We start from the raw sequence: 111445 nt of genomic DNA on the forward strand, positions 1-111445 counted from the left end.
ATTCCTCGACGGCCAGCTGACCCCGGTGTTCTTCGGGACCGCCCTGGGCAACTTCGGCGTCGACCACGTGCTCGACGCTGTTGTGAACTGGGCGCCAAAGCCCCTGGCCCGTGTCGCCAACGAGCGCACCGTGGAACCGGTGGAAGAGAAATTCACCGGCTTCGTGTTCAAGATCCAGGCGAACATGGACCCCAAGCACCGCGACCGTATCGCCTTCATGCGCATCTGCTCGGGCAAGTACGAAAAAGGCATGAAGATGCGCCACGTGCGCACCGGCAAGGACGTGCGCATCGGCGACGCCCTGACGTTCTTCTCCTCCGAGCGTGAACAGCTCGAAGAGGCCTACGCCGGCGACATCATCGGCTTGCACAACCACGGCACCATCCAGATCGGCGACACCTTCACCGAAGGCGAAGCGCTGGGCTTCACCGGTATCCCGCACTTCGCCCCGGAACTGTTCCGCCGCGTGCGCCTGCGTGACCCGCTGAAATCCAAGCAATTGCGCCAAGGCCTGCAGCAACTGGCGGAAGAGGGCGCTACCCAGGTGTTCTTCCCTGAGCGCAGCAACGACATCATCCTCGGCGCCGTGGGTGTGCTGCAGTTCGATGTAGTCGCCAGCCGCTTGAAAGAGGAATACAAGGTCGAATGCTCCTACGAGCCGATCACCGTGTACTCCGCGCGCTGGATCGAATGCGCCGATAAGAAGAAGCTGGAAGAGTTCTCCAACAAGGCCGTGGAAAACCTCGCGCTTGACGGCGGTGGTCACCTGACCTACCTGGCCCCGACCCGGGTCAACCTGGCGCTGATGGAAGAGCGCTGGCCGGATGTGAAATTCCGCGCGACCCGCGAGCACCACTAAGGTCTGAGCGCCGCAAAACAAATGTGGGAGGGGGCTTGCCCCCGATAGCAGTGTGTCAGCCAGTACATTCGAGGCAGACAGTACGCTATCGGGAGCAAGCCCCCTCCCACATTTTTTTCTCCTCCAGGCATGGGATTGGCGAGAATCCGGCATCGGGTCTAGCGTTTAACCACCGACTGCAAAGGAGATCACCGTGCGAAATGCTCAACGCGCCATCCCTCTGGTGTTGCTGGCCGTCCTGGGGCTGGCGCCCCTTCCGGCACTGGCGGGCGCAGGAGCGCCGCAGTGGAAAGACACGGGGCCGGTCACCAAGAAAAAGCAGAACGAGGTCAACTCCGGCAGTTGGCAACCCCAGGCCCAGCCTGCGCCCAAGGAAGATGCAGAAAACCCCTATAACGAAGGGGAAGACAGCGAAACCTATGACGACGGCGACAGTTAACCGTGCCCAAAAGAAAGCCCCTCCCACCAGGTTGATGCGCAACCTGACGGGAAGGGCTGTAAAACGCATGACCGCTGCGTGCTGGCTCCTCTAGGGAGGCAGCGATGCTTTAGGCCACGAATTGCTCCGCGTAGTGGCAAGCCACTTGACGGTTATCCAGCGCGCGCAACTGCGGCTCCTCGCTGCTGCAACGTGCCGTCGCATACGGGCAGCGCTTGTGGAAAGCGCAGCCCGGCGGCGGGTTCAGTGGGTTGGGCAACTCGCCCACGATTTTGATCTTCGGTTTGTTCGGATCCGGATGAATGGTCGGGGTGGCCGAGAGGAGCGCCTGGGTGTACGGATGCAGGGGGCGCGCGTAGATGTCTTCCTTGGGGCCCACTTCCACCGGGCGGCCGAGGTACATCACCATCACATCGTCGGCGACGTGCTGCACCACCGCCAGGTTGTGGGAGATGAACACGTAGGCGGTGTTGAATTCCTGCTGCAGGTCCATGAACAGGTTGAGCACCTGGGCCTGGATCGACACGTCCAGCGCCGAGGTAGGTTCATCCGCCACCAGCACTTTCGGTTGCAGCATCATCGCGCGGGCCAGGGCGATCCGCTGGCGCTGGCCACCGGAGAACATGTGCGGGTAGCGCTGGTAATGCTCAGGGCGCAGGCCCACTTGCTTCATCATCGCCTGCACTTTCTCGCGGCGTTCGGCGGCGGACAGGTTGGTGTTGATCAGCAGCGGCTCGCCCAGTTGATCACCGACCTTCTGGCGTGGGTTCAACGAGGCATACGGGCTCTGGAACACCATCTGCACGTCTTTGCGCAATTGCTTGCGCTGGGCCTTGTCGGCACCGGCGACTTCCTGGCCGGCGATTTTCAACGAGCCCGAGGATGGCTCTTCAATCAGCGTCAGCGCACGGGCCAGGGTGGATTTGCCGCAACCTGACTCGCCTACAACCGCGAGGGTCTTGCCGGCTTCCAGTTCGAAGGACACGCCGTTGAGGGCACGCACGGTGGCGTGGCCCTTGAACAGGCCACGGGACACTTCGTAATGACGGGTCAGGTCGCGGGCGGTAAGAACGACGGCCATTACGCCACCTCCTGGTTCAAGGGGTAGAAGCAGCGCGCAAGGCTGTTGCTTTTCGGATCAAGGCCGGGCCGCTGGGCACGGCAGCTTTCCTGCACATACGGGCAGCGTGGCGACAGCAGGCAACCCTGCGGGCGGTCATAGCGGCCGGGCACGATACCCGGCAGCGTGGCCAGGCGCGTGGCGCCGAGGCTGTGCTCGGGGATCGCCTTGAGCAGCGCTTCGCTGTACGGGTGCGCCGGGATATCGAACAACTGCGGCACCTGGCCGACTTCCACGGCTTGGCCGGCGTACATCACGCACACGCGCTGGGCGGTTTCAGCCACCACTGCCAGGTCGTGGGTGATCAGCACCAGGCCCATGTTCTGCTCTTTTTGCAGGGCCAGGAGCAGGTCCATGATCTGCGCTTGAATGGTGACGTCCAATGCCGTGGTCGGTTCGTCGGCGATCAGCAGTTTCGGCTCGCCGGCAATCGCCATGGCGATGGCCACACGCTGGCTCATACCGCCGGACAGTTGGTGCGGGTAGGCGTCCATACGGCTGGCGGCTCCCGGGATCTCGACTTTTTCCAACAGCTCGATGGCGCGCTTGCGGGCTTGCTTGCCGGACATCTTCAGATGCAGGCGCAGCACTTCTTCGATCTGGAAACCCACGGTGTAGCTGGGGTTCAGCGCGGTCATCGGGTCCTGGAACACCATCGCCAGGTCTTTGCCGACGATCTGGCGGCGCTGGCGGTTGCTCAGCTTGAGCATGTCCTTGCCGTCGAAGTTCAGGGCGTCGGCGGTGACGATGCCGGGGTGCTCGATCAGGCCCATCAGCGCCATCATGGTCACGGATTTACCCGAGCCCGACTCGCCAACAATCGCCAGGACTTCGCCCTTGTCGACGGCAATGTCGAGGCCATCGACCACCGGCACGGCGGTCTTGTCGCCGAAGCGGACGTTGAGATTCTTGATTTCTAACAGTGACATGGGAATCTCCTCAGGCGGCGTTCTTGAGTTTCGGGTCCAGCGCATCGCGCAGGCCGTCACCCATCAAGTTGATTGCCAGCACGCTGAGCAAAATGGTCAGGCCAGGCAGGCTCACCACCCACCAGGCGCGTTCGATATAGTCACGGGCCGAAGCCAGCATGGTGCCCCACTCCGGGGTTGGCGGTTGTACGCCAAGGCCCAGGAAGCCCAGGGCGGCGGCATCGAGGATCGCCGAAGAGAAACTCAGGGTCGCTTGCACGATCAGCGGTGCCATGCAGTTAGGCAGCACGGTGATGAACATCAGGCGGGGCAGGCCGGCGCCGGCGAGGCGGGCGGCAGTCACGTAGTCACGGTTCAGCTCGCCCATCACCGCAGCGCGGGTCAGACGTACGTAGGACGGCAGCGACACGATGGCGATGGCGATCACGGTGTTGATCAGGCCAGGGCCGAGGATCGCGACAATCGCAACCGCCAGCAGCAGCGAGGGCAGGGCCAGCATGATGTCCATCAGGCGCATGATGGTCGGGCCGAGCAGGCGCGGAAAGAAACCGGCGAACAGACCCAGCAGGATGCCCGGGATCAGCGACATCACCACCGACGACAAGCCGATCAGCAAGGACAGGCGCGAGCCCTGGATCAGGCGCGAGAGCAGGTCGCGGCCCAGTTCGTCGGTGCCGAGCAGGAACTGGATCTGCCCGCCTTCCAGCCACGACGGCGGGGTCAGCAGGAAATCGCGGTATTGCTCGCTCGGGTTATGCGGCGCTACCCAAGGGGCGAAGATCGCGCAGAACACGATCAGCAACATGAACAGCAGGCCGGCAACCGCGCCCTTGTTCTTGGAAAAGGCTTGCCAGAATTCTTTGTACGGCGACGGGTACAGCAGGCTTTGATCGACTGCTGACACTGGAGTAGGTGTGGTCATGGTCATGATCTCAGCGCTGGTGACGGATGCGTGGGTTGGCGAAGCCGTAGAGGATGTCCACCACGAAATTCACCAGGATCACCAGGCAGGCGATCAGCAGGATGCCGTTTTGCACCACCGGGTAGTCCCGCGCGCCGATGGCTTCGATCAGCCATTTGCCGATGCCGGGCCACGAGAAGATGGTTTCGGTCAGCACCGCACCGGCCAGCAGGGTGCCGACTTGCAGGCCGACCACGGTGAGTACCGGGATCAGCGCGTTACGCAGGCCGTGCACGAACACCACGCGCGCCGGCGACAGGCCCTTGGCCTTGGCGGTGCGGATGTAGTCTTCGCGCAGCACTTCGAGCATGGATGAACGGGTCATCCGCGCGATCACTGCCAACGGGATGGTGCCGAGCACGATGGCCGGCAGGATCAGGTGGTGCAGCGCATCCCAGAACGCGTCCGGCTCGTCGGCCAGCAGGGTGTCGATCAGCATGAAGCCGGTGCGCGGCTCGATGTCGTAGAGCAGGTCGATGCGCCCGGACACCGGGGTCCAGCCCAGGCTCACGGAGAAGAACATGATCAGGATCAGGCCCCACCAGAAGATCGGCATCGAATAGCCCGCCAGGGAGATGCCCATCACCCCGTGGTCGAACAGGGATCCTCGCTTGAGTGCCGCGATCACCCCGGCCAACAGGCCCAGGATGCCGGCGAACAACAGGGCGGCCATGGACAGTTCCAGGGTCGCCGGGAAGAGGGCGGTGAACTCGGTCCACACGCTGGTACGGGTACGCAGGGATTCGCCAAGGTCGCCGTGGGCGAGCTTGCCGACGTAGTCCAGGTATTGCGCGTACAGCGGCTTGTTAAGGCCAAGGCGTTCCATTGCCTGTGCGTGCATCTCGGGGTCGACGCGCCGCTCGCCCATCATGACTTCGACAGGGTCGCCAGGGATCATGCGTATCAACGCAAACGTGAGCAACGTGATGCCGAAAAACGTGGGGATCAATAACCCCAGTCGGCGGGCAATAAAACTAAACATCTTGTGGTGTACCTCAATCAGCCGGTTAGGCAGGTTCGGCACCGTCCTGGTGGGCGGTGCCGAGCGTTTCTCTTATTTACTTCACCTGGGTGGTGGCGAAGTTATTGTTCGTCAGAGGGCTTTGGGTATAACCCTCGACGTTTTTACGCATGGCGGTGAACATTTTCGGGTACGCCATGGGAATCCACGGTTGGTCCTTGTCGAAAACCTCCAGGGCTTGTTGATAGAGTGCGGCCCGCTGCTGGGGTTCAGCGTCGGCGCGGGCCTTATCGATCAAGTCCTGAAACTCTTTGTTACACCAGCGGGCGTAGTTTTCGCCGTTTTTCGCTGCATCGCAACTCAGGTTCGGCGTAAGGAAGTTATCCGGATCGCCGTTGTCACCGGCCCAGCCGGCGGAAACCATGTCGTGCTCGCCGGCTTTGGCGCGCTTGAGCATCTCGCCCCACTCCATGACCTTGATGTTCACTTTCAGGCCGATCTGCGCCAGATCCGCCTGCATGCGCTGGGCGCCGAGCATCGGATTCGGGTTGGTCGGGCCACCGCCGTTACGGGTGAACAGGGTGAACTCGGTGCCTTCCGGTACACCGGCTTCCTTGAGCAGGGCGCGGGCCTTGTCCAGGTCGCGTTCAGGGTTTTTCAGCTTATCGTTGAAGCCCAGCAGGGTCGGCGGATACGGCCCGGTGGCATCCACGGCGTTGCCTTTGCCATACAGGGATTCGTTGTAGCCTTTCTTGTCGAACGCGATGTTGATCGCGTGACGCACCCGCGCGTCGCTCATGTACTTGTGGGTGGTGTTCAGGGCGGTGTATGCGGTGGTCATCGCCGCCAGTTCGGCGACCTTCAGGTTCGGGTCTTTCTTGATGCTGGGAAGGTCGTCGGGCTTGGGATACAGCGCGATCTGGCATTCGTTGGCCTTGAGCTTCTGCAGGCGCACGTTGTTGTCGACCGCAATGGCCAGGATCAACGGATCGGCCGGAGGCTTGCCACGGAAGTACTCCGGGTTGGCCTTGAAGCGCACCTGAGCGTCCTTCTGGTAGCGTGTGAAAATGAACGGGCCGGTGCCGATCGGCTTGCTGTTGAGCTCTTCGGTCTTGCCGGCGGCGAGTAGCTTGTCGGCGTACTCGGCGGAGTGGATGGCGGTGAACGGCATCGCGACATCGGCCAGGAACGGTGCCTCAGGGCGGGTCAGGGTGAAGACCACGGTATGGTCATCGGTCTTCTCCACGCTCTTGAGCAGTTCCTTGAAGCCCATGCTTTCAAAGTACGGGTAGCCCACGCTGGATTTGTTGTGCCACGGGTGTTTCGGGTCCAGTTGACGCTGGAAGCTCCAGAGCACGTCGTCGGCATTCATGTTGCGCGTGGGTTTGAAGTAGTCGGTGGTGTGGAACTTGACGTCGTCGCGCAGATGAAAGGTATAGGTCAGGCCGTCGTCACTGATTTCCCAGGAAGTGGCGAGCGCTGGCACGATCTCGGTGGTGCCGGGCTTGAAGTCCACCAGGCGGTTGAACATGGTTTCTGCGGCGGCATCGGCGGTGACGGCCGTGGTGTACAGGACCGGGTCAAAACCCTCCGGGCTGGCTTCGGTGCAGACCACCAGGGGTTTGGCCGATACGCCGATAGCCACGCTTAACAGCGCAGCGGCAACGGCAGCTTGTAGCGGGAGCATTTTCATTCAGAGCCCTCTGCAATCGATGGGACCAGACAAGCGTAGACGGCAGGCTCGTCCTGAGCCTGCCGTCTACCTGGTGCTAGTTAAAGAATGTTGAACGGGATGGTGGTGACCAGGCGGAACTCTTTGATGTTGCCGTCAGCCTGTTGTGCGCTGGCGCGGTGAGTCACGTAGGTGCCACGGATGGTGGTGGCCTTGAGTGGGCCGCTCTGAATCGCGTAGGACGTGCCAACCCCGTATTCCTGGTGTTTCTCGCCGTCCATCAGGCGCAGGTCGCTACGCGAAGCGCCGGCTTCACCGTAGGCGGTACCGTTGTAGTGAGTACCGTCGATGCCCCAGCCGCGCGCCGAGTAGACGTTGAACTTCAGGCCCGGCACGCCGTATTCGGCCATGTTGATGCCGTAGGCGATCTGGAAGGACTTCTCGTTCGGGCTGTTGAAGTCAGAGGTCAGGGAGTTGGCCAGGTAGATGCCGTTGGTTTCGTGCAGGTAGTCGAAGTACTCGTCACCGTTAACTTCCTGGTACGAGAAGGTCAGGCTGTGGGCCTGGTGGGTCAGCCCCAGGGACAACGAGTAAGTGTCGTTGTCGATGTTGCCCATCTTCTTGCTGCCGGTGTCGGTGGTTTTGTAGTAGTTCAGGCCGGTGGTCAGTGCCAGGGTCTGTGCATCACCCAATTCGTGGGTGGCACCGAAGTAGTACTGGTTCCAGAAGTCTTCGACGTTAGCGGCGAACACGCTGGTTTTCAGGCTCTTGAACGGCTGGTAGTTGAAGCCCAGGGTCTTGACCTTGTCGGTTTCCTGGCCATTGCCGTACTCGGAACGGAATTTCGACAGGCTTTGTTCGGTACGCGGCGAAACGCGATCAAAGATGCCGCCCTGGAACGACAAGTTGCTGAACTCTTCGCTGTTGAAGCTCACACCCTCGAAGCTCGAAGGCAGGGCACGGTTGCCGATGGTGTCGACGATTCCGCTGCTGAAGTTCTGGCGACCGGCGGTCAAGGTGGTGTTGGACACGCGGAACTTGACGTTCGCCAGGCCCAGTTTGCTCCACTGGCCTACTGCATCGCCGTCGGAGTCAGCCAGGGTACGGTTGGAGCCGCCCTTGATATCACGCTTGCTGCGGTCCAGGACCACGGCGTTGTAAGCCGCGACTTCGGTCGCCACCCCCACGGTGCCTTGGGTGAAGCCCGAGGAGTAATTGAGGATGGTGCCTTGTACCCAGTTTGTGCGGTTTGCGTCGGTGCGCGTCTGATTGTGTTTCTCATAGGAGAAACGCTGGCCACGGAATTTCTTCTCGCTGGAGTACCAGTTACGGGTTGTACCGCCCAGGCTTTGACCGTCAATAAAGCCTTTGGCCTCGCTTTGGGCGCTGGCGCCGGCCAATGTGGTCGGAACGAAGTCCTGGCTGGCGGGTTCAGCATAGGCGGTGGCCGTGATGCTGCTGATGGCCAAGGCCAGAAGCGCTTTGCTGCTCAGTTTCATGGGTTGAAGCTCCTTTGGTTCTCTTTTTAATGCCGGTCTTTTTTGGTGATCCGGCTATTGGGTGTGTAACTCGATCAAGCTGTTGCAAACGTTTGCCGTAGGAAATTTCCCAATAAAAGGCTGCACGTTTGCGAGAGAGCCAACTTCGCTCCCTGCAATCCGGTTATTTTCTTATGGGGTAATGCTGACGCCCGAGAACACGTTGCGGCCGAAGGGGCTTACTTTGAAGCCTTCGACTTTGGCGCTTAACGGCTGGTTGACCGTCGAGTGGGCGACGGGTGTGATCGGCACCTGCTGCTTGAGCAGTTGCTGTGCCTGTTTGTACAGAACAGTCCTTTGTTCGCGGTCGGTCACGACCTTGGCTTGCTTGATCAGCTTGTCGTACGCCGGGTCACACCACATGGAGTAGTTGTTCCCGCCGATGGCGTCGCAGCTGTAGAGGGTGCCCAGCCAGTTGTCCGGATCGCCGTTGTCGCCGGTCCAGCCGATCAGGCTGACATCGTGCTCACCGTTCTTGGTGCGCTTGATGTATTCGCCCCACTCGTAGCTGACGATCTTGACCTTCAGTCCGATCCTGGCCCAGTCGCTTTGCAGCATCTCGGCCATCAGCTTGGCGTTGGGGTTGTACGGCCGTTGCACCGGCATCGCCCACAGGGTGATCTCGGTACCTTCCTTCACGCCGGCGGCCTTGAGCAGTTCCTTGGCTTTTTCCGGGTTGTAGGCGGCGTCCTTGATGCTGTCGTCGTAGGACCATTGGGTCGGCGGCATGGCATTGACTGCCAACTGCCCCGCGCCCTGGTACACGGCGTTGAGGATGCTCTGCTTGTTCACCGCCATGTCCAGCGCCTGGCGCACTTCGAGCTGGTCGAAGGGCTTGTGGCGCACGTTGTAGGCGATGTAGCCCAAGTTGAAGCCCGGCTTGGTCAGCAATTGCAGGTTCGGGTCGGCCTTGAGCGCGTCGACGTCGGCCGGGCGCGGGTGCAGGGTGACCTGGCATTCGCCTGCCTTGAGCTTTTGCACGCGCACCGAGGCGTCGGTGTTGATGGCAAAAATCAGCTGGTCCAGCTTGACCTTGCTCGGGTCCCAGTACTGTTTGTTGCCCACATAACGGATCTGCGAGTCTTTCTGATAGCGCTGGAAGACAAAGGGACCAGTGCCGATCGGCTTCTGGTTGATATCGCTGGGCTTGCCTTCCTTGAGCAACTGCTCGGCGTATTCGGCCGACAGGATGGCGGCAAAGCTCATGGCGATGTTCTGCACGAACGCAGCGTCGACCGAGTTCAGCGTCATCACCACGGTATGCGGGTCGGTTTTTTCGACCTTGGCGATATTCTTGTTCAGGCTCATCCCGTTGAAGTACGGAAACTCAGTCGGGTAGGCCTTGCGAAACGGGTGGTCGGGGTCAAGCATGCGGTTGAAGGTGAACAGCACGTCGTCGGCGTTGAAATCTCGCGTTGGCTTGAATTCCTTGTTGCTGTGGAATTTCACCCCTTCACGCAGGTGAAAGGTGTAGGTCAGGCCGTCTTCGGAAATGTCCCACTTGGTCGCCAGCCCAGGTACGACGTTGGTCGCTCCCTTTTCAAACTCAACCAGGCGGTTGTACAGCGGCTCGGCCGCATCGTTATCGGTGGCGGTGGTGTACTGCGCGGTGTCGAACCCTGCCGGGCTGCCTTCGGAGCAGAACACCAGGCTCTTCTTGTCGGCCGCCTGGCCCATCGTGGCTACGGCCAGCAGGCTGGTGCCAAAAATTGCGGATAGAACGGTGGTATGGCGCATGACGATCCCGATCCTTGTTTGTAGTTGTCATCAGCAAGCAATCACCCTGGCGTACGGCCAGGGGGACATTACTGATCCCACACACAGCAAGTGCCTTTCCCAGGTTGGAGCCTCTGCTGTCCTACGACGGTATGGGTCGCGGACTGCGCAGTAAATGCGCCAAATTGGACTGACCTTGTAGGCAAAAGAGCTACTTGTCGCAGTTCGCAGCTGTAGGAAGCGGCGATTACGAGCGTGGTCTATTGCCTACGGTCCAGGCGGATGCAATAACGGCGACGTTATGAAACGTCGCCGTCATTGGTCCTTACTTGCCGCTTACGCTCACGCCATAGAAGGAGTTCAGGCCAAACGGGCTGATCTTGAAGTCCTGTACGGTGTTGCGCATGGGTTGATACACCGTCGAGTGCGCGATAGGTGTCATCGGGACTGCATCTTTGAGGATATGTTGCGCCTGCTTATACAGCTCGGTGCGTTTGGCGACGTCCGACGTAGCCTTGGCTTCTTTCACGACGCCGTCGAATTTCTTGTCGCACCACTTGGAGAAGTTGTTACCGGCCAGGGAGTCGCAGCCGAACAGCACGTTCAGCCAGTTGTCCGGGTCACCATTGTCGCCGCTCCAGCCAATGATCATGGCCTGGTTCTCGCCGCCTTTGGAACGCTTGATGTACTCGCCCCACTCGTAGCTGGTGATCTTGACCTTCAGGCCGATCTTGGACCAGTCGTTTTGCAGCATTTCGGCCATCAGCTTGGCGTTCGGGTTGTACGGGCGCTGAACCGGCATCGCCCACAGAACGATCTCGGTACCTTCCTTGACACCCGCTTCCTTGAGCAGCGCCTTGGCTTTCTCGGGATCGTACTTGGCGTCCTTGATGGTGGTGTCGTAGGACCATTGGGTTGGCGGCATGGCGTTGACCGCCAGTTGGCCTGCGCCCTGGTAGACGGAGTCGATGATCTGCTGCTTGTTCACCGACATGTCCAGCGCCTGGCGCACGCGCAGGTCAGCCAGTGGGTTGGGCTGGTCGCTGCCCTTGACCTTGTCCATGACGTTGTAGGCGACATAGCCCAGGTTGAAACCGGCCTGGTGCGGCAGTTTCAGGTCCTTGTCTTCACCCAGCGCCTTGAGGTCGGCCGGACGTGGGAACAGGGTGATCTGGCACTCGTTTTTCTTCAGCTTCTGGATACGCACCGACGGGTCGGTGGTGATGGCGAAGATCAGGTTATCGATCTTCACGTCCTCAGGTTTCCAGTAGTCCTTGTTGCCGGTGTAGCGAATGTTCGAGTCTTTCTGGTAGCTCTTGAATACGAACGGGCCAGTACCGACCGGCTTCTGGTTGATGTCCTGGGGCGTGCCGTTTTTCAACAGCTGGGCGGCGTATTCGGCCGACTGGATGGAAGCGAAGCTCATGGCCAGGTTCTGGATGAACGCGGCGTCCACGGTGCCAAGGGTGAACTTGACGGTGTGGGCATCGACCTTCTCGATGTTCTTGATATTGGTGTCCATCCCCATGTCCGTGAAGTACGGGAACTCGGTGGGGTAGGCCTTACGGAATGGATCGTCTTTGTTGATCATCCGGTTGAAGGTGAACAGGACGTCGTCAGCCGAGAATTCACGAGTCGGCTTGAAGTATGGGGTGGTATGGAACTTGACGCCTTCGCGCAGGTGGAAGGTGTAGGTCAGGCCATCCGGGGACACGTCCCAGCTGGTGGCCAGGCCAGGAACAACGGCGGTGCCGCCTCGTTCGAACTGGCTCAGGCGGTTGAACATGGTTTCGGCCGAAGCATCGAAGTCTGTTCCGGTGGTGTACTGGCCTGGGTCGAAACCGGCCGGGCTCCCTTCGGAGCAGAACACCAGGTTATTCGCCGCTTGAGCGAATGGGGCCGCGGCCATAAGGCCAGCGCTCACTAATAACGGAAGGACTGCGTGTTTAAGCATGTTGGCCTCATGATTTGTTGTCATTTTTGGTGGTGAGGGCGACCTCGTGAGTCGGCCTGCGGATACTTATGCAGGCGCCATACCCATTGCAAGATGCTGAACCGTCGCAAGGCGGAAAGAGTGGTACGAACGTACAGGAATGTCGCAATTATGAAAGTTTTGACATATTTGAACGTATTTATGGGTTTTTTTCGGTGCACAAGGTGCACCAGAGAGGGTCAACCGAGGCGTCTAGCGCACTCGGTTGGGGCATTGCTGTTACTTATCTAGACTCACGCCGTAGAACGGTGTCAGCCCAAAGGGGCTGATCTTGAAGTCCTTCACTTCCTTGCGCAGGGGTTGGAAAACCGTCGAGTTTGCAATGGGCGTTATAGGTACTTGTTCTTTAAGAATTTTTTGTGCCTGTTGATACCACTTGATGCGCTGCTCGCGGTCACTGCTGACCTTGGCCTGCTGCACCAGTTTGTCGTAGGCCGGGTTACACCATTTGGCGTAGTTGCTGCCCTTGACCGCGGCACAACTGTAGAGCACGCCGAGCCAGTTATCCGGGTCGCCGTTGTCGCCGGTCCAGCCATAAATCATCGCATCGTGCTCGCCATTTTTGGCACGCTTGATGTATTCGCCCCACTCATAGCTGACGATATTGGCCTTGATGCCGACTTTCTCCCAATCCTGCTGGATCATCTGGGCCGACATGCGCGCGTTCGGGTTGGAAGCGCGCTGGACGGTCATTGCCCACAGGTTGATGGTAGTGCCCGGTGCAACCCCTGCTTCTTTTAGTAGCGCGCGGGCCTTGGTCGGATCGTGCGGGGCATCCTTGATGGTCGGGTCATAAGACCACTGCGCGGGTGGCAGTGCGTTCTGCGCCAATTGTCCGGCGCCCTGGTACACCGCCTTGATGATAGCCGGCTTGTCGATGGCCATGTCCAGGGCCTGGCGGACCTTGAGCTGGTCCAGCGGTGGGTGGGTCACGTTGTAGGCCAGGAAGCCCAGGTTGAAACCGGCTTGCTGCAGCACGCGCAGGTTGGGGTCCTGCTTTATCACCTCGATGTCCGACGGGCGCGGGTAGCCGCTGACCTGGCATTCGCCGGCCTTGAGCTTTTGCAGGCGCGACGCGGCGTCCGGGGTGATGGCGAACACCAGGTTGTCGAGTTTCACATCCTCGGGCTTCCAGTACTGCTTATTTGCCACGTAGCGAATCTGCGAGTCCTTCTGGTAGCGCTTGAATACAAACGGCCCGGTGCCCACCGGCTTCTGGTTGATGTCTTCGGCCTTGCCTTCCTTTATTAGCTGGGCGGCGTACTCGGCCGATTGCACGGAGGCGAAACTCATGGCCAGGTTCTGCACGAACGAGGCATCGACGTTGTTCAGGTTGAAACGCACGGTGTGCTCGTCGAGTTTGTCGACGCTCTTGATCGTGGTGTTCAGGCCCATGTCGGTGAAGTACGGCGATTCGGAAGGGTAGGCCTTGCGGAACGGGCTCTCGGCATCCAGCAGGCGATTGAAGGTAAACAGCACGTCATCCGCATTGAAATCGCGGCTGGGTTTGAAGAAGTCAGTGGTGTGGAACTTGACGCCTTCGCGCAGGTGGAAGGTGTAGGCCAGGCCATCCTTGGACACCTCCCAGCGTGTGGCCAGGCCCGGTTCGACTTCAGTGCCGCCACGCTTGAACTGGGTCAGGCGGTTGAACACGGTTTCGGCGGACGCATCGAAGTCGGTGCCGCTGGTGTACTGGCTGGGGTCGAAACCGGCGGGGCTGGCTTCGGAGCAGTAGACCAGGGTGCTGGCTGCATGGGCCATCGGCATAAAGGCCAGCAGGCCTGCGGCAAGGAGGAGCGGTTTGAAGGTGGTTCTTTCCATGGAGACCCCTAGAAGTGGCAGGCATATAAACGCTGCCCAAACGAAAACGGCGGTCACCGAGGTTACCGCCGTTCAGGTTTGCCGGGTAGGGGTTACGGCATCTGCACTTCGATCACCCCATCGGCGCTCATGCTGACCTGGCTGGTACCTGCCTCCACTTCCGGCGTCGGTGCTGAATCCATCATGGCCGCCTTCATCATCATTCCGCCACGGGCATAAGGTTGTGGGTAGCCATTGGTGTTGAAGTTCAAGTTGACGATCTTGTAGCCCTTGCCGCCCAGCGCATCGGTGGCCAGTTGCGCGCGTGCTTTAAACGCGGCGACCGCGTCCTTGAGCAGGGCGTCTTCGCTGGTCTTGCGCGTGGTGTCGGCGATGGCGAAGTCCATGTTTTCCATTTTCAGGGTATTGAGCAACTCGCCGGTGAGTTTGGACAGCGCCGGGAAGTCCGCGCTTTCCAGGCGCAGTTCGGCGCGCTCGCGCCAGCCGGTGATCTTCTGGTTCTTGTTGTCGTAGATCGGGTAGCTGTTGCGGCTGCCCTGGCGCAAGGTCACGCTCTGGACTTCGCGCGCCTGGCCCAGGGCCTTGTTCATGGTGGTGGTGATTTCGGCGGCGAGCTTGGCCGGGTCGGCGTTCTGGGACTCGGTGTAGAGGGTGACGATCATTTTGTCGCGGGCCACTTCCTGGCTGACCTCGGCGCGCAGGGAAATCTGGTTGTAATTCAGTGCATCGGCGGCCAGTGCCGGAAGGCTGGCCAGGGCGCTTGCGCTGAGGGTGAGAACAACTGCACTGCGAGTGAAACGAGACATGGAAGCTCCTTAGGGTGTTCGTATCGGTATGACTGTAGACGGTGGTGTCGGGTTCTTCGGGTTTACATATTCGCTACACATTGTGCGGCCGCCGACGAACGGTCGTTCGCCCGGCCTGCGGCAAAGAGCCACACGCGCCATGCCAGCGTGCCCGCTTCGTTTATACTCCTGCCGATCCGCCTGCAGCGCTCATCGGGAGAGCTCATGCTCGCCGCCGTAAAACTGACTTCCGCCACCCGCCAGAACCTCTGGCGCCTGACGTTCATTCGTACCCTGGTACTGGCCGCGCAGGCTGGTTCGGTCGGGCTCGCCTATTGGTTCGACCTGCTGCCGCTGCCGTGGCTGCAATTGGGCGTGACCCTGGGTTTCTCCATCGTGCTGTGTGTGTTTACCGCCATTCGGTTGCGCACCACCTGGCCGGTGACCGAGCTGGAATACGCCCTGCAATTGGCCTGCGACCTGTTTATCCACAGTGTGTTGCTGTATTTCTCCGGCGGTTCCACCAACCCGTTCGTGTCTTATTACCTGGTGCCATTGACCATCGCTGCGGTGACCTTGCCGTGGCGCTACTCGGTGGTGCTGTCGGGTATCGCCCTGACCCTGTACACCCTGCTGCTGGCGCGGTTCTATCCATTGCAGACATTCCCCATCGCCCGCGAAAACCTGCAGATCTACGGGATGTGGCTGAGCTTTGCCCTGTCTGCCGCCGTGATCACTTTTTTTGCTGCGCGCATGGCCGAAGAGTTGCGCCGCCAGGAAGAGCTACGCGCCATTCGCCGCGAAGAAGGCCTGCGTGACCAGCAACTGCTCGCCGTCGCCACCCAGGCCGCCGGCGCGGCTCACGAATTGGGCACGCCGCTGGCGACCATGAGCGTGCTGCTCAACGAAATGACCCAGGACCATCACGACCCGGCGCTGCAAGAGGATCTCGGCGTGCTGCGCGAACAGGTCAAGCAATGCAAGCAAACCTTGCAGCAACTGGTACGCGCGGCTGAAGCCAATCGCCGCCTGGCGGTCGAGATGCAGGACGTGACCCAGTGGCTCGACGAAGCCCTGAACCGCTGGCACCTGATGCGCCCCGAAGCCAGCTACCGTTTCCATCTGCTGGGGCAGGGGGCCGTGCCGCGCCTGGCGCCTCCGCCGGACCTGACCCAAGCCTTGCTCAATCTACTGAACAACGCCGCCGACGCCTGCCCCGAAGGCCTGGAAGTCCGGCTGGATTGGGATGTGGATGACTTGACGATCAGCATTCGCGACCACGGCGCAGGCGTGCCGCTGGCCATCGCCGAGCAGATCGGCAAACCTTTCTTTACCACCAAGGGCAAAGGCTTCGGCCTGGGCCTGTTTTTGAGCAAGGCCAGCGTGACCCGCGCGGGCGGCTCAGTGAAGCTCTATAGTCATGAGGAAGGCGGTACGCTCACCGAGCTGCGCCTGCCCCGTGTCGCACGAGGAGATATCGATGAGTGACGAGATCCAAGTCGAAGGCGAAGAACTGCCGCACCTGTTGCTGGTAGATGATGACGCCACGTTTACCCGCGTGATGGCGCGCGCCATGAGCCGTCGCGGCTTTCGCGTGAGCACCGCCGGCTCCGCCGAAGAAGGCCTGGCCATCGCCCAGGCCGACTTGCCGGACTACGCCGCGCTCGACCTGAAAATGGACGGCGATTCCGGCCTGGTGCTGTTGCCCAAGCTGCTGGAACTCGACCCGGAAATGCGCGTGGTGATCCTCACCGGTTACTCCAGCATTGCCACGGCTGTCGAAGCCATCAAGCGCGGTGCCTGCAACTACCTGTGCAAACCGGCGGATGCCGACGATGTGTTGGCTGCGTTGCTGTCCGAGCACGCCGACCTCGACACCCTGGTGCCGGAAAACCCGATGTCGGTGGACCGCCTGCAGTGGGAACACATCCAGCGCGTCCTCACCGAACACGAAGGCAATATCTCCGCCACTGCCCGCGCCCTGGGCATGCACCGGCGCACCCTGCAACGCAAGCTGCAGAAGCGTCCGGTACGACGCTGAACCTAAGCTGAACAGCCTGCTTCAGGCCGCACGGAACCCTGAACCGATCACCTATGATCGGTTCAAACGCCTGCCTTCCTCCCTACGAGCCTGAACGATGAATCAGAACGCTGAGTACTCTGCGGTCAATGACGCTGTGCGTGGGCAATTTTTTCGCCGAACCTGGGGGATGATCACGCCTTATTGGCGAAGTGAAGAGAAGGGTAAGGCCTGGTTGTTGCTCGCCGTGGTGATTGGCCTGTCGCTGTTCAGCGTGGCCATTTCCGTGTGGCTCAACCACTGGTACAAGGACTTCTACAACGCCCTGGAAAACAAGGACACCGCGGCCTTCTGGCAACAGATCGTTTACTTCTGCGGTATCGCCACGGTGGCGATTCTCGGCGCGGTCTACCGCCTCTACCTCACCCAGATGCTGACCATTCGCTGGCGTGCATGGCTCACCGAAAAGTATTTTGCCCGCTGGCTTGGCGACAAGAACTACTACCAGCTCGAGCAGGGCGGCTACACCGATAACCCGGACCAGCGGATTTCCGAAGACCTCAACAGCTTTACCCTGAACACCCTGAGTCTTGGCCTTGGGCTGTTGCGCAATGTGGTCAGCCTGGTGTCGTTCTCCATCATCCTGTGGGGCGTGTCCGGCAGTATTGAAGTGTTCGGTATCACCATCCCCGGCTACATGTTCTGGTGTGCATTGGTCTATGCCGGTGTCGGCAGTTGGCTGACCCATCTGATCGGTCGTCGTTTGATCGGCTTGAGCAACCAGCAGCAACGCTTCGAAGCGGACTTGCGTTTCTCCATGGTGCGGGTGCGGGAGAATGCCGAGAGCATCGCCCTGTACAACGGCGAACCCAATGAGAATCAGCGTTTGAGCGCGCGGTTCGGGAAGGTCTGGCATAACTACTGGGACATCATGAAGGTGTCCAAGCGCCTGACGTTCTTCACTGCCGGCTATGAACAGATTGCGATCGTCTTTGCGTTTATCGTGGCTGCCCCGCGCTACTTTTCCGGCAAGATCGAACTGGGCGAGCTGATGCAAATCAACTCGGCGTTCGGCAACGTGCAGGGCAACTTCAGCTGGTTTATCAGCGCGTACGCCGACCTGGCCGGTTGGCGCGCGACCAGCGATCGTCTACTGAGTTTTCAGCAGGCCATGCGTGAAAACGAGCAGCGCCCAGCTGCCATCGACGTCAGCGCTGAAGGCGAGCGTCTTGTGGTGCAAGGTCTGGGCTTGAACCTGGTGGATGGTCGCCACCTGCTGACCGACGCCAACATGATCGTTGAACCGGGCCAGCGCGTCATGCTCAGCGGCCGTTCCGGCAGCGGCAAAAGTACCTTGCTGCGCGCCATGGGACATCTGTGGCCGGCTGGTCACGGCAGTATTCGCCTGCCGGCCAGGCGTTACCTGTTCCTGCCGCAGAAGCCTTACCTGCCGATCGGCACGCTCAAGGCGGTGTTGAGTTACCCACAGGACGACAGCGTCTATTCGGCAGAACGTTATGCACAGGTCCTGGAAACCTGTCGCCTGCCGCACCTGGTGGAGCGCCTGGACGAAGCCAACCATTGGCAACGCATGCTCTCGCCCGGCGAGCAACAGCGCCTGGCCTTTGCCCGTGCCTTGTTGTTCGCGCCGCAATGGCTGTACATGGACGAGGCGACGTCGGCGATGGATGAAGAAGATGAGGCGACGTTGTATCAGGCGTTGATTGATGAGCTGCCGGGGTTGAGCATTGTCAGCGTCGGCCACCGCAGCAGCCTCAAGCGTTTCCATGGGCGGCATGTGCGGATCGAGGGTGGGTGGCTTCAAGAGCAACCTGTGGCCTGAGGCCCAATGTTCTGGAGAATGATGCCCAACAAAAAGCCCGGTTGATCAGCGATCAACCGGGCTTTTCTATTGCTTGAAAATAACTTACTTCTTCAAGCCGTAATGCTCATCCAGCATCCCCGGGGCGTTCGGTGTTTTTGGCGCGTAGTCCCGTGGCGGTTCCTGGTTCTCCCGGGGGGGAGTCAGGCGTTCCCGCGGAGTTTGCGGTGCATCGGAATGCAGCGCGGCCAGCAGGCGCTGGCGGGTGATGTCGTCGAGGGCCAGGCGGTTTGCGCCATCGGCGAGGTGATCCTGTACTTCCTGGTAGCTCTGGGTGAGTTTCTTGACCAGGGTCGCGGTGCTGTTGAAGTGGGTAACAACCTCGTTCTGATAACTGTCAAAACGTTCCTGAATGTCATCCAACTGACGCTGCGTGCGGTTAGGCGCGGCATTCGGCAGCAGGCGGGCAACCAGGAATCCAATGGCGACACCGGCAACCAAGGCGAGAGTCGGCAACAACCAAACTAAGAGCGAGTGTTCCACGAGTCCTTCCTCTATAAACGGCTTTGCTTTACGTTAACGGCTCAAACCTGCGCTGTATACCGCGATTAAGCTCGCAATGATGCCATGCACAGACTTTTAGCTAGACGAGTCGACCCTTTGAGAGGTCACGGAGTTCATTCCTTGCTCATGCGTGAAACCCCCGTTTTGATCGATGGCCCGGTAGGCCAATTGGAAGCCCTGTACCTGGATCACCCCGAGCCACGTGGCCTGGCGCTGATCTGCCACCCTAATCCGGTGCAGGGCGGGACCATGCTCAATAAAGTCGTTTCGACCCTGCAACGCACAGCTCGTGATGCCGGGTTGATTACTTTGCGTTTCAATTACCGTGGCGTCGGCGCGAGTGCCGGCACCCACGACATGAGCACCGGTGAAGTGGACGATGCCGAAGCGGCTGCCACCTGGCTGCGTGAAAAACACCCCGACCTGCCGATCACCCTGCTCGGTTTTTCCTTTGGTGGCTACGTGGCGGCAAGCCTCGGCGGCCGCCTGGAAGCCAAAGGCGAAAAGCTCGCGCACCTGTTCATGGTCGCCGCGGCGGTTATGCGCCTGCGCGATACCGATGTGCTGCCCCACAGCTGCCCGTTGACCCTGATCCAGCCGGAAACCGACGAAGTGGTCGACCCGCAAACCGTCTACGACTGGTCCGCCGCCTTGAAACGCCCCCATGAGCTGCTGAAAGTGGCAGAATGCGGGCACTTTTTTCATGGCAAGCTCACCGATCTCAAGGATCTGGTGCTGCCGCGCCTCTCGAATTGATAGCAGTCTGATAAGCGATTACCCATGACGACTCGTACCCGTATCCTCACCGGCATCACCACCACCGGCACGCCGCACCTGGGCAACTACGCCGGTGCGATCCGCCCGGCGATCCTGGCCAGCCAGGATGCCAATGCCGACTCCTTCTACTTCCTGGCCGACTACCACGCCCTGATCAAATGCGATGACCCGCAGCGCATCCAGCGTTCGCGTATGGAAATCGCGGCGACCTGGCTGGCCGGTGGCCTGGATGTGAACCGGGTGACCTTCTATCGTCAGTCCGACATCCCGGAAATCCCCGAGCTGACCTGGCTGCTGACCTGCGTCGCCGCCAAGGGCCTGCTCAACCGCGCCCATGCGTACAAGGCCTCGGTGGACAAGAACGTGGAGACCGGCGAAGACCCGGATGCGGGCATCACCATGGGCCTGTACAGCTACCCGGTGCTGATGGCGGCGGACATCCTGATGTTCAACGCGCACAAGGTGCCGGTGGGCCGCGACCAGATCCAGCACGTGGAAATGGCCCGCGACATCGGCCAGCGCTTCAACCACCTGTTCGGCAACGGTAAAGAATTCTTCACCATGCCCGAGGCGTTGATCGAGGAAAGCGTTGCCACCTTGCCGGGCCTGGATGGTCGCAAGATGTCCAAGAGCTACGACAACACCATCCCGTTGTTCACCAGCGCCAAGGACATGAAAGACGCCATCTCGCGGATCGTTACCGACTCCCGCGCGCCCGGCGAAGCCAAGGATCCGGACAACTCGCACCTGTTCACCCTCTACCAGGCATTTGCCAGCAAGGCCCAGGAAGAACAATTCCGCGGCGAACTGCTGCAAGGCCTGGGCTGGGGCGAGGCGAAGAACCGTCTGTTCCAGCTGCTGGACAGCCAATTGGGCGAAGCGCGCGAGCGTTACCACCAGCTGATGTCGCGCCCGTCGGACATGGAAGACTTGTTGCAGGTCGGCGCCAGGAAAGCCCGTGCCGTAGCCGCGCCATTCCTGGCCGAGTTGCGCGAAGCGGTGGGCCTGCGTTCGTTCGTCAACCAGGCTGCGGCGCCGGTCGCTACCAAGAAGAAAGCCGTGAAAGCCGCGCGTTTCGTGAGCTTCCGTGAAGACGACGGCAGCTTCCGCTTCCGCCTGTTGGCCGCCGATGGCGAGCAGCTGCTGCTGTCGCGCAATTTTGCCGATGGCAAGGCGGCCGGCGCGGTGACCAAGCAACTGCAAAGTGGCGCTGCGCTGGATGTACGCAGCGAAGCTCTGAGCTTCAGCGTATGGCTGGACGGCGCCGCAGTGGCCGACAGCGCCGAGTTCGCCGATGCCGCATCCCGTGATGCCGCCATCGAAGCCTTGCGCATCGCGTTGACCCCAATCGAGGATTAACCCGACCAAGGGTTGATTGCCATTATCCAGGGCCGTCGTTACAGTGACGGCCCGTTTTTGTTGCCTTGCTAACGAAATTATGACGCCCCTAGAACGATACCAAGCTGATCTGAAACGCCCTGAATTCTTCCATGACGCGGCCCAGGAAACGGCGGTGCGTCATTTGCAGCGCCTGTACGACGACCTGGTCGCGGCCTCACAGAGCAAGCCGGGGATGCTCAGCAAGCTGTTTGGCAAGAAAGACCACGTGCCGGTCAAGGGCCTGTATTTCTGGGGCGGTGTAGGCCGGGGCAAGACCTACCTGGTCGATACGTTCTTTGAGGCGCTGCCGTTCAAGGAAAAGGTACGGACACACTTCCACCGCTTCATGAAGCGCGTGCACGAAGAGATGAAGACCCTGCCGGGTGAGAAAAACCCGTTGACCATCATCGCCAAGCGTTTCTCCGATGAGGCGCGGGTCATCTGCTTCGATGAATTCTTCGTCTCCGACATCACCGATGCCATGATCCTCGGCACCCTGATGGAAGAGTTGTTCAAGAACGGCGTGACCCTGGTCGCCACCTCGAACATCGTGCCCGACGGCTTGTACAAGGACGGCCTGCAGCGCGCGCGCTTCCTGCCGGCCATCGCGCTGATCAAGCAGAACACCGAGATCGTCAACGTCGACAGCGGCGTCGACTACCGCCTGCGTCACCTCGAGCAAGCGGAGTTGTTCCACTTCCCGCTGAACGAAGCGGCGCACGAAAGCCTGCGCAAAAGCTTCCGCGCCCTTACGCCGGAATGCACCCAGGCGGTGGAAAACGACAAGCTGATGATCGAGAACCGCGAAATCATCGCCCTGCGTACCTGCGATGACGTGGCCTGGTTCGAATTCCGCCAACTGTGCGACGGCCCGCGCAGCCAGAACGACTACATCGAACTGGGCAAGATCTTCCACGCGGTGATCCTCAGCGGCGTGGAGCAGATGAGCGTCACCACCGACGATATCGCACGACGGTTTATCAACATGGTCGACGAGTTCTACGACCGTAACGTCAAGTTGATCATCTCGGCGGAAGTCGAACTCAAGGACCTGTATACCGGCGGGCGCTTGAACTTCGAATTCCAGCGGACATTGAGCCGTTTGCTGGAAATGCAGTCCCACGAGTTCCTGTCGCGCGGGCACAAACCCTAAGACCGATGTAGGTCAAGTGTGGGAGGGAGCTTACCCCGATAGCGGTCTTTCAGTAACAGATGCACTGACTGATCCACCGCTATCGGGAGCAAGCCCCCTCCCACATTTGCTTACGCAGCCTGTTGGAATTGCTGGCGGTATTGGTTCGGCGATAACTCGGTGTGTTGGCGAAACAACCGCGCAAAGAAACTCGCATCGTCGTAACCCACCTCATAACTGATGGTCTTGATGCTCTTGCGGCTGCCCGAGAGCAGGCCCTTGGCCGTCTCGATACGCAGCCGTTGCAGGTAGTGCAGCGGCTTGTCGCCGGTGGCGGTCTGGAAGCGGCGCATGAAGTTGCGGATGCTCATGCCGTGTTCCCGGGCGACGTCTTCGAAGCGGAATTTGTCGGCGAAGTGCTCTTCGAGCCAATGCTGGATCTGCAGGATGATCACGTCCTGGTGCAGCTTCTGCCCGCCAAAACCGATACGTCCCGGCGAGTAGCTGCGCTGCACTTCGTAGAGGATGTCGCGGGCCACGGCCTGGGCGATGTTGGCGCCGCAGAAGCGTTCGATCAGGTAGATATACAGGTCGCACGCCGAGGTGGTGCCGCCGGCGCAATACAGGTTGTCGGCGTCGGTGAGGTGCTTGTCCTGGTTGAGCTGGACCTTGGGGAAGCGTTCGCCGAACGCGTTGAAGAAACGCCAGTAGGTGGTCGCCTCCTTGCCATCGAGCAGGCCGGCTTCGGCCAGCCAGAACACCCCGGTGGCTTCGCCGCAGAGTACCGCGCCCCGTGCATGCTGTTCGCGCAGCCACGGCAGCACTTGTGGGTAGCGTGCGCACAGGGCATCGAAGTCATCCCAGAAGGCTGGTAGCACGATGATGTCGGCGTCTTCCAGGCCGCCGTCCACTGGCATGATCACATCACTGAAACTGCGCACCGATTTTCCGTCGGGGCTCACCAGGCGCGTTTCGAACGCTGGGGTCAGGCCCAGGCCTTGCTGTTTGCCATAACGCAGGCTGGCAAGATGGAAGAAATCCTTGGCTTGCATCAGGGTTGAAGCGAATACCCGATCAATGGCCAAAATGCTGACGCGCCGCAACGGCGTGGAGATTTGGTTAGACATAATTTCATTTATTCTTATAGGGGAAAGTGGTCACCAGACGGCTGGATCGTCTTATTTTTTGTCGCATGTGTCCAGTGTCCTGTGACGCCATCGGGGCATAGGCTCTGTGGGTTCGTCCTTGTCCGACAATCCACGCAGGTGACCCATGATTCCGAGAACCTTGTTCAGCCCGGAGCACGAACTCTTCCGCCAGAGCGTGCGCACCTTTCTTGAAAAAGACGCTGCACCGTTTCACGGGCAATGGGAGAAGCAGGGCTATATCGACCGTAACCTGTGGAGCAAGGCGGGGGAGGCGGGGATGTTGTGTTCCCATCTGCCGGAGGAGTACGGCGGGCTGGGCGCGGACTTTCTCTACAGCGCGGTAGTGATCGAAGAGATCAGTCGCCTGGGCCTGACTGGCATCGGCTTTTCCCTGCATTCGGACATTGTCGCGCCCTACATCCTGCATTACGGCAGTGAAGCGCTGAAACACAAGTACCTGCCCAAGTTGATCTCCGGCGAGATGGTCACGGCCATCGCCATGACCGAGCCGGGTGCCGGGTCCGACTTGCAAGGGGTCAAGACCACCGCCGTGTTGGACGGTGATGAGTACGTGATCAATGGCTCCAAGACCTTTATCACCAACGGGTACCTGGCTGAGCTGGTGATCGTGGTCGCCAAGACCGATCCCAAGGCCGGTGCCAAGGGCACCAGTTTGTTTCTGGTGGAGGCCGATACGCCCGGCTTCGCCAAGGGCAAGCGCCTGGAGAAGGTCGGCATGAAGGCCCAGGACACCTCGGAGCTGTTCTTCCAGGACGTGCGGGTGCCCAAGGAAAACCTGCTGGGCCAGGCCGGCATGGGCTTTGCCTACCTGATGCAGGAGCTGCCCCAGGAGCGTTTGACGGTGGCAATTGGCGCACTGTCATCCGCCGAGGCGGCGTTGCAGTGGACCCTGGAATACACCCGAGAGCGCAAGGCGTTCGGCAAGGCGATTGCCGACTTCCAGAACACCCGTTTCAAGCTGGCGGAGATGGCCACTGAAATTCAGATCGGCCGCGTATTCGTCGACAAATGCATGGCGTTGCACCTGGAAGGCAAGCTGGATGTGCCCACTGCCGCGATGGCCAAGTACTGGGCCACGGACCTGCAATGCAAGGTGCTCGACGAGTGTGTGCAGTTGCACGGCGGCTACGGCTTCATGTGGGAATACCCGATTGCGCGGGCGTGGGCGGATGCGCGGGTGCAGCGGATTTATGCGGGGACCAACGAGATCATGAAGGAGATCATTGCGCGGGCGCTTTGAGTGCTGTGTTGTTTGTGAGGGCCCTATCGGGGCGGTGCGACGATTCGACTTGCCCCCCGATAGCGCTCTACAGATCAATCAAGGCGCAGGATTCGGATGATCCTTCTGAATCGCCTCAATCCCTTCCAACACCTCTTTCGACAGCTTCAGATCAGCACTGGCGATGTTGCTGTCCAGTTGCTCCAGCGATGTTGCGCCAATAATGTTGCTGGTCACGAACGGCTGTTGGGTCACAAACGCCAACGCCATCTGCGCCGGATCCAGGCCATGCTCCCGCGCCAGTGCCACGTAACGGCTGCACGCCGCCTCCGACTGCGGGTTGAAGTAGCGGCTGAAGCGGCTGTACTCCGTCAGGCGCGCCTTGGCCGGGCGTGCGCCACCTTCGTACTTGCCACTGAGCATGCCGAACGCCAGGGGCGAGTAAGCCAGCAGGCCGCATTGCTCACGGATGGCCACTTCGGCCAGGCCCACTTCAAAGCTGCGGTTGAGCAGGTTGTAGGGGTTCTGGATCGATACCGCGCGGGTCCAGCCGCGGGCTTCGGCCAGGGCCAGGAATTTCATGGTGCCCCACGGGGTTTCATTGGACAGGCCGATATGGCGGATCTTGCCGGCCTTGACCTGCTCGTCCAGGGCTTCGAGGGTTTCCTCCAGCGGGGTGAGGTCGTCTTCGTCCTTGTGCTTGTAGCTCAGTTGGCCGAAGAAGTTGGTGCTGCGCTCCGGCCAGTGCAACTGGTAGAGGTCGATCCAGTCGGTTTGCAGGCGCTTGAGGCTGGCGTCCAGTGCCTCGACGATGTGCTTGCGGTTGTGGCGCAGGTGGCCATCGCGGATGTAGTCGATGGTGTTGCCGGGGCCGGCGATCTTGCTGGCGAGGATCCAGTCGGCACGGTCACCGCGGCTTTTGAAGTAATTACCGATGTAACGCTCGGTGGTGGCATAGGTGTCGGCCTTGGGCGGCACCGGGTACATTTCTGCGGTGTCGAGGAAGTTGATCCCCGCCGCCTTGGCCCTTTCGATCTGCGCGAAGGCCTCTGCCTCGCTGTTCTGCTCGCCCCAGGTCATGGTGCCCAGGGCTATCGCGCTCACGTTCAGATCCGTACGGCCCAGCTGTCGATAATCCATCGGGTACTCCTTCAGGGAAAACAATCATAAAAGCAGGTTGAATTTTTTTTCGCAATCTGCATAATTGCCCACCTCTTTCTGCAGTGGAAGTGATGCGCCGCCTGCCGAAGAATCTTGCCGTTGAACGGACGCGCCGACCCGAGCCCCCGATAGCGTCTGTATCCGGCTGCCTTTGACTTGTCAAAGTAAGCACTATTCAGTAAGATCCGCCGTCTAATTTACAGGGCGGCCCCTGAGGCTATTAAAGAATGACAACTTTTACTGCAAAACCGGAAACAGTTCAGCGCGACTGGTTTGTCGTCGACGCCGCTGGTCAGACCCTGGGTCGTCTGGCCACTGAAGTCGCCAGCCGTCTGCGTGGCAAGCACAAGCCTGAGTACACCCCTCACGTTGACACCGGTGACTACATCGTGATCATCAACGCTGAGCAGGTACGTGTTACCGGCAACAAAGCGCAAGACAAAATGTACTACCGTCACTCCGGTTTCCCAGGCGGTATCAAGTCTTCCAACTTTGAAGGCCTGATCTCCAAGAAGCCTGAAGCCCCGATCGAAATCGCGGTCAAAGGCATGCTGCCGAAGGGCCCACTGGGTCGCGATATGTTTCGCAAGCTGAAAGTCTATGCGGGCGCTGTACACCCTCATGCTGCTCAGCAGCCCCAAGAACTGAAGTTTTAACGGAATAGTTCATTATGTCGGCGACTCAAAATTACGGCACTGGCCGTCGCAAAACCGCAACCGCACGCGTTTTCCTGCGTCCGGGCACTGGTAACATCTCGATCAACAACCGCACTCTGGATAACTTCTTCGGTCGCGAAACTGCCCGCATGGTAGTTCGTCAGCCGCTGGAATTGACCGAGACTGTTGAAAAGTTCGACATCTACGTCACCGTTATCGGTGGCGGTGTAAGTGGTCAAGCTGGCGCAATCCGCCACGGTATCACTCGCGCTCTGATGCAGTACGACGAAACCCTGCGTGGCGCTCTGCGCAAAGCTGGCTTCGTGACTCGTGATGCCCGTGAAGTTGAACGTAAGAAAGTCGGTCTGCGTAAAGCGCGTAAGCGTCCGCAGTACTCGAAGCGTTAATTCGCTTTACGTTCCACAAAAACGCCCAGCCTCCTTACGGAGCTGGGCGTTTTTTATTGCCTGCGATTTATGCACATTTTTCACCGTGACAACTTGCCACATCCGTAGACCCCCTATACTACAAGGCCTGGAGGCGGAGCCCCGGGCAATTCCCTTGTCAGACGTGGGGCTTTTCATTACCATTCGGCAAAATTTTTATAAGTTCAGATTTAATACTTAGTAGACGCCTGATTTAACAGGCCAAAAAGCTGATGGGAGAGGACTGAATGAGCAATGACGGCGTGAATGCAGGCCGGCGTCGCTTCTTGGTAGCAGCCACATCCGTGGTGGGTGCTGCAGGAGCGGTGGGGGCTGCGGTCCCGTTCGTGGGGTCATGGTTTCCCAGTGCCAAGGCGAAAGCCGCAGGTGCACCGGTGAAGGTGAATATCAGTAAGATCGAACCAGGCCAGCAGATGATTGCTGAGTGGCGCGGCCAGCCGGTATTCATTGTTCGTCGTACGGAGGAAATCCTGGGAAATCTGAAAAAGATCGAAGGCCAGCTGTCTGACCCCAAATCTGAGAAATCCGACCAACCCGCCTACGCCAAAAACGAAGCACGTTCGATCAAGCCAGAGATTCTGCTGCTGGTCGGCCTGTGTACCCACTTGGGATGCTCACCCACCTTCCGCCCGGAAGTTGCCCCAGTCGATCTGGGTAAAGACTGGGTCGGTGGTTATTTCTGCCCCTGCCACGGCTCCCACTACGATCTGGCGGGACGCGTCTACAAGTCCCAGCCCGCTCCCTTGAACCTGCCCGTGCCTCCGCATACCTACGAAACTGACGACCTCATTGTCATTGGCCTCGATAAGGAGAACGCGTGATGAGCAAGTTCATGGATTGGGTGGATGCACGCTTCCCCGCTACTAAAATGTGGGAAGACCATCTCAGCAAGTATTACGCCCCGAAGAACTTCAACTTCTTCTACTTCTTTGGCTCCCTGGCACTGCTGGTGCTGGTCAACCAGATCGTCACCGGTGTCTGGCTGACGATGAGCTACACCCCGTCGGCGGAAGAGGCGTTTGCTTCCGTCGAATACATCATGCGTGACGTCGAGTACGGCTCGATCCTGCGCCTGCTGCACTCCACCGGCGCTTCAGCGTTCTTTATCGTGGTCTACCTGCACATGTTCCGTGGCCTGCTCTACGGTTCGTACCAGAAGCCACGGGAGCTGGTGTGGGTGTTCGGCATGCTGATCTACCTGGCGCTGATGGCGGAAGCCTTCATGGGCTACCTGCTGCCATGGGGCCAGATGTCGTACTGGGGCGCCCAGGTGATCATCTCGCTGTTCGGTGCGATCCCGGTCATCGGCAACGACCTGACCCAGTGGATCCGCGGTGACTACCTGATCTCCGGTATCACCCTGAACCGCTTCTTCGCCCTGCATGTCGTGGCGCTGCCCATCGTGATCCTGGGCCTGGTGGTGCTGCACATCCTGGCGCTGCACGAAGTGGGTTCCAACAACCCTGACGGCGTGGACATCAAGAAGCACAAGGACGAGAACGGCATCCCGCTGGACGGCATCCCGTTCCACCCGTACTACACCGTGAAAGACATTGTCGGCGTGGTCGTGTTCCTCTTCGTGTTCTGCTCGATCGTGTTCTTTTTCCCGGAGATGGGCGGTTATTTCCTCGAGAAGCCTAACTTCGAACAGGCGAACGCCTTCAAGACACCTGAGCACATTGCCCCGGTCTGGTACTTCACGCCGTTCTACGCGATCTTGCGGGCGATCCCCGACAAACTCATGGGCGTCATCGCCATGGGCGCGGCCATTGCGGTGCTGTTCGTGTTGCCGTGGCTCGACCGAAGCCCGGTCAAGTCCATGCGCTACAAAGGCTGGCTGAGCAAAATCTGGCTGTGGGTGTTCTGCATTGCATTCGTGATTCTGGGCGTGTTGGGCGTATTGGCGCCGACCCCAGAGCGTACGCTGCTGTCGCAGGTCTGCACCTTCCTGTACTTCGCCTACTTCATTCTGATGCCGTTCTACACCCGGCTCGAGAAGACCAAACCGGTTCCGGAAAGGGTGACTGGCTGATGAAAAAATTATTCGTTGCATTGATGCTTGCGGCGCTGCCGCTACTGTCCTTCGCTGCCGAGCACGGCGGCCCGGAACTGGAAAAAGTCGATATCGACGTGTCTGACAAGGCGGCTATGCAAGACGGCGCGCGTACGTTCGCCAACTACTGCATGGGCTGCCACAGTGCCAAGTTCCAGCGTTACGAGCGGGTGGCCGATGACCTCGGTATCCCCCATGAAATGATGCTGGAGAAGCTGGTGTTCACCGGTGCCAAGATCGGCGACCACATGAATATCGGCATGAAGCCTGCCGACGCCAAGACCTGGTTCGGTGCAGCACCGCCTGACCTGACTCTGGTGGCACGTGTACGCGGCACCGACTGGCTCTACGGCTACCTGAAATCCTTCTACGAGGACCCGGCGCGTCCTTATGGCGTGAACAACCGTGTGTTCACGAACGTCGGCATGCCTAACGTTCTGGTCGGCCTGCAAGGCAAGCAAGTGGTAGGATGCAAGCAGGTTCAGGTCGTCGAAGACGGCAAGAAGCAATATGATCCGTTGACCGGTACGCCTTTGACTCATGAAGCGTGCGATCAACTGAAGATAGAAACCCCTGGTTCGTTGACTGACGAGCAGTTTGACGAGAAGGTCAAGAATCTGGTGACCTTCCTGGCCTATTCGGCCAACCCGGTCAAACTGCAACACCAGCGCATCGGGACGTATGTCTTGCTGTACCTGGCTTTCTTCTTCGTATTCGCTTATCTGCTTAAGCGCGAATACTGGAAGGATGTGCATTGATCCAACCGTAAGCAATTGCTGTTAATCTTGCGCGCCCAGCGGCATCTCTAACCCGCAGCGATCTGGACTTTCCAGAGGCTGCAGAGATGCTTTCTGGGCGCGCTCGTTTTTGAGCTTTCCATAATTTCAACAAGCGAGGAGGACCGCCATGGGCGTGACCAATCGGTTGGCCTGTTACTCCGACCCCGCCGACCACTATTCCCACCGAGTACGCATCGTACTCGCAGAGAAGGGTGTCAGCGCCGAGATCATCAGTGTGGAGGCGGGTCGTCATCCGCCGAAACTGATCGAAGTGAACCCTTACGGCAGCTTGCCCACCCTGGTCGATCGTGACCTGGCGTTGTGGGAGTCAACCGTGGTGATGGAATATCTGGATGAGCGTTACCCGCATCCGCCTTTGCTGCCGGTGTATCCGGTGGCCCGTGCCAACAGCCGCCTGCTGATCCATCGGATCCAGCGAGATTGGTGCGGGCTGGTGGATTTGATCCTGGATACCCGCAGCAAAGAAGCCGCTCGGGTGCAGGCGCGCAAGGAATTGCGCGAGAGCCTGACCGGTGTTTCGCCGTTGTTCGCCGATAAACCTTTTTTCCTCAGTGAGGAACAAAGCTTGGTGGATTGCTGCCTATTACCCATACTCTGGCGCTTGCCGATTCTGGGCATTGAACTGCCACGGCCGGCCAAGCCGTTGCTTGATTACATGGAGCGCCAGTTTGCGCGTGAGGCTTTCCAGGCAAGTCTGTCTGGTGTCGAACGTGATATGCGCTAAGGCTTAAGGAGCCGTTGATGAACTCCAGTCGACCTTACCTGGTCCGCGCGCTCTATGAGTGGATTGTGGATAACGATTGCACCCCGCACATGCTGGTCAATTCCGAATTTCCTGCGGTTCAGGTACCGCAGGGGTTTGCCAGTGACGGGCAGATTGTGTTGAACGTATCACCCAGCGCCGTGCGCCACCTGCACATGGACAATGAAGCGGTCAGCTTCGAAGGACGTTTCGGCGGTGTGCCGCATACGCTGTTCGTGCCGATTGGCGCTATCCTAGGCATCTATGCCCGGGAGAACGGCCAAGGCATGGTGTTCGATCTGGAGTCGCCTTTCGAGGACGACGAAGCGATTGAAAACGAAGACGGCGATGATGTGCCGCCACCGGATACCGAGCCACCGCGTCCAAGCGGTCGGCCGAGCCTGAAAGTGGTGAAGTAAAATGCGTAAGTCTTCGGGCCTGCGTTAAAAAATGCCTCGGCTCTGCCGGGGCATTTTTTTGTCAAAAACTCCCCGCTGTTTCGCTGGCGGCTCCCGTGGTGAACTGATTGTCGGAGCCACCTTGCCAGTAGACCTCGTTGACATTGCTCAGGCTGCGGATCAAGCATTTCCATTTGATGTCTTGCTGCGTCGGCCACACGACAGTGCCGCTCCAGCGATTGGATGCGCCGGATTGCAGTGCGATAGCGTGGGCCGGGTCCCAGGCGCCGAGTTCGATAGGCGACCCCACTGCGTAGACTGCCTGGCCGAGCTCCGGCCTGGCGTTGTCGCAGTACAAGGTGGTCGTGGTGTCGGAAGGTGCCGGGGCGGCCTGCCACGAGCGGATGCGCTGCCCGTCCGCAAACAGGGCAGGGCTGAAGCCGTCAGGCACCTTGGAAAGGTCGGAGTCCAAGGCGATCAGCAGGCGCTTGCGGCTGCCTTGGATGGCGGCCACCAATCCGGAATAGTGGGTCTGGAAACTGATGGGTGAATCGGCCCTGATGCCGGCGTCCTTGCGCAGGCTGATCAGCTTGCGGATCAGGTCGCCGCGGCCCCAGTCGTACATGTCGGGCCAATACACAGTCGGCGTACCGGGGCTCAGCAGGATATAGGCATAGGCGATATTGCGTTGCGGGTCGGCAAGGGGCCAATGGTGTTGCCCGCCGTATTGCCCTGGCGAATAACCGGTGTCGTGGTTGTCGACAAAGGTCACCGCGACCTGCCGCCATGCTGGTTCGGGATTGCCATTCAAGCCATGGCGCCACTCGGCCAAGCTGCCATTTTGCATGCGCTCCTTGAGGGCAAAATCGAACACGCTGCAGTGGGACCGATCCGACCAGTCCTTCAACGCATCCTGCCAACTGGCCTGGCTGCGCCAGTCGTTCGCCGGATACTCGCCGGGGGCTTTCCACAGCTCACCGACGCAGAACGCTTGGTCACCAAAGTTTTTCATCCACACATCGACCCGCTCCGGCGCGTAGCCGCGCACAAAATCGAAGCGCAAGCCTTTGGCGCTGTAGTTGTCCCGCAGGTTCCTGAATTCCTGCATGAAGCGCTGCGAGACTTCCGAGTTGCTTGTGTTGAGGTCGGCCGAGCCGCTCATGAACGCGTCGCCCTCGTCACAGACCACGGGTGTAGGGCAGTCGTCGCGCCACAGTTTGAGCCCCCTGGGAAAGCGTATCTGTTTACTTGGCAGCTTGTCGTTCATATGGTTGGGCACCACGTCGTATATCGCTTGCACGCCGGCACCTGCCAGGGCGGCGACCGCTTGTTTGAGCTGGCTGTCACTGCCGTATTGGCTGTTCTTGTCGAAGTCGCTCCAGAAGTAACCTTCACCGCCGCCGGACGTTCCCAACGTCGCGTCGCTCCAACTGGATTGATCGGTCCAGGCGGGCGACAGCCAGATTTTGGTGAAGCCGTCCTGGCCGATAGTGGGGGCCATTTGTGCCAGCACCTCATACCATTTCTGCGGGGCATTGCGGCTGGAGTTCCAGTGGAAACCCTGCAGCAGGATGTCTTCGCCACCGCCATTGCGCACACTCGGCGGTGCAGCGTGGACGGCGCATGCCAGCAGCCAGACAATCGTTGTGCAATACCAGCCTGTGCGTTTCATCACCCGTCACCTGTTTGCTGGAACAGGCTTTACTCTGCTATGGGGATGGAAAACCGTCTGCTGTCATAATTGCCAGGTGCGCGAGAACGTTTGGCACTAAGACCCAGGCGTGAGGTAGCCACGCGTTATGTTCGAATTTGAACCCCTTTTCACGGGAGCCCTATACGGCCGGGGCTGAAAGCTGCCCGCTTGTACATGAAAGTGCGGTACAAACGGTGATCGTACAACCGCCATGGGCTATGATGCTGTTTTAGTCCGCCGAGATAGATGATTCCACATGGAAAACGCCAGCACCGCCCCTCGTCTTCCCCGCAAGCGCCGCAGTCTTGCCCAGGAATTGGTCACGGTGCTGTCCGAGCAGATCCGTGATGGTCAACTCAAACGTGGCGACAAGCTGCCCACCGAATCGGCGATCATGGACGCCCATGGGGTCAGCCGCACCGTGGTCCGCGAAGCCATCTCCCGTTTGCAGGCGGCGGGGCAGGTGGAAACCCGTCATGGTATCGGCACCTTTGTGCTCGACACACCGAGCCCGAGCGGCTTTCGCATCGATCCGGCTACGGTAGTCACTTTGCGTGACGTGCTGGCGATTCTCGAACTGCGTATCAGCCTGGAAGTGGAATCCGCCGGGCTGGCCGCACTGCGCCGTAGCGATGAACAGCTGGCCGCCATGCGCGCGGCCCTCGATGCCCTGAATGAAAGCGCGGCGCACGCCGGTGATGCGGTGGCCTCGGACTTCGCATTCCACCTGGAAATTGCGTTGTCCACCGGCAACCGCTACTTCACCGACATCATGACCCACCTGGGCACCAGCATCATCCCGCGTACGCGCCTGAACTCGGCACGCCTGGCCCATGATGACCACCAGCACTACATGGGGCGCCTGAGCCGCGAACACGAAGAGATTTATGAGGCGATTGCCCGCCAGGATTCGGATGCGGCGAGGGCGGCGATGCGCTTGCACCTGACCAATAGCCGCGAGCGGCTGCGCCATGCCCATGAAGAGGCGGAGGCGCAGCGCGGATGAGTCAGTCTTTGATAACCAACGACACCGGCACGGAGCTGAACAGCATGCTGGACTCGCCGATGGACAGATAACGCAATTGTATGGTTTTGTCCTTGAACTGCTCCAAAGCCGTTTTAGGTACCTCCAGGGTCAGGTTCAGAGTCCGTTCAAACTCTTCTTTATCCTCCTGCCATTCACCCGCGTTGATTTCTTCGCCTTCCCACTCAGGATCTTCGGGATTCTTGCCCAGTATCGGGTATACCGTGCCTTCTGGGTAAAGCATTGCGTTATTTGGAATGCTGAGCACTAAAGGCCCCGCGAGCGAGCCGAGGTTAATCTCAGCCTTGATAGGGACATTGAGGCCCGGGGCGGGATTATTCATGATGAAATCTCCTGGTATTGTCGCCGGGGTGGTGGACCAATTCAGAATTACGAGCCCACACGCCTGAATCAACTTATCCACCGCCCGGAAATTGTCTGAAACTGTTAGAAATCACAGTGTCGACAAACGGTACTGCTTACGCAGGCGTATTGGGCTTGTAGTCCTTAAGCAACAAATACGTACTCCACCCCCACCAATCATTGGTCCAGTGCTTGTCGTTGAGGTCATTCACGTCCTTGCGTCGCAGCACCTTGTCGCCCTCCATCTTGAACAATGGCGAGAAGTTATTCGCCGGGTTCTGTGCAGCGTTCAAATCCGGGACGTACAGCGGTGCCTTGAAGTTGGCCGGGGAGGGCGCAACACCACCGATGAAGGTTTCGAAGATCTCATCAGCGGATGCCTGAACGGCGCGTTTGACCTGTGCCCGATTGGCTGCGTCGAGACTGTCGAAATAGCGTTTGTCGCCATAGGCATGCCATTCATCCCCCAGCGCATTGCGCACCTTGAGCCCGAACTTGCTGTCTTCATCGTGCATGAAGCGGCTGATCAGCGAGCCCAGTTCGCCCGGTGTGACGACCGCCGCCAGCTGTTTGCGCGGCACGCGCAGGTGGCCGGCAGAAAATAGATCGGTCAAGAAGTGATCGGCAAAGCCGTTCATGGCGTAGGCCAGTTCCAATGCCTGATCGGTACCGGTCTGGTGGGCCACTACAGCCTGTTGCAAGGCGGCTGTATGCCCCGCCAGGTAGGCCGCCAGCGCCCATTCGCCGAAGTGGTCGGCGTTGTCCGCCGCCAGTTTCAGGTAACGCCCCAGTGGGATCAGTGCTGACACCGTGCTGCCGCCACCGGTGATGCGGTTCCATTCCTCGGACAACGTATCACCCAGGGCATCATAGGCTTCATGGGCTTGCTTGCCGTCCTTGATCGCCTGGTTGACCGCGTTGATCTCTTTTTGCATCACCGCCAGGATCTTCGGCGCTTCGTCCCGCGAGGCAGGCAGCACGGCCAGTGAGTTGAACGCGGCGCTGAAGCGTTGCATACGATCGACAGGTGAGGTGCCCTCGTTGATGGGCTGGCCGGGGATGCCATAAAAGTCACCGCCCAGGGCGATCACTTGGCCGTAGGTGAGTGCCAGCCCGTTGGGCAGGTGCAGTTCGACTTGCCGCGCGGGGATTGCCGGGGCGTCCTTGCTGAAGCGCAACAGCGTATCGTCGCCGATGGCGGTGTGTTCTCCGCCTTCGAAGCGCAGGGTAGGCGGTTTTTTTGCTGGGGCTGCGAGTTCAGGACCTGACATGTTAGCTCCTTGCTATGTCGTAGGAATCTTCCTTGGATACTGTATTTATATACAGTCATGCCGAGCATAGAGGAATAATTTCCTACGTCAAGAACACCGCTCCCCAAGCCTTCCAACTCCCTCAAGTGCACAACGCCGATGAATTGCAGTTGACGAAATTATTTATAGTTGTACGATGACGTACGACATCAACAAAACCAACAACCTTTCAATAGAAAGTCTTCGCCCAGGGTGTTCGAATAATGAATCCACAAGAACTGAAGTCCATCCTCTCCCACGGTCTGCTGTCTTTCCCGGTGACCGATTTCAATGCCCAGGGTGACTTTCACCAGGCGGGCTACATCAAGCGCCTGGAATGGCTGGCCCCCTACGGCGCCACTGCTTTGTTCGCAGCGGGCGGCACCGGTGAGTTTTTCTCCCTCGCCGCCAGCGAATATTCCCAAGTGATCAAGACCGCCGTGGATACCTGCGCCACCAGCGTGCCGATCCTCGCCGGTGTCGGTGGTTCGACCCGCCAGGCCATCGAGTACGCGCAAGAAGCCGAGCGCCTGGGCGCCAAAGGCCTGTTGCTGCTGCCGCACTACCTCACCGAAGCCAGCCAGGACGGGGTTGCCGCCCACGTTGAGGCGGTGTGCAAATCGGTCAAGATCGGTGTGGTGGTCTACAACCGCAACGTGTGCCGCCTGACCGCTCCGCTGCTGGAACGCCTGGCCGAGCGCTGCCCGAACCTGATCGGCTACAAGGATGGCCTGGGTGACATCGAGTTGATGGTGTCGATCCGCCGCCGTCTGGGCGATCGTTTCAGCTACCTCGGCGGCCTGCCGACCGCAGAGGTCTACGCCGCTGCCTACAAGGCCCTGGGCGTACCGGTGTACTCCTCGGCGGTGTTCAACTTCATCCCGAAGACCGCGATGGATTTCTACCACGCCATTGCCAAGGACGATCACGCTACCGTCGCCAAGATCATCGACGACTTCTTCCTGCCGTACCTGGACATCCGTAACCGCAAGGCCGGTTATGCCGTGAGCATCGTCAAGGCGGGTGCAAAAATCGTCGGCTATGACGCAGGCCCTGTGCGCACGCCGCTGACCGATCTGCTGCCGGAAGAATACGAAGCCCTGGCCGCGCTGATCGACAAGCAAGGTCCGCAATAAATTATCCACAAGGCCGCTGAGCAATCAGCGGCCTTTTGCGTCAGGAGAAGATTCGTGTCCCAAGTAAAGCGTTTTGAGAACTACATCAACGGTGAATGGGTTGCCGGCGCCGACTACTGCGTCAACCTCAACCCGTCGGAGTTGTCCGATGTCATTGGTGAATACGCCAAGGCCGACGTCACCCAGGTCAACGCCGCCATCGACGCCGCCCGCGCCGCATTCCCGGCCTGGTCCACTTCCGGGATCCAGGCTCGCCACGATGCCCTGGATAAAGTCGGCAGTGAAATCCTCGCCCGTCGCGAAGAACTTGGCACCCTGTTGGCCCGTGAAGAAGGCAAGACCCTGCCGGAAGCCATCGGCGAAGTGACCCGCGCCGGTAACATCTTCAAGTTCTTCGCCGGTGAATGCCTGCGGTTGTCCGGCGACTACGTGCCGTCGGTACGCCCGGGCGTCAACGTGGAAGTCACCCGTGAAGCCCTGGGTGTGGTCGGCCTGATCACCCCGTGGAACTTTCCGATCGCCATTCCCGCCTGGAAAATCGCCCCGGCCCTGGCCTACGGCAACTGCGTGGTGATCAAGCCGGCTGAACTGGTACCGGGCTGCGCCTGGGCCCTGGCGGAGATCATCTCCCGCGCCGGTTTCCCTGCCGGTGTGTTCAACCTGGTAATGGGCAGCGGCCGTGTGGTGGGCGATGTGCTGGTCAACAGCCCGAAAGTCGACGGCATCAGCTTCACCGGTTCCGTCGGTGTGGGTCGCCAGATCGCTGTCAGCTGCGTATCGCGCCAAGCCAAAGTGCAGTTGGAAATGGGCGGCAAGAACCCGCAGATCATTCTCGACGACGCCGACCTCAAGCAGGCCGTCGAGCTGTCGGTACAGAGCGCGTTCTACTCCACCGGCCAGCGTTGCACGGCGTCCAGCCGCCTGATCGTCACCGCCGGTATCCACGACCAGTTCGTCGCGGCCATGGCCGAGCGCATGAAGTCGATCAAGGTCGGCCACGCGCTCAAAAGCGGCACCGACATCGGCCCGGTAGTCTCCCAGGCCCAACTGGACCAGGACATGAAGTACATCGACATCGGCCAAAGCGAAGGCGCGCGGCTGGTGAGCGGTGGCGGCCTGGTCACCTGCGACACTGAAGGCTACTACCTGGCGCCGACGCTGTTTGCCGACAGCGAAGCCGCCATGCGTATCAGCCGTGAAGAGATCTTCGGCCCGGTCGCCAACGTCGTGCGCGTGGCGGACTACGAGGCGGCACTGGCCATGGCCAACGACACCGAGTTCGGTTTGTCGGCGGGCATTGCCACCACGTCGTTGAAGTACGCCAACCACTTCAAGCGTCATTCCCAGGCGGGGATGGTGATGGTCAACCTGCCGACCGCAGGTGTGGATTACCACGTTCCATTCGGTGGCCGTAAAGGCTCGTCCTATGGCTCGCGGGAGCAAGGTCGCTATGCGCAGGAGTTCTACACCGTGGTGAAAACCAGCTACATCGGTTCGTAATACGCAACACCCAGTGGGGGCCGGAGGCCTGCCGGTCCCCACGACAACAACAGAAAACCATTACCCGCAAAAAAAATAATTAGTGGGAGTACTTCTACATGCAAGCGACCAAGCCGACCCATGTCCGCTATTTGATCCTGCTCATGCTGTTCCTGGTGACCACGATCAACTACGCCGACCGGGCCACCATCGCAATCGCGGGCTCCAGCCTGCAAAAAGACCTCGGCATCGACGCGGTCACCCTCGGTTATATCTTCTCCGCATTCGGTTGGGCCTACGTGGCCGGGCAAATCCCCGGTGGCTGGCTGCTGGACCGATTCGGCTCGAAAAAAGTCTACGCCCTGAGCATCTTCACCTGGTCGCTGTTCACCGTGCTGCAAGGCTACGTCGGTGAGTTCGGTGTCTCCACCGCGGTGGTTGCGCTGTTCATGCTGCGCTTCATGGTGGGCCTGGCTGAGGCGCCGTCCTTCCCGGGCAACGCGCGCATTGTTGCCGCCTGGTTCCCGACCGCCGAGCGCGGTACGGCCTCGGCGATCTTCAACTCGGCGCAGTACTTCGCCACGGTGTTGTTCGCGCCGTTGATGGGCTGGATCGTCTACCGCTTCGGCTGGCAGCACGTGTTTATCGTGATGGGCGTGATCGGCATCGTGTTCTCGCTGATCTGGCTGAAAGTTATCCACAGCCCGCGCCAGCACCCGATGATCAACGAAGCCGAGCTCAATCACATCGCCGCCAATGGCGCGATGGTCGATATGGATCAGGACAAGGGCAAGGGTAAGAAAACCGACGGTCCGAAGTGGGATTACATCCGTCAGTTGCTGACCAACCGCATGATCCTTGGCGTGTACCTGGGCCAGTACTGCATCAACGGCATCACCTACTTCTTCCTGACCTGGTTCCCGGTGTACCTGGTGCAGGACCGCGGCATGACCATCCTCAAGGCCGGTTTCATCGCCTCGTTGCCGGCGATCTGCGGGTTTATCGGTGGCGTGCTGGGCGGGGTGATTTCCGACTATCTGCTGCGCAAAGGCCATTCGCTGACGTTCGCCCGCAAGGCGCCGATCATTGCCGGCCTGCTGGTCTCCAGCAGCATCATCGCGTGTAACTACGTTGACGTTGAATGGATGGTGGTGGGCTTCATGGCCTTGGCTTTCTTCGGCAAAGGTGTTGGCGCATTGGGCTGGGCGGTCGTGTCCGACACCTCGCCGAAACAAATCGCCGGTCTCAGTGGCGGCCTGTTCAACACCTTCGGTAACCTCGCGTCGATCACCACGCCGATTGTCATCGGCTACATCATCAGCACCACCGGCTCATTCAAGTGGGCCTTGGTGTTTGTCGGCGCCAACGCGCTGGTGGCGGTGTTCAGCTATCTGGTCATCGTCGGCCCGATCAAGCGTGTAGTACTCAAAGAGCCGCCAAGCAAGGGGCCTGAGTTGACCAACCTAACCGAAGCGCATTCCTGAGAGGCCCCGTGATGCAGTTGATTGAACATGCCGACTCGCCGCGCTCTATCCGCCTGCACGAGCGCGACAACGTAGTGATCGTGGTCAACGACCAGGGCGTACCGGCCGGGACCGAGTTCCCGGACGGCCTGGTGACCGTGGATTTCATCCCCCAGAGCCACAAAGTGACCCTGGAAGACATCCCCGAAGGCGGTCAGATTATTCGCTACGGACAGACCATCGGTTACGCCCTGGCGCCGATTCCGCGCGGCAGTTGGGTCCAGGAAGATCAACTGCGCATGCCGACCGCGCCACCGCTGGACAGCTTGCCGCTGTCCACCGAGGTGCCTGCAACCCAGGCACCGTTGGAGGGGTTTACCTTCGAGGGCTATCGCAACGCCGACGGTACCGTGGGCACGCGCAATATCCTCGGCATCACCACCACGGTGCAGTGTGTGACGGGCGTGCTGGACCATGCGGTCAAGCGCATCAAGGACGAATTGCTGCCCAAGTACCCCCACGTCGATGACGTGGTGGCGCTGACCCACAGCTACGGCTGCGGGGTGGCGATCACCGCGACGGATGCCTACATCCCGATCCGTACCGTGCGTAACCTGGCGCGCAACCCGAACCTGGGCGGCGAAGCCCTGGTGATCAGCCTGGGCTGCGAGAAATTGCAGGCCGGGCAGGTGATGCACGACAACGACAGCTCCGTCGACCTCAGCGAGCCGTGGCTGTATCGGTTGCAGGATTCCAGCCATGGCTTTACCGAAATGATCGAACAGATCATGGAGCTGGCCGAAGTGCGCCTGAAAAAGCTCGACCAGCGTCGCCGGGAAACCGTGCCGGCGTCCGAGTTGATCCTGGGCATGCAGTGCGGCGGCAGTGATGCGTTTTCCGGTATCACCGCCAACCCGGCACTGGGCTATGCCTCGGATCTGTTGCTGCGGGCCGGGGCGACGGTGATGTTTTCCGAAGTCACCGAAGTGCGGGATGCCATTTACCTGCTGACTTCGCGCGCAGAGACGAAGGAAGTTGCCGAAGAGTTGGTCAGGGAAATGGACTGGTACGACCGCTACCTGGCCAAGGGTGAAGCGGATCGCAGTGCCAACACCACGCCAGGCAACAAGAAGGGCGGGCTGTCGAACATTGTCGAGAAGTCCCTGGGCTCCATCGTCAAGTCCGGCAGCAGTGCGATCAACGGCGTGCTGGGCCCTGGCGAGCGCTTCAAAAGCAAGGGCCTGATCTTTTGCGCCACGCCGGCCAGTGACTTTGTCTGCGGCACCCTGCAATTGGCGGCGGGGATGAACCTGCATGTGTTCACCACCGGGCGTGGCACCCCTTACGGGCTGGCGATGGCGCCGGTGGTGAAGGTCTCGACGCGTACGGAGCTGGCGCAGCGCTGGCCGGACCTCATCGATATCGACGCCGGGCGCATTGCCACCGGGCGCGCGACCATCGAGGAATTGGGCTGGGAGTTGTTCCACTTCTACCTGGACGTGGCCAGCGGTAAGAAGCAGACCTGGGCGGAGCATCACAAGCTGCATAACGACATCACCTTGTTCAACCCGGCGCCGATTACCTGAGACCGCGTCGCCTGCCATCGGGGTAAGCCCCTCCCACAGTTTGAATTGTGAATACTTTCAAGTGTGGGAGCGGGCTTGCCCCCGATAGCGGTCTATCAGACGCCGTTGGGCTGTATGGCTTATCATTAGCCACCTGACGACGTTCACCAAGGTTTTCCCCGGCATGCTGGCAATTTTCCTCACCACCCTCACCATCACTGCGCCGGTATTCGCCATGCTGTTCCTGGGTGTGCTGCTCAAGCGCATCAACTGGATCAACGACAACTTTATCCACACGGCTTCGTCCCTGGTGTTCAACGTCACCATGCCGGCGCTGCTGTTCCTCGGCATCCTCCACGCCGACCTGCACTCGGCTCTCAAGCCGGGGTTGCTGATCTATTTTGCCGTCGCCACGCTGCTGAGCTTTGCCCTGGCCTGGGGCTGGGCGATTTTTCGCTGCAAGCGTGAAGACCGGGGCATCTACACCCAGGGCGCGTTTCGCGGCAATAACGGAGTGATCGGCCTGGCCCTGGCGGCCAGCATGTATGGCGACTACGGCATTTCCCTCGGTGCGATCCTCGCGGCGCTGGTGATCCTGTTCTACAACACCCTGTCGACCATTGTGCTGGCGGTGTACAGCCCAGTGATCAAGTCCGACCCGTGGAGCATCTGCAAAAGTGTGGTGGCTAACCCGCTGATCATCAGCGTGATCGTGGCGGCGCCGTTCGCGTATTTTCAGATTGGCCTGCCGGGCTGGCTGGAAAAATCCATGCAGTACCTGGCGGACACCACCTTGCCGCTGGCATTGATCTGCATTGGTGGCACTTTGTCCCTGGCGGCGCTACGCAAGAGCGGCAATATGGCGCTGAGCGCGAGCTTGATGAAGATGGTCTGGCTGCCGGTGGTCGCGACCCTGGGCGCGTGGCTGCTGGGCTTTCGCGGGCCGGAGTTGGGGATCCTGTTCCTGTACTTCGGTGCGCCGACCGCTGCGGCGAGCTTCGTGATGGCCAGGGCGGCCGAGGGCAATCATGAACTGGCGGCGGCGATTATCGTGATCACCACGCTGATGGCGGCAGTGACCACGAATATCGGGATTTTCGTGTTGCAGGCGGGTGGCTGGATCTAGCCTTCTTTCTGATAGGTGTCGATGACTTCCTGCGCCGCCCGAAACGCATCAATCGCCGCCGGTACGCCGGCATACACCGCGCAATGCAGCAGCGCTTCGCGAATTTCCTCCACAGTACAGCCGTTGTTCAACGCGCCACGCACGTGGCCCTTGAGCTCCTGCGGGCATTTGAGTGCGGTGAGGGCGGCCAGGGTGATCAGGCTGCGCGTCTTCAGCGGCAAGCCTTCGCGGGTCCACACGCTGCCCCAGGCATGTTCGTTGACGAAGTCCTGCAACGGCTGGGTGAATTCGGTGGCGTTGCCCAGGGCGCGGTCGACGAACACATCGCCCATCACCTGGCGACGCATTTCAACCCCGGGCTTTTTCTGATCGGTCATTGCGATTCCCTCTTGTGTTGGCGGCGCCAGGCTCGCAGCGTGCTGAACAACAGGAAAGCCATCAGCGCTGGCAGGACGTAATACAGCATCAGTTGTTCAAGCTTGTTGGCCAGGGGCATGCCGGTGGTAAACGACATCACGTGCAGCCCATACGCCAGGTACAGGCCCAGCAGCACCAGGCCTTCGGCGCGGGTGACGCGGTAGCCGGTATAAAACACCGGCAGGCACAGCACCACCACGCCGAGCATCACCGGCAGGTCGAAGTCCAGGGCGTTGGGCGACACCGACAGCGGCGAAGGCGCGAGCAGGGCGGTCAGCCCCAATACACCCAGCAGGTTGAACAGGTTGCTGCCGATCACGTTGCCCACGGCAATTTCCCGCTGGCCGCGCAGGGCGGCAATCAGTGAGGTGGCCAGGCAGGGCAGCGAGGTGCCGACGCCGATCAGCGTAAGGCCGATGATGCGCTCCGACAGGCCCAGGTCCGCCGCCACATCCACCGCCGCGCCGAGCAGCAAGTGCCCGGCCAGCACCAGGATCAACAGCCCGCCCAGCATCTGCAGCACACTGCTCAGCCAGGGCGCCCGGGCAACGGTATCCAGGGTGCGTGGGCGGCGTGAATGGCGGGTCTGGTAATGCAGCACGCCGAGGTAGGCCAACAGGGCAATCAGCAGCAGCAGGCCATCGACCGGCGTCAGTTCTTCATTGGCCGCCAGGGTGAACACCAGCAGCCCGGCGAGGATCATCACCGGAATATCCACGCGCACCAGCTGCCGCGAGACGCGCAGGGGGATGATCAGCGCCGACAGGCCCAGGGTCACGAGGATGTTGAAGATGCTGCTGCCGATCACGCTGCCCACGGCAATGTCGGTATTGCCGGCCAGGGTGGCCTGCAGGCTGACGGTCATCTGCGGCGCGCTGCTGCCAAAGGCGACGATCGTAAGGCCGATGATCAGCGGCCGCACCTTGAGGCTGGCGGCCAGGCGCACGGCGGCGCGCACCAGGATTTCGGCGCCGAGGGTCAGCAGCAGCAGGCCGCTGACCAGTTCGAGCAGGCTCCAGGGCGAGAGGGCGGTTAATCCGAAAATGGCCAGGGCTCCGTCTTCAATTGCTCAGGGCTTGCACGCGAACCCGCGCGGTGCCGCTGCCCAGCATACCCAGTTGCTCGGCCGCCTTGCGTGACAGATCGATCAAGCGCCCACGGGTATGCGGGCCGCGATCGTTGATGCGGACCACGACGGATTTGTCGTTGTCGAGATTGGTGACCTTGACCTGGGTGCCGAAGGGCAGTCGCCGGTGGGCCGCGGTCAGGGCGTTCTGGTTGAAGGGTTCACCGCTGGCGGTTTTCTTGCCATGGTGCCTGGCGCCGTAATAAGAGGCGGTGCCGGTTTCGTCGTAGCCGTTGGGGTCGATGAGGCCGCTGGCGCAGCCGGCCAGCAGTGAAAATAGAGCCCATAGACCTAATAGACGCTTCATTATCAAGGTGCCCCCATCACAAATGTGGGAGGGGGCTTGCCCCCGATAGCGGTGATTCAGTCAAAACAGCAGTGACTGACACTCTGCTATCGGGGGCAAGCCCCCTCCCACAGGGAGTCCGAGTCAGGCATGAAGTCTCGCCCGGACCATTCATCGCAATCAGCCTTCGAGCTTGCTTTTCAGCAGTTCGTTCACCTGTTGCGGGTTGGCCTTGCCTTTGGAGGCTTTCATCGCCTGGCCGACAAAGAAACCGAACATCTTGCCGCGCTTGGCTTCGTCTGCCGCACGGTACTGTTCGACCTGCTCGGCGTTGGCCGCCAGCATTTCATCCAGCACGGCCGAGATGGCGCCGCTGTCGGTGACTTGCTTGAGGCCGCGTTTCTCGATGATCTCGTCGGCGCTGCCTTCACCGCTGGCCATGGCTTCGAACACGGTCTTGGCGATTTTGCCGGAGATGGTGTTGTCCTTGATGCGCAGCAGCATGCCGCCCAATTGCTCGGCCGACACCGGCGCTTCGTCGATCTCCAGGCCCTGTTTGTTCAACAGGCTGCCCAGCTCGACCATCACCCAGTTGGCCGCCAGCTTGGCGTCACCGGCAATGCTCACGACCTTTTCGAAGTAGTCGGCTTGCTCACGGCTCGAAGCCAGCACGCTGGCATCGTAGACCGACAGGCCGAACTGCGCCTGGAAGCGCTCGCGTTTTTGCGGTGGCAATTCCGGTAGGGTGGCGCGGATGTCATTGAGGAACGAATCCTCAAGCACCACCGGCAACAGGTCCGGATCGGGGAAGTAACGGTAGTCGTTGGCTTCCTCTTTGCTGCGCATGGCGCGGGTTTCGTCTTTGTTCGGGTCGTACAGGCGCGTTTGCTGGATCACCTTGCCGCCGTCCTCGATCAATTCGATCTGGCGCCGCACTTCGGTGTTGATCGCCTTCTCGATAAAGCGGAACGAGTTGACGTTCTTGATCTCGCAGCGAGTGCCGTACTCGGCCTGGCCTTTTGGCCGCACCGACACGTTGCAGTCGCAACGCAGCGAGCCTTCGGCCATGTTGCCGTCACAGATGCCCAGGTAACGCACCAGCGCGTGGATGGTCTTGACGTAGGCCACGGCTTCCTTGGCACTGCGCATGTCCGGCTCGGACACGATCTCCAGCAGCGGCGTGCCGGCACGGTTCAGGTCGATACCGGTGGCACCGTTGAACTCTTCGTGCAGGCTCTTGCCGGCGTCTTCCTCCAGGTGTGCACGGGTGACGCCGACACGCTTGATGGTGCCGTCTTCCAATGGGATGTCCAGGTAGCCCTTGCCGACGATCGGCAATTCCATCTGGCTGATCTGGTAGCCCTTGGGCAGGTCCGGGTAGAAGTAGTTCTTGCGCGCGAACACGTTGTGCTGGCCGATCTCGGCGTCAATCGCCAGGCCGAACATCACCGCCATGCGCACGGCTTCCTGGTTCAGCACCGGCAGTACGCCGGGCATGCCCAGGTCTACCAGGCTGGCCTGGGTGTTGGGCTCGGAGCCGAACGTGGTGGCGCTACCGGAGAAAATCTTCGATTGGGTGGCGAGCTGGGTATGAATCTCCAGCCCGATCACAACTTCCCATTGCATAGTGTTCTCCTCAGAAGCCGGTAGGGGTGCGAGTGTGCCAGTCGGTGTTCAACTGGTACTGGTGCGCCACATTGAGCAGGCGGCCTTCCTGGAAATACGGGGCGAGCAATTGCACGCCCACCGGCAGGCCGTCGACGAAACCGGCGGGCATGGACAAGCCCGGCAAGCCCGCGAGGTTGGCGGTGATGGTGTAGAGGTCTTCCAGGTACTCGGCAATCGGGTCGCCGGTCTTGGCGCCGATCTTCCAGGCCGGGTTCGGCGTGGTTGGGCCGAGGATCACGTCGACTTCTTCAAAGGCTGCCATGAAGTCGTTCTTGATCAGGCGACGGATCTTTTGCGCCTTGAGGTAGTACGCGTCGTAATAGCCGGCGGACAGGGCGTAGGCACCGACCATGATCCGGCGTTGCACTTCGGCGCCGAAGCCTTCGCCACGGGAGCGTTTGTACAGGTCGGTCAGGTCCTTCGGGTTCTCGCAGCGGTAGCCGAAGCGCACGCCGTCGAAACGCGACAGGTTGGAAGAGGCTTCTGCCGGCGCGATCACGTAGTAGGCAGGAATCGCGTGCTGGTTGTTCGGCAGGCTGATTTCCTTGATCACCGCGCCGAGCTTTTCCAGTTCCTTGACGCTGTTGTGCACCAATTCGGCAATGCGCGGGTCGAGACCGGCGCTGAAGTATTCCTTCGGCACGCCGATGCGCAGGCCCTTGAGCGAAGTGTTGAGGCTGGCGCTGTAGTCCGGCACCGGTTCATCGATGCTGGTGGAGTCCTGGGCGTCGAAGCCTGCCATGCCTTGTAACAAAATCGCGCAGTCTTCGGCCGTGCGGGCCAGGGGCCCGCCCTGATCGAGGCTGGAGGCGTAGGCGATCATGCCCCAGCGGGAAACGCGACCGTAGGTCGGCTTCAGGCCGGTGAGGTTGGTGAAGGCCGCCGGCTGGCGGATCGAGCCGCCGGTGTCGGTGGCCGTGGCGGCCGGCAGGAAGCGCGCGGCAACGGCCGCAGCCGAACCACCGGACGAACCGCCGGGCACGTGTTCCAGGTTCCACGGGTTTTTCACCGCGCCGTAGTAGCTCGACTCGTTGGCCGACCCCATGGCGAATTCGTCCATGTTGGTCTTGCCCAGGGTCACGGCCCCGGCAGCGGCCAGCTTGGCGACCACGGTGGCGTCGTATGGCGCCTTGAAGTTGTCGAGCATCTTCGAGCCGCAGCTGGTGCGAATGCCCTGGGTGCAGAACAGGTCCTTGTGGGCGATCGGTGCGCCCAGCAGGGCGCCGGTTTCACCGTTGGCGCGGCGTGCATCCGCGGCCTTGGCCTGGCTCAGGGCCAGCTCTTCGGTGAGGCTGATGAAGCTGTTGACCTTGGGGTCCAGCTCGGCGATGCGCGCAAGCAGGGTCTTGGTCAGCTCTTCGGAAGAAAACGTTTTGTCGGCGAGACCGCGGGCGATCTCGGCCAGAGTCATGTGATGCATGAAAGGCTCTTTCCCTTTAGTCGATGACTTTCGGAACCAGGTACAGGCCGTTTTCGACCGCTGGCGCGATGGACTGGTAGGCATCGCGATTATTGCGCTCGGTCACGACGTCTGCGCGCAGGCGCTGGCTGGCTTCCAGCGGGTGAGCCAGGGGCTCGATGCCGTCGGTATTCACGGCCTGCATTTGGTCAACCAGCCCGAGAATGCTGTTCAGGGCTGCGGTGGTCTGTGGAAGATCGGCTTCATTCAGGCCAAGCGAGGCCAGATGAGCGATTTTTTCCACGTCGGAGCGTTCAAGCGCCATGGGAATCTCCAGTGGAAAACAGAACGGAGGCTGTCCGTGTGTTAGATTGTCGGAACACTACCGCATTTCTACGGTCTTACGGCCGCGATTGTGGGGGTTGGTGCACAGAAAGTCGGCCAATTTAGCACATTGGCGCCTTGCCCAAAATCCCTGTCGTTGTTAGAGTTTGCCGCACTTTTTTACCCACGCGTTGCCTAGGGTCCTTTCCCCATGTTCAAGAAACTGCGTGGCATGTTTTCCAGCGATCTTTCCATTGACCTGGGCACTGCCAACACCCTTATTTACGTGCGCGAGCGCGGTATCGTTCTGAATGAGCCATCGGTTGTGGCCATTCGGACCCATGGTAATCAGAAAAGTGTCGTTGCCGTCGGCACCGAGGCCAAGCGCATGCTCGGCCGAACACCAGGCAATATTGCTGCCATTCGTCCGATGAAAGACGGCGTGATCGCCGACTTCAGCGTCTGCGAAAAGATGCTGCAGTACTTCATCAACAAGGTTCACGAAAACAGTTTCCTGCAGCCCAGCCCTCGTGTGCTGATCTGTGTTCCGTGCAAGTCCACCCAGGTGGAGCGTCGTGCCATCCGTGAGTCGGCCCTTGGCGCCGGTGCCCGCGAAGTGTTCCTGATCGAAGAGCCGATGGCTGCTGCGATCGGTGCCGGCCTGCCGGTTGAAGAAGCGCGCGGTTCGATGGTGGTGGATATCGGTGGTGGTACCACTGAAATCGCCCTGATTTCCCTGAACGGTGTGGTGTATGCCGAATCCGTACGTGTAGGCGGCGACCGTTTCGACGAAGCGATCATCACTTATGTACGTCGCAACTACGGCAGCCTGATCGGCGAATCCACCGCCGAGCGCATCAAGCAGGAAATCGGTACCGCTTACCCGGGCGGCGAAGTTCGCGAAGTCGATGTTCGCGGTCGCAACCTGGCCGAAGGCGTTCCACGTGCCTTCACCCTGAACTCCAATGAAGTGCTGGAAGCTCTGCAAGAGTCCCTGGCCACCATCGTTCAGGCTGTGAAGAGCGCCCTGGAGCAATCGCCGCCGGAGCTGGCTTCCGACATCGCCGAGCGAGGCCTGGTGCTGACCGGTGGTGGCGCCCTGTTGCGCGACCTCGACAAGCTGCTGGCCCAGGAAACCGGCCTGCCGGTGATCGTCGCCGAAGACCCGCTGACCTGCGTTGCCCGTGGCGGTGGTCGTGCACTGGAAATGATGGATAAACACACCATGGACCTGCTCTCCAGCGAATAAGACCGTTGGTTGCACCATGTTTCGCCCGCAGGCAGCACTTTGCAGTGCTGCCTGTTGGCGTTTATCTTCTTCAATCTGCATCCAGGCCGGTTAGATGCCGTATGAATAAAGAGAACATTTGCCTGGGAGGAGCGGCCTATTAAACCGCTTTTCGCCAAAGGCCCCTCATTGGGCGTGCGCTTATTGGTGCTGGTCGTGCTTTCGGTCGCATTGATGGTGGTCGATGCCCGCTTTGCGCTGCTCAAGCCGGTGCGTAGCCAAATGTCGCTGGTGTTGATGCAGACCTACTGGATCACCGACCTGCCGCAACGTCTCTACCAGGGCGTGGCCAGCCAATTTGGCAGCCGCACCGAACTGGTTGCCGAGAACGAAAAACTCAAGACCGAAAACCTGCTGTTGCAGGGGCGCATGCAAAAGCTGGCGGCCCTCACCGAGCAGAACGTTCGGCTGCGCGAGTTGCTCAACTCTTCCGCGCTGGTCAACGAAAAGGTCGAAGTGGCCGAGTTGATCGGCATGGACCCCAACCCCTTTACCCATCGCATCATCATCAACAAGGGTGAGCGCGATGGCGTGGTCCTGGGTCAGCCGGTTCTGGATGCTCGGGGACTGATGGGGCAGGTCGTCGAGCTGATGCCCTACACCTCGCGGGTCCTGCTGCTGACGGACACCACCCACAGCATTCCGGTGCAGGTCAACCGTAACGGCTTGCGCGCGATTGCCAGCGGTACCGGTAACCCCGAGCGCCTGGAATTGCGTCACGTGGCGGACACGGCCGACATCAAGGAAGGCGACCTGCTGGTCAGCTCCGGCCTGGGCCAGCGGTTCCCGGCAGGCTATCCGGTGGCAACGGTCAAGGAAGTGATCCACGATTCCGGCCAGCCCTTCGCCATTGTGCGTGCCGTGCCCACTGCCGCCCTGAACCGCAGCCGCTACCTGTTGCTGGTGTTCAGCGACAATCGTACCCCGGAAGAGCGCGCCAACGACGCCGCCCAGGCCCAGGAAGCGGAAGACAAGAAGAACGGCACTGCGCCGATCATTCCCGCGACCGTGCCCAAGCCCGCGTCGGCTGCCCCCGTTGTACCGGCGGCAACGCCCGCAGTTGCTGCGCCCGTGGCCACGCCGGTCAAGCCTGCGGCCCATAGCGCGCGCGCGGTGAAACCGACTGCAGCGAAACCGCCTGCCACTACGACGCCCGCTGCGAAGCCTCCAGCCGCAGCCCCGGCCACCACACGGCAGAGGGAGGAATAATGGCCGGTACTCATTCGAGCAATGGCTGGATCGTCTGGCTGACATTTGCCATCGGTTTACTGCTCAGCGTTTCGCCGCTGCCGCAGTTCATGGAGATCCTGCGTCCGCTGTGGCTGGCATTGCTGCTGGCATTCTGGTCGCTGAACCTGCCCCATAAAGTGGGCATGGTCACGGCCATGTTCCTGGGCTTGGCGGAAGATGTGCTGTATGGCACCTTGCTAGGCCAGAACGCGTTGATCCTGACCCTGATCACCTTCCTGGTGCTGTCGTTGCAGCAGCGTCTGCGCATGTTCCCGATGTGGCAGCAATGCCTGGTGATCCTGGTGATCTTCGGCCTGGCGCAGTTGGTGCAGTTGTGGCTCAGTGCCTTGACCGGCAACCGCCAGCCAACCCTGGCGCTGGTGTTGCCGGCCCTGGTCAGTGCGCTGCTGTGGCCGTGGATCAGTTTCGGCCTGCGTGGGTTACGTCGTCGCTATAAAATCAATTGAATGGATTGCGAGGCTCTGCCTGGTTATCGAACCCCACAGGGAGAGTCTGCAATGAATTCGCTTTATCTGGCCTCGGGTTCCCCGAGGCGGCGTGAACTGCTGACACAGATCGGTGTGCCCTTCACCGTGGTCAGCGCCGCCATTGATGAAACCCCTCTTACAAACGAAACCCCTGTTTCCTACGTTGAGCGTCTCGCTCGCGGTAAGGCCGCAGCGGGTTTTGCTGCGCTCGGGCAAACCTCGGCCGCCTGCGTCCTGGGCGCCGATACCGCAGTGATCGTGGACGGCAAGATCCTCGGCAAGCCCGTAGACCAAGCCGATGCGTTGGCGATGTTGATGGCACTGGCGGGGCGTGAACATGAGGTTCTGACTGCGATTGCCCTGACTGACGGCCAGCGCTGTGAAACCCAATGTGTAAGCAGTCGTGTACTTTTCCGTGGGATTTCTGTCGAGGAGGCTACAAGCTACTGGCACAGCGGCGAACCCCAGGACAAGGCGGGCGGCTATGCTATCCAAGGGCTTGGCTCGGTGTTTGTGGCCGGGCTCAATGGCAGTTATTCCGCTGTGGTAGGCCTGCCGGTGTGCGAAACCGCGCAACTGCTTGCCCAATTCGGCATACCCTGTTGGCAAAACCTTACCGCGCGCTGAGCACGTGACTCCAGCGCCCAGCCTTAAGCGACCGGTCACTATTGTGAAAACGCCTGAACGAGACCCAGCCATGAGTGAAGAGATTCTGATCAATATCACGCCGATGGAATCGCGCGTGGCGGTGGTAGAGAACGGTGTTCTGCAAGAAGTGCATGTCGAGCGCACCCAGAAACGCGGGATCGTCGGCAATATCTACAAGGGCAAGGTGGTGCGGGTGTTGCCGGGGATGCAGGCGGCATTTGTCGATATCGGCCTGGACCGTGCGGCATTTATCCACGCCTCGGAGATCTCCCTGCGCGAAGGGCCGGCGGTGGAAAGCATCAGCGCCTTGGTGCACGAAGGGCAGAGCCTGGTGGTGCAAGTCACCAAGGACCCCATCGGCTCGAAGGGCGCACGCCTGACCACTCAACTGTCGATTCCGTCGCGCTACCTGGTTTACATGCCGCGCACCGCCCATGTCGGCATTTCCCTTAAGATTGAAGACGAAGCCGAGCGCGAGCGCCTGAAAAAGGTGGTCAGCGACTGCGTGGCCGCCGAAGGTATCAAGGAAGCGGGCGGTTTTATCCTGCGCACCGCCGCCGAGGGCGCCGGTGCCGACGAAATCCTCATGGACATTCGCTACCTGCGGCGCCTGTGGGACCAGATCGGCGCACAGATCAAGACCATCGGCGCGCCGAGTGTGATCTACGAAGACCTGGGCCTGGCCCTGCGCACATTGCGCGACCTGGTCAGCCCCAAGATCGAGAAAATTCGCATCGACTCGCGGGAAACCTTCCAGCGCACCACGCAATTTGTTGCCGAGCTGATGCCGGAAATTGCCGATCGCCTGGAGCATTACCCTGGCGAACGGCCGATCTTCGACCTGTATGGCGTCGAGGACGAAATCCAGAAAGCCCTGGAGCGCAAGGTGCCGCTCAAGTCCGGTGGCTACCTGGTGGTGGACCCGGCGGAAGCGATGACCACCATCGACGTCAACACCGGCGCGTTCGTAGGCCATCGCAACCTTGAAGAGACCATCTTCAAGACCAATCTCGAAGCGGCCACGGCGATTGCTCGACAACTGCGCCTGCGTAACCTGGGCGGCATCATCATCATCGACTTCATCGACATGGAAGATGAAGAGCACCAGCGCCAGGTGCTGCGCACACTCGAAAAGCAGCTGGAGCGCGATCACGCCAAGACCAATATCATCGGCATCACCGAGCTGGGCCTGGTGCAGATGACCCGCAAGCGCACCCGCGAGAGCCTGGAGCAGGTGCTGTGCGAGCCCTGCAGCAGTTGCCAGGGCCGCGGTAAGTTGAAGACTCCGGAAACGGTTTGCTACGAGATTTTCCGGGAAATCCTCCGAGAGGCACGGGCCTACCAGGCCGAAGGTTATAGAGTGCTCGCCAACCAGAAAGTGGTCGACCGCCTGCTGGATGAAGAATCCGGTAACGTGGCTGAATTGGAGGGGTTTATCGGGCGTACGATTCGCTTCCAGGTCGAAACCATGTATTCCCAGGAACAATATGACGTGGTGCTGCTCTGATCCCCATTCGCTTTCTTTTTACGCGACTCGCAGACCTTGATCTGCAGTCCGACTACTGCCTTGAGGGTCGCCTGACATGGAGCGTCTGACACGCTTTTTTGCCGCTTTGACCCGTTGGGGCCTTGGGCTGTGCGCCTTGCTGCTGGTGTTGGCGGCGGTGTACGTGAGCCTGGGGCGCGAATTGACCCCGCTGGTGGCCGAATACCGCGCGGAAATCGAAGCCAAGGCCCAGGCTGCGGTGGACATGCCTGTGCACATCGGCAGCCTTGAAGGCCGCTGGAGCGGTTTTGCGCCGGTGTTGCTGGCCCACGACGTAATGGTCGGCGAGGGCAGCAGTGCCTTGCGCCTGGACCAGGTCGAAGTGGTGCCGGACATGTGGGCCAGCCTGATGGCGCGCGAAGTGCGTATTGCGCACCTGGAAGTCAATGGCCTGCAACTGAGCGCCAAGGAAGACAAGGACGGCCATTGGGCGCTGCAAGGCTTGCCGATACAGGACGACCAGCCGCTGGACCCGGAGCAATTGCTCAGGCGCATGCAGATGGTCAAGCGCGTATCGCTGCTCGACAGCCAGGTCACCCTGCAACCGTTCGACCAGACGCCGCTGACCCTGACGTATGTGGGCTTGAGCCTGCACACGGGCGTCACCCGCCAGCGCCTGGACGCCCGCCTGACCTTGCCCGACGGCCAGCCCCTTGCCCTGAGCCTGCGCAGCCGCATTCGCGCGAGCCAGTGGAAGGACGCTGAAATCGAGGCCTACCTGAGCCTGCCGCAGAGCGACTGGGCCAAGTGGATCCCCGCCAGGCTGACCCAGCAGTGGAAACTCACGCAGTTCAAGGCCGGCGGTGAGTTCTGGCTGAACTGGGGTAAAGGCACGGTGCAAAGTGCGGTCGTGCGCCTCAACTCGCCGCAGGTGAAGGGCAGCTACGCCGAACGCAAGCCGGTCCATATCGAAAACCTTGCACTCACGGCCTATCTGCAACGCAGTGATACCGGCTTGAAGGTGTTGTTCGATTCCCTGGCGATGAACCTGGGCGAGACCCGATGGGAATCGCGCCTGCAATTGCAGCAGACCCTAGCGACCGACACGGCCCTGGAAGCCTGGAAGCTGCAGGCTGACCGCCTTGACCTGACCCCCATCACACCGTTGCTCAACGCCCTGGCGCCGCTGCCGGAAGGCGTCGCCAAGACCGTCGAGCACCTGAAGGCCAGCGGTCTATTGCGCAATGTACTGGTGGATTTCCGTCCTCAAGACACCACCGATCAAAAAGTCAGCTTTGCCGCCAACCTGGAGCGGGTCGGGTTTGACGCCTACTTCGGTGCGCCGGCCGCACGCAATGTTTCCGGCAGCATCAGCGGCGACCTGGGCCAGGGCGAGTTGCGCATGGACAGCAAGGATTTTTCCCTGCACCTCGATCCGATCTTCGCCAAGCCCTGGCAGTACCTCCAGGCCAATGCACGCCTGACGTGGAAGCTGGATAAACAAGGCTTCACCCTGATCGCCCCGTATATCAAGGTGCTGGGGGAAGAGGGCAAGATCGCTGCCGATTTCCTGATTCGCCTGCATTTCGACCACAGCCAGGAAGACTATATGGACCTGCGGGTCGGTATGGTCGATGGCGATGGACGGTTTACCCCTAAATACCTGCCGGCCGTACTGAGCCCCGCGTTGGATGAGTGGCTGCGCACGGCAATTCTCAAGGGCGCGGTGGACCAGGGGTTCTTCCAGTACCAGGGCTCGCTGAACCACGATGCGTTGCCCGCCGCGCGCAATATCAGTCTGTTCTTCAAGGTGCATGACGCCGAACTGGCGTTCCAGCCGGGTTGGCCCCATGTGAACAAGGTCAATGGCGAAGTGTTTGTCGAAGAGACGGGCGTACGCATCCTGGCGAGCAAGGGGCAGTTGCTCGACACCAAGGTCAAGGACGTCTACGTCAATATTCCCCACGCTCCGTCCGGCAAGGAAAGTCATCTGCTGCTTACCGGTGGTTTTGCCGGTGGCCTGGGTGATGGGCTGAAGATTCTCCAGGAAGCGCCAATTGGTACGGCCTCCACCTTCGCCGGCTGGAAAGGCGAGGGAGACCTGCAAGGCACGTTGGATCTGGACGTTCCGCTGGTCAAGGGCATCGAGCCCAGGATCGTGGTGGATTTCCAGACTGACAAGGCACGCCTGCAATTGGCGGAACCGCCCCTGGACCTGACGCAGCTCAAGGGCAATTTCCGTTTCGACAGCGCCAAGGGCTTGAGCGGCGAAAAGATTACCGCCCAGGCATTTGACCGGCCGATCACCGCGCAGATCTTTGCCGATGGCAAGCCGGGCAATATCAGCACCCGTGTCGCCGCCAAGGGGCAGGTGACGGTCAAGCGTCTGACGGATTGGTTGAAAGTCAGTCAGCCGTTGCCGGTGTCCGGTGATCTTTCGTATCAGTTGCAGCTCAATCTGGACGGTGCCGACAGCCAACTGATGGTCAGCTCCAACCTCAAGGGCGTTGCGGTGGACTTGCCGGCGCCGTTCGGCATGCCGGCCAGCCAGGGGCGTGACAGCGTATTCCGCATGACCTTGCAGGGGGCTGAGCGCCGCTATTGGTTTGATTACGGTGAGTTGGCCAACTTCACCTTTGCCGCGCCGCCGGACAAGCTCAATGACGGCCGTGGCGAGTTGTTCCTCGGCGATGGTGATGCCGTGCTGCCAGGCGCCAAGGGTTTGCGCATCCGTGGCGTGCTCTCGGAGCTGGATATCGACCCGTGGAAAAAACTGGTGAACCAGTATGCTGGCAATGACCCAGGTGGCAGTGCCAAGCAGCTGCTGAGCGGTGCCGAATTCAAGATTGGCAAGCTCACCGGCCTGGGCACCCAGTTCGATCAGGTCAACCTGCAGCTGGATCGCAAGCCCGCTGCCTGGGGTTTACGCTTTGACAGCCAGCAAGCCAAGGGGGCCGTGAACCTGCCGGATGCCAAGGGCGCGCCGATTGCGGTCAACCTGCAATACGTGAAGCTGCCGGCGGTGGACCCGACGGTACAGGCTGATGAAAATGCACCGGACCCGTTGGCCAGTATCGATCCCAAGGATATTCCGGCGTTGGATATCGCCATTGACCAGCTGTTCCAGGGGCCGGACCTGATTGGCGCCTGGTCACTCAAGATCCGGCCAACGGCCAAAGGCCTGGCCTTCAATACGCTGGACCTGGGCCTCAAGGGTATGCAACTCAAGGGCGCCGGCGGATGGGAAGGTGTTTCGGGTGACAGCAGCAGTTGGTACAAGGGGCGCCTGGATGGCAAGAACATCGCCGACGTACTCAAAGGCTGGGGCTATGCGCCCACGGTCACCAGTGAGGATTTCCACCTGGATGTAGATGGGCGGTGGCCGGGTTCGCCGGCCTGGGTCGGGCCTAAACGTTTCTCCGGCAGCCTGGATGCGACGTTCCGTAAAGGTCAGTTTGTCGAGGTGGAAGGTGGTGCCCAGGCGCTGCGGGTATTTGGCCTGCTCAACTTCAACTCCATCGGACGCCGCCTGCGCCTGGACTTCTCCGACCTGCTGGGCAAAGGCTTGAGTTATGACCGGGTCAAGGGCCAATTGGTCGCCAGCAATGGCGTGTTCGTGACGCGCGAGCCGATCACCATGACCGGCCCGTCGAGCAACCTGGAGCTCAATGGCACCCTGGACCTGGTGGCTGACCGTGTCGATGCCAAGTTGCTGGTGACCTTGCCGGTGACCAACAACCTGCCGATTGCCGCGCTGATCGTGGGCGCGCCGGCGATTGGTGGCGCACTGTTCCTGATCGACAAGCTGATCGGTGACCGTGTTTCGCGTTTCGCCAGCGTGCAATACAAGGTGGAAGGCCCATGGAAGGATCCAAAAATCACCTTCGACAAGCCCTTTGAAAAACCAAACTGAGAGCCTGTGGAGTAGCATGGCCCCATGCCTTTTACGGAGTATCGGCCCATGTCCTTTGCAGTAATCCAAATGGTCAGTCAGAGCGATGTGCTGGCCAACCTGGTCCAGGCCCGGCGCTTGTTGGAGCAAGCGGCGGCCGGCGGTGCGAAGCTGGCGGTGCTGCCGGAAAACTTTGCCGCCATGGGCCGCCGCGACGTGGCGGATATCGGCCGCGCCGAGGCGCTGGGTGAAGGTCCGATCCTGCCATGGTTGAAACAGACCGCCCGCGACCTCACCTTATGGATAGTGGCTGGCACGCTGCCGTTGCCGCCCAAGGATCAACCGCACGCCAAATCCAATGCCTGCTCGCTGCTGGTCGATGATCGCGGCGAAGTCGTCGCCCGTTACGACAAGCTGCATTTGTTTGATGTGGACGTGGCGGACGCCCGGGGTCGCTATCGGGAGTCCGATGACTATGCTTTCGGGAGTAACGTGGTGGTGGCGGATACGCCGGTCGGCCGTTTGGGCCTGACGGTGTGCTACGACTTGCGCTTCCCCGAGCTGTACAGCGAGCTGCGCGCGGCGGGGGCTGAATTGATTACCGCGCCCTCGGCCTTTACCGCCGTGACCGGTGCCGCCCACTGGGATGTGCTGATTCGTGCACGGGCCATCGAAACCCAGTGTTACCTGCTGGCGGCCGCCCAGGGCGGTGTGCATCCAGGGCCACGGGAAACCTATGGTCATGCGGCGATCGTCGACCCATGGGGTCGCGTGCTGACCCAACAGGATCAAGGCGAAGCGGTGTTGCTGGCCGAACGCGATAGCAGTGAACAGGCGTCGATACGGGCGCGCATGCCGGTGGTCAACCATCGGCGCTTTTTCTCGCAGGGCGCACAGCGGCCTGCTTCAGAACGATGAATTTAAGGCCAAACCTATGAGCGAGTTGTTGTCCTCAGTCAGTGAACACCTCCTGGCACCCGGTGGCGTGACCATCGAAAGCTTGCAAACCGTGCTCGGCGATCTGGCCGGGCCAGGCATCGATGCCGCCGACCTGTATTTCCAGGGGCAGATCTCCGAGTCCTGGGCCCTGGAAGATGGCATCGTCAAGGAAGGCAGTTTCAATCTTGACCAAGGTGTAGGCGTTCGTGCGCAATCCGGGGAAAAGACCGGTTTTGCCTACAGTAACGCGATCACCCTGGAGGCGTTGGGCCTGGCCGCACGTGCCGCGCGTTCGATCTCCCGTGCCGGTCAACATGGCACGGTACAGGCGTTCAGTACCCAGGACGTGGCGCAGTTGTATGCGCCGGACAACCCCCTGGAAGTGATCAGCCGAGCGGAAAAGGTCGAGTTGCTCAAGCGTATCGATGCGGCCACCCGCGCCCTGGACCCGCGTATCCAGCAGGTCTCCGTGAGCATGGCCGGTGTGTGGGAACGCATCCTGGTGGCGTCCACCGACGGGGGGCTGGCGGCGGACGTACGGCCGCTGGTGCGTTTCAATGTCAGCGTGATCGTCGAGCAGAACGGCCGCCGCGAGCGTGGCGGCCACGGCGGCGGCGGGCGTACCGACTACCGTTACTTCCTCACCGACGACCGTGCCATGGGCTATGCCCGTGAGGCTCTGCGCCAGGCGTTGGTGAACCTGGAAGCCATTCCTGCGCCGGCCGGCACGCTGCCGGTGGTGTTGGGCCCGGGCTGGTCCGGCGTATTGCTGCACGAGGCCGTGGGCCATGGCCTGGAAGGCGATTTCAACCGCAAGGGCAGTTCCGCCTACAGCGGGCGCATGGGCGAGATGGTTGCGTCCAAGCTGTGCACCATTGTCGATGATGGCACCCTGGCCGGTCGCCGCGGCTCGCTGAGCGTCGATGATGAAGGCACGCCGACCGAATGCACCACCTTGATTGAAAACGGTGTGCTCAAGGGCTACATGCAAGACAAGCTCAATGCTCGCCTGATGGGCGTGGCGCGCACCGGTAATGGCCGTCGCGAATCTTATGCGCACCTGCCGATGCCCCGCATGACCAACACCTACATGCTCGGTGGCGAAAGTGACCCGGCGGAGATCATCGCCTCGGTGAAACGCGGTATCTACTGCGCCAACCTCGGCGGCGGCCAGGTGGATATCACCAGCGGCAAGTTCGTGTTTTCTACCAGCGAGGCATACCTGATCGAAGACGGCAGGATTACCGCGCCGGTCAAAGGGGCAACGTTGATTGGCAATGGCCCGGAAGCCATGAGCAAGGTGTCGATGGTCGGCAACGACCTGGCCCTGGACAGTGGTGTGGGCATGTGCGGGAAGGATGGGCAGTCGGTGCCGGTAGGGGTCGGCCAGCCAACGCTGAAAATTGATGCGATCACCGTGGGTGGCACGGGGTCGTAAGGGGTGGAGCTTCGGGTGGCGAAGACCGCCACCCGGGGAAGGGCATCAACGCAGGCCGCGTTGAGTCTCGTCCAGCTCACGGATGTATTTGAAAATTTTACGGCTGGTGGCCGGCGCCTTGTTATGCGCCTGCTCGTGCTGGGCCTGACGGATCAGGGAGCGCAGTTGCTGGCGGTCCGCGTCCGGGTAGTCCAGCACGAATTTCTCCAGCACCGCGTCATCGCCCGAGATCAGGCGGTCACGCCAACGTTCCAGGTTGTGGAAACGTTCGTTGTACTGGCGAGTGGAGGCATCGGTTTGATCAAGCAAGGCGAGAATGGCGTCAGTGTCCTGATCGCGCATCAGCTTGCCGATAAACATGATGTGCCGTTTACGCGCGATATTCGCGGTGTGCTTGGGTGCGTCCGCAAGCGCCCGGCGCATCTCGTCGGTCAGTGGCAGTTTTGCAATCAAGTCTTTCTTGAGCGTTGTAAGGCGCTCGCCCAGGTCAACCAGAGCATGCAGCTCACGTTTGACCTGGGTTTTGCTTTTCTCCCCATCGAGGGAGTCGTCGTAAGAATCAACCATGGTGGCAGTCCGCAAAGAAACGCCGCCATGATAACCAGTCGGGGGCCGCTTGTCCGGCCCGGTCGCTCGATGGCCTTAGCCGAAAGCAGAATTTGAGTGGAGAAAACCATGAGTGCAGCCCAAAGCGTCGGTCCGCAAGCGTTACCGGCCCTGCAGGAACAAGTCGAGCAGATCCTTGCCGAGGCCAAGCGCCAGGGGGCCAGTGCCTGTGAAGTGGCGGTGTCGCTGGAGCAGGGGTTGTCGACGTCGGTACGTCAACGGGAAGTGGAAACCGTCGAATTCAACCGTGACCAGGGCTTTGGCATCACCTTGTATGTGGGGCAGCGCAAAGGTTCGGCCAGTACGTCGGCCAGCGGCCCGGAGGCCATACGCGAAACGGTTGCCGCCGCGTTGGCGATTGCCCAGCACACTTCCGAGGATGAAAGCTCGGGCTTGGCCGATAAGGCGCTGATGGCCAAGGACTTGAAGGATTTCGATCTGTTCCATGCCTGGGACATCACGCCCGAGCGGGCCATCGAGCTGGCGCTGACCTGCGAAGCGGCGGCGTTTGATGCCGATACCCGCATCAAGAACGCCGATGGCACCACGTTGAACACGCATCAGGGCTGCCGCGTATATGGCAACAGCCACGGGTTTATCGGCGGGTATGCGTCCACGCGCCATAGCCTGAGCTGCGTGATGATCGCCGAGGCCAATGGCCAGATGCAGCGTGATTACTGGTACGACGTAAGTCGGCAGGGCGAATTGCTCGCAGACCCTGCCAGCATTGGTCAGCGTGCCGCACAACGTGCCGCGAGCCGCCTGGGCGCGCGCCCGGTGCCGACCTGTGAAGTGCCTGTACTGTTTTCGGCGGAGCTGGCAGGCGGTTTGTTCGGCAGTTTCCTGAGTGCCATTTCCGGCGGCAACCTGTATCGCAAGTCGTCGTTCCTTGAAGGGGCGATCGGCCAGACGTTGTTTCCCGAGTGGCTGACCATCGATGAGCGTCCGCACTTGATGCGGGCCATGGGCAGTGCGGCGTTCGATGGGGACGGTTTGGCCACGTATGCCAAGCCGTTCGTCGAAAACGGTGAGCTGGTGTCTTACGTACTCGGCACTTACGCAGGCCGCAAACTCGGCCTGCCAAGCACCGCCAACGCCGGTGGCGTGCATAACCTGTTCGTGACCCATGGCGACGAAGACCAGTCGGCGCTGTTGCGTCGCATGGGACGTGGTCTGTTGGTGACCGAATTGATGGGCCATGGCCTGAATATGGTCACTGGGGATTATTCACGTGGCGCGGCGGGCTTCTGGGTGGAAAACGGTGAGATTCAGTTTGCCGTCCAGGAAGTGACCATCGCCGGCAACATGCGCGATATGTTCAAGCAGATCGTTGCCGTGGGAAATGACCTGGAACTGCGCAGTAATATTCGCACAGGCTCGGTGCTGATCGAGCGGATGACTGTCGCAGGCAGCTAATCCCGCTACAGCGGCACAAAAAGGCGCGCCCTCTTACGGAGGGCGCGCCTTTTTTGTGGGCGTGTTTCAGGGGGATTGAGGTGCTGCTCTTGTTTTGATTCTCAATATCATTTAATAATAAATATCATTACCGGATGAGTGTGGATCATGAGTTCTGTCCTGCATGAGGATCCTTACCTGGAAAGCTGGCGCTGGATGAGTCGCCAGATTCGCTGTGGTCTGGATCCCAATGAGCCTCGCCTGATCGAACATTACCTCAATGAGGGCCGATACCTGGCGTGCTGCACCGCGACCCATCCGTGGACTATCGCTGAAACCTCATTCCGCCTGCTGATCGACACCGCCAGCGATATTGCACTGCCGTGGCATTGGCGATCCCTGTGTCTGGATCAAGCCTGGCGCCCACTGCGCGACCTGGAAAAACTCGCCCATTGTGCCTGCCGCCTCAAGCGCTGGCAGACCTTTGCCTGGCAATTGGCGACCTGCGAATTGCTTCCCTCCATTTCCGTTTCTGACCTGGTGCAAGGATCTTCCGATGAGTAACACCCGTATCGAACGCGACAGCATGGGCGAACTGCAAGTCCCCGCCGAGGCCTTGTACGGTGCGCAGACCCAGCGCGCGGTGAACAACTTTCCGATCAGCCACCAACGTATGCCGGCGCAATTCATTCGCGCCCTGATCCTGGCCAAGGCGGCGGCTGCCAAGGTCAACGTCGACCTCAAGCAGATCAGTGAAGGGCAGGGCAAAGCCATCGTCGATGCCGCCCAAGGCTTGCTCGAAGGCGATTACATGCGGCACTTCCCGGTGGATATCTTCCAGACCGGTTCCGGCACCAGTTCGAATATGAATGCCAACGAAGTGATTGCGACGCTCGCCAGCCGCTTGCTCGGCGAAGCGGTCAATCCCAACGATCATGTGAACTGCGGCCAAAGCAGTAACGACATCATTCCCACCACCATCCACGTCAGTGCTGCGCTGGTGCTGCACGAGCAAACGCTGCCGGCCCTGCTGCACCTGGTGCAGGTGATCGAGCAGAAAGCCGAAGAGGTTCACCCATTCATCAAGACCGGCCGCACGCACCTGATGGACGCCATGCCAGTGCGCATGAGCCAGGTCCTCAATGGCTGGGCGCAGCAACTCAAGGCCAATATCGGTCACCTGCAGGATTTATTGCCGGCCCTGCAGGCTCTGGCCCAGGGCGGTACGGCGGTGGGCACCGGGATCAACGCACATCCGGAGTTTTCGGCGCGTTTCAGCCAGCAACTGAGCAGCCTGGCCGGCGTGAAATTCACGCCGGGCAGGAATCTGTTCGCGCTGATCGGCTCCCAGGACACTGCCGTCGCCGTCTCCGGCCAGTTGAAAGCCACCGCCGTGTCGCTGATGAAAATCGCCAATGACCTGCGCTGGATGAACTCCGGCCCGCTGGCCGGCCTGGGGGAAATCGAACTGGAGGGCCTGCAGCCGGGCTCCTCGATCATGCCAGGCAAGGTCAACCCAGTGATTCCTGAGGCTACGGCGATGGTGGCTGCGCAAGTCATCGGCAATGACACGGTGATCACCGTCGCTGGCCAATCCGGCAATTTCGAGCTGAATGTGATGCTGCCGATCATTGCCCAGAACCTGCTCAGCAGCCTCGAGTTGCTGGCCAATTCCAGCCGTCTGCTGGCAGACAAGGCCATCGCCAGCTTCAAGGTCAACGAAGCCAAGCTCAAGGAAGCGCTGTCGCGCAACCCGATCCTGGTCACCGCACTCAACCCGATCATTGGTTACCAAAAGGCCGCTGAGATTGCCAAGAAGGCCTATCAGCAGGGCCGTCCGGTGATTGATGTGGCCCTTGAGCACACCGACCTGCCCCGTAGCCAACTGGAAGTCCTGTTGGATCCGGAAAAGCTCACGGCCGGCGGCGTGTAATCACCGACCCTGCTTTGGAGGCTCACCATGGAGCACTGGAAACGCACGATCGAACGCGCCAATCGCTGCTTTATGCAGGGCGAATTGGTTGACGCTCGCGAGGCCTATCTGCAAGCCCTGGCCCTGGCTCAAGTGTTGTTCGAGCGCTGGGCGAATGCCGACGAAGCAGTAGCGGCTTGCGTCATTTCCCATCACAACCTGGCGGATTTGCACCTGCGCCTGAATCAGCCCGAGGAAAGCGCCGAATACCTCTGCGCCATTCACCAGCGCTTGCTCCAGGCCATGCAGGACGTGCGCCTTAGCCCGCAGCTGCGGGAAGCGGCGCTGCGCCAGAGCAGCAAGACTTACGTCGAACTGTTGAATTTCATCAGCGATCACGGTGAGTACCCGCGCACCCATCGCTTACTGGGCGGTACTGCGGTGCAGCCGACCCCGTCTCAATACGGAGCACATTGATATGACCTACACCTTGCCTGCCTTGCCCTATGCCTACGATGCCCTGGAACCGCATATCGATGCGCAAACCATGGAGATTCACTACACCAAGCACCACCAGACCTACATCAATAACCTCAATGCTGCAGTCGAGGGCACCGAATTTGCGGGCTGGCCTGTAGAGAAACTGGTGTCCAGCGTGCAGCAATTGCCGGAAAAACTGCGTGCGGCCGTCATCAACCAAGGCGGCGGCCATGCCAACCACTCGCTGTTCTGGGCGGTGATGTCGCCTAAAGGCGGCGGCAAGCCCGACGGCGCGTTGGGAAAAGCCGTTGAAGAGCAACTTGGCGGTTTCGACAGTTTCAAGGAGGCTTTCACCAAAGCCGCCTTGACCCGTTTCGGCAGCGGCTGGGCGTGGTTGAGTGTCACTCCGCAAAAGACGCTGATAGTGGAAAGCAGCGGCAACCAGGACAGCCCGTTGATGAATGGCAACACGCCGATCCTCGGCCTGGACGTCTGGGAGCATGCTTACTACCTGCGCTACCAGAACCGTCGGCCTGAATACATCAACGCCTTCTACAGTGTTATCAACTGGCCGGAAGTCGCCGCACGCTATCAGGCCGCGTTGGCCTGACATTCACTTCGATAACAAGATCTAAGGCCGACTATGGGCACTGAAACACTGGCGATCAGCAGCGTGCGAATGTTTCGTTATGCGTTTGGCTCGCTGCTGCTATTGGCAGGTACTGCATTGCTGGTGGCCCACGGGCTGGCCTGGCTGGACCTTGAACCGCGCATCATGCGCGCCTTGCAGGGCGGGGCGATTTGCGCGCTTGGCACGGCGCTGGGGGCGGTTCCGGTCTTGGTGATTCGGCGGATGCCGGTGGCGTTGAGCGACACCTTGTTGGGCTTCGGTGCCGGTGTGATGCTGGCGGCGACCGCGTTTTCGCTGGTCGTACCGGGTATTGCCGCTGCCGAAGCCCTTGGCCTTTCGCCCTGGGGTGCAGGTGGGCTGATCAGCTTCGGCATCATGCTGGGGGCATTCGGTTTGTATCTGGTGGACCGCAAGGTCTCCGGCGCCAGCCCGGAGATGTTGGTGGGAACCCCGGATAAACCGGTGATTCCTCCGCGCATCTGGCTGTTCGTGTTTGCCATCATCGCCCACAACATCCCCGAAGGCATGGCCGTTGGCGTCTCAGCCGGCGGCGGCATGCCGGATGCCGACAGCTTGGCCATGGGCATTGCTTTGCAGGATGTGCCCGAAGGTCTGGTCATTGCGCTGGTATTGGCCGGGGCAGGGATGTCGCGGATCAGGGCGTTCCTGATCGGCGCCGCGTCAGGCTTGGTAGAGCCGGTGTTCGCCGTGCTTTGCGCCTGGCTGGTGACCCTGGCCGAGGTGCTGTTGCCGTTGGGCCTGGCGCTGGCTGCTGGCGCGATGTTGTTGGTGGTCACCCACGAAGTGATCCCGGAGTCGCGCCGCAACGGTCACGAAAAACTCGCGAGCCTGGGGTTGTGCATGGGGTTCTGCTTGATGATGGTGATGGATACCGCCTTGGGGTGAAGCCTCAGCGGAGATAGGGGTTACTACTCACCCTCATCAAAGAAGTTGTTGATCAGCGCCACCAGGGCGTCCATGGCTTCCTGCTCTTGCTCGCCCTCGGTGCTCAAATGAATCTTGGTGCCTTTGCCGGCTGCCAACATCATCATCGCCATGATGCTTTTGCCATCGACCATGCTCTCAGGTGTACGCCCGGCGCGGATCTGGCAAGGGAACTGCCCGGCAATACCGACGAATTTGGCCGAGGCGCGGGCATGCAGACCCAGCTTGTTGATGATTTCAATTTCCAGAGCGGGCATCGCGGGGGTGTTCCTTTCAGCTAAGGTCGCGGTGGCGAACCTGGACGTTCTTGAGGGTTTGTTGCAGCACCTGGCCCAGGCGCTCGGTCAGGTAGACAGAGCGGTGGTGACCGCCGGTGCAGCCGATGGCAATGGTGACATAGGCTCGGTTGCTCGCGGCAAAGCGCGGCAACCATTTGAGCAGGTAGCTGGAAATGTCCTGGAACATCTCCTCCACATCCGGTTGCGCGGCCAGGTAATCGGCCACTGGCTGATCCAGCCCCGACTGGTCACGCAGTTCCGGCTTCCAATAAGGATTGGGCAGGCAGCGCACGTCGAACACCAGGTCGGCATCCACCGGCATGCCACGCTTGAAGCCAAAGGACTCGACCAGGAATGCCGTGCCGGGCTCCGGCTGGTTCAGCAGGCGTAGCTTGATGGCATCGCGCAACTGGTACAGGTTGAGGCTGGTGGTGTTGATCTTGAGGTCGGCGAGGTCAATGATCGGCCCGAGCAGTTTGGTTTCGTCCTCGATGGCTTCGGCCAGGGAACGGTGCGGGCTGCTGAGGGGGTGGCGTCGGCGGGTCTCTGAGAAGCGCTTGAGCAGGGTTTCTTCGTCGGCGTCCAGATACAGCACATCGCAATGAATGTGCTTGGCGCGCACCTCTTCGAGCAATTCCGGAAAACGCGTGAGGTGGCTCGGTAGGTTACGGGCGTCAATCGAAACGGCGACCAGGGGTTGTGCCAGTTCGGTATGGATCAGTGCCCGCTCCGCCAATTCCGGGAGCAGACCGGCGGGCAGGTTGTCGATGCAATAGAAGCCGTTGTCCTCAAGGACGTTGAGGGCGGTACTTTTACCCGAGCCGGAGCGGCCGCTGACGATGATCAAACGCATGATTACTGCCCGTTTTGTTCATCCAGGACAACTTGATACAGCGCCTCGTTGCTACTGGCACTGCGCAGTTTGTCGCGTACTTCCTTGCGGTCGAGCATGCTTGCGATCTGCCTAAGCAGTTCCAGGTGTGCGTCGGTGGCGGCCTGTGGGACCAGCAGAACAAACAGCAGGTCTACCGGGGCGCCGTCGATCGCGTCGAAATCGATAGGTGCGTCCAGGTGCAGCAGGGCGCTGACAGGTGTCTCGCAGCCTTTGAGGCGGCAGTGGGGAATGGCGATGCCGTTGCCAAAACCGGTGGAGCCGAGTTTTTCACGGGCAATCAGAGCCTCAAAGACATCTTGCATCTCCAGCTCAGGCACTTGGCTGCTGATCAGGTTGGCAATTTGTTCGAGGGCTTTCTTCTTGCTGCCGCCCGGCACGTTCACGAGGGAACGGCCGGGGGTCAGGATGGTTTCAAGTCGGATCATGGGGGGAGAGTTAACGACCTGTACCTTGCATCAGGTGCAGATTCTTTTCCTTATGCTTTATGAGTTGGCGGTCCAGCTTGTCGTAGAGCGAGTCGATCGCCGCGTACATGTCTTCATGTTCCGCATTGGCAACGAGCTTGGCATTCGGCACGTGCAGGGTGGCCTCGATTTTCTGCTTGAGCTTGTCGACCTCCATGATGACCTGCACGTTGGTGATCTTGTCAAAGTGCCCCGCAAGCTTGTTCAGCTTGCTCTCGGTGTACTCGCGCAGGGGCTTGGTAACTTCCAGTTGGTGTCCACTGATGTTGACTTGCATACAGCTTCTCCTTCGTTGCCAGTGCATAAAGCGGCGGGTAGGAATACCCGCCACTGGAACGCTGTGGCCCGCCCGTCACATCAAACGCTTACGCTCGCTGGAAGGCGCGATCCCTAGGGACTCGCGGTACTTGGCGACGGTTCGACGGGCGACCTGAATGCCTTGTGCCTCCAGTAAACCAGCGATCTTGCTGTCACTCAACGGCTTTTTCTGATTTTCCGCAGCAACCAGTTTTTTGATGATTGCGCGGATCGCCGTGGACGAGCATTCGCCGCCTTCGGATGTGCTGACATGGCTGGAGAAAAAGTATTTCAGCTCATATATGCCCCGTGGGGTATGCATGAATTTTTGTGTGGTCACCCGGGAAATCGTCGACTCGTGCATGCCCACCGCTTCTGCGATGTCGTGCAGGACCAGCGGCTTCATCGCCTCGTCACCATATTCCAGGAAGCCGCGCTGATGCTCGACGATCTGGGTGGCCACTTTCATCAGGGTTTCGTTGCGGCTTTGCAGGCTCTTGATGAACCAACGCGCTTCCTGCAACTGGTTGCGCATGAAGGTGTTATCGGCACTGGTATCGGCACGGCGCACAAAACCGGCATATTGCGGGTTGACCCGTAGGCGCGGCACCGACTCCTGGTTCAGTTCCACCAACCAGCGCTCGTTGTCCTTGCGCACGATCACGTCGGGAACGACGTATTCGGCTTCGCTGGACTCGATCTGCGAGCCTGGACGCGGGTTGAGGCTTTGCACCAGCTCGATGACCTGGCGCAGGTCGTCTTCCTTGAGCTTCATGCGCCGCATCAACTGGCTGTAGTCGCGGCTGCCCAGCAAGTCGATGTAGTCGGTGACCAGGCGCTGGGCCTCTGCGAGCCAAGGGGTCTTGGCGGGCAGCTGGCGCAGTTGAAGCAGCAGGCATTCGCTCAGGGTGCGGGCACCAATGCCGGCGGGCTCGAATTGTTGGATGCGGTGCAGGACCGCTTCGATTTCGTCCAGCTCGATGTCCAGTTCCGGGTCGAAGGCCTCGAGAATCTCTTCGAGCGTCTCGTCCAGGTAACCCTGGTTATTGATGCAGTCGATCAGGGTCACGGCGATCAGGCGATCGGTGTCCGACATCGGCGCGAGGTTCAATTGCCACAGCAGATGGCTCTGCAGGCTCTCGCCGGCGGAAGTACGGGTGGTGAAGTCCCACTCGTCATCGTCATTGCTGGGCAGGCTGCTGGCGCTGGTCTGGTAGACGTCCTCCCAGGCAGTGTCCACCGGGAGTTCGTTGGGAATGCGTTCGTTCCAATCGCCTTCCTCAAGGTTATCCACCGTGGGGGCGGATTCCTGGTAGGAGGGTTCCTGTACGTCGGAATTGGGTTTTTGCTCGATGTTGTCGGCCAGTGGGTCTGCATTATCGAAGTCGTCGCCTTCTTCCTGGCGTTCGAGCATCGGATTGGACTCCAGGGCCTCCTGGATTTCCTGTTGCAGGTCCAGGGTCGACAATTGGAGCAGGCGGATGGCCTGTTGCAGCTGCGGTGTCATCGTCAGCTGCTGGCCCATTCTCAGGACTAGCGATGGTTTCATGGCAGGGGCTTAACACCTTATTCGCCGGCGCAATGCGCCATCCACGACAGGGCGCGTGAGCGCCAAACATAAGCAAATTATATGCCTGATATCGGGGGCTTTGCCTAGAGCGCGGTAACAATAAAAATCCGGAGGTTTTCATTGACTCCCGCGCATCGGGCAAACGACCTGCCAACGCCTTGTTGTTGCAAACGGCCTTACAGGCGGAACTCGTGACCCAGGTACACTTCCTTAACCAGTTCGTTGGCCAGGATGGTGGCAGAGTCGCCTTCGGCGATCAGCTGGCCATCGTTGACGATATACGCGGTTTCGCAGATATCGAGGGTCTCACGCACGTTGTGGTCAGTGATCAGTACACCGATGCCCTTGGCCTTGAGGTGGTGGATGATCTGCTTGATGTCGCCGACCGAGATGGGGTCGACGCCGGCAAACGGTTCGTCCAGCAGGATGAACTTGGGGGCAGTGGCCAGGGCGCGGGCGATTTCCACGCGACGACGCTCACCACCGGACAGGCTCATGCCAAGGTTGTCGCGAATGTGGTTGATGTGGAATTCCTGCAGCAGGCTTTCCAGTTCTTTGCGGCGGCCGTCACGGTCGAGTTCCTTGCGGGTTTCAAGGATGGCCATGATGTTGTCGGATACCGACAGCTTGCGGAAGATCGACGCTTCCTGCGGAAGATAGCCGATACCGGCACGGGCGCGGCCGTGCATTGGCTGGTGGCTCACATCCAGGTCGTCGATCAGTACGCGACCTTGGTCCGCCTGGACCAGGCCGACGATCATGTAGAAGCAGGTGGTCTTGCCGGCGCCGTTAGGGCCAAGCAAGCCGACGATCTGGCCGCTGTCGATCGACAGGCTGACGTCGCGCACGACCTGACGGCTTTTATAGGCCTTGGCCAGATGCTGGGCTTTCAGGGTTGCCATTACTCGGCCTTCTTCTTCGGCTGGATAACCATGTCGATGCGTGGGCGTGGCGCGGTGACCTTGCTGCCATTGGCACGACCGGCGTTGGCGATCTGCTTCACGGTGTCATAGGTGATCTTCTCGCCTTCCGTGGAGTTGCCATCGGGGCTGAGTACCTTGGCCTGGTCGATCAGCACGATGCGATTCTGCTGGGCGTGATACTGGATGGTCTTGCCGTAGCCCTTCATCGGGCCGGTGTCGGTAGCCGACTGCTTCTGTTCGAAGTAAGCCAGGTTGCCCACCGAAGTCACCACGTCGATATCGCCCGCCTGGGTGCGCGTCAGTGTCACCGTGTTGCCGGTGATCTTCATCGAGCCCTGGGTGATGATCACGCCGCCGGTATAGGTGGCCACGCCTTGCTTGTCATCCAGTTGCGCATCGTCAGCCGAGATGTGGATCGGTTGCTGGCTATCGTTCGGCAGAGCCCAGGCGCTCACGCTTCCCAGTGCTGCGCCCAGACTGAGCAAAATAGGGAGAGTTTTAACGAGCCTCATACTGTCCTCTTACGTTCGATAGCAGGTGTATCCTGCTTTCTTTCAAATACGCTTTCATTCCCTTGCCAGTCGATACACCGCCAGCGCCGTCGATTCTAACGTCTTGCTCGGTCTGCGCATATTGCTTCTGTGGGAATACGGTCATGCGACTGCTGGTAATCACGGTGTCACGGTTTTTGGCGTCAGTGCGCGCAACGCGTACCGAGTCAATCAGTTCTACCTCGGTGCCGTCCGGGTTCACCTCGCCACGCTTGCTCGTGACATGCCATGGGAACTCGGTGCCGCGGTACAGGTTCAGGTCCGGGTTGGTCAGCAGGGTGACTTCGGTGGCCTTCAAATGCTCGACTTTGTCCGAGGTCATTTCGTACTGCACCTTGCCGTCAGGCAGGAACTGCACGCTGTAGGCATTGGTTGCGTAATAGTCGATAGCCCCTTCGTCAACCTGCGCAACAGGCTGGTCGAGGAAGCGCCCTGGGCTGATATTCCAGTAGCCCACCGCGAGAAACAGCGCGGCAATGACTCCGAATAGCAGGAAGTTGCGAATCTTTTTACTCAGCATAAAACGCTCTATAGGTAGGCGGCGTGGGCCGCTTCAAGACTGCCCTGGGCTCGCAGGATCAGTTCACAGAACTCGCGGGCGGCACCTTCGCCGCCACGGGCGGTGGTGACGCCATGGGCGTGCTCGCGAACAAACGTCGCCGCATTGGCGACGGCCATGCCCAGGCCCACTCGGCGAATGACCGGCAAGTCGGGCAGATCATCGCCCAGATAGGCGACCTGCTCATAGCTTAGGTTGAGTTGGCCAAGAAGCTCGTCCAGAACCACCAGTTTATCCTCGCGGCCCTGATACAGGTGAGGAATACCGAGGTTTTGTGCGCGGCGTTCCACAACGGGGGTTTTTCTGCCGCTGATAATCGCCGTTTGCACGCCCGAAGCCATCAGCATCTTGATGCCCTGGCCGTCGAGGGTATTGAACGTCTTGAATTCGCTGCCGTCTTCGAGAAAGTACAGGCGGCCATCGGTCAGCACGCCGTCAACGTCGAAAATCGCCAGTTTGATGTGTTTGCCGCGTTGCAACAGGTCGCTGGTCATTTACATCACTCCCGCACGCAGCAAGTCGTGCATGTTCAGGGCGCCAACCGGGTGGTCGTCGCTATCGACCACCACCAGTGCGCCGATCTTGTGGTCTTCCATGATCTTCAAAGCTTCGGCCGCCAGCATTTCAGGGCGTGCAGTCTTGCCATGGGGGGTCATCACGGCGTCGATGGTCGCGGTGCGGATATCGATGGTACGGTCCAGGGTGCGGCGCAGGTCACCGTCAGTGAATACCCCGGCCAGGCGCCCGTCGGCTTCCAGGATCACGGTCATGCCCAGGCCCTTGCGGGTCATTTCCATCAGCGCGTCCTTCAGCAGGGTGCCGCGCTGGACGTGGGGCAATTCCTCGCCCGAATGCATGACGTTTTCCACTTTCAGCAGCAGACGGCGGCCCAGGGCGCCACCCGGGTGGGAAAACGCGAAGTCTTCAGCGGTGAATCCACGGGCTTCCAGCAGCGCCACGGCCAGGGCGTCGCCCATGACCAGGGCGGCGGTGGTGGAGGAGGTCGGCGCCAGGTTCAGCGGGCAGGCCTCGTGGTCCACGTGAACATTCAGGTTCACGTCGGCGGCCTTGGCCAGCGTAGATTCCGGGTTGCCGGTGACGCTGATCATCTTGATGCCCAGGCGCTTGATCAGCGGCAGCAGGGTCACGATTTCGTTGGTGGTGCCGGAGTTGGACAGCGCCAGGATGATGTCATCCTTGGTGATCATGCCCATGTCGCCGTGGCTGGCTTCGGCCGGATGCACGAAAAATGCGGTGGTCCCGGTGCTGGCCAGGGTGGCGGCGATCTTGTTGCCGACGTGGCCTGACTTGCCCATGCCGACCACGACAACACGGCCCTTGCTGGCCAGGATCATCTCGCAGGCGCGTACGAAATCTGCGTCGATATGGGCCAGCAAGCCTTCTACGGCTTCAACTTCGAGGCGGATGGTGCGTTGTGCGGATTGAATAAGGTCGCTGGATTGGCTCATGTCTGAAGTCGTATAGCCTGACGAAAAGTCGGCGATTATAGCGGTAATGATCAATTCCCTCACGCAAGTTCGTCAGGCTTTATTCAACGAATGCCTGAGATCCATCCTCAGTAACATAGCCAGCAACGTTTTTTCCCTGTCCCTAAACTGAACTAGCGCAGTTCCGGCCTTGGGCGCCCTGTACCAGCAGTGATATAGTTCGCCGCCAGTTCGGTCCGCCCAGCCCATATGGCTATCTATATGCGTCACCGTTGCAAACGTTTGTCGCATGCATGGTGTCTGAGTGAGAGGCTGCATCCCAAGGAGTTTAGATGAGTGCCGATAACGCCTACGCGGTCGAGCTGAAGGGACTGACCTTCAAGCGCGGGACGCGCAGCATCTTCAATAACGTCGATATTCGCATTCCCCGCGGCAAGGTCACGGGCATCATGGGGCCGTCGGGTTGCGGCAAGACCACGCTGCTGCGTCTGATTGGCATGCAATTGCGCCCCAGCGCCGGTGAAGTATGGGTCAACGGCCAGAACCTGCCGACGCTGTCGCGCAGCGATCTGTTCGATGCGCGCAAGCATATGGGGGTGCTGTTCCAGAGCGGTGCGCTGTTTACCGACCTCGATGTGTTCGAGAACGTGGCGTTTCCGTTGCGGGTGCATACCCAGCTGTCCGATGAAATGATTCGTGACATTGTGTTGCTGAAATTGCAGGCCGTGGGCCTTCGCGGCGCCATCGACCTGATGCCCGACGAACTGTCCGGCGGCATGAAGCGCCGCGTGGCCCTGGCGCGTGCCATTGCCCTTGACCCGCAGATCCTCATGTACGACGAGCCCTTCGTCGGCCAGGATCCTATTGCCATGGGCGTGCTGGTACGCCTGATCCGTCTGCTTAACGATGCGCTGGGTATCACCAGCATCGTGGTCTCCCATGACCTTGCAGAAACCGCGAGCATTGCCGATTACCTTTATGTAGTCGGCGATGGCCAGGTGCTGGGGCAGGGTACGCCTGAAGAGCTAATGAACGCCGACAACCCGCGTATTCGCCAATTCATGACCGGCGATCCCGATGGCCCTGTGCCTTTTCATTTTCCGGCAGCGGATTACCGCTCAGACCTTCTGGGGAAGCGCTGATGCGCAAGACATCTCTCATCGAGAAGGTTCGCCTTTTCGGTCGATCCGGTATCGACATCGTCGAAGTGCTGGGCCGCTCGACGATTTTCCTGTTTCACGCGTTGCTCGGCCGCGGTGGCATTGGTGGCGGCTTCGGCCTGTTGATCAAGCAGCTGCACTCGGTGGGCGTGATGTCCCTGGTGATCATTGTGGTCTCCGGGGTGTTCATCGGGATGGTGCTGGCGTTGCAGGGCTTCAATATCCTGTCCAGCTACGGTTCGGAGCAGGCAGTGGGGCAGATGGTTGCCCTGACGCTGCTGCGTGAACTGGGGCCGGTCGTGACCGCGTTGCTGTTCGCCGGGCGTGCAGGTTCCGCGTTGACCGCCGAAATCGGCAACATGAAGTCCACCGAGCAGTTGTCCAGCCTGGAAATGATCGGCGTGGACCCGCTCAAGTACATTGTTGCCCCGCGCCTGTGGGCCGGCTTTATTTCCCTGCCATTGCTGGCGATGATCTTCAGCGTGGTTGGTATCTGGGGCGGCTCGTGGGTGGCGGTGGACTGGCTGGGGGTCTACGACGGCTCTTACTGGGCCAACATGCAAAACAGCGTGACCTTCAGCGGTGACGTGCTCAATGGCGTTATAAAGAGCATCGTCTTCGCCTTTGTAGTGACCTGGATCGCCGTATTCCAAGGCTATGACTGTGAGCCCACTTCAGAAGGGATCAGTCGCGCCACCACCAAGACCGTTGTGTACGCCTCGTTGGCAGTACTGGGCCTTGACTTCATTTTGACCGCCTTGATGTTTGGAGATTTCTGATGCAAAACCGCACTGTGGAAATCGGTGTCGGCCTTTTCTTGCTGGCTGGCATCCTGGCTTTACTGTTGCTGGCCCTGCGAGTCAGCGGCCTTTCGGCCAGCCCCACCGCCGATACTTATAAACTTTACGCGTACTTCGACAATATCGCCGGTTTGACTGTCAGAGCTAAAGTGACCATGGCCGGTGTGACCATCGGCAAGGTCACGGCAATCGATCTGGATCGCGACAGCTTCACCGGTCGAGTGACGATGCAACTGGACAAGAAGGTAGATAATCTGCCGACCGACTCCACTGCATCTATCCTCACTGCGGGCCTGCTGGGCGAGAAGTACATCGGTGTCAGTGTGGGCGGGGAAACAGCCCTGCTCAAGGATGGCTCGACCATCCACGACACGCAGTCGTCGCTGGTACTTGAAGACCTGATCGGTAAATTCCTGCTCAATACGGTCAATAAAGACGCCAAATGAGGAATCTGTACATGATCTCTACCTTGCGACGTGGCCTCCTGGTACTGCTGGCAGCGCTGCCGTTGATGGCCAACGCAGCGGGTTCTGCGCACGAACTGGTGCAGGACACTACCAACAAGATGTTGGCTGACCTGACTGCCAATAAAGAGCAGTACAAGCAAGACCCGAGCAAATTCTACGAGGCGCTGAACAGCATCGTGGGCCCGGTCGTCGATGCTGAAGGTATTTCGCGCAGCATCATGACGGTCAAATATTCGCGCAAGGCCACACCTGCGCAAATGCAAACGTTCCAGGAAAACTTCAAGCGCGGCCTGTTCCAGTTCTATGGCAACGCTTTGCTCGAGTACAACAATCAGGGCATTACCGTCGCTCCTGCCGGGGATGAGTCGGGCGACCGCACCAGCGTCAACATGAGCGTCAAGGGCAACAATGGTGCCGTCTACCCTGTGCAGTACACGCTGGAGAAGATCAATGGCGAGTGGAAACTGCGCAATGTGATCATCAACGGCATCAACATCGGCAAGCTGTTCCGTGATCAGTTCGCCGACGCCATGCAGCGCAATGGCAACGACCTGGACAAAACCATCAATGGTTGGGCCGGTGAGGTCGCCAAGGCCAAGGAAGAGACCGATAAAGCCGCTGGGAAACCTGCGCAATGACCGAGTCGGCTGTTCGTCTCGGCGACGCGGGCGAGCTGTTGCTCAGCGGCGTGCTGGATTACCGCACCGGGCCTGAGCTGCGCAAGCAGGGCCAGGCACTGATCCAGGCCAGCACGGCCCCTGCGCTGGTGCTGGATTGCTCGGCGGTAACCAAGTCCAGCAGTGTCGGCTTGTCGTTGCTGCTGTGTTTCATGCGTGATGCCGAAGCGGCCAAAAAGTCGGTCAGCATCCGTGCATTGCCCGAAGACATGCGTGAAATCGCCGAAGTTTCCGGTTTGACCGAGCTGTTGGCGCATCCTTAATACACATTATCGATAAAGCCCCCCGTCAGAGTCCTGCTATGCGGGGTTCGCAGGCGCGGGGCTTTTTTGTATGATGTGCGACCCGTGCGCACTGGGCGCCGATAGAGGTTGATCATGCAGGCCCTAGAAGTTAAGAGCTTTCTCGAAGGAAAGCTGCCGGATACGAACGTAGAAGTTGAAGGCGAAGGCTGCAACTTCCAGCTGAACGTGATTAGCGATGAACTGGCGGCACTCAGCCCGGTCAAGCGTCAGCAGCAGATCTATGCCCATTTGAACCCGTGGATCACCGATGGCAGCATCCACGCGGTCACTATGAAATTTTTCAGCCGCGCGGCCTGGGCCGAGCGCACCTGAGCCCCCAAGGCGTCGAGATTCTTATGGATAAATTGATTATTACCGGCGGTGCCCGCCTTGATGGCGAGATTCGCATTTCCGGTGCGAAAAACTCTGCCTTGCCGATCCTGGCTGCGACCCTGCTGTGCGATGGCCCCGTGACCGTGGCCAACCTGCCGCACCTGCACGACATCACCACCATGATCGAGCTGTTTGGTCGCATGGGTATTGAGCCGGTAATCGACGAGAAGCTGTCCGTCGAAATCGATCCGCGCACCATCAAGACCCTGATCGCCCCGTACGAACTGGTGAAGACCATGCGTGCGTCGATCCTGGTATTGGGCCCGATGGTCGCTCGTTTCGGCGAAGCCGAAGTCGCATTGCCTGGCGGTTGCGCCATTGGCTCGCGTCCGGTGGACCTGCACATCCGTGGCCTTGAGGCCATGGGCGCGACCATTGACGTCGAAGGCGGCTACATCAAGGCCAAGGCGCCGGAAGGTGGCCTGCGTGGCGCCAACTTCTTCTTTGATACCGTCAGTGTGACCGGTACCGAGAACATCATGATGGCTGCTGCTTTGGCCAACGGCCGCAGTGTGCTGCAAAACGCTGCGCGCGAGCCTGAAGTGGTCGACCTGGCCAACTTCCTGATCGCCATGGGTGCCAACATCACCGGCGCCGGCACCGACACCATCACCATCGACGGTGTGAAACGCCTGCACCCGGCCACCTACAAAGTGATGCCGGACCGCATCGAGACCGGTACCTACCTGGTTGCTGCCGCCGTCACCGGTGGTCGCGTCAAGGTCAAGGACACCGATCCGACCATCCTGGAAGCGGTCCTGGAAAAACTGCGCGAAGCCGGTGCCGAAATCACCACCGGTGAAGACTGGATCGAGCTGAACATGCACGGCAAGCGGCCAAAAGCCGTTAACGTGCGTACCGCTCCATACCCGGCGTTCCCGACCGACATGCAGGCGCAGTTCATCTCCTTGAACGCCATTGCCGAAGGCACGGGTGCCGTGATCGAGACCATCTTCGAAAACCGTTTCATGCACGTGTACGAACTGCACCGCATGGGCGCGAAGATCCAGGTCGAAGGCAACACTGCCATCGTGACCGGCACCGAGAAGCTCAAGGGCGCGCCAGTCATGGCCACCGACCTGCGCGCTTCGGCCAGCCTGGTGATCTCGGCGCTGATCGCCGAAGGCGATACCCTGATCGACCGCATCTACCACATAGACCGTGGTTACGAGTGCATCGAAGAAAAACTGCAGATGCTCGGCGCGAAAATCCGCCGCGTACCGGGCTAGTCCCACTGCATTGTAGGAGCGAGCTTGCTCGCGAAGAACTCGTGGGCACCGCGTTGAGTCTGAATAAACGCGTTATCGTTGACGTTTTTCGCGAGCAAGCTCGCTCCTACAGACACTGGTTTGTTTCAAATCGAGGCTGTCATGGCCTCGATCTGTGTCTGGCGCCGTTTGCGACCGGACAGCAATAGCCTGATGAAGGACTGACGTTTCCCATGTTGACCATCGCACTGTCCAAGGGCCGCATCCTTGACGACACTTTGCCGCTTCTGGCTGAAGCGGGCATCGTGCCGACCGAGAATCCGGACAAGAGCCGCAAGCTGATCATCCCTACGACCCAGGACGACGTTCGCCTGCTGATCGTACGGGCTACCGACGTGCCGACCTATGTTGAACAGGGCGCGGCCGACCTCGGTGTCGCCGGTAAAGACGTGTTGATGGAATACGGCGGCCAAGGCCTGTACGAGCCGCTGGACCTGCGCATTGCCCTGTGCAAGCTGATGACCGCCGGCCGTGTCGGTGATGTCGAGCCTAAAGGCCGCCTGCGCGTGGCCACCAAGTTCGTCAACGTCGCCAAGCGTTACTACGCCGAGCAAGGCCGCCAGGTCGACATCATCAAGCTCTACGGCTCGATGGAGCTGGCGCCGCTGATCGGCCTGGCCGACAAGATCATTGACGTGGTCGACACCGGTAACACCCTGCGTGCCAACGGTCTCGAACCACAGGACTTTATCGCCGACATCAGCTCTCGGCTGATCGTCAACAAAGCGTCGATGAAGATGCAGCACGCCCGTATCCAGGCGTTGATCGACACCCTGCGCCAGGCAGTGGAGTCTCGACACCGCGGTTGACTCACCCGCGTAGCTGAAAAGCTGCGCCCGTCTATCCGCCTCATAGCCAGAATTCTCAGGTGCCCAAGCGGAAACGACTGCTAGTTTAGGGCGCCTGAGTTTTTGCCAATTCTATTGAGGCCCTCGCTATGACCACGTCCACTGCAATTGCCCGACTCAACGCTGCCGACCCGGATTTCGCCCATCATCTGGATCATCTGCTGAGCTGGGAAAGCGTGTCCGACGACTCGGTCAACCAGCGGGTCCTCGACATTATCAAGGCGGTGCGCGAGCGCGGTGATGCGGCCCTGGTGGATTTCACCCGGCAATTCGACGGTCTGGACGTCAAGTCCATGTCCGACCTGATTCTGCCCCGCGAACGCCTGGAACTGGCCCTGACGCGCATCACCGCGCCCCAGCGCCAGGCCCTCGAAGTCGCCGCGACCCGAGTGCGCAGCTACCACGAAAAACAGAAGCAGGATTCCTGGAGCTACACCGAGGCCGACGGCACCGTACTGGGCCAGAAGGTCACGCCCCTGGACCGTGCGGGTTTGTACGTGCCGGGTGGCAAAGCCTCGTACCCCTCGTCGGTATTGATGAACGCGATTCCCGCCAAGGTGGCCGGCGTCACCGAGGTGGTCATGGTGGTACCGACCCCGCGCGGTGAAATCAACGAACTGGTACTGGCTGCCGCCTGCATTGCCGGTGTCGACCGCGTGTTTACCATCGGCGGTGCCCAAGCGGTTGCCGCCCTGGCTTATGGCACCGAAAGCGTGCCGAAGGTCGACAAGGTGGTCGGCCCCGGCAACATCTACGTGGCCACTGCCAAGCGCCACGTGTTCGGCCAGGTCGGTATCGACATGATCGCCGGCCCGTCGGAAATCCTCGTGGTGTGTGACGGCCAGACCGACCCGGATTGGATCGCCATGGACCTGTTCTCCCAGGCCGAACACGATGAAGACGCCCAGGCGATCCTGGTCAGCCCGGACGCGGAGTTCCTCGACAAGGTCGCCGCCAGCATCAATAAGCTGCTGCCGACCATGGACCGCGCCGAGATCATCGAGAAGTCGATCAATGGTCGTGGCGCGCTGATCCTGGTGCGCGACATGGAACAGGCCATCGAAGTGGCCAACCGTATCGCGCCGGAGCACCTGGAGCTGTCCGTGGCCGATCCACAGGCCTGGCTGCCGTCGATTCGCCATGCGGGTGCGATCTTCATGGGCCGCCACACCAGCGAAGCGCTGGGCGACTACTGTGCCGGTCCTAACCACGTGCTGCCGACGTCCGGCACCGCGCGCTTTTCGTCGCCGCTGGGGGTGTATGACTTCCAGAAGCGTTCGTCGATCATCTTTTGCTCGCCACTAGGCGCTTCCGAATTGGGCAAGACCGCTTCGGTGCTGGCCCGTGGTGAATCCTTGAGCGCCCACGCCCGTAGTGCTGAGTATCGAATCCTGGAAGAGGGGAAATAACACATGAGCAAATTCTGGAGCCCCTTCGTCAAGGACCTCGTGCCTTACGTGCCCGGCGAGCAACCGAAGCTGACCAGGCTGGTCAAGCTCAACACCAATGAAAACCCCTACGGCCCGTCGCCCAAGGCGCTGGCTGCGATGCAGGCCGAGTTGAACGACAACCTGCGCCTGTACCCGGACCCCAACAGCGACCTGCTCAAGCAGGCCGTGGCCAAGTACTACGGGATAGACGCCGGCAAGGTGTTCCTCGGTAACGGCTCCGATGAAGTCCTGGCGCACATCTTCCACGGCCTGTTCCAGCACGAGCTGCCGCTGTTGTTCCCGGATATCAGCTACAGCTTTTATCCGGTGTACTGCGGCCTCTACGGCATCAAGTCCGACCCGGTACCGTTGGACGAGCAGTTCCAGATCCGCGTAGCGGACTACGCCAGGCCCAACGGCGGGATCATCTTCCCTAACCCGAACGCGCCCACCGGCTGTGTGCTGGCGCTGGACGCCGTGGAGCAGATTCTCAAGGCCAGCCCGGATTCGGTGGTGGTGGTCGATGAAGCCTATATCGACTTTGGCGGCGAAACCGCGATCAGCCTGGTGGACCGTTACCCGAACCTGCTGGTGACCCAGACCCTGTCCAAATCGCGCTCACTGGCCGGTTTGCGCGTGGGCCTGGCCGTGGGCCACCCGGACCTCATCGAAGCGCTGGAGCGGGTCAAGAACAGCTTCAACTCCTACCCGCTGGATCGCCTGGCAATTGTCGGCGCGGCAGCGGCGTTCGAGGACCGGGCGTACTTCGACAAGACGTGCCAGTTGGTCATCGACAACCGCAATAAAGTGGTCGCGCAACTGGAAGGTAAAGGCTTTGAAGTGTTGCCGTCAGCGGCCAACTTCATCTTTGCCCGCCACCCACGGCACGACGCAGCCGGCCTGGCGGCCAAGCTGCGTGAGCAAGGGGTGATCGTGCGGCACTTCAAGCAGGAGCGGATTGCCCAGTTCCTGCGGATCAGCATCGGTACGCCGGAGCAGAACCAGGCGCTGATCGATGGGTTAGGTGAGCTCTAAGCCACACTGAAGATCAAAAAATGTGGGAGGGGGCTTGCCCCCGATAGCGGTGTATCAGTCAGCTAATGAATTGACTGACACACTGCCATCGGGAGCAAGCCCCCTCCCACATTAGGTTCTGCCATATGTGTTAGATCAGCGGCTCATCCGGCTTCTTGTTCTTCCAGCCATCATTGCCCGGCAGCAGCAGGTTCAGGCCAATCGCTACCACCGCACACAGGGCAATGCCCTTCAGGCCGAAGTCATCCGGGCCGGTCCCGGTTCCCACCAGCACACCGCCAATGCCGAACACCAGGGTTACCGACACAATCACCAGATTGCGCGCTTCACCCAGGTCGATCCTGTGGCGGATCAAGGTGTTCATCCCCACCGCGGCAATCGAGCCGAACAGCAGGCACAGGATCCCGCCCATCACCGGCACCGGGATGCTTTGCAGCAGCGCACCGAACTTGCCGATGAACGCCAGGCTGATGGCAAACACTGCCGCCCAGGTCATGATCTTCGGGTTGTAGTTCTTGGTCAGCATCACCGCGCCCGTCACTTCGGCGTAGGTGGTGTTCGGCGGGCCGCCAAACAGGCCGGCGGCCGTGGTGGCGATTCCGTCACCGAGCAAGGTGCGGTGCAGGCCAGGCTTCTTCAGGTAGTCGCGACCGGTCACGCTGCCCACCGCAATCACGCCGCCGATATGTTCGATCGCCGGGGCCAGGGCCACCGGGACGATAAACAGGATCGCCTGCCAGTTGAACTCCGGCGCGGTGAAGTGGGGCAGGGCGAACCACGGGGCGGCGGCGATCTTCGCCGTGTCGACCACGCCAAAGTAGAACGCCATGGCAAAGCCCACCAGCACGCCGGAGATGATCGGCACCAGGCGGAAGATACCCTTGCCGAACACCGCGACGATCAACGTGGTCAGCAGCGCCGGCATCGAGATCATCATCGCCGTCTGGTAATGAATCAACTCGGCGCCATCGCCGGATTTACCCATCGCCATGTTCGCGGCAATCGGTGCCATGGCCAGGCCGATGGAAATGATCACCGGGCCGATCACCACGGGCGGCAGCAGGCGGTCGATGAAACCGGTGCCTTTGATCTTCACGGCCAGGCCGAGGAAGGTATAGACAAAGCCAGCCGCCATCACCCCGCCCATGGTCGCTGCGAGGCCGAACTGGCCCTTGGCAAGAATGATCGGGGTAATGAAGGCAAAGCTCGACGCCAGGAAGACCGGCACCTGCCGCCCTGTCACCAGCTGGAACAACAGCGTGCCCAGGCCGGCGGTGAACAGGGCGACGTTTGGATCAAGACCTGTGATCAGTGGCATCAACACCAGCGCGCCAAATGCTACGAAGAGCATCTGTGCGCCAGACAGGATCTGGCGCCAAAGCGGGTCGTTGAACTCATCCTGCATGCTCACGCGTCCTTCTGCTTGGTGCCGAAGATCTTGTCACCGGCATCGCCCAGGCCTGGGATGATGTAACCGTGTTCGTTCAGGCGCTCGTCGATGGAGGCGGTGTAGATCTGCACGTCCGGGTGGGCTTTCTCGACGGCGGCGATGCCTTCAGGCGCGGCCACCAGCACCATGGCACGGATGTCCCGGCAACCGGCTTTTTTCAGCAGGTCGATGGTGGCAACCATGGAACTGCCGGTGGCGAGCATCGGGTCGATGATCATGGCCAGGCGCTCGTTGATTTCCGGTACGAGTTTTTCCAGGTAGGTGTGGGCCTGCAGGGTTTCTTCGTTGCGGGCGACGCCGACGGCGCTGACCTTGGCGCCCGGGATCAGGCTGAGCACGCCTTCGAGCATGCCGATACCGGCACGCAGGATCGGCACCACGGTAATTTTCTTACCGGCGATTTTCTCGACCTGGACAGTGCCTGCCCAACCTTCGATGTCGTAGGTTTCCAGGGGCAAATCTTTGGTGGCTTCGTAAGTGAGCAGCGCTCCGACTTCCTGAGCAAGCTCACGGAAATTCTTCGTGCTGATGTCGGCGCGGCGCATAAGGCCGAGTTTGTGTCGGATCAGCGGGTGGCGGATCTCGCGAGTGGGCATGGGAAAGGCTCCGGCGGCGGGCAAAAAAACCGGCCTAGATTAATCTATCCGAGGGTGTTGTCCTATAGACATCTAGTACGTTAGTCCATTAAGGCTTGCTCGGAGCGCATGAGAAGCGTACCTTCGCCCGCTTTTCTTGCCACAGCACCCCTTGGAGAGCGCCATGTCCGCTGATCTCGAGCATATCCGTCAAATCATGCGCGAGGCTGACTGCCTGTACACCGAAGCGCAAGTCGAAGCAGCGATCGCCAAGGTCGGCGCCCACATCACTCGCGAAATGGCCGACACCAACCCGGTGGTCTTTTGCGTGATGAACGGTGGGCTGATCTTCGCCGGAAAATTGCTCACGCATCTGCAATTCCCGCTGGAAGCGTCCTACCTGCACGCAACCCGTTATCGCAACGAAACCAGTGGCGGCGATTTGTTCTGGAAAGCCAAACCGGAAGTTTCGTTCATCGACCGCGACGTGCTGATCATCGACGACATCCTCGATGAGGGCCACACCCTGGGCGCGATCATCGACTTCTGCAAACACGCGGGCGCACGTAAGGTGCACACCGCCGTGCTGATCGACAAAGACCACGACCGCAAGGCCCGTCCCGAGTTGAAAGCCGATTTCGTCGGCCTGCCGTGCATCGATCGCTACATCTTCGGTTACGGTATGGATTACAAGGGCTACTGGCGCAACGCCAATGGAATCTACGCTGTCAAAGGTATGTAACCCATGACTCGCTTTCTTGATCAGACGCTGTTTGCCGAGTTGGCCGAGAAAGCGGGCGCCAGCCTCCGTGGCCGGCATCATCACAACTTTCATCAGATGGAAGAGCCGTGCCATCGCCTGGCCGTGGGCCTGCAGCCCAGCACCTACGTGCCGCCACATCGGCACTTGAGCGCCGACAAGGCGGAAACCTTGCTGGTCCTCCAGGGCCGCTTGGGCTTGCTGGTGTTCAGCGACACCGGCGAGGTGCTCGCCAAGCGCGTGATGCAGGCCGGCGGCGAATGCTCGGGCGTCGACCTGCCGCCCGGCGTGTTCCATGGCCTGGTGGTGCTGGCGCCCGACACGGTGATGTTCGAGTGCAAGGCCGGGCCTTATCGGCCGGTGGGCGAAGGTGAACTGGCCGATTGGGCGCCCCGTGAAGGCGACGCCAATGTGGCCGAGTATCAACGCTGGATGCTTGCCCAGTTCGATTGAGCTACAGTGCTGGGCCACCTCTTGCGGAGCGGCCCATGAGCCTGTTGATACGCACCTGCGCCGCCCTGGCGTTGACCCTCAGTCTGCCGCTGGCTGCGGCGCCTGCGCCGATGCATGCGCAGTTCCTGCCGCCGGACGATCTGACCCTGCGCGCCGAAACCCCTGACCAGCAGCAACTGCTGCAAGTCACCGAATATGCGGTGGTGGTGGGCAACCAGCGTCAATCCACGCAACAGCCGATCCCGGTGACCTCGCCGCTGATGATCCGTCTCAAGGGCAAGTCCCTGAACAAAGGCGCGACCATCAGCCAGGTGGTGCTCAACTTCGATGCCGAAAGCAAAAGCCTGAAAAAGCCGGTCTACGATGACAAGAGCAAAACCTTGACCCTGTCCTACCCGGTGGCCCAGTACCGAGTGATTGTCGACCTGCTGCGCAATGACACGGTGTATGTGCAGTTCCTCAGTTACGCCAACGGGCATGTCTGGGCGGATGTGCATACCGGTGCTGTTCGTAGCAAATAGCAAAAACACTGAAGAACCAATGTGGGAAGGGCTTGCCCCCGTCCACATTGGTTCTTCACCGCTTTCGAAGCCTGCGCCTCGCAGGTAGACTTCAAACCCCGTGTAAATGTCTGCTGGCTGGAGTCGGTAATGCGTAAAGATAAGAAACAGGTGATTGGTGACGAGATCGGCGACGAACAGATCAAGTTGTTCCTGGACTTCGAGCCGGTTGACGCGACGTCCCCGTCCCTGCACAAACTGATCAAGGCCTACCGTGGCCTGCGTATCGACGACTTCGAACGCTTCCTGGTTTTCTTCAAGGCGGCCGGTTTGGACCTGGATGGCAAGGATGAGCACGGCCAGACGTTTGTCGACCTGATCAAGGACCAGCGTAACGCCGCCGACTATATCGAGCTGATCGACAACGCTCGCGGCTGATTATTCCTGGGCATAAAAAAACGCCCCGTTCTCATCGCGAGAACGGGGCGTTTTTGCTTTTTACTGTAGGAGCGAGCTTGCTCGCAAAAAACCAGAGAACGCCGCGTTAAACCAGATGCGCTGCGTTATCGTTAACGATCTTCGCGAGCAAGCTCGCTCCTACCGGTCTCGGCGGCAGATTCAACCAGTTCGAGGCTGATGTTGTTCTGCGCGTTGATCTTGCGATACAGCTCGGCATCAGTCTCCAGGACCTTCTCCCGCGCCGGGAAGATCTCGTGCAGCTTGGTCGCCCATTCACCGGCAGCTTTCTGCGGGAAGCAACGCTCGATCAATTCCAGCATGATCGACACCGTCACCGAGGCGCCCGGGGAGGCACCCAGCAGCGCAGCCAGCGAGCCGTCCTTGGCCGCGACCAGCTCGGTGCCAAATTGCAGCACGCCGCCTTTCTTCGGGTCTTTCTTGATGATCTGCACCCGTTGGCCGGCCACTTCCAGGCGCCAGTCTTCGGCTTTCGCTTCAGGGTAGAAGCGACGCAGGGATTCCAGGCGCTGCTCCATGGACTGCATCACTTCGCTGACCAGGTACTTGGTCAGGTCCATGTTGTCGCGGGCCACGGCCAGCATCGGGCCAATGTTGCCGGCGCGAACCGACAGCGGCAGGTCGAGGAACGAACCGTGCTTGAGGAACTTGGTGGTGAAGCCGGCGTATGGCCCGAACAGCAGGGATTTCTTGCCGTCGACTACGCGGGTGTCCAGGTGCGGCACGGACATCGGCGGCGAGCCCACGGCGGCCTGGCTGTAGACCTTGGCCTGGTGGTGCTTGACCACTTCCGGGTTGTCGCAACGCAGCCACTGGCCGCTGACCGGGAAACCGCCAAACCCTTTGCTTTCTTCGATGCCCGAGGCCTGCAGCAGCGGCAGGGCCGCGCCACCGGCGCCGAGGAACACGAACTTGGCGTCCACTTCGCGGCTGTTGCCGCTGTTGACGTCCTTGATGCTCACGGTCCAGCCCGCGCCGTTACGCTTGAGGCCGGTCACGCGCTTGCTGTACTTGACCTGGGCGTCCGGTGAGCTGGTCAGGTGAGTGAGCAGCTGGTTGGTCAGGGCGCCGAAGTTGACGTCTGTGCCGTTCATCACGCGGGTGGCCGCGATTTTTTCGTCGAGCGGGCGCCCCGGCATCATCAGCGGCATCCACTCGGCCATTTCGCTGCGGTCTTCGGTGTAGTGCATGTCCGAGAACGCATGGTGCTGGCTGAGGGTTTCAAAGCGCTTCCTGAGGAACTCCACGCCTTTTTCGCCCTGCACGAAGCTCAGGTGCGGCACCGGGCTGATAAAGGACTTGGACGAGCCAAAGGTGCCCTTCCTGGTCAGGTAGGCCCAGAACTGCTTCGACACCTCGAACTGGGTGTTGATGTGCACGGCTTTCTTGATGTCGATGGAGCCATCGGCTGCCTGGGGCGTGTAGTTCAGCTCACACAGCCCGGCGTGGCCGGTACCGGCGTTGTTCCACGGGTTGGAACTTTCCGCGGCACCCGAGTCCATCAGCTCAACGACTTCCAGCTTGAGGCCGGGGTCGAGCTCTTTGAGCAGTACGGCCAGGGTGGCACTCATGATGCCGGCCCCTACCAGTACTACGTCGACTGCTTCGTTATGCGCCATTTAACGCGTCTCCAAAATCTGCAGCACCAAATTGACGGCATGGCTGCCAGGAGTGACGGGGCGTTTCACGTGTTGCCCCAGGTTACCCATGGCCAGGATCGCCATGTCCGTTTCGCAATTCCTTGCACATTCAGCACACGCTTCCTGCCCGGCCTGATCTGCCTATGAACGCATTCATGGGCGCCTGTGGCAATTCGACTTATGGTCAAAGCGTGGGATTCGTGCAATCAATCCGTAGCGGACAGGCTCAAGCTCCGGTGTTTGCGGAGTACTCGGGCCTGTGTGGTTGGGCTGTTCCAGACGCTGATGGTGCTTGTACAAACGCCAAACTATTCATTTGCTCGCCACACTCTTGTGAAGTTGTGAAAACCCGTTTTTTTCACGCTCTTTTGAAGACGTGAACCTCAAAAAAGGGCTGCCCCAGCCTGGCACCTGGCCCGCAAACCTCTGCCGACACGCGGCAAAACGGGCAAACAACTCAAGTGGCCGAGCGCAATGGCAGCTCTGGCAGATTCGGCAAAGGCGGGTGGTTTGCAAAGGAAACAGCAAGCTCGCCAGCTTCACAGGATCTGTGTGGGCGGCTCTCTGTGGGCGATTCTTGGGGTTAATACCGAGGCATTAACGATGCTGCGAGGCCCGATCAGGAGACGTCCTTATAATCGGGGGGAGATTGTAGCGAAGAACGCCGGGGAAATGGGCGGGTTTTATGACTTTTATTAGGCGTTCGGTCAGGCGGCCAACGCCTGGTGACGTGGCGACCGCACAGGGCATGGGCTTACACGGGCGCGAGCCGGCAACGGATGATGCATCCAGCTCAGGCGAATTTCTTCGATTTCCACCCAGCCTTCGCCGACGGGAGGCTGGCAGCACGCTTTGAACGCCTGGCAGCGGCCTTGCGCATCGAGCAGGGCGAACTGGCGAAGGGCGGGCTTGCGCGTAAACAGCGACCAGAGAAAATGCATGGCGATCAACCTCCTGAGATTGAAGCCAAGCATGCCTGCTTCGGATGACGAGCCCATGTAACGGCTATGACATATCGGTGACATCGAACCGCAGGCGAAGCCCCGGGTCACAGGTTGTAACTGACGCTAGTTCCCAGCAGGGGCGCCCCGCTATACTGCCGGCCTGTCGGTACCTGATTTCTGGAGAGAAGCGCATGTTGCAACGCCTGTTGTTCGGTTTGATCACTGTGACCAGCTTGACCCTGGTTGGCTGCGCCAACAGCCCGCAGCAACTGACCCCGGAACCGAAAATCACCACGCAGCTGGCCCCGGTGGGCCATGGCCAGCCGGTGTCGGTACGGGTGGTGGACGGTCGTCCGTCGCCGACACTCGGTTCGCGCGGTGGCCTGTACCCGGAAACCGCCCTGGTGTCGGTGAATGCTCAAGACGTGCTGCCCAAGCTGCAAGCCCAGGCCGAAGCGGCCGTGCGCCTGCTGGGGTTCACCCCCAGCCCCAACGCGCCGGGCGCTCCGCAGTTGACGATCACCCTGGCCGAGTTGAAGTATCAGTCGCCTAAAGACGGTCTTTACGTGACCGAGGCGTCCATTGGCGCCACCTTCAAGTCCGACGTCACCGCCGGTACCCGTCGCTACAGCGGCCGTTACGGTGCGTCGCTGAACCAGCGCTTCGGCATGTCGCCTAACCAGGAAACCAACACCAAGCTGGTCAGCGACGTCCTGAGCGACGCCTTGACCCGCCTGTTCAAGGACCCAAGCATCGGTTCATTGCTCAGCTCGCAGTAATCGCTCAAACAAAAAACCGGGCTCAGCGATGAGCCCGGTTTTTTTATGCCTTCAGTTTCACGCGGCCGTGTCGATACAAAAGTCCAGCATGCTCACCCCCGTCAACAGATCGGCCTCCGGCAAGTCTGCATGCTGGTGCCCGCCAAGGGCGCAATACACCAGCCAGTGGCGGTCCTGCACATTGAACGCCAGGCCGCCGATCAGCGCCTCTTGCTCGTCGCTTTGGGCAATCAGATACAGCCGATCCTGGTTGTGCGCGTGCAGCATGACAAGCTCCTGAGTGTTCGAAGGGCAACAGAGTGGCTTGTTAAGGTGACGTTCAGGTGACGGCGTAAATTACTGGATACATTAGCCGTCCATGGGGGGCGGAGCGGTTTTGGCATTCGATGCCACTACCGTTCAGGTTTGTATCTGAACCGATACCCAGACACTGTTTCATCGAGGTTTGCGATGGCGCTGCCCGCACTATTGATCAATGCCGTGGCTTTATCAGTGGCCTGCCCAGGCGCTGCGCTGTTGTTCATCACCCGCCTGCGTGAGCAGCGCGCGATGGCTGAGTTGACGGCGCAAAGTGAAGATCGCGCAATCGACCAGCCCATGCTGTTCCTGGATGTGCGCACCGAGCGGGCGCACCGTGTGGCTTACCGCATCGGGTTCGCCTGCCTTGGGCTGGCGCTGGCTATTTCCTGGCTCAGCACCCGAATCTAAAAAAACCGCAGAACCAATGTGGAAGGGGGCTACACCCCCTCCCACATTTTCTTGATCGGTGGTTACAGCGGGATCCCGGCCTTGACCCGATACTGATTGCGCACTGGCGTCGCGTATTGCACCACCAGGAAAGGCCGGTGCTCGGCCGGGCATTCGTTCAAGCGCCGCTCCCACTCCGCCTTCGCCTTGGCCAGTTCATCCGCCGGGAACACGTCGGCTGCCTTCGGCACCTGCAACTGCGGGTCGGCATCGCTCCACTGGGCGTACGCCAGGTAGTGCACCGGGAACAGCCGGTAGCCGCCGAGAATCTGTCGATCCATTTCTACCGCCAGGACCTTGGTGTCTTCGAAACGCTCGGTAATCGGCGGCGCGAAGTTGATATGTACGCGGCCTTTGTAGCCGGTGATGCCCAGGGCAATGCTGACGTCATCCTCGCCTTGCGCCTTGACGTAGGTGCCGGTGGTGGCGCGGATATACAGTTCGCGGGCCTTGGCGGCATCGCACGGGTCGTACTCGTAGCTGATGGACACCGGCGTCAGGTTGAGTGACTGGATCACCTCGGCAAACGGCTCGTCCTTGCGGCTGACATGGAACATCTTGAGGATCGCCGACTCGGTGCGGTCATCCCCGTCCTTGGCGCGGCCTTCGGCCTGGGCGATCCAGATCGACTGGCAGTCGTTGCGGATCGAATGGTTGATATAGGCCGACAGCAGGTTGAACGCCGCCATCTTCTCCTTTCGCCCGGTGATCGAACGGTGCACGATGAAGCTCTTGTTCAGGCGCATCAGGTCACTGACAAACGGCTTTTGCAGCAGGTTGTCGCCGATGGCGATCCGTGGCGTCGGCAGGCCGGCGTGGTAGACGGCATAGTTGACGAAGGCCGGGTCCATCACGATGTCGCGGTGGTTGGCCAGGAACAGGTAGGCGGTGCCGGATTTGAGCTGTTCGACGCCGGTGTAGGTCACGCCGTCGGTCGCCCGGTCAATGGTGTGGTCGACGTAATACTCGACTTTGTCCTGAAGCGTGGCCACGGTGGTGACACCGGCGAACTCGCGGCGCAGTTTGCGCGCGATCATCGGCTTGAGCAGCCAGCCCAGGGCGCCGGCAAAGCGCGGGAAGCGGAAGTGGGTCAGGATGTCCAGAAAGGCCTTGTCACTGAACAGCCGGGCCAGCACTGCCGGGACTTCGCTGTCGTTGTAAGGTCGGATGGTATCGAATTCGCCCATCATGCTCTCTTGTTAGAAACGGCTAGGGTAAGTAAAGGAAATACCAGGGTGCGGTCCGGGCAATTGGCCCGGCCGGAAAATAGCCCTGTAAATAGACCGGCGATTATACGCACAAGTCACCTGGGAGACTGCGATGCTGGAAACTGCGCTGTACGATTGTCCTTATTGTGGTGAAGCGGTAGAGACCGCGGTGGATTTATCCGGCGGTGATCAGACCTACATCGAGGACTGTCAGGTGTGTTGCCGACCGATCATTTTCAACCTGCAGGTCCATGGTGAAGAGTGGATGCTCGAAACCCGCAGTGAAAACGAATAACAGGTACGCCCATGCAGCGAATCTACGAACCGGAAAACCTGATGGAAGGCGAGTTGCTGCAGCAAATGCTCGCCAGCGAGGGCATCGAGGCGCACCTGGTAGGGCGCCATTTGCTCGGCGGCACGGGGGAGTTGCCGATCTTCGGCCTGCTGGGGCTGGAAGTGGATAACGACCGGGCGGCTGAAGCCCGCGAGCTGATTACCGCCTATATCGGTGCGCAACCCCTGCCCGGCGACGAACCCGACAGCTTCCCCGACGTATTGGTCTGTTAGGCTGTCGGTCGGTTTACCCAAGAGTCGTGTTGCCCCATGTGTGGACGTTATGCCCTGTTTCGCTGGAACCCTACCTTTGCTGCCCTGCCGGGTTTTCCGGCCGACCAGCAGGCCCAGTGGAACATTTCCCCGAATGATTCGGTGCTGATCCAGCGCCTCAATGAAGGCCAGCGCACCCTGGCACGGGCGCGCTGGGGCCTGACGCCGCCCTGGCTGACTGACCTTTCCCGCACCCCGGCCCATGCCCGTGCCGAAACCCTGGCCGAGCAACCGATGTTTCGCGAAGCGTTTCGCCAGCGCCGTTGCCTGCTGCCCGCCAACGGTTTCTACGAATGGCGCGGCACCCAGCGCAAGCGTCCGTACTGGCTGACGCCGGGGGAGGGCTCGACCCTGTTTTTTGCAGCGATCTGGGAGGCGTACCCGGTGCAGGAGCAAGTGTGGCTGAGTACGGCAGTGGTGACCCAGGCCGCCCAGAGTCAGCGCCGGCCGTTGATTCTGGACACGGCGGGGCAGGCCGCCTGGCTCGATCCCGAGACGCCCTTGCATGTGTTGCAAGGCTTGCTGGCCAGTGAGCCGGTCCCATTGCGTGAGCGAGTCCTGGCCAACATGGTCAATGATCCCAAGCTCAACGGGCCGGAGTGCCTGACCCCGGCCTGAGCCTGAGGCCGGTTGCTCACTGAAGTTGTCGGGCGTGTGAGATGTGTCCGAAATTCATCGGTTACACGTCTGTTGTATCTGGCGCCGATACAAATGAGCGCCTACGATACGCGCCATGTTTTCAGGGCGTCTTTTCAGGGAGAGTGTATTGATGAAGAAATCATTGGCCGTAAGTGTATTGGCGGCAGGCGTGTTGCTGGCCGGGTGTCAGTCGGTCAACACCACCAGCGGCGGCGCCGTCGGGGTTGAGCGCAAGCAATATATGTTCAGCATGTTGTCGAGCCAGGAAGTCGACCAGATGTACGCCCAGTCCTACCAGCAGACCCTGGGCGAGGCCAGCAGCAAAGGCCAGTTGGACAAGACCAGTGCCAATGCCAAGCGTGTGCAGGCGATCGCCAATCGGCTGATCGCCCAGGCGCCGACCTTCCGCCCGGATGCGGCGCAGTGGAAGTGGGAAGTGAACCTGATCAAGAGCGATGAGATGAACGCCAACTGCGGACCTGGCGGCAAGATCTTCGTGTACAGCGCGTTGATCGACAACCTCAAGCTCACCGATGATGAACTGGCCGCGGTGATGGGCCATGAAATCGCCCACGCCTTGCGGGAGCATGGCCGCGAAGCCATGTCCAAGGCCTACGGCATCGAGATGGCCAAGCAGGGCGCCGGTGCGTTGTTCGGCCTGGGCCAGGACAGCCTGGCGCTGGCCGATACCGTGGCCAACTACGGCATGACCTTGCCCAACAGCCGCAGCAATGAAAACGAAGCGGACCTGATCGGCCTGGAACTGGCGGCCCGTGCCGGCTACAACCCGAACGCGGCGATCACGCTGTGGAACAAGATGGCCAAGGCTTCGGAAGGCGCACCGCCGGAGTTCATGAGCACTCACCCGGCCTCCGACAGCCGGATCGCCTCGTTGCAGGCGGCGATTCCGAAGGTGATGCCGCTCTACCAGCAGGCCAAGAAGTCCTAAGACTTCAACGACAAGTAGCAAGCTTCAAGCTGCAGGAAAAAGCACTGCTTCTTCCTGCAACTTGAGGCTTGCAGCTTGCAGCTAGATCCAGCCACTGCTCTGCATGGCCTTGTACACCGCCACAATCGCCAGGACAAAGAACGCCGTTGCCGCCAGTCGACGAATCAACGTCAGTGGCAGTTTCTCCGCCGCGAAATTCCCCGCCAGAACCACCGGTACGTTGGCAATCAACATGCCCAGGGTGGTGCCGATAATCACCAGCCACAGTTCCGGGTATTGCGCTGCGAGCATCACCGTGGCGATCTGGGTCTTGTCCCCGATTTCCGCGAGGAAGAATGCAATCAGCGTGGTCAGGAACGGCCCGAACTTGCGCGTGGTGCTGGCTTCGTCATCGTCGAGTTTGTCTGGCACCAGGGTCCACAGCGCGGTGGCGCAGAAGCTGGCCGCGAGAATCCAGTGCAATACCGCATCCGAGAAGAAACTCCCGAACCAGGCCCCCACGGCACCGGCGGCGGCATGGTTGGCCAGGGTCGCAGCGACGATGCCGGCGATGATCGGCCAGGGTTTGCGAAAGCGTGCGGCAAGGATGAGCGCGAGCAGTTGCGTCTTGTCGCCGATTTCGGCCAAGGCAACGATTGCGGTAGGAACGAGCAATGAATCCAGCATCAGGTAGGTTTCCAGGGGCGGGTCGACACGGCTATGACACGTACAGCCTTCCCGCCCCGGGTAAGGTGTGCGTGTCATAGGTCTTGTCAAACCCCGGTCCGTCTGTGCGGACTCCTGGGTCGCATACGCCATGGCCTGTTGACCAAGTATGTTGACGTATGCCGGACGAGCGTGGCGCTCGTGGGAGACTACTCCCCTAGGACGGAGCGGATTCTGCCTAGGCAAAATCCATTCGGCAAGCGTTCTTTTTCAAACGGCTATCAGCCGCGCTTGGCACGGTAGATGCGAAAACCATTGCCTTCGGCCTTGACCGCACACACGCCCAGATGCTCTTCGATCAACGGTTGGTACTTCAGGAAGCTGTTAGCCACCAGGCGAAGTTCGCCACCTTTTGCCAGGTGTTTCGCCGCTTTTCGCAGCAGGTTCTCCGTGGCGAAATAGTCGGTGTGCACGCCGACATGGAACGGTGGATTGCTCAAGATTGCATTCAACCCCATCGGCGCGGCGTCGATGCCGTCACCGGTCAATACCTCCGCTTCCAGACCGTTGGCGGCCAGGGTCAGGCGACTGCTGGCGGCGGCGAAAGCATCCACGTCCAGCATCGTTACGCTGTTGTGCGGGTAGCGACGTTTGACAGCCGCCCCCAACACACCGGCGCCGCAACCGAAGTCGAGCAAATGGCCGCTCGGCAATTTGTCCAAGTGCTCCAGCAACAGCTCGGTACCGCGATCCAGACGGCCGTGGCTGAATACACCCGGCAGGCTCACCACCTTGAGCGGGCCTTCGGCCAGCGGCACATCGAACACCTGCGCCAGGCTTTCCAGCTCGACCGCTTGCGGGGCGTTGGCCACGGTGATTTGCCACAGTTGGCAATGCCGCGCGTTGTCGAGCTTGCGCGGTTTGCCATACGGCGCCATCTGCTTGGCGGCGCTTTCGATACCGCCTTTTTTCTCCCCCACCAGGAATAGTTCGGCGCCGGGCAGTCGCGCTGCCACGGCATTGAGCAGGTAATCGGTGAGGTCCTTGGACTTGGGCAGGAAGATCACCGCCGCCTCGAACCCGCGCTCGGGCGCATTCACCCCAAACTGGCTGCGCTCCGGGAAGCGCGCGTCGAGCGCCGCCTGGTCGCCGGCATGCCAGCACCAGCCGTGGGCGTTGGGCAGGCGACCCAGCAGGTCGTCGGCGGGCAGGCCCACCAGCAGCAGGTTGCCTTGAAAAAGTTCGGCCTGACGAAGCAGTACTTCACTGCGCGGATCCATGGTCTGCTCCTTGAAAAGGGGCGCAGTTTATCAACTGACGACGCGCAGCGGGGCGCCACTGAAAAAGCCCCGGGCGTTTTCCGCCAGTTGGCCGACGATACGCTGGCGCGCTTCACGGCTGCCCCAGGCGTTGTGGGGGGTGACAATCAGTCGAGGAATATCGCCGGCCAGCAATGGGTTGCCATTGACCGGGGGCTCAACACTCAGCACATCGGTCGCCGCGCCGCCCAGGTGGCCGCTGCGCAGGGCATCGGCCAGGGCCTGCTCGTTGATCAAGCCACCGCGCGCGGTGTTGACGATAAACGCGCCGGGCTTGAGCCGCGCCAATTCACGGGCGCCGATAAAGTCCCGGGTGTGTTCATTGAGCGGGCAGTGCAAGGTGAGTGCGTCCACCTGCGCCAGCAGTTCATCCAGGGGCACGCGGTCGGCGCGGGCAGGGCGCCCGGGAATCGCGCCGAGTAGCACGCGCATCCCGAAGGCTTCGGCCAGGCGTGCCACGGCACTGCCCAGTTCGCCATGGCCCAGCAGGCCGAGGGTCTTGCCTTCCAGCTCGACAATCGGGTGGTCCAGCAGGCAGAACTGTTTGGCCTCTTGCCATTTGCCGGCGCTCACATCGCGCTGATAGTCCTGTAGCCGCGTCGCCAGGTTGAGCAACAGCATAATCGTGTGCTGCGCCACCGACGGTGTGCCGTAGCCCTGGCAGTTGCTCACGGTGATGCCATGGGCGCGGGCGGCTTCCAGGTCAATGTTGTTGGTGCCGGTGGCCGATACCAGGATCAACTTGAGTTCCGGGCAGGCCCCCAGGGTCTCGCTGTTGAGCGGGATTTTGTTACTGATCGCCACCTGCGCGCCTTGCAGGCGCTCGACCACATTCTGCGGCGTGGTGCCCGTCAACAACTGCAAGTCGCTGAAGCTGCCGTGCAACTCGCTGAGGTCGAGGTCGCCCAGATCCAGGGACGGGTGATCAAGGAAGACGGCGCGGCGATTGTTCGTCATCAACTGTACCTTTTGCGACAGGGTTCGAAGGCGTAATCTGCCGAGCCTACCAGATGAAATAATCCGTTACTTAATGGAGTGAGTATGTACGCCGCCGAGTTTTTGACCGTAGCCCTGATTCACCTGTTGGCGGTGGCCAGCCCCGGCCCGGATTTTGCGGTGGTGGTGCGTGAGAGCGTGACCCACGGCCGCCGCGCCGGAACCTGGACTGCGTTGGGCGTGGGCTCGGCGATTTTCCTGCACGTGGGCTATTCGCTGCTCGGCATCGGCCTGATCGTGTCCCAGTCCATCGTGTTGTTCAACGCACTGAAATGGGCGGCGGCCGCCTACCTGCTGTACATCGGCTTCAAGGCCCTGCGCGCCAAACCGGCCAAGCCTGCCGCCGAGGGCGAGTTGCACCGCGAAGCGGGCGAGCGCACCCCGCGCGGCGCGTTTACCGCAGGCTTCGTCACCAACGGCCTGAACCCCAAGGCGACGTTGTTCTTCCTGTCGCTGTTCACCGTGGTGATCAACCCGCACACCCCGCTGGCGATTCAGGCTGGCTACGGCGTGTACCTGGCGGTGGCGACGGCGTTGTGGTTCTGCCTGGTGGCGATGTTGTTCAGCCAGCAGCGCGTGCGCGCCGGGTTTGCGCGGATGGGGCATTGGTTTGATCGGACCATGGGAGCGGTGTTGATTGCGATTGGGGTGAAGTTGGCGTTTACCAGCGCGAAATAAACGCTGTTCTCAAGTAAACACAATCCAGTGTGGGAGGGGGCTTGCTCCCGATGGCGGTGCTTCAGTCGACACGTGTATTGACTGATTCACCGCCATCGGGAGCAAGCCCCCTCCCACATTTGACCTCCATTGTCCCTGAATAATGGCTCAAAGCTAGCATTCCCCAGCCTCTGCAAATCATTCCTTTGGCTGATTTAGCTGAAACATAACCTCTCTACAGTGCAGGTCTTCAAGCCAAGACCGTGCAGTCATAAAAGGGATTCGTATGTTGCAGACCCGTGTTATTCCGCCCGCCGAAGGTGCGTATCAATACCCGCTGTTGATCAAGCGCCTGTTGATGTCCGGTACCCGTTACGAGAAGACCCGGGAAATTGTCTATCGCGACAAGCTGCGCTACACCTACCCCACCTTGATCGAGCGCGTCGCGCGCCTGGCCAACGTGCTTACCGCAGCCGGGGTCAAGGCCGGTGACACTGTGGCGGTGATGGATTGGGACAGTCATCGTTACCTGGAATGCATGTTCGCCATCCCGATGATCGGCGCGGTGATCCACACCATCAATGTGCGCCTGTCGCCGGAACAGATTCTCTACACCATGAACCACGCCGAGGACCGCTTCGTGCTGGTCAACAGCGAGTTCGTGGGGCTCTACCAGGCCATTGCCGGGCAGCTCGCCACCGTCGACAAGACGCTGCTGCTCACCGACGGCGAAGCCAAGACCGCCGAGTTGCCCAACCTGGTCGGTGAGTATGAAACCCTGCTGGCCGCCGCCAGCCCGAAGTACGATTTCCAGGACTTCGACGAACACTCCGTCGCCACCACCTTCTACACCACCGGTACCACCGGCAACCCCAAGGGCGTGTACTTCACTCATCGCCAGCTGGTGCTGCACACCATCGGCGTGGCGACCATCATGGGCAGCGTCGACAGTGTGCGCCTGCTGGGCACCAACGACGTGTACATGCCGATCACGCCGATGTTCCACGTGCATGCCTGGGGCCTGCCGTATGTGGCGACCATGCTTGGCCTTAAGCAGGTCTACCCCGGCCGCTACGACCCGGAATACCTGGTGGAGCTGTGGCGCAAGGAGAAGGTCACCTTTTCCCACTGCGTGCCGACCATCCTGCAAATGGTGCTCAACGCCAAGGCTGCCCAAGGCGTCGATTTTGGCGGCTGGAAAATCGTCATCGGCGGCAGTGCGCTCAACCGCACGCTGTATGAGGCGGCAAAGGCCCGCGGGATTCAGCTCACCGCCGCGTACGGCATGTCCGAGACCGGCCCGCTGGTGTCCTGTGCCCACCTCAACGAGGAACTGATAGCTGGCACCGAGGACGAGCGCATCAGCTACCGCATCAAGGCCGGCGTGCCCGGGCCGTTGGTGGAAGCGGCGATCATGGACGCCGAGGGCAATTTCCTGCCTGCCGACGGCGAGTCCCAGGGTGAGTTGGTGCTGCGCGCGCCGTGGCTGACCGAGGGGTATTACAACGAGCCGCAGAAGGGCGCCGAGCTGTGGGCGGGTGGCTGGATGCACACCGGCGACGTGGCCACCCTCGATGCATTTGGGGTGATCGATATCCGCGACCGCATCAAGGACGTGATCAAGACCGGCGGCGAGTGGATCTCCTCCCTGGCCCTCGAAGACCTGGTCAGCCGTCACCCGGCGGTACGCGAAGTAGCGGTGGTGGGCATCGCCGACCCGCAGTGGGGCGAGCGTCCGTTTGCGTTGCTGGTGGTGCGTGATGGCCATGAGATTGGGGCCCGCGAGCTCAAGGAACACCTCAAGCCTTTTGTCGAACTGGGCCATTTGAGCAAGTGGGCGATTCCGAGCCAGATCGCCGTTGTTACGGAAATTCCCAAGACCAGTGTCGGCAAGCTCGACAAAAAACGTATCCGTATTGACATCATTGAATGGCAGGCCAACAACAGCACCTTCCTGTCCACCCTCTGAGCTGATTTGCCGTGCCCTTGTGGCACGGCGATGCTCTATCTCGCGCCTTCACTTGTGATTTGCCAATTTTCAGCCATCCTTGCCGCGTCGGCCTTCGCCGACATGGCGAAAGGGCTGTGGCAGACGGGTTGGTGATGCAAATCACACTTTAGAGGGATCAAGCGGTACCCCCTGCTGGCTATAGTCCCACCCAGAGTTTTTCAAGGATGCGTCGCTTCGGGCCATGGAGGTTCAGTTGCCAGGCGGCATTGGAATCGTTGTATTCCGGCCGTTACAAGCATCACAGAACAAACTCACTGCCATAACAATAATGCACATGGAGTAGCGTCGATGACCTCAGTAAACCAGTTCTGGCGCCGGGCAAGACTGCCCCTGGCCGTCAGTCTCGCCTCTACGCTCGCCGGGCCCGCATTCGGCGTCAGTTTCAATATCGGTGAAATCGAAGGGAGTTTTGACTCGTCGCTGTCTGTGGGGGCGAGCTGGTCGACGGCCAAGCCCGACCGAGATCTTATCGGCGTCAATAACGGCGGCAAGGGGCTGTCCCAGACCTCCGATGACGGCCACTTGAACTTCAAGCGTGGCGAAACGTTCTCGAAGATCTTCAAGGGTATCCACGATCTGGAACTGAAGTACGGCGATACCGGTGTGTTTGTGCGCGGCAAGTACTGGTATGACTTCGAACTCAAGGATGAAAGTCGGGAGTTCAAGGACATCAGCGACAACAACCGCAAGGAGGGCGCCAAGTCTTCCGGTGGGCAGATTCTCGATGCGTTCATCTACCATAACTATTCCATTGCCGATCAGCCCGGCAACGTGCGGTTCGGTAAACAGGTAGTGAGCTGGGGTGAAAGTACATTCATCGGCGGCGGCATCAACTCCATCAACCCGATTGACGTGTCCGCGTTCCGTCGTCCGGGGGCCGAAATCAAGGAAGGCCTGATTCCGGTCAACATGTTCTATGTGTCGCAAACCCTGACCGATAACCTGTCGGCAGAAGCGTTCTATCAACTGGAATGGGACCAGACCGTCACGGATAACTGTGGGACGTTCTTCTCTCAACCTGATGTTATTTCCGATGGTTGCACGGACAACCTTCGACTGCTCAGCAAGCGTTCGTTTCTCGCGACTCAACCCGGCGCGCTGCCGTTGCTGAACAACTTCGGGGTCAACGTCAACGAAGAGGGCGTTCTGGTTAAGCGTGGGCCTGATCGCGATGCGCGTGACAGCGGCCAATTCGGCGTGGCGTTCCACTACAACTACGAACCGCTGGACACCGAGTTCGGCGCTTATTTCATGAACTATCACAGCCGTGCACCGATTTTCAGTGCCCGCGGAGCGTCAGCCGGAACCTATGCAGCGGCCAATGCCTTGACGCCTACTCCGGCAGTTGGCCTGCGCCCTCTCATCGTCGCAGGCAACTCCAGTTACTTTGTTGAATACCCCGAGGACATCCGTCTCTACGGTTTGAGTTTCTCCACGACGTTGCCTACCGGTACGGCATGGAGCGGCGAACTCAGCTACCGTCCTAACGCTCCGGTGCAGCTCAACACCACGGATATTCTGTATGCAGGCGTCACGCCACTGATCGGCCTGGGCGCAGCCTCTCCGCTCAAGGGCGCCGCCGACACCGATCTGAATGGCTATCGCCGTAAGGAAATCACTCAGTTCCAGACAACCTTTACGCACTTTTTCGATCAAGTCATGGGTGCCAGCCGCCTGACGTTGGTCGGCGAGGTGGGTGTGACACACGTGGGTGGCTTGGAAAGCCGTGACAAAGCGCGTTACGGACGTGACCCGGTGTATGGCCCTGGACAAGGTGCTCTCTGTGCAACGCTTAACTCCGGCACGATCACGGGGGCCGGCCCTGGCACCGATGCCAGCAACCGCACTGCCAATTGCAATAATGATGGTTTCACCACGTCCACGTCCTGGGGCTACCGTGGCCGGGCAATCTGGGAGTACCCGGATGTCTTTGCCGGTGTGAACCTCAAGCCCAACGTGGCGTGGTCACATGACGTGAGTGGTTATTCGCCAGGCCCTGGTGGCAACTTTGAAGAGGGCCGCAAAGCGGTGAGCCTGGGGTTGGACGCTGAGTATCAGAACACCTACACGGCGAGCCTTGCCTACACCAACTTCTTTGGTGGCGACTTCAACACCTCAAGTGACCGCGACTTCGTCGCCCTGAGCTTCGGCGCCAACTTCTAAGCACACTGTATTTTCAGGAAGACCAGAACATGAAAATAACCAAAAGTCTGTTGCATGTGGGTGTGCTTGGGCTGTCGATCCTGGCGAGCAATGTCATGGCGGCAGTGTCGGCGGATGAAGCCGCCAAGCTGGGCACGACCCTGACGCCGATGGGCGCGGAAATGGCCGGTAACGCGGCCGGCACCATCCCGAAATGGTCGCCGATGCCGACCAACGCCGGCGCTGTGGATGCCAAAGGTTTCCTCGCCAACCCGTACGCCAGTGAGCAACCGCAGTTCACCATCACCGCGCAGAACGTCGAGCAGTACAAGGACAAGCTGGCACCGGGGCAGTACGCGATGTTCAAGCGTTACCCGGAAACCTTCAAGATGCCGGTCTACCCGACCCATCGCGGCGCTACCGTACCGGCCGATGTGTTCGCCTCCATCAAGAAGAACGCCACCACCACCAACCTCGTGTCTGGCGGCAACGGCCTGGAAAACTTCGAAACCGCCATACCGTTCCCGATCCCGAAAAGCGGCGTGGAAGTCATCTGGAACCACATCACCCGTTATCGCGGTGGCAGCGTGACCCGCCTGGTGACCCAGGCCACGCCGCAAACCAACGGCTCCTACAGCCTGGTGTACTTCCGCGACCAGTTCGTGTTCCGCGACAAGATGAAGGACTTCGACCCTAAGAACCCGGGTAACGTGCTGTTCTACTTCAAGCAGCAAGTGACCGCCCCGGCACGTCTGGCCGGTGGTGTGCTGCTGGTGCACGAAACCCTGGACCAGGTGAAGGAGCCGCGTTCGGCGTGGGTCTACAACGCCGGCCAGCGCCGCGTGCGCCGGGCGCCGCAAGTGTCCTATGACGGGCCGGGTACCGCCGCCGACGGCCTGCGTACCTCTGACAACCTCGACATGTACAACGGTGCGCCGGACCGCTACGACTGGAAACTGGAAGGCAAGAAGGAAATCTACATCGCCTCCAACAGCTACAAGATCGACGATCCGAAGCTCAAGTACGCCGACATCATCAAGGCCGGCCACATCAACCAGGACCTGGCACGCTACGAGCTGCGCCGTGTCTGGCACGTGGTCGCGACCTTGAAGGAAGGCCAGCGCCACATCTATGCCAAGCGTGACTTCTACATCGACGAAGACACCTGGCAAGCCGCAGTGATCGACCACTACGACGGCCGTGGCCAACTGTGGCGTGTCGCCGAAGCCCATGCCGAGAACTACTACGACAAGCAAGTGCCGTGGTACGCCCTGGAAACCCTCTACGACCTGCAGTCCGGCCGCTACCTGGCCCTGGGCATGAAGAACGAAGAGAAGCAGGCCTATGACTTCGGCTTCACCGCCACCACCAGCGACTTCACCCCGGCGGCCCTGCGCCAGGATGGTGTTCGCTAAGCTGCACGAGTAACGCAAGGTGGGAGGGCGCTTGCCCCCGATAGCGATGTGACAGTCAGCGGAGCATTGACTGATCCGCCTCTATCGGGATCAAGCCCCCTTCCACTTTTTGTTTGCGGCGATATTTCTTGTCTCAGTTCTTTTTCAGGCAAATGTTGCAAAGATCTACAAACCCGCCGCTTTTACCGCTAGTCTGCGGACATCTGCAATGCCGACAACAGCCTTCTACAAGAGCCCGGCGATGACTGATCTGTCCCGAATCCAAGGGCCTGCCAGCCGGGTAATCCCGACCCTGGAAGGTCGCTTCTACAGGCCTCCGCTGCCTGATGGCTACGTGCTGCGCCCGCGCCTGTGTGAACGGCTGGGCGCCGGCCTGGAAGGGCGGTTGCTGCTGGTCTGCGCACCGGCCGGGTTCGGCAAGAGCTCGTTGGCGGTGGAGTTCTGCCAGGGTCTGCCGGCTCACTGGCAAAGCCTGTGGCTGGGCCTGAGCCCACGGGACAACGACCCGGGGCGTTTTCTTGAGCGCCTGCTCGAAGGGTTGCAGCACTACTTCCCGGCACTCGGCACCCAATCCCTGGGCTTGCTGAAAATGCGCCAGCGCCATCAACCCTTTGCGTTTGAAGAGTGGCTTGACGGCCTGCTCGATGAGCTGACCGTTCACCTGTCCACCCGTGCGCCATTGTTGCTGGTGCTGGATGACTACCATCTGGCCCAGGGGCCGGTGCTGGACCGTTGCCTGCAATTCTTCCTCAACCATTTGCCCGATGGCCTGGTGGTGCTGGTCACCAGCCGCCAGCGCCCGGACTGGCATCTGGCGCGATTGCGGTTGTCACGGCATTTGCTGGAGTTGCACGAGCAAGACCTGCGCCTGACCCATGCCGAATCCCAGGCGTTGCTGGATCGCCACAGCAGTTCCTTGAGTGGTGAAGCCCTCGACAATCTCATCCGCCGCAGCGAAGGCTGGGTGGCCGGTCTGCGCTTTTGGCTGCTGGCGGCTTCCGAAGCCGGCAGCGAGGACGCCTTGCCGCAAAGCCTGCACGGTGGGGAAGGGCTGATCCGCGACTACCTGCTGGAAGAAGTGATCGACTGCCTGCCACCCGAAGTGCAGGCGTTCCTGTTCGACACCGCGCCCCAGGAGCGTTTTTGCAGCGAGTTGTGCGATGCCGTGCGCGAAGCCCATGACAGCGCCGAGATTCTGCGTTACCTGCAAGCCCACCAGGTGTTCCTGGTGCCCCTGGACGAGCAGGGGCACTGGTACCGTTATCACCATTTGTTCTCCGACCTGCTGCGCACCCGTCGCGCGAGCAGCAATGTCTTGCCGGCCGCCAGCCTGCATCTGCGCGCGTGCCGTTGGTTCAACGCCCAGGGCTTGATCGACGAGGCGGTGGAGCAGGCGTTGCGCGCCGGGCACCTCGACGTGGCGGCCAACCTGGTGCAGAACCTGTCCGAAGAACAACTGCTTGCCGAGCAGAATGTCGGCATGTTGCTGCGCTGGAAAATGGACTTGCCCGACAGCCTGCTGATCAGCACGCCGCGCCTGATTGTGCTGTACAGCTGGGCGTTGGCACTGGCCTGCCAGTTGGACGCGGCGCAGGAGCTGTCCGCGTACCTCAGTCGCTTCCTGCCGGCGCCCTCGGCCACCGCACAGCGCTCGATGCTGGCCCAGTGGCTGGCGCTGAGCGGGATTATCGCCCGCGGTCGCGGCGACCGTGAATTGACGCAGCGCTATTGCAGCGAGGCGTTGGACAGCCTGCCGCAACGGCGTTACGGCCAGCGCCTGGTGTGCCTGTCGACCCTGTCCAACCTGGCCATTGCCGATGGCGATTTGTGGCGCGCCCGTGGCCTGAACCGCGAATCCCTGGAACTGGCGCAGCGGGTCGGCAACCCGTTGTTCGAAGCCCTGGCCCATTACGACCGTGCACGGGTGCTGCAGGCCCGTGGCGAAATCCTGCGCGCCCTCGATGAGGTGCGCCAGGGCCAGCAGCGCCTGCACGGCCTGGCACCGCAACGACTGTATGCGGTGCGTGCGCGGCTGTCGCTCTACGAAGGCTATTTGCTGTTGGTGCGCAACCAGCCCGAAACCGGCATTGCCCTCCTGCGCGCAGGCCTGGCCGAGGCGCGGGCCTGTCGCGATATCAGCGTGCTGATCGGCCATTGCGTGATCGCCAGCTTCGAAGGGCGGCGCCATGACTTTCCCAAAGCCTTCGCCGAACTCGCCGAAGCCGAGCGCCTGATGCATATCTGGGATGTGCCGCCGATCTACTACCTGGCGATGATTACCCTGATCAAATGCGAACTGTGGCTGGCCCAGGGCCGCACCGATCTCGCGGATGCCTGGCTGACGCGCCTGGGGCAGACTTACCACGGCGAACAGGCCGCTGCTGCACCGGAATTCCACCCGCACTTGCCGCAACATATCGGGCTGCAACAAGCCGCCCTCGATGCCGTGCGCCATCAGCCCCTGGCGGCGCTGGAGCGGCTCGAGGCACTGGCGCAACAGGCCCGCAACAGCGGGCGCCAGATGATTGCCCTGATGGCGCTGACCCAGCAGGCCCAGTTGCTGCTCGAGTGCGGCCAGGAAGCCAGGGCGCGGCCGGTGCTGGCCCAGGCGTTCGAGGCGGGTGCCGGGGGCGCGTTACAGCCGTTCCAGCGCTTGTTGGACGGGCATCCGGACTGGATGCGTGAGCAATTGGGCAAAGACCCGCAAGGTGTGTTGCACCAGAGCCTGCTCGCGCTTCTCCCGGCGGCCGTGACGCCCGAGGTCACGACTGGCCACGAAACCCTGAGCACGCGTGAGCTGGCGGTCCTGCAACTGATCGCCCAAGGCTGCTCCAACCAGGAAATCAGCAACCAGCTGTTTATCTCCCTGCACACCGTCAAGACCCACGCCAGCCACATCAACAGCAAACTTGGGGTGGAGCGACGCACCCAGGCCGTGGCGCGAGCCAAGGCCATGGGCTTGCTGGCGTAAGTGCCGGGCGGTTTACGGTGTCGTCGGGCACTGGCCGGCTGACCTGTCGACCGCCTGGCTGACCTGCGCGGCAAAGCGCTTGAGATTGTTTTGATGGGCGAGCACCACGTTGTCGATGCTCGGCCCGGCGGGCGACTGCAACGTGGTCCGGCAGGTCAGCGGTGGGCGCTCGGTGCCCCCGGCCGGGCGCAGGCGCCATTTGACGTCGAGCAGCGCGTATTGGCCGGGCACGGAGTCAAAGCGCTGTACTTCAAGACGCAACAACATCGATTGTCGAGGGTTGCTATTGGCCAGTTGGTCCACCAGCGCACTCCTCAGCTCATCCGCGAGGCTCGCGGCCCACCACTGGGTTTCTAGGATCGCCACGCCACTGTCGCCCTGGCGGATCACAATCTGCGGTCGGTCGACCTGGGGGGGAACGGTGATGCTTTCAATCCGGATGCTGCCTGCGTCGGCTCCCGTGGCCGTATTCCAGTGCGCCGGTGTCAGCGTATGAAAGGTAATCGGCGTACTGCTGCACGCCGCCAGCAACAGCAGCATACCGACCACTGTGATTTTCAACGGAAACGTCATGGCGTTTGCTCCAGGGGTCATTTGCGCGGTGGTCCTTGCAGGTCCAGGGGCGCGGCGTTGTCGGGGCGGCCGCGAATCAGCGATTCCGGGTGACGGCCCAGGTAGTCCGACAGTTCGCGCAGGGAGCGTGACATGCGCCCCAGTTCATCCAGGGTCTGGGTCAGCTGTTCACGCTGCGGTGAGTCCTCGGCCAGGGTGGAACTGGCCGATTGCAGCGTCTTGCTCACGTCAGCGAGGGTGTTCTGCACGCCGGGCAGGGTCTTGGCATTGAATTGGGTCAGGCCTTTGCGCAGCTCGACCAGGTTGCTGTCGAGGTTGCCGGCAATGCGTTCGATCGGCAGTTGGTTGATCTTGTTGACGATGCTCTCGAGTTTTTCCTGCAGTTGCTCGAGGTTGCCGGGAATGGTTGGAATGCTGACCGGTCGCAGGCTGGGGTCAAATTTGACCTTCTCGGCTTTCGGGTAGAAGTCCAGCGCGATGTATAACTGGCCGGTCAACAGGTTGCCGCTGCGCGCCTGGGCGCGCAGGCCATTTTCGATGAACGAGCCGATCAGCCGTACGCCGGCGGCCTCATCGTTGGGGTCATGGTTCATGACCTTGAGCAGTTTGGTGTGGGCCTGCCCGAGCAACTGTGGATAGATCACGATACCGACGTTGAGTGGGAAGCTGCGTTTACTGGCATCGAAGTCCAGGTTGATCGACACCACCTTGCCAAACTCGACGCCGAGGAACTCCACCGGCGCCCCGACCTTGAGCCCGCGCAATGCCTGGTCGAAGCGCAGGGCCATGTATTGCCCCTCGCCATTGGGTGGGGCGAGGGCGCTGTCCTGGTCGTCGAAGAGCTCAAAGGTACGTGCCTCGTCGGCCGGTTTGTCGTTGGGGCTGTACGGCGGCGCCCGAAAGGCGATGCCGCCGACCAGCATGGACGAAAGCGATTCGGTCTTCAGCGCGAAGCCATTGGCGCCCACGCTCAGGTCAACCCCGCTGGCATTCCAGAAACGCGTGTTTTCGGTGACATAGGCATCATTGGGCGCATGCACGAACACCTCGACATTGACACCCTTGCCTTCGGCATCCAACTCGTAGGCCACCACCTGGCCGACCTCGATTTTGCGGTAGTACACCGGTGAGCCGATATCCAGCGAGCCGAGGGTCTGCGTGTGCAGCGTGAAACGCTTGCCAGGCTCGCCGTAGGTGATGGGCGGCGGGTTTTCCAGGCCTTTGAACTGCTTGGCACGGGTCTCCGATTGGCCGATGTCGGCACCGATGTAGTCGCCGGAGAGCAGGGTGTCGATGCCGGATACGCCGCCGGCGCCGATACGCGGGCGCACCACCCAGAACTGTGAATCGGCGCGGGTGAAGCTTTCGGCCTGCTTGGCCAGTTGAACCGTGGCGTTGACGCTCTTCTGGTCGTCGCTCAAGGCGACGTCGGTCACCTGGCCGATCACCACGTTGCGGTACTTGACCTCGGTTTTGTTCGCGGTCAGACCGCTGCCGGTCTTGAAATTGAGGGTGATGGTCGGGCCCTGCTGGAGGATGCTGTGTACCACCAGCGAAATCCCCACCAGCACCGCGACGATCGGCACGATCCACACCAGCGAAACGCTGAAGCGCCGTGTCTTGATTGCAGGCGATCCTGGGGCTTGCGGGGTGTCAGTGGGATGTGACGTCATCCGCGGTCTCCTTGTTGTGTGGGGTTTCCCAGATCAGCCTCGGATCGAAGCTCATGGCGGCCAGCATGGTAAACACCACCACCAGGCCGAAAAACAGGATGCCCAGGCGCGGCTCGATGGTGCCCAGGGCCTGGAACTTCACCAGCGCGGCCACCAGCGCGACCACGATGACGTCCAGCATCGACCAGTAGCCAATCAGTTCGACGAAGCGGAACAGCTTCGAACGTTCCTTGCGTGCCCAAAGGCTATTGCGCTGCACGGTGACCAGCAGCAGGGCCAGGGACACAAACTTGATGCCGGGCACTGCGATGCTGGCGATGAAAATAATCAGCGCGATGTCCCACGCGCCGTGCTGCCAGAACTCCAGCACCCCGCTCATGATGGTGCTGTCCGCCCCCGAGCCGAGCATGGTGGTGTTCATCACCGGCAGGAGATTGGCCGGCACATAGAACGCCAGCGCGGTAAGCATGTAGGCCCAGGTGCGCGTCAGGGAACTGACCTTGCGCCGGTGCAAGGGCGCGCCGCAGCGCTCGCATTCGGTCGGCCCGTCGCGCAGGTCGCAGGACAATCCGCAACTGTGACAGAGGCACAGGCCGAGCTCGCTGGCCGTCGGCGGTGTGCTCATACGCTGTCCCACAGGTCGCGCACATCACGCCCGGCAATGCGGATCAGTAACAGGCTGAGCACGGCCAGGGCAAACAGGCCGGTGCCGGGGATCACATCAAGCATGCCGGCCAGCTTGAACACCGCCACCATTGCCCCGAGCAGGCACACCTCCAGCATGCTCCAGGGCCTGAGTGCCTCCAGCCAACGCATGCACAATCGGAACGCCGGTGAGCGCTTGCCCGCGAGGGCGAAGCTCAAGACCCACATCAGCAGCAGCAACTGGAACACCGGCGCGATGATGATGGAAATGGCCGCCACCAACGCGATAAACGTGATCGGCCCCAGGCTCAGCGCTACTACCGAGTCCCATAGCGTGGCGCTGCTTTTCAGGCCTTGCAGGCTGATACTCATCACGGGATAGAAATTGGCGAACGTCCACAGCACCGCAGCCGTCAGCGTCAGGGCGAGACGCTGTTGCACGGTCAGGCCGTTGTAGCGCTGGAGCACGCCTGCGCAACGTATGCAGTGGGCTTTTTGATGTTTGGCGAGCGTGACTTTTTCGTACACACAGTCGCAGTGCTCGCAGATGATCAGTTGATTCGCCATGGGGATCGCTCCAACGCGGCACGGTGGCGGGGGCCTGGGTTGTTTTTCGATGGCGTGGGAAAGCTTAGCAGTCGCTGCTCTTCAGGTCTGGCGCCTCGTCAACCATACTGTGTGGAATATGCCATAGCGCCCGCAGGAGCATCGATGAATATTGAAAAAGCCGCGCTGATCCGCGAAACCTTCCCGGTCGGCCCGTTGCAGTGCAACTGCACGATCATTGGCGACCCCATCACCAAAAAGGCCATCGTGGTCGACCCGGGTGGCAATCATGAATTGATCCTGGCGCGCCTCGATGCCCTGGACCTGAAAGTGGTGAGCATCATCCACACCCATGCCCATCTCGATCACTTCCTGGCCTCGGGGCAATTGAAGGAAAAGACCGGTGCCACCCTGCACCTGCACAAGGAAGACCAGTTTCTCTGGGACAACCTGGAGATGCAGTGCCAGATGTTTGGTGTGCCCTACACGCCGGTGCCGTCGCCGGATCGCTGGCTGGCCGATGATGAGGCGTTGGCCTGTGGGTGCGGTGTGGCGTTGCATACACCGGGGCACACGCCAGGCTCGATGAGCTTCTGGTTTGCCGATGCCAAGCTGCTGATTGCCGGGGACACGCTGTTTCGGCGCGGTGTTGGGCGTACGGATTTGTGGGGCGGGGACCAGGCGACGATCGTGCGTTCGATCAAGCAACGGCTCTACACGCTGGACGAGGGCGCGACGGTGGTGACCGGCCATGGCCCGGACACGCGCCTGGGTGACGAGATGCGTGAGAACCCATTTGTGCGGGCGTGAAGCAATTGTTCGAACGGCAATCCGCTGTAGCAAAAACTCAGGCCGCGTTCAGCATGTGTCTGCTACGGTTTCTGTAGCAACGCAAGACCCGAATGTTTTGTTACAGCACTGGGCGCGCCCACGGAATTTTTACCGTTTGTCGCGTTCCAAACTCGGCACGGGTCCATTGCCAATGTCCTTTGCACCACAGAATGCAAAAGTAGGAGCTCCCTTCATGTTCACTCCGCGTCGTCTGCTTGTTGTCGCTACCGCCGTAGCCCTGTTGTCCGGCTGCGCTTCACCTAATCCTTATGGCGGTGGCAGCCAGGGACAGGCGAATAATGAATCCAGCGGTATGAGCAAGACCGCCAAGTACGGTGGCCTGGGTGCCCTGGCCGGTGCATTGGCGGGTGCTGCCATCGACCATAACAACCGTGGCAAGGGCGCGCTGATCGGCGCCGTGGTTGCGGGTGCCGGCGCCGCGGGTTACGGCTACTACGCCGACCAGCAGGAAAAGAAACTGCGTGAGAGCATGGCCAATACCGGGGTTGAAGTTCAGCGCCAGGGCGACCAGATCAAGCTGATCATGCCGGGTAACATCACCTTCGCCACCAACTCGGACGCGATCTCCAGCAGCTTCTACCAGCCGCTGAACAACCTGGCCAACTCCCTCAAGCAGTTCAACCAGAACACCATCCAGATCGTCGGTTACACCGACAGCACCGGCAGCCGCCAACTGAACATGGACCTGTCCCAGCGCCGTGCCCAGAGCGTGGCCAACTACCTGACGTCCCAAGGCGTCAATGGTGCCAACCTCAGTGCGCGCGGTGCCGGCCCGGATAACCCGATAGCCAGCAACGCCGACGTGAACGGTCGTGCGCAGAACCGTCGCGTAGAAGTGAACCTCGGCCCGATCCCCGGCCAGCAGTACGGCCAGCCTGGCGCGCAGCAGCAAGCGCCGCAGCAGAACAACCAGTTCCAGGGCAACCCGTACCAGCAATACCAATAAACGCTGGTCACTAAAAAGGGCGCCATGCAGTGAATGCATGGCGCCCTTTTTCATGGCTGGCGCTTACATCAATCGATGTACTCGAACACCTTGACGATCTTCTGCACGCCGGATACGCCCTGCACCAGGTTGGCTGCGCGCGTGGCTTCCGCCTGGGTCAGCAGGCCCATCAGGTAGACGATGCCGTTATCGGTGACCACTTTGATCCGCGAGCCGGGAATCGCGTTGTCGGTCAGCATCTGTGCCTTGATCTTGGTCGTCAGCAGGGCATCGTTGCTGATGGCCAGCAGGGTGATCGGGTCCATGACCTGCAATTCGTTGTGGACCTTCTTGACCCGCTGTACGGCTGAGGCCGCCTGTTCGGCCTGGGCCTTGAGGTCGGCGCGTGGCGTTTGGCCTGCGAGCAGTACCACGCCGTTGAAGCTGGTCACGACGATGCGTGAAGCACCGTTGCCCAGGTCCGTGGCGGCTTTGGCAATGTTGACCTCGACCTTGGTTTCGATCAGCGAGTCATCAATCTTGCTGCCGAAGGTGCGGGTGCCCTTGTCATCCTGAATAGGGGTGTCACGTGTCGCAGTGATTGCCGTGCTGCAGCCGCTGATGCCGAGGCACAACGTAATGGCCAAAAGGCCGAGGCGGTTAACGGTCATTCTTCACTCCCAAACAGTTGGCTGTCGATCAGATCGCACAGGCAATGGATCGCCAGCAGGTGGACTTCCTGAATACGTGCGGTGACATTGGCCGGGACGCGAATCTCCACATCTTCGGGCAGCAGCAGCGAGGCCATGCCGCCGCCGTCGCGTCCGGTCAATGCTACGACAATCATTTCGCGATCATGTGCGGCCTGGATCGCTTGAATAATATTCGCCGAGTTGCCGCTGGTGGAGATCGCCAGCAGCACATCGCCTGGTTGGCCCAGGGCGCGGATCTGCTTGGAGAAGATTTCGTTGTAGCTGTAGTCGTTGGCGATCGAGGTGATCGTCGACGAATCGGTGGTCAAGGCGATGGCCGGCAGGCTCGGGCGCTCACGTTCGAAGCGGTTGAGCAGTTCGGACGAAAAATGCTGGGCATCGCCGGCCGAACCGCCGTTGCCGCACGAAAGCATTTTGCCTTCGTTGAGCAAGGCATTGACCATGACCTGACTGGCTTGCTCGATGTGCGGTGCAAGTACGTCCATCGCCTGTTGCTTGGTGTCGATGCTGGCCTGGAAAAGCTGGCGAATTCTGGATTGCATGTCCATCTGTGTGACCTTAAGTAGCGCGGCTGTTTGGCACAGGAATGTGCAGCCCGCAAAGCAAAGAGCAAAAGTGTGTGGTGAAGATGTCCGGTGAATCAGTTGTCGAAGGCATTTTGCAGCCAGTTCAGATCAACCTGACCAGACGGTGTGCTTTCCATGGCAACCACATCGAAACGGCAGGGGGCGTCGGCCCAGCGATGCTCTTCTTGCAGGAAAAACTGCGCAGCGAGTATCAGCTTCTGACGCTTGCGCCCGTCGATACTGGCGAGCGCGCCACCCCATTGTGCGTGTTTTCTGTAGCGGACTTCGACGAATACTACTGTATCGCCGTCAAGCATGACCAGATCAAGCTCGCCGCGTTTACACAACCAGTTCTGCGCCAGCAGGCGCAGACCCTGTTGTTGCAAGTGTTTCAATGCTTGAAGTTCGGCATCCTTGCCGCTTTGTGCAGTAGACCGCTCCGGCATCAGCGCGGGGTGTCCGGCAGGCGCTGGATCTCGCCACCGACGAACTTCGCCCATGGCATCTGGCGATCGACGCGCTGGTTGGTGCTGATGCCCAGGTTGCCCGAGAGGCCGTCAATCCGTGTATCCGGCAGTGCCTTCAACTGGCCCAGGCGCGGGGCCAGGCGGTAGGCGTCGACGCCCATCGCATACAGGCGGCCAAGGCTGCCATTGGCTTGCGGCCATTGTGCGGCAACCTGGTTACGCAGCGGGTCGGTGGTGTTGAGCAGCCAAGGGGTTTCGCAGAACATCACGTTGGTCATGTCCAGGTACTGGTTCTTGTCACCGCTGGCGCTGAATACGTGGGACGTGGCGTACACCGGCACATCACCGGCGTACTGGAAATTCAGGGTCGGCTTGATCTGCTGGGC

At 60.6% G+C, this 111445-nt stretch carries 113 protein-coding genes and 1 riboswitch (2 of these 114 cut by a window edge); of the genes, 63 read left to right on the forward strand and 50 right to left on the reverse strand.

Annotation, left to right across the window (positions count from 1 at the left end; genetic code table 11):
- Together BB029_RS05570 and BB029_RS05575 are read left to right on the forward strand one after the other, a co-directional pair.
- Positions 1-859, forward strand: partial view of a peptide chain release factor 3 gene (locus BB029_RS05570; protein WP_065938501.1) — the 3' portion only. It extends 725 nt beyond the left edge of the window; 859 of the gene's 1584 nt are visible here — the last part of the coding sequence; the start codon falls outside the window, past its left edge; it ends in the stop codon at positions 857-859.
- Positions 860-1052: 193 nt separating this feature from the next.
- The gene (locus tag BB029_RS05575; protein ID WP_027604860.1) at positions 1053-1298 is read left to right on the forward strand and encodes a hypothetical protein; all 246 of its coding nucleotides are present in this window, start codon (positions 1053-1055) and stop codon (positions 1296-1298) included.
- Between the two features lie 109 nt (positions 1299-1407).
- Here the strand turns inward: BB029_RS05575 and BB029_RS05580 are convergent, their stop codons facing one another.
- The 10 genes from BB029_RS05580 to BB029_RS05625 form a co-directional block, all read right to left on the reverse strand.
- Positions 1408-2379, reverse strand: coding sequence for a peptide ABC transporter ATP-binding protein (locus tag BB029_RS05580; protein WP_016971590.1), 972 nt, complete (start codon positions 2377-2379; stop codon positions 1408-1410).
- The gene (locus BB029_RS05585) at positions 2379-3347 is read right to left on the reverse strand and encodes an ABC transporter ATP-binding protein (RefSeq protein ID WP_065938502.1); all 969 of its coding nucleotides are present in this window, start codon (positions 3345-3347) and stop codon (positions 2379-2381) included. The genes BB029_RS05580 and BB029_RS05585 overlap by 1 nt, the downstream gene beginning before the upstream one ends.
- Before the next feature lie 10 nt (positions 3348-3357).
- A complete protein-coding gene (locus BB029_RS05590; protein WP_065938503.1) occupies positions 3358-4269 on the reverse strand; it encodes an ABC transporter permease subunit in 912 nt (303 codons plus the stop codon).
- A 10-nt stretch (positions 4270-4279) separates the two neighbouring features.
- On the reverse strand, positions 4280-5290 hold the full coding sequence (locus tag BB029_RS05595; protein WP_003215992.1) for an ABC transporter permease subunit: 1011 nt from the start codon (positions 5288-5290) through the stop codon (positions 4280-4282).
- A 76-nt stretch (positions 5291-5366) separates the two neighbouring features.
- On the reverse strand, positions 5367-6962 hold the full coding sequence (locus BB029_RS05600; protein WP_027604857.1) for an ABC transporter substrate-binding protein: 1596 nt from the start codon (positions 6960-6962) through the stop codon (positions 5367-5369).
- Between the two features lie 80 nt (positions 6963-7042).
- A complete protein-coding gene (locus BB029_RS05605; RefSeq protein ID WP_027604856.1) occupies positions 7043-8440 on the reverse strand; it encodes an OprD family porin in 1398 nt (465 codons plus the stop codon).
- A gap of 171 nt (positions 8441-8611) precedes the next feature.
- Positions 8612-10156 (reverse strand): ABC transporter substrate-binding protein, encoded by a 1545-nt coding sequence (locus tag BB029_RS05610; protein ID WP_371914612.1) that lies wholly within the window; start codon positions 10154-10156, stop codon positions 8612-8614.
- A 364-nt stretch (positions 10157-10520) separates the two neighbouring features.
- Positions 10521-12149 (reverse strand): ABC transporter substrate-binding protein, encoded by a 1629-nt coding sequence (locus BB029_RS05615; RefSeq protein WP_065938505.1) that lies wholly within the window; start codon positions 12147-12149, stop codon positions 10521-10523.
- A gap of 258 nt (positions 12150-12407) precedes the next feature.
- On the reverse strand, positions 12408-14009 hold the full coding sequence (locus BB029_RS05620; protein WP_065938506.1) for an ABC transporter substrate-binding protein: 1602 nt from the start codon (positions 14007-14009) through the stop codon (positions 12408-12410).
- A 92-nt stretch (positions 14010-14101) separates the two neighbouring features.
- Complete coding sequence (locus BB029_RS05625; protein ID WP_065938507.1) at positions 14102-14815, reverse strand: SIMPL domain-containing protein; 714 nt, start codon at positions 14813-14815, stop codon at positions 14102-14104.
- 204 nt (positions 14816-15019) lie between these two features.
- Between BB029_RS05625 and BB029_RS05630 the strand changes: the two genes are divergently transcribed.
- The 3 genes from BB029_RS05630 (at position 15020) to BB029_RS05640 (ending at position 18657) form a co-directional block, all read left to right on the forward strand.
- A complete protein-coding gene (locus tag BB029_RS05630) occupies positions 15020-16282 on the forward strand; it encodes an ATP-binding protein (RefSeq protein ID WP_065938508.1) in 1263 nt (420 codons plus the stop codon).
- Complete coding sequence (locus tag BB029_RS05635) at positions 16275-16835, forward strand: response regulator transcription factor (protein ID WP_010565532.1); 561 nt, start codon at positions 16275-16277, stop codon at positions 16833-16835. The genes BB029_RS05630 and BB029_RS05635 overlap by 8 nt, the downstream gene beginning before the upstream one ends.
- A 97-nt stretch (positions 16836-16932) precedes the next feature.
- A complete protein-coding gene (locus BB029_RS05640) occupies positions 16933-18657 on the forward strand; it encodes an ABC transporter ATP-binding protein/permease (RefSeq protein ID WP_065938509.1) in 1725 nt (574 codons plus the stop codon).
- Between the two features lie 84 nt (positions 18658-18741).
- Here the strand turns inward: BB029_RS05640 and BB029_RS05645 are convergent, their stop codons facing one another.
- The gene (locus tag BB029_RS05645; protein WP_003171734.1) at positions 18742-19179 is read right to left on the reverse strand and encodes a YhcB family protein; all 438 of its coding nucleotides are present in this window, start codon (positions 19177-19179) and stop codon (positions 18742-18744) included.
- 147 nt (positions 19180-19326) lie between these two features.
- Between BB029_RS05645 and BB029_RS05650 the strand changes: the two genes are divergently transcribed.
- The 3 genes from BB029_RS05650 to zapE all read left to right on the forward strand — a co-directional run bounded on the left by BB029_RS05650 (position 19327) and on the right by zapE (position 22510).
- Positions 19327-19956 (forward strand): alpha/beta hydrolase, encoded by a 630-nt coding sequence (locus BB029_RS05650; RefSeq protein WP_065924314.1) that lies wholly within the window; start codon positions 19327-19329, stop codon positions 19954-19956.
- A gap of 24 nt (positions 19957-19980) precedes the next feature.
- Positions 19981-21336, forward strand: coding sequence for a tryptophan--tRNA ligase (locus BB029_RS05655; RefSeq protein WP_065938510.1), 1356 nt, complete (start codon positions 19981-19983; stop codon positions 21334-21336).
- 79 nt (positions 21337-21415) lie between these two features.
- Positions 21416-22510 carry a cell division protein ZapE gene (gene zapE / locus BB029_RS05660; RefSeq protein ID WP_027604847.1) on the forward strand — a complete coding sequence of 365 codons (1095 nt, stop codon included), beginning with the start codon at positions 21416-21418 and terminating at the stop codon, positions 22508-22510.
- 110 nt (positions 22511-22620) lie between these two features.
- Here the strand turns inward: zapE and BB029_RS05665 are convergent, their stop codons facing one another.
- Positions 22621-23541 carry a GlxA family transcriptional regulator gene (locus BB029_RS05665; RefSeq protein WP_169899207.1) on the reverse strand — a complete coding sequence of 307 codons (921 nt, stop codon included), beginning with the start codon at positions 23539-23541 and terminating at the stop codon, positions 22621-22623.
- A gap of 220 nt (positions 23542-23761) precedes the next feature.
- On the opposite strand from BB029_RS05665, the gene BB029_RS05670 reads away from it, so the two are divergent.
- Complete coding sequence (locus tag BB029_RS05670) at positions 23762-24898, forward strand: acyl-CoA dehydrogenase family protein (RefSeq protein WP_065938511.1); 1137 nt, start codon at positions 23762-23764, stop codon at positions 24896-24898.
- Positions 24899-24976: 78 nt separating this feature from the next.
- Here BB029_RS05670 and BB029_RS05675 read toward each other — a convergent pair whose 3' ends face one another.
- Complete coding sequence (locus tag BB029_RS05675) at positions 24977-26017, reverse strand: NADP(H)-dependent aldo-keto reductase (RefSeq protein ID WP_053131618.1); 1041 nt, start codon at positions 26015-26017, stop codon at positions 24977-24979.
- Positions 26018-26265: 248 nt separating this feature from the next.
- Here BB029_RS05675 and rplM point away from each other — a divergent pair, with 248 nt between their 5' ends.
- The 7 genes from rplM to BB029_RS05710 all read left to right on the forward strand — a co-directional run bounded on the left by rplM (position 26266) and on the right by BB029_RS05710 (position 31154).
- Positions 26266-26694: a 50S ribosomal protein L13 gene (gene rplM, locus BB029_RS05680; RefSeq protein ID WP_003171742.1), complete on the forward strand. Its 429-nt coding sequence runs from the start codon at positions 26266-26268 to the stop codon at positions 26692-26694.
- Positions 26695-26708: 14 nt separating this feature from the next.
- The gene (gene rpsI, locus BB029_RS05685) at positions 26709-27101 is read left to right on the forward strand and encodes a 30S ribosomal protein S9 (protein WP_003171743.1); all 393 of its coding nucleotides are present in this window, start codon (positions 26709-26711) and stop codon (positions 27099-27101) included.
- Between the two features lie 266 nt (positions 27102-27367).
- Entirely contained in the window at positions 27368-27961 is a 594-nt protein-coding gene (petA, locus tag BB029_RS05690) for a ubiquinol-cytochrome c reductase iron-sulfur subunit (RefSeq protein WP_027604843.1), read from the forward strand.
- Positions 27961-29172 carry a cytochrome bc complex cytochrome b subunit gene (locus tag BB029_RS05695; protein ID WP_003171746.1) on the forward strand — a complete coding sequence of 404 codons (1212 nt, stop codon included), beginning with the start codon at positions 27961-27963 and terminating at the stop codon, positions 29170-29172. Before petA ends, BB029_RS05695 begins: the two co-directional genes overlap by 1 nt.
- Complete coding sequence (locus BB029_RS05700; RefSeq protein WP_065938512.1) at positions 29172-29951, forward strand: cytochrome c1; 780 nt, start codon at positions 29172-29174, stop codon at positions 29949-29951. The genes BB029_RS05695 and BB029_RS05700 overlap by 1 nt, the downstream gene beginning before the upstream one ends.
- A 148-nt stretch (positions 29952-30099) precedes the next feature.
- Entirely contained in the window at positions 30100-30717 is a 618-nt protein-coding gene (locus tag BB029_RS05705) for a glutathione S-transferase N-terminal domain-containing protein (protein WP_049710008.1), read from the forward strand.
- Positions 30718-30734: 17 nt separating this feature from the next.
- Positions 30735-31154, forward strand: coding sequence for a ClpXP protease specificity-enhancing factor (locus BB029_RS05710; protein WP_065938513.1), 420 nt, complete (start codon positions 30735-30737; stop codon positions 31152-31154).
- A gap of 61 nt (positions 31155-31215) precedes the next feature.
- Here BB029_RS05710 and BB029_RS05715 read toward each other — a convergent pair whose 3' ends face one another.
- The gene (locus BB029_RS05715) at positions 31216-32805 is read right to left on the reverse strand and encodes a glucan 1,4-alpha-maltotetraohydrolase domain-containing protein (RefSeq protein WP_065938514.1); all 1590 of its coding nucleotides are present in this window, start codon (positions 32803-32805) and stop codon (positions 31216-31218) included.
- Between the two features lie 277 nt (positions 32806-33082).
- On the opposite strand from BB029_RS05715, the gene BB029_RS05720 reads away from it, so the two are divergent.
- Positions 33083-33832, forward strand: a complete 750-nt coding sequence (locus BB029_RS05720; protein WP_053131606.1) for a FadR/GntR family transcriptional regulator — start codon at positions 33083-33085, stop codon at positions 33830-33832.
- 1 nt (position 33833) lies between these two features.
- On the opposite strand, the gene BB029_RS05725 is transcribed toward BB029_RS05720, so the two are convergent.
- The gene (locus BB029_RS05725; protein ID WP_065938515.1) at positions 33834-34193 is read right to left on the reverse strand and encodes a hypothetical protein; all 360 of its coding nucleotides are present in this window, start codon (positions 34191-34193) and stop codon (positions 33834-33836) included.
- Between the two features lie 136 nt (positions 34194-34329).
- On the reverse strand, positions 34330-35484 hold the full coding sequence (locus BB029_RS05730; protein ID WP_065938516.1) for a phospholipase: 1155 nt from the start codon (positions 35482-35484) through the stop codon (positions 34330-34332).
- Between the two features lie 242 nt (positions 35485-35726).
- Between BB029_RS05730 and kdgD the strand changes: the two genes are divergently transcribed.
- From kdgD to BB029_RS05755, 5 genes are all read left to right on the forward strand, one after another.
- Positions 35727-36638 (forward strand): 5-dehydro-4-deoxyglucarate dehydratase, encoded by a 912-nt coding sequence (gene kdgD, locus BB029_RS05735; protein ID WP_027604837.1) that lies wholly within the window; start codon positions 35727-35729, stop codon positions 36636-36638.
- A gap of 54 nt (positions 36639-36692) precedes the next feature.
- Positions 36693-38138: an aldehyde dehydrogenase family protein gene (locus BB029_RS05740; RefSeq protein ID WP_027604836.1), complete on the forward strand. Its 1446-nt coding sequence runs from the start codon at positions 36693-36695 to the stop codon at positions 38136-38138.
- A 98-nt stretch (positions 38139-38236) separates the two neighbouring features.
- Positions 38237-39601, forward strand: a complete 1365-nt coding sequence (locus tag BB029_RS05745; RefSeq protein WP_065938517.1) for an MFS transporter — start codon at positions 38237-38239, stop codon at positions 39599-39601.
- Between the two features lie 11 nt (positions 39602-39612).
- On the forward strand, positions 39613-41166 hold the full coding sequence (gene garD, locus BB029_RS05750; RefSeq protein ID WP_065938518.1) for a galactarate dehydratase: 1554 nt from the start codon (positions 39613-39615) through the stop codon (positions 41164-41166).
- A gap of 163 nt (positions 41167-41329) precedes the next feature.
- Positions 41330-42271 carry an AEC family transporter gene (locus BB029_RS05755; RefSeq protein ID WP_027604833.1) on the forward strand — a complete coding sequence of 314 codons (942 nt, stop codon included), beginning with the start codon at positions 41330-41332 and terminating at the stop codon, positions 42269-42271.
- Here the strand turns inward: BB029_RS05755 and BB029_RS05760 are convergent.
- From BB029_RS05760 to gatC, 6 genes are all read right to left on the reverse strand, one after another.
- A complete protein-coding gene (locus tag BB029_RS05760) occupies positions 42268-42648 on the reverse strand; it encodes a carboxymuconolactone decarboxylase family protein (protein WP_065924306.1) in 381 nt (126 codons plus the stop codon). The two genes, BB029_RS05755 and BB029_RS05760, sit on opposite strands and share 4 nt — an antisense overlap.
- Complete coding sequence (locus tag BB029_RS05765; protein WP_065938519.1) at positions 42645-43691, reverse strand: calcium/sodium antiporter; 1047 nt, start codon at positions 43689-43691, stop codon at positions 42645-42647. Before BB029_RS05765 ends, BB029_RS05760 begins: the two co-directional genes overlap by 4 nt.
- Positions 43692-43749: 58 nt before the next feature.
- Positions 43750-44121: a septal ring lytic transglycosylase RlpA family protein gene (locus BB029_RS05770; RefSeq protein WP_065924304.1), complete on the reverse strand. Its 372-nt coding sequence runs from the start codon at positions 44119-44121 to the stop codon at positions 43750-43752.
- A gap of 159 nt (positions 44122-44280) precedes the next feature.
- Positions 44281-45726 (reverse strand): Asp-tRNA(Asn)/Glu-tRNA(Gln) amidotransferase subunit GatB, encoded by a 1446-nt coding sequence (gene gatB / locus BB029_RS05775; protein ID WP_053131586.1) that lies wholly within the window; start codon positions 45724-45726, stop codon positions 44281-44283.
- A gap of 10 nt (positions 45727-45736) precedes the next feature.
- Positions 45737-47188 (reverse strand): Asp-tRNA(Asn)/Glu-tRNA(Gln) amidotransferase subunit GatA, encoded by a 1452-nt coding sequence (gene gatA, locus BB029_RS05780; protein WP_065938520.1) that lies wholly within the window; start codon positions 47186-47188, stop codon positions 45737-45739.
- Between the two features lie 16 nt (positions 47189-47204).
- Entirely contained in the window at positions 47205-47492 is a 288-nt protein-coding gene (gene gatC / locus BB029_RS05785) for an Asp-tRNA(Asn)/Glu-tRNA(Gln) amidotransferase subunit GatC (protein WP_065938521.1), read from the reverse strand.
- Positions 47493-47702: 210 nt separating this feature from the next.
- On the opposite strand from gatC, the gene mreB reads away from it, so the two are divergent.
- The 8 genes from mreB (at position 47703) to tldD (ending at position 58900) form a co-directional block, all read left to right on the forward strand.
- Positions 47703-48740 carry a rod shape-determining protein MreB gene (gene mreB, locus BB029_RS05790; RefSeq protein ID WP_002555108.1) on the forward strand — a complete coding sequence of 346 codons (1038 nt, stop codon included), beginning with the start codon at positions 47703-47705 and terminating at the stop codon, positions 48738-48740.
- Between the two features lie 138 nt (positions 48741-48878).
- Complete coding sequence (mreC, locus tag BB029_RS05795) at positions 48879-49988, forward strand: rod shape-determining protein MreC (RefSeq protein ID WP_083236340.1); 1110 nt, start codon at positions 48879-48881, stop codon at positions 49986-49988.
- On the forward strand, positions 49988-50476 hold the full coding sequence (gene mreD / locus BB029_RS05800) for a rod shape-determining protein MreD (RefSeq protein ID WP_027604826.1): 489 nt from the start codon (positions 49988-49990) through the stop codon (positions 50474-50476). Before mreC ends, mreD begins: the two co-directional genes overlap by 1 nt.
- A gap of 51 nt (positions 50477-50527) precedes the next feature.
- Complete coding sequence (locus BB029_RS05805; RefSeq protein ID WP_065938523.1) at positions 50528-51124, forward strand: nucleoside triphosphate pyrophosphatase; 597 nt, start codon at positions 50528-50530, stop codon at positions 51122-51124.
- 70 nt (positions 51125-51194) lie between these two features.
- On the forward strand, positions 51195-52652 hold the full coding sequence (gene rng, locus BB029_RS05810) for a ribonuclease G (RefSeq protein ID WP_010213134.1): 1458 nt from the start codon (positions 51195-51197) through the stop codon (positions 52650-52652).
- A gap of 76 nt (positions 52653-52728) precedes the next feature.
- Positions 52729-56544 carry a YhdP family protein gene (locus BB029_RS05815; RefSeq protein WP_065938524.1) on the forward strand — a complete coding sequence of 1272 codons (3816 nt, stop codon included), beginning with the start codon at positions 52729-52731 and terminating at the stop codon, positions 56542-56544.
- Between the two features lie 48 nt (positions 56545-56592).
- Complete coding sequence (locus BB029_RS05820) at positions 56593-57441, forward strand: carbon-nitrogen hydrolase family protein (protein ID WP_065938525.1); 849 nt, start codon at positions 56593-56595, stop codon at positions 57439-57441.
- Between the two features lie 16 nt (positions 57442-57457).
- Entirely contained in the window at positions 57458-58900 is a 1443-nt protein-coding gene (gene tldD / locus BB029_RS05825; RefSeq protein WP_027604822.1) for a metalloprotease TldD, read from the forward strand.
- A gap of 45 nt (positions 58901-58945) precedes the next feature.
- Here the strand turns inward: tldD and yjgA are convergent, their stop codons facing one another.
- Positions 58946-59467: a ribosome biogenesis factor YjgA gene (yjgA, locus tag BB029_RS05830; RefSeq protein WP_017138246.1), complete on the reverse strand. Its 522-nt coding sequence runs from the start codon at positions 59465-59467 to the stop codon at positions 58946-58948.
- 108 nt (positions 59468-59575) lie between these two features.
- Here yjgA and pmbA point away from each other — a divergent pair, with 108 nt between their 5' ends.
- The 6 genes from pmbA (at position 59576) to BB029_RS05860 (ending at position 64830) form a co-directional block, all read left to right on the forward strand.
- Positions 59576-60922 carry a metalloprotease PmbA gene (gene pmbA, locus BB029_RS05835; RefSeq protein ID WP_065938526.1) on the forward strand — a complete coding sequence of 449 codons (1347 nt, stop codon included), beginning with the start codon at positions 59576-59578 and terminating at the stop codon, positions 60920-60922.
- A 147-nt stretch (positions 60923-61069) separates the two neighbouring features.
- Positions 61070-61465, forward strand: coding sequence for a FagA protein (locus BB029_RS05840; RefSeq protein WP_065938527.1), 396 nt, complete (start codon positions 61070-61072; stop codon positions 61463-61465).
- On the forward strand, positions 61458-62834 hold the full coding sequence (locus BB029_RS05845) for a lyase family protein (RefSeq protein WP_065938528.1): 1377 nt from the start codon (positions 61458-61460) through the stop codon (positions 62832-62834). The genes BB029_RS05840 and BB029_RS05845 overlap by 8 nt, the downstream gene beginning before the upstream one ends.
- A 27-nt stretch (positions 62835-62861) precedes the next feature.
- Positions 62862-63290 carry a hypothetical protein gene (locus tag BB029_RS05850; RefSeq protein WP_027604818.1) on the forward strand — a complete coding sequence of 143 codons (429 nt, stop codon included), beginning with the start codon at positions 62862-62864 and terminating at the stop codon, positions 63288-63290.
- 1 nt (position 63291) lies between these two features.
- Complete coding sequence (locus BB029_RS05855; RefSeq protein WP_027604817.1) at positions 63292-63903, forward strand: superoxide dismutase; 612 nt, start codon at positions 63292-63294, stop codon at positions 63901-63903.
- Positions 63904-63936: 33 nt separating this feature from the next.
- The gene (locus tag BB029_RS05860) at positions 63937-64830 is read left to right on the forward strand and encodes a ZIP family metal transporter (protein ID WP_065924294.1); all 894 of its coding nucleotides are present in this window, start codon (positions 63937-63939) and stop codon (positions 64828-64830) included.
- A 23-nt stretch (positions 64831-64853) separates the two neighbouring features.
- Here BB029_RS05860 and BB029_RS05865 read toward each other — a convergent pair whose 3' ends face one another.
- The 10 genes from BB029_RS05865 to BB029_RS05910 form a co-directional block, all read right to left on the reverse strand.
- Positions 64854-65126: an HPr family phosphocarrier protein gene (locus BB029_RS05865; RefSeq protein WP_027604815.1), complete on the reverse strand. Its 273-nt coding sequence runs from the start codon at positions 65124-65126 to the stop codon at positions 64854-64856.
- A 16-nt stretch (positions 65127-65142) separates the two neighbouring features.
- The gene (rapZ, locus tag BB029_RS05870; protein WP_027604814.1) at positions 65143-66000 is read right to left on the reverse strand and encodes an RNase adapter RapZ; all 858 of its coding nucleotides are present in this window, start codon (positions 65998-66000) and stop codon (positions 65143-65145) included.
- A 2-nt stretch (positions 66001-66002) separates the two neighbouring features.
- Positions 66003-66467, reverse strand: coding sequence for a PTS IIA-like nitrogen regulatory protein PtsN (ptsN, locus tag BB029_RS05875; protein WP_027604813.1), 465 nt, complete (start codon positions 66465-66467; stop codon positions 66003-66005).
- Between the two features lie 10 nt (positions 66468-66477).
- The gene (gene hpf / locus BB029_RS05880; RefSeq protein WP_003171804.1) at positions 66478-66783 is read right to left on the reverse strand and encodes a ribosome hibernation-promoting factor, HPF/YfiA family; all 306 of its coding nucleotides are present in this window, start codon (positions 66781-66783) and stop codon (positions 66478-66480) included.
- A gap of 75 nt (positions 66784-66858) precedes the next feature.
- On the reverse strand, positions 66859-68352 hold the full coding sequence (locus tag BB029_RS05885) for an RNA polymerase factor sigma-54 (protein WP_065938529.1): 1494 nt from the start codon (positions 68350-68352) through the stop codon (positions 66859-66861).
- A gap of 197 nt (positions 68353-68549) precedes the next feature.
- Complete coding sequence (lptB, locus tag BB029_RS05890; RefSeq protein ID WP_016974288.1) at positions 68550-69275, reverse strand: LPS export ABC transporter ATP-binding protein; 726 nt, start codon at positions 69273-69275, stop codon at positions 68550-68552.
- Complete coding sequence (gene lptA / locus BB029_RS05895) at positions 69275-69808, reverse strand: lipopolysaccharide transport periplasmic protein LptA (protein ID WP_065938530.1); 534 nt, start codon at positions 69806-69808, stop codon at positions 69275-69277. Before lptA ends, lptB begins: the two co-directional genes overlap by 1 nt.
- A complete protein-coding gene (lptC, locus tag BB029_RS05900; protein WP_065938531.1) occupies positions 69795-70367 on the reverse strand; it encodes an LPS export ABC transporter periplasmic protein LptC in 573 nt (190 codons plus the stop codon). Before lptC ends, lptA begins: the two co-directional genes overlap by 14 nt.
- An 8-nt stretch (positions 70368-70375) precedes the next feature.
- Positions 70376-70900 (reverse strand): HAD family hydrolase, encoded by a 525-nt coding sequence (locus BB029_RS05905; RefSeq protein WP_027604807.1) that lies wholly within the window; start codon positions 70898-70900, stop codon positions 70376-70378.
- Positions 70901-71875, reverse strand: coding sequence for a KpsF/GutQ family sugar-phosphate isomerase (locus BB029_RS05910; protein WP_065938532.1), 975 nt, complete (start codon positions 71873-71875; stop codon positions 70901-70903).
- Positions 71876-72186: 311 nt separating this feature from the next.
- Here BB029_RS05910 and BB029_RS05915 point away from each other — a divergent pair, with 311 nt between their 5' ends.
- The 10 genes from BB029_RS05915 (at position 72187) to hisC (ending at position 80216) form a co-directional block, all read left to right on the forward strand.
- On the forward strand, positions 72187-72996 hold the full coding sequence (locus tag BB029_RS05915) for an ATP-binding cassette domain-containing protein (RefSeq protein ID WP_065938533.1): 810 nt from the start codon (positions 72187-72189) through the stop codon (positions 72994-72996).
- Positions 72996-73793 (forward strand): lipid asymmetry maintenance ABC transporter permease subunit MlaE, encoded by a 798-nt coding sequence (gene mlaE, locus BB029_RS05920; protein ID WP_065938534.1) that lies wholly within the window; start codon positions 72996-72998, stop codon positions 73791-73793. Before BB029_RS05915 ends, mlaE begins: the two co-directional genes overlap by 1 nt.
- Positions 73793-74260 carry an outer membrane lipid asymmetry maintenance protein MlaD gene (gene mlaD, locus BB029_RS05925; RefSeq protein WP_003171814.1) on the forward strand — a complete coding sequence of 156 codons (468 nt, stop codon included), beginning with the start codon at positions 73793-73795 and terminating at the stop codon, positions 74258-74260. The genes mlaE and mlaD overlap by 1 nt, the downstream gene beginning before the upstream one ends.
- A gap of 11 nt (positions 74261-74271) precedes the next feature.
- Positions 74272-74919 (forward strand): phospholipid-binding protein MlaC, encoded by a 648-nt coding sequence (locus BB029_RS05930; RefSeq protein WP_065938535.1) that lies wholly within the window; start codon positions 74272-74274, stop codon positions 74917-74919.
- Positions 74916-75221, forward strand: a complete 306-nt coding sequence (locus BB029_RS05935) for a lipid asymmetry maintenance protein MlaB (protein WP_065938536.1) — start codon at positions 74916-74918, stop codon at positions 75219-75221. The genes BB029_RS05930 and BB029_RS05935 overlap by 4 nt, the downstream gene beginning before the upstream one ends.
- Positions 75222-75335: 114 nt before the next feature.
- Positions 75336-75575, forward strand: coding sequence for a BolA family protein (locus BB029_RS05940; RefSeq protein WP_027604803.1), 240 nt, complete (start codon positions 75336-75338; stop codon positions 75573-75575).
- Between the two features lie 23 nt (positions 75576-75598).
- Positions 75599-76864: a UDP-N-acetylglucosamine 1-carboxyvinyltransferase gene (gene murA, locus BB029_RS05945; protein WP_024073479.1), complete on the forward strand. Its 1266-nt coding sequence runs from the start codon at positions 75599-75601 to the stop codon at positions 76862-76864.
- Positions 76865-77076: 212 nt separating this feature from the next.
- Positions 77077-77712 (forward strand): ATP phosphoribosyltransferase, encoded by a 636-nt coding sequence (hisG, locus tag BB029_RS05950; protein ID WP_065938537.1) that lies wholly within the window; start codon positions 77077-77079, stop codon positions 77710-77712.
- A gap of 128 nt (positions 77713-77840) precedes the next feature.
- Positions 77841-79160 carry a histidinol dehydrogenase gene (gene hisD / locus BB029_RS05955; RefSeq protein WP_065938538.1) on the forward strand — a complete coding sequence of 440 codons (1320 nt, stop codon included), beginning with the start codon at positions 77841-77843 and terminating at the stop codon, positions 79158-79160.
- A gap of 3 nt (positions 79161-79163) precedes the next feature.
- Complete coding sequence (gene hisC, locus BB029_RS05960; RefSeq protein WP_027604800.1) at positions 79164-80216, forward strand: histidinol-phosphate transaminase; 1053 nt, start codon at positions 79164-79166, stop codon at positions 80214-80216.
- A gap of 130 nt (positions 80217-80346) precedes the next feature.
- Here the strand turns inward: hisC and BB029_RS05965 are convergent, their stop codons facing one another.
- Together BB029_RS05965 and upp are read right to left on the reverse strand one after the other, a co-directional pair.
- Complete coding sequence (locus BB029_RS05965; protein ID WP_027604799.1) at positions 80347-81621, reverse strand: uracil-xanthine permease family protein; 1275 nt, start codon at positions 81619-81621, stop codon at positions 80347-80349.
- Positions 81622-81623: 2 nt separating this feature from the next.
- Complete coding sequence (upp, locus tag BB029_RS05970; protein WP_027604798.1) at positions 81624-82262, reverse strand: uracil phosphoribosyltransferase; 639 nt, start codon at positions 82260-82262, stop codon at positions 81624-81626.
- 163 nt (positions 82263-82425) lie between these two features.
- Here upp and BB029_RS05975 point away from each other — a divergent pair, with 163 nt between their 5' ends.
- The 4 genes from BB029_RS05975 to BB029_RS05990 all read left to right on the forward strand — a co-directional run bounded on the left by BB029_RS05975 (position 82426) and on the right by BB029_RS05990 (position 84392).
- Positions 82426-82983: a hypoxanthine-guanine phosphoribosyltransferase gene (locus tag BB029_RS05975; RefSeq protein ID WP_027604797.1), complete on the forward strand. Its 558-nt coding sequence runs from the start codon at positions 82426-82428 to the stop codon at positions 82981-82983.
- A 3-nt stretch (positions 82984-82986) separates the two neighbouring features.
- A complete protein-coding gene (locus BB029_RS05980; RefSeq protein WP_065938539.1) occupies positions 82987-83454 on the forward strand; it encodes a WbuC family cupin fold metalloprotein in 468 nt (155 codons plus the stop codon).
- A 35-nt stretch (positions 83455-83489) separates the two neighbouring features.
- Positions 83490-83975: a hypothetical protein gene (locus tag BB029_RS05985; RefSeq protein ID WP_027604795.1), complete on the forward strand. Its 486-nt coding sequence runs from the start codon at positions 83490-83492 to the stop codon at positions 83973-83975.
- A 129-nt stretch (positions 83976-84104) separates the two neighbouring features.
- Positions 84105-84392 (forward strand): PA4642 family protein, encoded by a 288-nt coding sequence (locus BB029_RS05990; protein WP_065938540.1) that lies wholly within the window; start codon positions 84105-84107, stop codon positions 84390-84392.
- A 131-nt stretch (positions 84393-84523) separates the two neighbouring features.
- Here BB029_RS05990 and mqo read toward each other — a convergent pair whose 3' ends face one another.
- Both mqo and BB029_RS06000 read right to left on the reverse strand, forming a co-directional pair.
- On the reverse strand, positions 84524-86050 hold the full coding sequence (gene mqo / locus BB029_RS05995) for a malate dehydrogenase (quinone) (RefSeq protein WP_065938541.1): 1527 nt from the start codon (positions 86048-86050) through the stop codon (positions 84524-84526).
- A gap of 728 nt (positions 86051-86778) precedes the next feature.
- Entirely contained in the window at positions 86779-87012 is a 234-nt protein-coding gene (locus tag BB029_RS06000; protein ID WP_065938542.1) for a hypothetical protein, read from the reverse strand.
- Positions 87013-87206: 194 nt separating this feature from the next.
- Here BB029_RS06000 and BB029_RS06005 point away from each other — a divergent pair, with 194 nt between their 5' ends.
- A complete protein-coding gene (locus BB029_RS06005; protein WP_025855554.1) occupies positions 87207-87794 on the forward strand; it encodes a YajG family lipoprotein in 588 nt (195 codons plus the stop codon).
- A 57-nt stretch (positions 87795-87851) separates the two neighbouring features.
- Here the strand turns inward: BB029_RS06005 and BB029_RS06010 are convergent, their stop codons facing one another.
- Positions 87852-88061, reverse strand: coding sequence for a hypothetical protein (locus BB029_RS06010; protein WP_027604790.1), 210 nt, complete (start codon positions 88059-88061; stop codon positions 87852-87854).
- A 183-nt stretch (positions 88062-88244) separates the two neighbouring features.
- On the opposite strand from BB029_RS06010, the gene BB029_RS06015 reads away from it, so the two are divergent.
- Entirely contained in the window at positions 88245-88502 is a 258-nt protein-coding gene (locus BB029_RS06015) for a hypothetical protein (protein WP_027604789.1), read from the forward strand.
- A gap of 62 nt (positions 88503-88564) precedes the next feature.
- Here the strand turns inward: BB029_RS06015 and BB029_RS06020 are convergent, their stop codons facing one another.
- A complete protein-coding gene (locus BB029_RS06020; protein WP_174556991.1) occupies positions 88565-89728 on the reverse strand; it encodes a 1-acyl-sn-glycerol-3-phosphate acyltransferase in 1164 nt (387 codons plus the stop codon).
- Positions 89729-89861: 133 nt separating this feature from the next.
- On the opposite strand from BB029_RS06020, the gene BB029_RS06025 reads away from it, so the two are divergent.
- From BB029_RS06025 to BB029_RS06040, 4 genes are all read left to right on the forward strand, one after another.
- Positions 89862-90044, forward strand: a complete 183-nt coding sequence (locus BB029_RS06025) for a CPXCG motif-containing cysteine-rich protein (protein ID WP_027604787.1) — start codon at positions 89862-89864, stop codon at positions 90042-90044.
- Positions 90045-90055: 11 nt separating this feature from the next.
- The gene (locus BB029_RS06030) at positions 90056-90316 is read left to right on the forward strand and encodes a putative signal transducing protein (protein ID WP_027604786.1); all 261 of its coding nucleotides are present in this window, start codon (positions 90056-90058) and stop codon (positions 90314-90316) included.
- A gap of 36 nt (positions 90317-90352) precedes the next feature.
- On the forward strand, positions 90353-90973 hold the full coding sequence (locus BB029_RS06035) for an SOS response-associated peptidase (protein ID WP_065938543.1): 621 nt from the start codon (positions 90353-90355) through the stop codon (positions 90971-90973).
- Between the two features lie 151 nt (positions 90974-91124).
- On the forward strand, positions 91125-91943 hold the full coding sequence (locus BB029_RS06040) for a M48 family metallopeptidase (protein ID WP_027604784.1): 819 nt from the start codon (positions 91125-91127) through the stop codon (positions 91941-91943).
- 81 nt (positions 91944-92024) lie between these two features.
- Here BB029_RS06040 and BB029_RS06045 read toward each other — a convergent pair whose 3' ends face one another.
- From BB029_RS06045 to BB029_RS06055, 3 genes are all read right to left on the reverse strand, one after another.
- Positions 92025-92609 carry a TMEM165/GDT1 family protein gene (locus BB029_RS06045; protein ID WP_005784895.1) on the reverse strand — a complete coding sequence of 195 codons (585 nt, stop codon included), beginning with the start codon at positions 92607-92609 and terminating at the stop codon, positions 92025-92027.
- Positions 92610-92698: 89 nt separating this feature from the next.
- Positions 92699-92818, reverse strand: a riboswitch (yybP-ykoY riboswitch).
- A 51-nt stretch (positions 92819-92869) separates the two neighbouring features.
- A complete protein-coding gene (locus BB029_RS06050; protein ID WP_065938544.1) occupies positions 92870-93868 on the reverse strand; it encodes a class I SAM-dependent methyltransferase in 999 nt (332 codons plus the stop codon).
- Between the two features lie 30 nt (positions 93869-93898).
- The gene (locus tag BB029_RS06055; protein WP_065938545.1) at positions 93899-94864 is read right to left on the reverse strand and encodes a 2-hydroxyacid dehydrogenase; all 966 of its coding nucleotides are present in this window, start codon (positions 94862-94864) and stop codon (positions 93899-93901) included.
- A gap of 84 nt (positions 94865-94948) precedes the next feature.
- Between BB029_RS06055 and BB029_RS06060 the strand changes: the two genes are divergently transcribed.
- The 5 genes from BB029_RS06060 (at position 94949) to BB029_RS06080 (ending at position 104099) form a co-directional block, all read left to right on the forward strand.
- A complete protein-coding gene (locus tag BB029_RS06060) occupies positions 94949-95581 on the forward strand; it encodes a LysE family translocator (protein ID WP_065938546.1) in 633 nt (210 codons plus the stop codon).
- A 265-nt stretch (positions 95582-95846) separates the two neighbouring features.
- Positions 95847-97529, forward strand: a complete 1683-nt coding sequence (locus tag BB029_RS06065) for a fatty acid--CoA ligase (RefSeq protein ID WP_065938547.1) — start codon at positions 95847-95849, stop codon at positions 97527-97529.
- Positions 97530-97859: 330 nt separating this feature from the next.
- Positions 97860-99734 carry a DUF1302 domain-containing protein gene (locus tag BB029_RS06070; RefSeq protein ID WP_065938548.1) on the forward strand — a complete coding sequence of 625 codons (1875 nt, stop codon included), beginning with the start codon at positions 97860-97862 and terminating at the stop codon, positions 99732-99734.
- 29 nt (positions 99735-99763) lie between these two features.
- The gene (locus tag BB029_RS06075; RefSeq protein WP_065924270.1) at positions 99764-101128 is read left to right on the forward strand and encodes a DUF1329 domain-containing protein; all 1365 of its coding nucleotides are present in this window, start codon (positions 99764-99766) and stop codon (positions 101126-101128) included.
- Positions 101129-101369: 241 nt separating this feature from the next.
- Complete coding sequence (locus tag BB029_RS06080) at positions 101370-104099, forward strand: LuxR C-terminal-related transcriptional regulator (protein ID WP_065938549.1); 2730 nt, start codon at positions 101370-101372, stop codon at positions 104097-104099.
- A 12-nt stretch (positions 104100-104111) separates the two neighbouring features.
- Here BB029_RS06080 and BB029_RS06085 read toward each other — a convergent pair whose 3' ends face one another.
- Genes BB029_RS06085 through BB029_RS06100 form a run of 4 tightly spaced genes read right to left on the reverse strand, consistent with a single transcriptional unit; the run spans position 104112 to position 107557 of the window.
- Positions 104112-104672 carry a membrane integrity-associated transporter subunit PqiC gene (locus tag BB029_RS06085; protein WP_065938550.1) on the reverse strand — a complete coding sequence of 187 codons (561 nt, stop codon included), beginning with the start codon at positions 104670-104672 and terminating at the stop codon, positions 104112-104114.
- 17 nt (positions 104673-104689) lie between these two features.
- A complete protein-coding gene (locus tag BB029_RS06090) occupies positions 104690-106345 on the reverse strand; it encodes an intermembrane transport protein PqiB (protein ID WP_065938551.1) in 1656 nt (551 codons plus the stop codon).
- Positions 106326-106970 (reverse strand): paraquat-inducible protein A, encoded by a 645-nt coding sequence (locus BB029_RS06095; RefSeq protein ID WP_065938552.1) that lies wholly within the window; start codon positions 106968-106970, stop codon positions 106326-106328. Before BB029_RS06095 ends, BB029_RS06090 begins: the two co-directional genes overlap by 20 nt.
- Positions 106967-107557 (reverse strand): paraquat-inducible protein A, encoded by a 591-nt coding sequence (locus BB029_RS06100; protein WP_027604773.1) that lies wholly within the window; start codon positions 107555-107557, stop codon positions 106967-106969. Before BB029_RS06100 ends, BB029_RS06095 begins: the two co-directional genes overlap by 4 nt.
- Positions 107558-107701: 144 nt before the next feature.
- Between BB029_RS06100 and BB029_RS06105 the strand changes: the two genes are divergently transcribed.
- Positions 107702-108346: an MBL fold metallo-hydrolase gene (locus tag BB029_RS06105; RefSeq protein WP_065938553.1), complete on the forward strand. Its 645-nt coding sequence runs from the start codon at positions 107702-107704 to the stop codon at positions 108344-108346.
- 214 nt (positions 108347-108560) lie between these two features.
- Positions 108561-109334 carry an OmpA family lipoprotein gene (locus tag BB029_RS06110; RefSeq protein WP_027604771.1) on the forward strand — a complete coding sequence of 258 codons (774 nt, stop codon included), beginning with the start codon at positions 108561-108563 and terminating at the stop codon, positions 109332-109334.
- A gap of 68 nt (positions 109335-109402) precedes the next feature.
- On the opposite strand, the gene BB029_RS06115 is transcribed toward BB029_RS06110, so the two are convergent.
- From BB029_RS06115 to BB029_RS06130, 4 genes are all read right to left on the reverse strand, one after another.
- Entirely contained in the window at positions 109403-109984 is a 582-nt protein-coding gene (locus BB029_RS06115; protein ID WP_027604770.1) for a BON domain-containing protein, read from the reverse strand.
- Entirely contained in the window at positions 109981-110574 is a 594-nt protein-coding gene (locus BB029_RS06120; RefSeq protein ID WP_007904374.1) for a phosphoheptose isomerase, read from the reverse strand. Before BB029_RS06120 ends, BB029_RS06115 begins: the two co-directional genes overlap by 4 nt.
- A gap of 92 nt (positions 110575-110666) precedes the next feature.
- Positions 110667-111038 (reverse strand): YraN family protein, encoded by a 372-nt coding sequence (locus BB029_RS06125; protein WP_065938554.1) that lies wholly within the window; start codon positions 111036-111038, stop codon positions 110667-110669.
- Positions 111038-111445, reverse strand: the end of a protein-coding gene (locus BB029_RS06130) for a penicillin-binding protein activator (protein ID WP_065938555.1). Its footprint extends 1404 nt past the window's final position; 408 of the gene's 1812 nt are visible here — the last part of the coding sequence; its start codon lies beyond the right edge, outside the window — the gene reads right to left on this strand; its stop codon occupies positions 111038-111040. The genes BB029_RS06125 and BB029_RS06130 overlap by 1 nt, the downstream gene beginning before the upstream one ends.

Source organism: Pseudomonas sp. S3E12, from assembly GCF_001702295.1.
GTDB lineage: Bacteria > Pseudomonadota > Gammaproteobacteria > Pseudomonadales > Pseudomonadaceae > Aquipseudomonas > Aquipseudomonas marginalis.

Excerpts from the sequence above, each read along its gene's own strand:
- BB029_RS05910 (WP_065938532.1), bottom strand. The coding sequence starts at position 71,875 with ATGAGCCAATCCAGCGACCTTATTCAATCCGCACAACGCACCATCCGC.
- BB029_RS05915 (WP_065938533.1), top strand. The coding sequence starts at position 72,187 with ATGAGTGCCGATAACGCCTACGCGGTCGAGCTGAAGGGACTGACCTTC.
- kdgD (WP_027604837.1), top strand. The coding sequence starts at position 35,727 with ATGAATCCACAAGAACTGAAGTCCATCCTCTCCCACGGTCTGCTGTCT.
- BB029_RS05930 (WP_065938535.1), top strand. The coding sequence starts at position 74,272 with ATGATCTCTACCTTGCGACGTGGCCTCCTGGTACTGCTGGCAGCGCTG.
- BB029_RS05705 (WP_049710008.1), top strand. The coding sequence starts at position 30,100 with ATGGGCGTGACCAATCGGTTGGCCTGTTACTCCGACCCCGCCGACCAC.
- BB029_RS05985 (WP_027604795.1), top strand. The coding sequence starts at position 83,490 with ATGAGCCTGTTGATACGCACCTGCGCCGCCCTGGCGTTGACCCTCAGT.
- BB029_RS05860 (WP_065924294.1), top strand. The coding sequence starts at position 63,937 with ATGGGCACTGAAACACTGGCGATCAGCAGCGTGCGAATGTTTCGTTAT.
- mlaE (WP_065938534.1), top strand. The coding sequence starts at position 72,996 with ATGCGCAAGACATCTCTCATCGAGAAGGTTCGCCTTTTCGGTCGATCC.
- gatC (WP_065938521.1), bottom strand. The coding sequence starts at position 47,492 with ATGGCGCTTGAACGCTCCGACGTGGAAAAAATCGCTCATCTGGCCTCG.
- lptB (WP_016974288.1), bottom strand. The coding sequence starts at position 69,275 with ATGGCAACCCTGAAAGCCCAGCATCTGGCCAAGGCCTATAAAAGCCGT.
- BB029_RS05905 (WP_027604807.1), bottom strand. The coding sequence starts at position 70,900 with ATGACCAGCGACCTGTTGCAACGCGGCAAACACATCAAACTGGCGATT.
- BB029_RS05580 (WP_016971590.1), bottom strand. The coding sequence starts at position 2,379 with ATGGCCGTCGTTCTTACCGCCCGCGACCTGACCCGTCATTACGAAGTG.
- garD (WP_065938518.1), top strand. The coding sequence starts at position 39,613 with ATGCAGTTGATTGAACATGCCGACTCGCCGCGCTCTATCCGCCTGCAC.
- tldD (WP_027604822.1), top strand. The coding sequence starts at position 57,458 with ATGAGCGAGTTGTTGTCCTCAGTCAGTGAACACCTCCTGGCACCCGGT.
- BB029_RS05655 (WP_065938510.1), top strand. The coding sequence starts at position 19,981 with ATGACGACTCGTACCCGTATCCTCACCGGCATCACCACCACCGGCACG.
- BB029_RS05595 (WP_003215992.1), bottom strand. The coding sequence starts at position 5,290 with ATGTTTAGTTTTATTGCCCGCCGACTGGGGTTATTGATCCCCACGTTT.
- hpf (WP_003171804.1), bottom strand. The coding sequence starts at position 66,783 with ATGCAAGTCAACATCAGTGGACACCAACTGGAAGTTACCAAGCCCCTG.
- BB029_RS06115 (WP_027604770.1), bottom strand. The coding sequence starts at position 109,984 with ATGACCGTTAACCGCCTCGGCCTTTTGGCCATTACGTTGTGCCTCGGC.
- BB029_RS05745 (WP_065938517.1), top strand. The coding sequence starts at position 38,237 with ATGCAAGCGACCAAGCCGACCCATGTCCGCTATTTGATCCTGCTCATG.
- murA (WP_024073479.1), top strand. The coding sequence starts at position 75,599 with ATGGATAAATTGATTATTACCGGCGGTGCCCGCCTTGATGGCGAGATT.
- BB029_RS06090 (WP_065938551.1), bottom strand. The coding sequence starts at position 106,345 with ATGACGTCACATCCCACTGACACCCCGCAAGCCCCAGGATCGCCTGCA.
- BB029_RS05975 (WP_027604797.1), top strand. The coding sequence starts at position 82,426 with ATGTCCGCTGATCTCGAGCATATCCGTCAAATCATGCGCGAGGCTGAC.
- hisD (WP_065938538.1), top strand. The coding sequence starts at position 77,841 with ATGACCACGTCCACTGCAATTGCCCGACTCAACGCTGCCGACCCGGAT.
- BB029_RS05630 (WP_065938508.1), top strand. The coding sequence starts at position 15,020 with ATGCTCGCCGCCGTAAAACTGACTTCCGCCACCCGCCAGAACCTCTGG.
- BB029_RS06075 (WP_065924270.1), top strand. The coding sequence starts at position 99,764 with ATGAAAATAACCAAAAGTCTGTTGCATGTGGGTGTGCTTGGGCTGTCG.
- BB029_RS06055 (WP_065938545.1), bottom strand. The coding sequence starts at position 94,864 with ATGACGAACAATCGCCGCGCCGTCTTCCTTGATCACCCGTCCCTGGAT.
- BB029_RS05610 (WP_371914612.1), bottom strand. The coding sequence starts at position 10,156 with ATGGGCCAGGCGGCCGACAAGAAGAGCCTGGTGTTCTGCTCCGAAGGC.
- BB029_RS05605 (WP_027604856.1), bottom strand. The coding sequence starts at position 8,440 with ATGAAACTGAGCAGCAAAGCGCTTCTGGCCTTGGCCATCAGCAGCATC.
- BB029_RS05590 (WP_065938503.1), bottom strand. The coding sequence starts at position 4,269 with ATGACCACACCTACTCCAGTGTCAGCAGTCGATCAAAGCCTGCTGTAC.
- lptC (WP_065938531.1), bottom strand. The coding sequence starts at position 70,367 with ATGCTGAGTAAAAAGATTCGCAACTTCCTGCTATTCGGAGTCATTGCC.
- BB029_RS06085 (WP_065938550.1), bottom strand. The coding sequence starts at position 104,672 with ATGACGTTTCCGTTGAAAATCACAGTGGTCGGTATGCTGCTGTTGCTG.
- BB029_RS05840 (WP_065938527.1), top strand. The coding sequence starts at position 61,070 with ATGAGTTCTGTCCTGCATGAGGATCCTTACCTGGAAAGCTGGCGCTGG.
- BB029_RS05820 (WP_065938525.1), top strand. The coding sequence starts at position 56,593 with ATGTCCTTTGCAGTAATCCAAATGGTCAGTCAGAGCGATGTGCTGGCC.
- hisG (WP_065938537.1), top strand. The coding sequence starts at position 77,077 with ATGTTGACCATCGCACTGTCCAAGGGCCGCATCCTTGACGACACTTTG.
- BB029_RS05885 (WP_065938529.1), bottom strand. The coding sequence starts at position 68,352 with ATGAAACCATCGCTAGTCCTGAGAATGGGCCAGCAGCTGACGATGACA.
- petA (WP_027604843.1), top strand. The coding sequence starts at position 27,368 with ATGAGCAATGACGGCGTGAATGCAGGCCGGCGTCGCTTCTTGGTAGCA.
- BB029_RS06105 (WP_065938553.1), top strand. The coding sequence starts at position 107,702 with ATGAATATTGAAAAAGCCGCGCTGATCCGCGAAACCTTCCCGGTCGGC.
- BB029_RS06065 (WP_065938547.1), top strand. The coding sequence starts at position 95,847 with ATGTTGCAGACCCGTGTTATTCCGCCCGCCGAAGGTGCGTATCAATAC.
- rplM (WP_003171742.1), top strand. The coding sequence starts at position 26,266 with ATGACAACTTTTACTGCAAAACCGGAAACAGTTCAGCGCGACTGGTTT.
- BB029_RS05855 (WP_027604817.1), top strand. The coding sequence starts at position 63,292 with ATGACCTACACCTTGCCTGCCTTGCCCTATGCCTACGATGCCCTGGAA.
- BB029_RS06050 (WP_065938544.1), bottom strand. The coding sequence starts at position 93,868 with ATGGATCCGCGCAGTGAAGTACTGCTTCGTCAGGCCGAACTTTTTCAA.
- BB029_RS05770 (WP_065924304.1), bottom strand. The coding sequence starts at position 44,121 with ATGAAGCGTCTATTAGGTCTATGGGCTCTATTTTCACTGCTGGCCGGC.
- BB029_RS05665 (WP_169899207.1), bottom strand. The coding sequence starts at position 23,541 with ATGCAAGCCAAGGATTTCTTCCATCTTGCCAGCCTGCGTTATGGCAAA.
- BB029_RS05845 (WP_065938528.1), top strand. The coding sequence starts at position 61,458 with ATGAGTAACACCCGTATCGAACGCGACAGCATGGGCGAACTGCAAGTC.
- BB029_RS05710 (WP_065938513.1), top strand. The coding sequence starts at position 30,735 with ATGAACTCCAGTCGACCTTACCTGGTCCGCGCGCTCTATGAGTGGATT.
- mlaD (WP_003171814.1), top strand. The coding sequence starts at position 73,793 with ATGCAAAACCGCACTGTGGAAATCGGTGTCGGCCTTTTCTTGCTGGCT.
- BB029_RS05615 (WP_065938505.1), bottom strand. The coding sequence starts at position 12,149 with ATGCTTAAACACGCAGTCCTTCCGTTATTAGTGAGCGCTGGCCTTATG.
- BB029_RS05730 (WP_065938516.1), bottom strand. The coding sequence starts at position 35,484 with ATGTCAGGTCCTGAACTCGCAGCCCCAGCAAAAAAACCGCCTACCCTG.
- BB029_RS05695 (WP_003171746.1), top strand. The coding sequence starts at position 27,961 with ATGAGCAAGTTCATGGATTGGGTGGATGCACGCTTCCCCGCTACTAAA.
- BB029_RS05650 (WP_065924314.1), top strand. The coding sequence starts at position 19,327 with ATGCGTGAAACCCCCGTTTTGATCGATGGCCCGGTAGGCCAATTGGAA.
- BB029_RS05725 (WP_065938515.1), bottom strand. The coding sequence starts at position 34,193 with ATGAATAATCCCGCCCCGGGCCTCAATGTCCCTATCAAGGCTGAGATT.
- BB029_RS06040 (WP_027604784.1), top strand. The coding sequence starts at position 91,125 with ATGAAGAAATCATTGGCCGTAAGTGTATTGGCGGCAGGCGTGTTGCTG.
- lptA (WP_065938530.1), bottom strand. The coding sequence starts at position 69,808 with ATGAGGCTCGTTAAAACTCTCCCTATTTTGCTCAGTCTGGGCGCAGCA.
- BB029_RS05625 (WP_065938507.1), bottom strand. The coding sequence starts at position 14,815 with ATGTCTCGTTTCACTCGCAGTGCAGTTGTTCTCACCCTCAGCGCAAGC.
- BB029_RS05980 (WP_065938539.1), top strand. The coding sequence starts at position 82,987 with ATGACTCGCTTTCTTGATCAGACGCTGTTTGCCGAGTTGGCCGAGAAA.
- BB029_RS06045 (WP_005784895.1), bottom strand. The coding sequence starts at position 92,609 with ATGCTGGATTCATTGCTCGTTCCTACCGCAATCGTTGCCTTGGCCGAA.
- BB029_RS06010 (WP_027604790.1), bottom strand. The coding sequence starts at position 88,061 with ATGCTGCACGCGCACAACCAGGATCGGCTGTATCTGATTGCCCAAAGC.
- gatA (WP_065938520.1), bottom strand. The coding sequence starts at position 47,188 with ATGCATCACATGACTCTGGCCGAGATCGCCCGCGGTCTCGCCGACAAA.
- BB029_RS06000 (WP_065938542.1), bottom strand. The coding sequence starts at position 87,012 with ATGCATTTTCTCTGGTCGCTGTTTACGCGCAAGCCCGCCCTTCGCCAG.
- mqo (WP_065938541.1), bottom strand. The coding sequence starts at position 86,050 with ATGGCGCATAACGAAGCAGTCGACGTAGTACTGGTAGGGGCCGGCATC.
- BB029_RS05935 (WP_065938536.1), top strand. The coding sequence starts at position 74,916 with ATGACCGAGTCGGCTGTTCGTCTCGGCGACGCGGGCGAGCTGTTGCTC.
- BB029_RS05990 (WP_065938540.1), top strand. The coding sequence starts at position 84,105 with ATGCGTAAAGATAAGAAACAGGTGATTGGTGACGAGATCGGCGACGAA.
- gatB (WP_053131586.1), bottom strand. The coding sequence starts at position 45,726 with ATGCAATGGGAAGTTGTGATCGGGCTGGAGATTCATACCCAGCTCGCC.
- BB029_RS06035 (WP_065938543.1), top strand. The coding sequence starts at position 90,353 with ATGTGTGGACGTTATGCCCTGTTTCGCTGGAACCCTACCTTTGCTGCC.
- BB029_RS05805 (WP_065938523.1), top strand. The coding sequence starts at position 50,528 with ATGAATTCGCTTTATCTGGCCTCGGGTTCCCCGAGGCGGCGTGAACTG.
- BB029_RS05585 (WP_065938502.1), bottom strand. The coding sequence starts at position 3,347 with ATGTCACTGTTAGAAATCAAGAATCTCAACGTCCGCTTCGGCGACAAG.
- BB029_RS05600 (WP_027604857.1), bottom strand. The coding sequence starts at position 6,962 with ATGAAAATGCTCCCGCTACAAGCTGCCGTTGCCGCTGCGCTGTTAAGC.
- BB029_RS06025 (WP_027604787.1), top strand. The coding sequence starts at position 89,862 with ATGCTGGAAACTGCGCTGTACGATTGTCCTTATTGTGGTGAAGCGGTA.
- BB029_RS05865 (WP_027604815.1), bottom strand. The coding sequence starts at position 65,126 with ATGCCCGCTCTGGAAATTGAAATCATCAACAAGCTGGGTCTGCATGCC.
- yjgA (WP_017138246.1), bottom strand. The coding sequence starts at position 59,467 with ATGGTTGATTCTTACGACGACTCCCTCGATGGGGAGAAAAGCAAAACC.
- BB029_RS05760 (WP_065924306.1), bottom strand. The coding sequence starts at position 42,648 with ATGACCGATCAGAAAAAGCCCGGGGTTGAAATGCGTCGCCAGGTGATG.
- BB029_RS06030 (WP_027604786.1), top strand. The coding sequence starts at position 90,056 with ATGCAGCGAATCTACGAACCGGAAAACCTGATGGAAGGCGAGTTGCTG.
- BB029_RS05715 (WP_065938514.1), bottom strand. The coding sequence starts at position 32,805 with ATGAAACGCACAGGCTGGTATTGCACAACGATTGTCTGGCTGCTGGCA.
- BB029_RS05965 (WP_027604799.1), bottom strand. The coding sequence starts at position 81,621 with ATGCAGGATGAGTTCAACGACCCGCTTTGGCGCCAGATCCTGTCTGGC.
- BB029_RS06120 (WP_007904374.1), bottom strand. The coding sequence starts at position 110,574 with ATGGACATGCAATCCAGAATTCGCCAGCTTTTCCAGGCCAGCATCGAC.
- BB029_RS05640 (WP_065938509.1), top strand. The coding sequence starts at position 16,933 with ATGAATCAGAACGCTGAGTACTCTGCGGTCAATGACGCTGTGCGTGGG.
- BB029_RS06095 (WP_065938552.1), bottom strand. The coding sequence starts at position 106,970 with ATGAGCACACCGCCGACGGCCAGCGAGCTCGGCCTGTGCCTCTGTCAC.
- BB029_RS05670 (WP_065938511.1), top strand. The coding sequence starts at position 23,762 with ATGATTCCGAGAACCTTGTTCAGCCCGGAGCACGAACTCTTCCGCCAG.
- BB029_RS06005 (WP_025855554.1), top strand. The coding sequence starts at position 87,207 with ATGTTGCAACGCCTGTTGTTCGGTTTGATCACTGTGACCAGCTTGACC.
- rapZ (WP_027604814.1), bottom strand. The coding sequence starts at position 66,000 with ATGCGTTTGATCATCGTCAGCGGCCGCTCCGGCTCGGGTAAAAGTACC.
- rng (WP_010213134.1), top strand. The coding sequence starts at position 51,195 with ATGAGTGAAGAGATTCTGATCAATATCACGCCGATGGAATCGCGCGTG.
- upp (WP_027604798.1), bottom strand. The coding sequence starts at position 82,262 with ATGCCCACTCGCGAGATCCGCCACCCGCTGATCCGACACAAACTCGGC.
- BB029_RS05815 (WP_065938524.1), top strand. The coding sequence starts at position 52,729 with ATGGAGCGTCTGACACGCTTTTTTGCCGCTTTGACCCGTTGGGGCCTT.
- BB029_RS06080 (WP_065938549.1), top strand. The coding sequence starts at position 101,370 with ATGACTGATCTGTCCCGAATCCAAGGGCCTGCCAGCCGGGTAATCCCG.
- mreD (WP_027604826.1), top strand. The coding sequence starts at position 49,988 with ATGGCCGGTACTCATTCGAGCAATGGCTGGATCGTCTGGCTGACATTT.
- BB029_RS06060 (WP_065938546.1), top strand. The coding sequence starts at position 94,949 with ATGTACGCCGCCGAGTTTTTGACCGTAGCCCTGATTCACCTGTTGGCG.
- BB029_RS05700 (WP_065938512.1), top strand. The coding sequence starts at position 29,172 with ATGAAAAAATTATTCGTTGCATTGATGCTTGCGGCGCTGCCGCTACTG.
- BB029_RS06110 (WP_027604771.1), top strand. The coding sequence starts at position 108,561 with ATGTTCACTCCGCGTCGTCTGCTTGTTGTCGCTACCGCCGTAGCCCTG.
- BB029_RS06020 (WP_174556991.1), bottom strand. The coding sequence starts at position 89,728 with ATGGGCGAATTCGATACCATCCGACCTTACAACGACAGCGAAGTCCCG.
- pmbA (WP_065938526.1), top strand. The coding sequence starts at position 59,576 with ATGAGTGCAGCCCAAAGCGTCGGTCCGCAAGCGTTACCGGCCCTGCAG.
- zapE (WP_027604847.1), top strand. The coding sequence starts at position 21,416 with ATGACGCCCCTAGAACGATACCAAGCTGATCTGAAACGCCCTGAATTC.
- BB029_RS06070 (WP_065938548.1), top strand. The coding sequence starts at position 97,860 with ATGACCTCAGTAAACCAGTTCTGGCGCCGGGCAAGACTGCCCCTGGCC.
- BB029_RS05620 (WP_065938506.1), bottom strand. The coding sequence starts at position 14,009 with ATGGAAAGAACCACCTTCAAACCGCTCCTCCTTGCCGCAGGCCTGCTG.
- BB029_RS06015 (WP_027604789.1), top strand. The coding sequence starts at position 88,245 with ATGGCGCTGCCCGCACTATTGATCAATGCCGTGGCTTTATCAGTGGCC.
- rpsI (WP_003171743.1), top strand. The coding sequence starts at position 26,709 with ATGTCGGCGACTCAAAATTACGGCACTGGCCGTCGCAAAACCGCAACC.
- BB029_RS05755 (WP_027604833.1), top strand. The coding sequence starts at position 41,330 with ATGCTGGCAATTTTCCTCACCACCCTCACCATCACTGCGCCGGTATTC.
- BB029_RS05850 (WP_027604818.1), top strand. The coding sequence starts at position 62,862 with ATGGAGCACTGGAAACGCACGATCGAACGCGCCAATCGCTGCTTTATG.
- mreB (WP_002555108.1), top strand. The coding sequence starts at position 47,703 with ATGTTCAAGAAACTGCGTGGCATGTTTTCCAGCGATCTTTCCATTGAC.
- BB029_RS05635 (WP_010565532.1), top strand. The coding sequence starts at position 16,275 with ATGAGTGACGAGATCCAAGTCGAAGGCGAAGAACTGCCGCACCTGTTG.
- BB029_RS06100 (WP_027604773.1), bottom strand. The coding sequence starts at position 107,557 with ATGGCGAATCAACTGATCATCTGCGAGCACTGCGACTGTGTGTACGAA.
- hisC (WP_027604800.1), top strand. The coding sequence starts at position 79,164 with ATGAGCAAATTCTGGAGCCCCTTCGTCAAGGACCTCGTGCCTTACGTG.
- BB029_RS05720 (WP_053131606.1), top strand. The coding sequence starts at position 33,083 with ATGGAAAACGCCAGCACCGCCCCTCGTCTTCCCCGCAAGCGCCGCAGT.
- BB029_RS05940 (WP_027604803.1), top strand. The coding sequence starts at position 75,336 with ATGCAGGCCCTAGAAGTTAAGAGCTTTCTCGAAGGAAAGCTGCCGGAT.
- BB029_RS06125 (WP_065938554.1), bottom strand. The coding sequence starts at position 111,038 with ATGCCGGAGCGGTCTACTGCACAAAGCGGCAAGGATGCCGAACTTCAA.
- BB029_RS05675 (WP_053131618.1), bottom strand. The coding sequence starts at position 26,017 with ATGGATTATCGACAGCTGGGCCGTACGGATCTGAACGTGAGCGCGATA.
- ptsN (WP_027604813.1), bottom strand. The coding sequence starts at position 66,467 with ATGATCCGACTTGAAACCATCCTGACCCCCGGCCGTTCCCTCGTGAAC.